The organism is Vibrio agarivorans, from assembly GCF_030409635.1.
In the GTDB taxonomy this organism is placed as follows: Bacteria; Pseudomonadota; Gammaproteobacteria; order Enterobacterales; family Vibrionaceae; genus Vibrio; species Vibrio agarivorans.
Genome location: NZ_JAUFQF010000004.1, coordinates 1 through 115,343, shown reverse-complemented (window position 1 = coordinate 115,343; position 115,343 = coordinate 1). Strand labels below are relative to the sequence as shown.

The 115,343-nt window shown below is 45.9% G+C and carries 98 protein-coding genes, 4 tRNA genes, 1 other RNA gene, 2 pseudogenes and 1 riboswitch; of the genes and pseudogenes, 58 read left to right on the top strand and 47 right to left on the bottom strand.

The genetic code is table 11. The features are described 5' to 3' along the window. Positions 1-341: 341 nt before the first annotated feature. Both nagE and glnS read left to right on the top strand, forming a co-directional pair. The gene (gene nagE / locus QWZ05_RS08910) at positions 342-1,913 is read left to right on the top strand and encodes an N-acetylglucosamine-specific PTS transporter subunit IIBC (protein ID WP_264875031.1); all 1,572 of its coding nucleotides are present in this window, start codon (positions 342-344) and stop codon (positions 1,911-1,913) included. Positions 1,914-2,101: 188 nt separating this feature from the next. Continuing rightward, positions 2,102-3,772 carry a glutamine--tRNA ligase gene (glnS, locus tag QWZ05_RS08905; protein ID WP_290298025.1) on the top strand — a complete coding sequence of 557 codons (1,671 nt, stop codon included), beginning with the start codon at positions 2,102-2,104 and terminating at the stop codon, positions 3,770-3,772. 158 nt (positions 3,773-3,930) lie between these two features. On the opposite strand, the gene fur is transcribed toward glnS, so the two are convergent. Beyond that, positions 3,931-4,377, bottom strand: coding sequence for a ferric iron uptake transcriptional regulator (fur, locus tag QWZ05_RS08900; RefSeq protein ID WP_264875033.1), 447 nt, complete (start codon positions 4,375-4,377; stop codon positions 3,931-3,933). Positions 4,378-4,573: 196 nt separating this feature from the next. Here fur and QWZ05_RS08895 point away from each other — a divergent pair, with 196 nt between their 5' ends. Continuing rightward, positions 4,574-5,047: a DUF4442 domain-containing protein gene (locus QWZ05_RS08895; protein ID WP_289961797.1), complete on the top strand. Its 474-nt coding sequence runs from the start codon at positions 4,574-4,576 to the stop codon at positions 5,045-5,047. A gap of 93 nt (positions 5,048-5,140) precedes the next feature. On the opposite strand, the gene fldA is transcribed toward QWZ05_RS08895, so the two are convergent. The 3 genes from fldA to QWZ05_RS08880 form a co-directional block, all read right to left on the bottom strand. Continuing rightward, positions 5,141-5,674 (bottom strand): flavodoxin FldA, encoded by a 534-nt coding sequence (gene fldA / locus QWZ05_RS08890; protein ID WP_264875036.1) that lies wholly within the window; start codon positions 5,672-5,674, stop codon positions 5,141-5,143. A 77-nt stretch (positions 5,675-5,751) separates the two neighbouring features. Beyond that, the gene (locus tag QWZ05_RS08885; protein WP_264875037.1) at positions 5,752-5,970 is read right to left on the bottom strand and encodes a DUF2788 domain-containing protein; all 219 of its coding nucleotides are present in this window, start codon (positions 5,968-5,970) and stop codon (positions 5,752-5,754) included. Between the two features lie 103 nt (positions 5,971-6,073). Then, positions 6,074-6,847, bottom strand: a complete 774-nt coding sequence (locus tag QWZ05_RS08880; RefSeq protein ID WP_264875038.1) for an alpha/beta fold hydrolase — start codon at positions 6,845-6,847, stop codon at positions 6,074-6,076. Between the two features lie 104 nt (positions 6,848-6,951). On the opposite strand from QWZ05_RS08880, the gene seqA reads away from it, so the two are divergent. Both seqA and pgm read left to right on the top strand, forming a co-directional pair. Beyond that, entirely contained in the window at positions 6,952-7,506 is a 555-nt protein-coding gene (gene seqA, locus QWZ05_RS08875) for a replication initiation negative regulator SeqA (RefSeq protein WP_264875039.1), read from the top strand. 89 nt (positions 7,507-7,595) lie between these two features. After that, complete coding sequence (gene pgm, locus QWZ05_RS08870; RefSeq protein WP_264875040.1) at positions 7,596-9,242, top strand: phosphoglucomutase (alpha-D-glucose-1,6-bisphosphate-dependent); 1,647 nt, start codon at positions 7,596-7,598, stop codon at positions 9,240-9,242. A gap of 70 nt (positions 9,243-9,312) precedes the next feature. Here the strand turns inward: pgm and QWZ05_RS08865 are convergent, their stop codons facing one another. Then, positions 9,313-10,068: a DUF1853 family protein gene (locus QWZ05_RS08865; RefSeq protein ID WP_264875041.1), complete on the bottom strand. Its 756-nt coding sequence runs from the start codon at positions 10,066-10,068 to the stop codon at positions 9,313-9,315. A 94-nt stretch (positions 10,069-10,162) separates the two neighbouring features. On the opposite strand from QWZ05_RS08865, the gene QWZ05_RS08860 reads away from it, so the two are divergent. Next, complete coding sequence (locus QWZ05_RS08860) at positions 10,163-10,921, top strand: Nif3-like dinuclear metal center hexameric protein (protein WP_264875470.1); 759 nt, start codon at positions 10,163-10,165, stop codon at positions 10,919-10,921. A gap of 85 nt (positions 10,922-11,006) precedes the next feature. Here the strand turns inward: QWZ05_RS08860 and QWZ05_RS08855 are convergent, their stop codons facing one another. Next, the gene (locus QWZ05_RS08855; RefSeq protein ID WP_264875042.1) at positions 11,007-12,296 is read right to left on the bottom strand and encodes a citrate synthase; all 1,290 of its coding nucleotides are present in this window, start codon (positions 12,294-12,296) and stop codon (positions 11,007-11,009) included. 397 nt (positions 12,297-12,693) lie between these two features. Between QWZ05_RS08855 and sdhC the strand changes: the two genes are divergently transcribed. The 8 genes from sdhC to sucD all read left to right on the top strand — a co-directional run bounded on the left by sdhC (position 12,694) and on the right by sucD (position 22,329). Continuing rightward, on the top strand, positions 12,694-13,086 hold the full coding sequence (gene sdhC, locus QWZ05_RS08850) for a succinate dehydrogenase cytochrome b556 subunit (protein ID WP_264875043.1): 393 nt from the start codon (positions 12,694-12,696) through the stop codon (positions 13,084-13,086). Then, on the top strand, positions 13,080-13,427 hold the full coding sequence (sdhD, locus tag QWZ05_RS08845) for a succinate dehydrogenase, hydrophobic membrane anchor protein (protein WP_290298019.1): 348 nt from the start codon (positions 13,080-13,082) through the stop codon (positions 13,425-13,427). The genes sdhC and sdhD overlap by 7 nt, the downstream gene beginning before the upstream one ends. Further along, a complete protein-coding gene (gene sdhA, locus QWZ05_RS08840; RefSeq protein ID WP_264875045.1) occupies positions 13,428-15,194 on the top strand; it encodes a succinate dehydrogenase flavoprotein subunit in 1,767 nt (588 codons plus the stop codon). Between the two features lie 13 nt (positions 15,195-15,207). Further along, positions 15,208-15,918, top strand: a complete 711-nt coding sequence (locus QWZ05_RS08835) for a succinate dehydrogenase iron-sulfur subunit (protein WP_264875046.1) — start codon at positions 15,208-15,210, stop codon at positions 15,916-15,918. A 96-nt stretch (positions 15,919-16,014) separates the two neighbouring features. After that, positions 16,015-18,840 (top strand): 2-oxoglutarate dehydrogenase E1 component, encoded by a 2,826-nt coding sequence (gene sucA, locus QWZ05_RS08830; protein ID WP_264875047.1) that lies wholly within the window; start codon positions 16,015-16,017, stop codon positions 18,838-18,840. A gap of 28 nt (positions 18,841-18,868) precedes the next feature. Further along, positions 18,869-20,074, top strand: coding sequence for a 2-oxoglutarate dehydrogenase complex dihydrolipoyllysine-residue succinyltransferase (odhB, locus tag QWZ05_RS08825; protein WP_264875048.1), 1,206 nt, complete (start codon positions 18,869-18,871; stop codon positions 20,072-20,074). 216 nt (positions 20,075-20,290) lie between these two features. Then, positions 20,291-21,457, top strand: coding sequence for an ADP-forming succinate--CoA ligase subunit beta (gene sucC / locus QWZ05_RS08820; RefSeq protein ID WP_264875049.1), 1,167 nt, complete (start codon positions 20,291-20,293; stop codon positions 21,455-21,457). Continuing rightward, a complete protein-coding gene (sucD, locus tag QWZ05_RS08815) occupies positions 21,457-22,329 on the top strand; it encodes a succinate--CoA ligase subunit alpha (RefSeq protein WP_264875050.1) in 873 nt (290 codons plus the stop codon). Before sucC ends, sucD begins: the two co-directional genes overlap by 1 nt. 78 nt (positions 22,330-22,407) lie before the next feature. Here sucD and QWZ05_RS08810 read toward each other — a convergent pair whose 3' ends face one another. Continuing rightward, the gene (locus tag QWZ05_RS08810; protein WP_264875051.1) at positions 22,408-23,733 is read right to left on the bottom strand and encodes a Na+/H+ antiporter family protein; all 1,326 of its coding nucleotides are present in this window, start codon (positions 23,731-23,733) and stop codon (positions 22,408-22,410) included. Positions 23,734-23,754: 21 nt separating this feature from the next. Beyond that, positions 23,755-24,399 carry a ribonuclease T gene (rnt, locus tag QWZ05_RS08805; RefSeq protein ID WP_264875052.1) on the bottom strand — a complete coding sequence of 215 codons (645 nt, stop codon included), beginning with the start codon at positions 24,397-24,399 and terminating at the stop codon, positions 23,755-23,757. Positions 24,400-24,739: 340 nt separating this feature from the next. Between rnt and motY the strand changes: the two are divergent. After that, positions 24,740-25,546: pseudogene (motY, locus tag QWZ05_RS08800) on the top strand (flagellar protein MotY); the annotation flags it as partial. Between the two features lie 67 nt (positions 25,547-25,613). Here the strand turns inward: motY and gloA are convergent. Then, on the bottom strand, positions 25,614-26,030 hold the full coding sequence (gene gloA, locus QWZ05_RS08795; protein ID WP_264875053.1) for a lactoylglutathione lyase: 417 nt from the start codon (positions 26,028-26,030) through the stop codon (positions 25,614-25,616). 876 nt (positions 26,031-26,906) lie between these two features. On the opposite strand from gloA, the gene QWZ05_RS08790 reads away from it, so the two are divergent. Beyond that, positions 26,907-29,660: a cation-translocating P-type ATPase gene (locus tag QWZ05_RS08790; RefSeq protein ID WP_290298013.1), complete on the top strand. Its 2,754-nt coding sequence runs from the start codon at positions 26,907-26,909 to the stop codon at positions 29,658-29,660. A 214-nt stretch (positions 29,661-29,874) separates the two neighbouring features. After that, on the top strand, positions 29,875-31,488 hold the full coding sequence (locus tag QWZ05_RS08785; protein WP_290298011.1) for a methyl-accepting chemotaxis protein: 1,614 nt from the start codon (positions 29,875-29,877) through the stop codon (positions 31,486-31,488). 48 nt (positions 31,489-31,536) lie between these two features. Here the strand turns inward: QWZ05_RS08785 and nth are convergent, their stop codons facing one another. The 8 genes from nth to QWZ05_RS08745 form a co-directional block, all read right to left on the bottom strand. Then, positions 31,537-32,172, bottom strand: coding sequence for an endonuclease III (gene nth, locus QWZ05_RS08780; RefSeq protein ID WP_290298009.1), 636 nt, complete (start codon positions 32,170-32,172; stop codon positions 31,537-31,539). A gap of 25 nt (positions 32,173-32,197) precedes the next feature. Continuing rightward, a complete protein-coding gene (locus QWZ05_RS08775) occupies positions 32,198-32,890 on the bottom strand; it encodes an electron transport complex subunit E (RefSeq protein WP_290298007.1) in 693 nt (230 codons plus the stop codon). Beyond that, a complete protein-coding gene (gene rsxG, locus QWZ05_RS08770; RefSeq protein ID WP_264875059.1) occupies positions 32,883-33,518 on the bottom strand; it encodes an electron transport complex subunit RsxG in 636 nt (211 codons plus the stop codon). Before rsxG ends, QWZ05_RS08775 begins: the two co-directional genes overlap by 8 nt. A 2-nt stretch (positions 33,519-33,520) precedes the next feature. Next, the gene (gene rsxD / locus QWZ05_RS08765; protein WP_290298004.1) at positions 33,521-34,573 is read right to left on the bottom strand and encodes an electron transport complex subunit RsxD; all 1,053 of its coding nucleotides are present in this window, start codon (positions 34,571-34,573) and stop codon (positions 33,521-33,523) included. Then, a complete protein-coding gene (gene rsxC, locus QWZ05_RS08760; protein ID WP_290298003.1) occupies positions 34,573-36,918 on the bottom strand; it encodes an electron transport complex subunit RsxC in 2,346 nt (781 codons plus the stop codon). The genes rsxD and rsxC overlap by 1 nt, the downstream gene beginning before the upstream one ends. 9 nt (positions 36,919-36,927) lie before the next feature. Then, positions 36,928-37,512: an electron transport complex subunit RsxB gene (gene rsxB / locus QWZ05_RS08755; protein WP_290298001.1), complete on the bottom strand. Its 585-nt coding sequence runs from the start codon at positions 37,510-37,512 to the stop codon at positions 36,928-36,930. Then, complete coding sequence (gene rsxA / locus QWZ05_RS08750; protein ID WP_264875063.1) at positions 37,512-38,093, bottom strand: electron transport complex subunit RsxA; 582 nt, start codon at positions 38,091-38,093, stop codon at positions 37,512-37,514. The genes rsxB and rsxA overlap by 1 nt, the downstream gene beginning before the upstream one ends. A 389-nt stretch (positions 38,094-38,482) precedes the next feature. Continuing rightward, positions 38,483-38,558, bottom strand: a tRNA-Asn gene (locus tag QWZ05_RS08745). 511 nt (positions 38,559-39,069) lie between these two features. On the opposite strand from QWZ05_RS08745, the gene uvrB reads away from it, so the two are divergent. The 3 genes from uvrB (at position 39,070) to QWZ05_RS08730 (ending at position 43,209) form a co-directional block, all read left to right on the top strand. Next, positions 39,070-41,100: an excinuclease ABC subunit UvrB gene (uvrB, locus tag QWZ05_RS08740; protein WP_290297998.1), complete on the top strand. Its 2,031-nt coding sequence runs from the start codon at positions 39,070-39,072 to the stop codon at positions 41,098-41,100. A 358-nt stretch (positions 41,101-41,458) separates the two neighbouring features. After that, the gene (luxO, locus tag QWZ05_RS08735; protein WP_290297996.1) at positions 41,459-42,871 is read left to right on the top strand and encodes a quorum-sensing sigma-54 dependent transcriptional regulator LuxO; all 1,413 of its coding nucleotides are present in this window, start codon (positions 41,459-41,461) and stop codon (positions 42,869-42,871) included. Then, a complete protein-coding gene (locus tag QWZ05_RS08730) occupies positions 42,871-43,209 on the top strand; it encodes an Hpt domain-containing protein (protein WP_264875066.1) in 339 nt (112 codons plus the stop codon). Before luxO ends, QWZ05_RS08730 begins: the two co-directional genes overlap by 1 nt. Before the next feature lie 117 nt (positions 43,210-43,326). Here QWZ05_RS08730 and QWZ05_RS08725 read toward each other — a convergent pair whose 3' ends face one another. Next, positions 43,327-44,238 (bottom strand): YvcK family protein, encoded by a 912-nt coding sequence (locus tag QWZ05_RS08725; protein WP_290297993.1) that lies wholly within the window; start codon positions 44,236-44,238, stop codon positions 43,327-43,329. Positions 44,239-44,419: 181 nt separating this feature from the next. Next, positions 44,420-44,577, top strand: a riboswitch (molybdenum cofactor riboswitch). Here QWZ05_RS08725 and moaA point away from each other — a divergent pair. From moaA to udp, 8 genes are all read left to right on the top strand, one after another. Further along, a complete protein-coding gene (gene moaA, locus QWZ05_RS08720; protein ID WP_264875069.1) occupies positions 44,551-45,558 on the top strand; it encodes a GTP 3',8-cyclase MoaA in 1,008 nt (335 codons plus the stop codon). It overlaps the preceding riboswitch by 27 nt. Positions 45,559-45,641: 83 nt before the next feature. Continuing rightward, positions 45,642-46,154 carry a molybdenum cofactor biosynthesis protein B gene (gene moaB, locus QWZ05_RS08715; protein WP_264875070.1) on the top strand — a complete coding sequence of 171 codons (513 nt, stop codon included), beginning with the start codon at positions 45,642-45,644 and terminating at the stop codon, positions 46,152-46,154. Positions 46,155-46,163: 9 nt separating this feature from the next. Further along, positions 46,164-46,643, top strand: coding sequence for a cyclic pyranopterin monophosphate synthase MoaC (gene moaC, locus QWZ05_RS08710; protein ID WP_290297992.1), 480 nt, complete (start codon positions 46,164-46,166; stop codon positions 46,641-46,643). Further along, positions 46,640-46,885, top strand: a complete 246-nt coding sequence (gene moaD / locus QWZ05_RS08705; RefSeq protein ID WP_264875072.1) for a molybdopterin synthase sulfur carrier subunit — start codon at positions 46,640-46,642, stop codon at positions 46,883-46,885. The genes moaC and moaD overlap by 4 nt, the downstream gene beginning before the upstream one ends. Positions 46,886-46,889: 4 nt before the next feature. Next, a complete protein-coding gene (gene moaE / locus QWZ05_RS08700; protein WP_264875073.1) occupies positions 46,890-47,351 on the top strand; it encodes a molybdopterin synthase catalytic subunit MoaE in 462 nt (153 codons plus the stop codon). A gap of 280 nt (positions 47,352-47,631) precedes the next feature. Next, the gene (locus tag QWZ05_RS08695) at positions 47,632-48,048 is read left to right on the top strand and encodes a CBS domain-containing protein (RefSeq protein WP_264875074.1); all 417 of its coding nucleotides are present in this window, start codon (positions 47,632-47,634) and stop codon (positions 48,046-48,048) included. Between the two features lie 93 nt (positions 48,049-48,141). Further along, a complete protein-coding gene (locus QWZ05_RS08690; protein ID WP_290297991.1) occupies positions 48,142-49,584 on the top strand; it encodes an MATE family efflux transporter in 1,443 nt (480 codons plus the stop codon). 198 nt (positions 49,585-49,782) lie between these two features. Further along, positions 49,783-50,544 (top strand): uridine phosphorylase, encoded by a 762-nt coding sequence (gene udp, locus QWZ05_RS08685; protein ID WP_264875076.1) that lies wholly within the window; start codon positions 49,783-49,785, stop codon positions 50,542-50,544. A 177-nt stretch (positions 50,545-50,721) separates the two neighbouring features. Here udp and QWZ05_RS08680 read toward each other — a convergent pair whose 3' ends face one another. Together QWZ05_RS08680 and metG are read right to left on the bottom strand one after the other, a co-directional pair. Further along, positions 50,722-51,549: a hypothetical protein gene (locus QWZ05_RS08680; protein ID WP_289961765.1), complete on the bottom strand. Its 828-nt coding sequence runs from the start codon at positions 51,547-51,549 to the stop codon at positions 50,722-50,724. A gap of 398 nt (positions 51,550-51,947) precedes the next feature. Next, the gene (metG, locus tag QWZ05_RS08675) at positions 51,948-54,008 is read right to left on the bottom strand and encodes a methionine--tRNA ligase (RefSeq protein ID WP_290300769.1); all 2,061 of its coding nucleotides are present in this window, start codon (positions 54,006-54,008) and stop codon (positions 51,948-51,950) included. A gap of 193 nt (positions 54,009-54,201) precedes the next feature. Between metG and apbC the strand changes: the two genes are divergently transcribed. The 5 genes from apbC (at position 54,202) to QWZ05_RS08650 (ending at position 60,100) form a co-directional block, all read left to right on the top strand. Beyond that, positions 54,202-55,272, top strand: a complete 1,071-nt coding sequence (gene apbC / locus QWZ05_RS08670) for an iron-sulfur cluster carrier protein ApbC (RefSeq protein ID WP_290297987.1) — start codon at positions 54,202-54,204, stop codon at positions 55,270-55,272. Positions 55,273-55,464: 192 nt separating this feature from the next. Beyond that, on the top strand, positions 55,465-56,106 hold the full coding sequence (gene udk, locus QWZ05_RS08665) for a uridine kinase (protein WP_264875079.1): 642 nt from the start codon (positions 55,465-55,467) through the stop codon (positions 56,104-56,106). Positions 56,107-56,212: 106 nt separating this feature from the next. Next, complete coding sequence (locus QWZ05_RS08660; protein ID WP_264875080.1) at positions 56,213-58,327, top strand: AsmA family protein; 2,115 nt, start codon at positions 56,213-56,215, stop codon at positions 58,325-58,327. A gap of 104 nt (positions 58,328-58,431) precedes the next feature. Then, positions 58,432-59,265 carry a LysR family transcriptional regulator gene (locus QWZ05_RS08655; protein WP_264875081.1) on the top strand — a complete coding sequence of 278 codons (834 nt, stop codon included), beginning with the start codon at positions 58,432-58,434 and terminating at the stop codon, positions 59,263-59,265. A gap of 103 nt (positions 59,266-59,368) precedes the next feature. Beyond that, positions 59,369-60,100, top strand: a complete 732-nt coding sequence (locus tag QWZ05_RS08650) for a hypothetical protein (protein WP_373875500.1) — start codon at positions 59,369-59,371, stop codon at positions 60,098-60,100. A gap of 508 nt (positions 60,101-60,608) precedes the next feature. Here the strand turns inward: QWZ05_RS08650 and QWZ05_RS08645 are convergent. Beyond that, positions 60,609-61,673: a PLP-dependent cysteine synthase family protein gene (locus tag QWZ05_RS08645; protein ID WP_290297984.1), complete on the bottom strand. Its 1,065-nt coding sequence runs from the start codon at positions 61,671-61,673 to the stop codon at positions 60,609-60,611. Between the two features lie 121 nt (positions 61,674-61,794). Between QWZ05_RS08645 and QWZ05_RS08640 the strand changes: the two genes are divergently transcribed. Further along, on the top strand, positions 61,795-62,253 hold the full coding sequence (locus QWZ05_RS08640; protein WP_264875083.1) for an Lrp/AsnC family transcriptional regulator: 459 nt from the start codon (positions 61,795-61,797) through the stop codon (positions 62,251-62,253). A gap of 18 nt (positions 62,254-62,271) precedes the next feature. Here QWZ05_RS08640 and tesB read toward each other — a convergent pair whose 3' ends face one another. After that, positions 62,272-63,129, bottom strand: a complete 858-nt coding sequence (tesB, locus tag QWZ05_RS08635; RefSeq protein WP_264875084.1) for an acyl-CoA thioesterase II — start codon at positions 63,127-63,129, stop codon at positions 62,272-62,274. Between the two features lie 217 nt (positions 63,130-63,346). Here tesB and QWZ05_RS08630 point away from each other — a divergent pair, with 217 nt between their 5' ends. Further along, positions 63,347-63,772: a YbaY family lipoprotein gene (locus QWZ05_RS08630; RefSeq protein WP_264875085.1), complete on the top strand. Its 426-nt coding sequence runs from the start codon at positions 63,347-63,349 to the stop codon at positions 63,770-63,772. Positions 63,773-63,858: 86 nt separating this feature from the next. On the opposite strand, the gene QWZ05_RS08625 is transcribed toward QWZ05_RS08630, so the two are convergent. Then, complete coding sequence (locus QWZ05_RS08625; RefSeq protein ID WP_290297982.1) at positions 63,859-64,167, bottom strand: MGMT family protein; 309 nt, start codon at positions 64,165-64,167, stop codon at positions 63,859-63,861. A gap of 180 nt (positions 64,168-64,347) precedes the next feature. Between QWZ05_RS08625 and QWZ05_RS08620 the strand changes: the two genes are divergently transcribed. The 3 genes from QWZ05_RS08620 (at position 64,348) to ffs (ending at position 67,459) form a co-directional block, all read left to right on the top strand. Continuing rightward, on the top strand, positions 64,348-65,091 hold the full coding sequence (locus tag QWZ05_RS08620; protein WP_290297980.1) for a VP0952 family biofilm-associated protein: 744 nt from the start codon (positions 64,348-64,350) through the stop codon (positions 65,089-65,091). A 121-nt stretch (positions 65,092-65,212) separates the two neighbouring features. Then, on the top strand, positions 65,213-67,255 hold the full coding sequence (locus QWZ05_RS08615) for a transporter substrate-binding domain-containing diguanylate cyclase (protein ID WP_290297978.1): 2,043 nt from the start codon (positions 65,213-65,215) through the stop codon (positions 67,253-67,255). Between the two features lie 107 nt (positions 67,256-67,362). Further along, positions 67,363-67,459: signal recognition particle sRNA small type (gene ffs / locus QWZ05_RS08610), an RNA gene on the top strand. 424 nt (positions 67,460-67,883) lie between these two features. Here the strand turns inward: ffs and QWZ05_RS08605 are convergent. After that, positions 67,884-67,974, bottom strand: a tRNA-Ser gene (locus QWZ05_RS08605). A gap of 370 nt (positions 67,975-68,344) precedes the next feature. On the opposite strand from QWZ05_RS08605, the gene QWZ05_RS08600 reads away from it, so the two are divergent. Further along, positions 68,345-69,208, top strand: coding sequence for a polysaccharide lyase family 7 protein (locus QWZ05_RS08600; RefSeq protein WP_290297975.1), 864 nt, complete (start codon positions 68,345-68,347; stop codon positions 69,206-69,208). A 139-nt stretch (positions 69,209-69,347) separates the two neighbouring features. On the opposite strand, the gene QWZ05_RS08595 is transcribed toward QWZ05_RS08600, so the two are convergent. The 5 genes from QWZ05_RS08595 to QWZ05_RS08575 form a co-directional block, all read right to left on the bottom strand. Then, positions 69,348-69,438 (bottom strand) — tRNA-Ser (locus QWZ05_RS08595). Positions 69,439-69,563: 125 nt separating this feature from the next. Continuing rightward, positions 69,564-70,247 carry an HAD family hydrolase gene (locus tag QWZ05_RS08590; protein ID WP_264875090.1) on the bottom strand — a complete coding sequence of 228 codons (684 nt, stop codon included), beginning with the start codon at positions 70,245-70,247 and terminating at the stop codon, positions 69,564-69,566. A gap of 144 nt (positions 70,248-70,391) precedes the next feature. Beyond that, positions 70,392-72,110, bottom strand: coding sequence for a putative 2-aminoethylphosphonate ABC transporter permease subunit (locus QWZ05_RS08585; RefSeq protein WP_390216866.1), 1,719 nt, complete (start codon positions 72,108-72,110; stop codon positions 70,392-70,394). After that, the gene (locus QWZ05_RS08580; protein WP_290297969.1) at positions 72,107-73,168 is read right to left on the bottom strand and encodes a putative 2-aminoethylphosphonate ABC transporter ATP-binding protein; all 1,062 of its coding nucleotides are present in this window, start codon (positions 73,166-73,168) and stop codon (positions 72,107-72,109) included. The genes QWZ05_RS08585 and QWZ05_RS08580 overlap by 4 nt, the downstream gene beginning before the upstream one ends. An 85-nt stretch (positions 73,169-73,253) precedes the next feature. Further along, on the bottom strand, positions 73,254-74,270 hold the full coding sequence (locus tag QWZ05_RS08575) for a putative 2-aminoethylphosphonate ABC transporter substrate-binding protein (RefSeq protein WP_289961743.1): 1,017 nt from the start codon (positions 74,268-74,270) through the stop codon (positions 73,254-73,256). A gap of 260 nt (positions 74,271-74,530) precedes the next feature. On the opposite strand from QWZ05_RS08575, the gene QWZ05_RS08570 reads away from it, so the two are divergent. Further along, complete coding sequence (locus tag QWZ05_RS08570; protein ID WP_290297966.1) at positions 74,531-75,484, top strand: LysR substrate-binding domain-containing protein; 954 nt, start codon at positions 74,531-74,533, stop codon at positions 75,482-75,484. Positions 75,485-75,500: 16 nt separating this feature from the next. Then, positions 75,501-75,830: a DMT family transporter gene (locus tag QWZ05_RS08565; RefSeq protein ID WP_290297962.1), complete on the top strand. Its 330-nt coding sequence runs from the start codon at positions 75,501-75,503 to the stop codon at positions 75,828-75,830. Positions 75,831-75,903: 73 nt separating this feature from the next. Here QWZ05_RS08565 and QWZ05_RS08560 read toward each other — a convergent pair. From QWZ05_RS08560 to QWZ05_RS08550, 3 genes are all read right to left on the bottom strand, one after another. Beyond that, positions 75,904-75,980 (bottom strand) — tRNA-Pro (locus QWZ05_RS08560). A 106-nt stretch (positions 75,981-76,086) separates the two neighbouring features. Next, the gene (locus QWZ05_RS08555; protein WP_264875095.1) at positions 76,087-77,862 is read right to left on the bottom strand and encodes a DUF3413 domain-containing protein; all 1,776 of its coding nucleotides are present in this window, start codon (positions 77,860-77,862) and stop codon (positions 76,087-76,089) included. A gap of 26 nt (positions 77,863-77,888) precedes the next feature. Further along, positions 77,889-78,113 carry a YejL family protein gene (locus QWZ05_RS08550; protein ID WP_164648740.1) on the bottom strand — a complete coding sequence of 75 codons (225 nt, stop codon included), beginning with the start codon at positions 78,111-78,113 and terminating at the stop codon, positions 77,889-77,891. 89 nt (positions 78,114-78,202) lie between these two features. On the opposite strand from QWZ05_RS08550, the gene yejK reads away from it, so the two are divergent. From yejK to asd, 4 genes are all read left to right on the top strand, one after another. After that, a complete protein-coding gene (yejK, locus tag QWZ05_RS08545; protein ID WP_290297959.1) occupies positions 78,203-79,207 on the top strand; it encodes a nucleoid-associated protein YejK in 1,005 nt (334 codons plus the stop codon). 90 nt (positions 79,208-79,297) lie between these two features. Further along, a complete protein-coding gene (locus QWZ05_RS08540) occupies positions 79,298-80,521 on the top strand; it encodes an Hpt domain-containing protein (protein ID WP_290297957.1) in 1,224 nt (407 codons plus the stop codon). 216 nt (positions 80,522-80,737) lie between these two features. After that, on the top strand, positions 80,738-81,898 hold the full coding sequence (locus QWZ05_RS08535) for a chemotaxis protein (RefSeq protein ID WP_290300765.1): 1,161 nt from the start codon (positions 80,738-80,740) through the stop codon (positions 81,896-81,898). Between the two features lie 139 nt (positions 81,899-82,037). Then, positions 82,038-83,153, top strand: a complete 1,116-nt coding sequence (asd, locus tag QWZ05_RS08530; protein WP_264875098.1) for an aspartate-semialdehyde dehydrogenase — start codon at positions 82,038-82,040, stop codon at positions 83,151-83,153. An 81-nt stretch (positions 83,154-83,234) separates the two neighbouring features. On the opposite strand, the gene QWZ05_RS08525 is transcribed toward asd, so the two are convergent. Next, entirely contained in the window at positions 83,235-84,104 is an 870-nt protein-coding gene (locus QWZ05_RS08525; RefSeq protein ID WP_264875099.1) for an ion transporter, read from the bottom strand. A gap of 189 nt (positions 84,105-84,293) precedes the next feature. After that, positions 84,294-84,932 (bottom strand): YchE family NAAT transporter, encoded by a 639-nt coding sequence (locus tag QWZ05_RS08520; protein WP_264875100.1) that lies wholly within the window; start codon positions 84,930-84,932, stop codon positions 84,294-84,296. A 676-nt stretch (positions 84,933-85,608) separates the two neighbouring features. On the opposite strand from QWZ05_RS08520, the gene adhE reads away from it, so the two are divergent. Then, positions 85,609-88,308 (top strand): bifunctional acetaldehyde-CoA/alcohol dehydrogenase, encoded by a 2,700-nt coding sequence (adhE, locus tag QWZ05_RS08515; RefSeq protein WP_264875101.1) that lies wholly within the window; start codon positions 85,609-85,611, stop codon positions 88,306-88,308. 775 nt (positions 88,309-89,083) lie between these two features. Here the strand turns inward: adhE and QWZ05_RS08510 are convergent. The 3 genes from QWZ05_RS08510 to QWZ05_RS08500 form a co-directional block, all read right to left on the bottom strand. Continuing rightward, complete coding sequence (locus QWZ05_RS08510) at positions 89,084-90,325, bottom strand: outer membrane protein transport protein (RefSeq protein WP_290297953.1); 1,242 nt, start codon at positions 90,323-90,325, stop codon at positions 89,084-89,086. 255 nt (positions 90,326-90,580) lie between these two features. Next, entirely contained in the window at positions 90,581-91,303 is a 723-nt protein-coding gene (locus QWZ05_RS08505; protein ID WP_290297951.1) for a DUF3379 family protein, read from the bottom strand. Then, the gene (locus QWZ05_RS08500; RefSeq protein WP_290297949.1) at positions 91,296-91,859 is read right to left on the bottom strand and encodes a sigma-70 family RNA polymerase sigma factor; all 564 of its coding nucleotides are present in this window, start codon (positions 91,857-91,859) and stop codon (positions 91,296-91,298) included. Before QWZ05_RS08500 ends, QWZ05_RS08505 begins: the two co-directional genes overlap by 8 nt. A gap of 447 nt (positions 91,860-92,306) precedes the next feature. On the opposite strand from QWZ05_RS08500, the gene fadI reads away from it, so the two are divergent. From fadI to QWZ05_RS08485, 3 genes are all read left to right on the top strand, one after another. Beyond that, positions 92,307-93,632, top strand: coding sequence for an acetyl-CoA C-acyltransferase FadI (gene fadI / locus QWZ05_RS08495; protein ID WP_264875106.1), 1,326 nt, complete (start codon positions 92,307-92,309; stop codon positions 93,630-93,632). Beyond that, the gene (fadJ, locus tag QWZ05_RS08490; protein ID WP_290297946.1) at positions 93,632-95,743 is read left to right on the top strand and encodes a fatty acid oxidation complex subunit alpha FadJ; all 2,112 of its coding nucleotides are present in this window, start codon (positions 93,632-93,634) and stop codon (positions 95,741-95,743) included. Before fadI ends, fadJ begins: the two co-directional genes overlap by 1 nt. A 124-nt stretch (positions 95,744-95,867) precedes the next feature. Then, a complete protein-coding gene (locus QWZ05_RS08485) occupies positions 95,868-96,416 on the top strand; it encodes an NAD(P)H nitroreductase (protein ID WP_290297944.1) in 549 nt (182 codons plus the stop codon). A 149-nt stretch (positions 96,417-96,565) separates the two neighbouring features. Here the strand turns inward: QWZ05_RS08485 and QWZ05_RS08480 are convergent, their stop codons facing one another. Continuing rightward, on the bottom strand, positions 96,566-97,450 hold the full coding sequence (locus tag QWZ05_RS08480) for a LysR family transcriptional regulator (protein ID WP_264875109.1): 885 nt from the start codon (positions 97,448-97,450) through the stop codon (positions 96,566-96,568). A gap of 301 nt (positions 97,451-97,751) precedes the next feature. Here QWZ05_RS08480 and QWZ05_RS08475 point away from each other — a divergent pair, with 301 nt between their 5' ends. The 8 genes from QWZ05_RS08475 to QWZ05_RS08440 all read left to right on the top strand — a co-directional run bounded on the left by QWZ05_RS08475 (position 97,752) and on the right by QWZ05_RS08440 (position 103,919). Continuing rightward, positions 97,752-98,867, top strand: coding sequence for a response regulator (locus tag QWZ05_RS08475; protein ID WP_290297941.1), 1,116 nt, complete (start codon positions 97,752-97,754; stop codon positions 98,865-98,867). Positions 98,868-98,996: 129 nt separating this feature from the next. Then, on the top strand, positions 98,997-99,125 hold the full coding sequence (locus QWZ05_RS08470; RefSeq protein ID WP_264875111.1) for a hypothetical protein: 129 nt from the start codon (positions 98,997-98,999) through the stop codon (positions 99,123-99,125). Between the two features lie 114 nt (positions 99,126-99,239). Beyond that, on the top strand, positions 99,240-99,617 hold the full coding sequence (locus QWZ05_RS08465) for a YbaN family protein (protein ID WP_289961712.1): 378 nt from the start codon (positions 99,240-99,242) through the stop codon (positions 99,615-99,617). Positions 99,618-99,767: 150 nt separating this feature from the next. Further along, the gene (apt, locus tag QWZ05_RS08460) at positions 99,768-100,313 is read left to right on the top strand and encodes an adenine phosphoribosyltransferase (RefSeq protein ID WP_290297938.1); all 546 of its coding nucleotides are present in this window, start codon (positions 99,768-99,770) and stop codon (positions 100,311-100,313) included. Positions 100,314-100,316: 3 nt separating this feature from the next. After that, positions 100,317-102,404, top strand: a complete 2,088-nt coding sequence (gene dnaX, locus QWZ05_RS08455; RefSeq protein WP_290297936.1) for a DNA polymerase III subunit gamma/tau — start codon at positions 100,317-100,319, stop codon at positions 102,402-102,404. A 69-nt stretch (positions 102,405-102,473) separates the two neighbouring features. Further along, positions 102,474-102,803, top strand: coding sequence for a YbaB/EbfC family nucleoid-associated protein (locus tag QWZ05_RS08450; protein ID WP_164648724.1), 330 nt, complete (start codon positions 102,474-102,476; stop codon positions 102,801-102,803). A 12-nt stretch (positions 102,804-102,815) separates the two neighbouring features. Continuing rightward, a complete protein-coding gene (gene recR / locus QWZ05_RS08445; RefSeq protein WP_264875114.1) occupies positions 102,816-103,415 on the top strand; it encodes a recombination mediator RecR in 600 nt (199 codons plus the stop codon). 213 nt (positions 103,416-103,628) lie between these two features. After that, positions 103,629-103,919, top strand: a complete 291-nt coding sequence (locus QWZ05_RS08440; protein ID WP_290297933.1) for a putative quinol monooxygenase — start codon at positions 103,629-103,631, stop codon at positions 103,917-103,919. Between the two features lie 160 nt (positions 103,920-104,079). Here the strand turns inward: QWZ05_RS08440 and QWZ05_RS08435 are convergent. Next, a pseudogene (locus tag QWZ05_RS08435) lies at positions 104,080-104,751 on the bottom strand (efflux RND transporter periplasmic adaptor subunit); the annotation flags it as partial. Between QWZ05_RS08435 and QWZ05_RS08430 the strand changes: the two are divergent. Further along, positions 104,638-105,279 carry a LysR substrate-binding domain-containing protein gene (locus QWZ05_RS08430; protein ID WP_353958881.1) on the top strand — a complete coding sequence of 214 codons (642 nt, stop codon included), beginning with the start codon at positions 104,638-104,640 and terminating at the stop codon, positions 105,277-105,279. The pseudogene QWZ05_RS08435 and the gene QWZ05_RS08430 overlap by 114 nt on opposite strands. Before the next feature lie 5 nt (positions 105,280-105,284). On the opposite strand, the gene QWZ05_RS08425 is transcribed toward QWZ05_RS08430, so the two are convergent. The 8 genes from QWZ05_RS08425 to gmtY form a co-directional block, all read right to left on the bottom strand. Then, positions 105,285-106,289 (bottom strand): substrate-binding domain-containing protein, encoded by a 1,005-nt coding sequence (locus QWZ05_RS08425; RefSeq protein WP_264875117.1) that lies wholly within the window; start codon positions 106,287-106,289, stop codon positions 105,285-105,287. A 271-nt stretch (positions 106,290-106,560) separates the two neighbouring features. Continuing rightward, positions 106,561-107,106 (bottom strand): hypothetical protein, encoded by a 546-nt coding sequence (locus QWZ05_RS08420; RefSeq protein ID WP_290295800.1) that lies wholly within the window; start codon positions 107,104-107,106, stop codon positions 106,561-106,563. Continuing rightward, positions 107,088-107,741 (bottom strand): AbiV family abortive infection protein, encoded by a 654-nt coding sequence (locus QWZ05_RS08415; RefSeq protein ID WP_290295798.1) that lies wholly within the window; start codon positions 107,739-107,741, stop codon positions 107,088-107,090. Before QWZ05_RS08415 ends, QWZ05_RS08420 begins: the two co-directional genes overlap by 19 nt. 82 nt (positions 107,742-107,823) lie before the next feature. Next, positions 107,824-109,992 (bottom strand): AAA family ATPase, encoded by a 2,169-nt coding sequence (locus QWZ05_RS08410; protein ID WP_290295796.1) that lies wholly within the window; start codon positions 109,990-109,992, stop codon positions 107,824-107,826. Further along, positions 109,989-110,426, bottom strand: coding sequence for a VPA1267 family protein (locus tag QWZ05_RS08405; protein ID WP_290295794.1), 438 nt, complete (start codon positions 110,424-110,426; stop codon positions 109,989-109,991). Before QWZ05_RS08405 ends, QWZ05_RS08410 begins: the two co-directional genes overlap by 4 nt. Continuing rightward, a complete protein-coding gene (gene gmtX / locus QWZ05_RS08400) occupies positions 110,426-111,103 on the bottom strand; it encodes a gamma-mobile-trio protein GmtX (RefSeq protein WP_290295792.1) in 678 nt (225 codons plus the stop codon). The genes QWZ05_RS08405 and gmtX overlap by 1 nt, the downstream gene beginning before the upstream one ends. Next, a complete protein-coding gene (gene gmtZ / locus QWZ05_RS08395) occupies positions 111,103-113,760 on the bottom strand; it encodes a gamma-mobile-trio integrase GmtZ (RefSeq protein WP_290297067.1) in 2,658 nt (885 codons plus the stop codon). Before gmtZ ends, gmtX begins: the two co-directional genes overlap by 1 nt. Beyond that, positions 113,760-115,217, bottom strand: a complete 1,458-nt coding sequence (gene gmtY, locus QWZ05_RS08390; protein WP_290295786.1) for a gamma-mobile-trio recombinase GmtY — start codon at positions 115,215-115,217, stop codon at positions 113,760-113,762. The genes gmtZ and gmtY overlap by 1 nt, the downstream gene beginning before the upstream one ends. Positions 115,218-115,343: the final 126 nt, after the last annotated feature.

The following is a 115,343-nucleotide window of genomic DNA, read 5'->3' as shown; positions in this document are numbered from 1 at the left end:
GAGTCGCATACAGGATTCTATCTCATCCTTGTGAATCATCAATCCTATTCTCGATGATGATGTGTCATAACTCATACTATTCAGTGGTTTAATGCGGAAAACTGTCATTTGCGAAATACAATATAAGCCGAAAATCACCGTTATTTCGTATCATAAAATAAGTTTTATGATCTGGCTAGCAAAAAGCTCGATTTTGGGTCAAAACTGGTGATTATGATCACAATTGATGACCTTTTAATTTGCGGGGCAAAATTATTGCCGTACACTAAACAGGACTAAATTGAGCGACCAAAATAAGTCGGTCAAACGGAATATAAAAAATCCTATAGGGGGAACTTAAGGTGAACATTCTTGGATATGCGCAGAAGCTAGGTAAAGCTCTCATGCTTCCTATCGCAACCCTGCCAGTTGCAGCTCTACTACTTCGTTTAGGTCAAGGCGACCTTTTAGATATTGCATTTATGGCGGAAGCTGGCGGTGCGATCTTTGGTAACCTACCACTACTATTCGGCCTAGGTATCGCGATCGGTCTTTCTAAAGATGGCTCAGGTGCTGCAGGTCTAGCGGGTGCCGTTGCTTATTTTGTTTTAACAGCAACTGCAACAACGATTAACTCTGAAGTTAACATGTCATTCTTCGGTGGTATCTTCGCCGGTATTATTGCTGGTCACTCATACAACGCTTTCCATGCTACACGTCTTCCTGAGTGGTTGGCTTTCTTCTCTGGTAAGCGTCTAGTGCCTATCATGGCAGGTCTATTCTCTCTCGTTGCAGGTGCAATCGCTGGGGTGGTATGGCCTTCAATTCAAGGTGGACTAGATTCTCTAGCACACGCTGTTTCAACCTCTGGTGCGATTGGTCAGTTTGTTTACGGCACACTTAACCGTGCACTTATCCCTGTTGGTCTTCACCACGTACTAAACTCTTACTTCTGGTTCGGCATGGGTACATGTCAAGAAGTGCTAGTGACTGGCGCTCAAGCTGCAGGTCAAGCTCTACCAGCTATTCAACAGCTTTGTGTTGACCCAGCTCTAGCGAAATCTCTGGTTGCAGGTCAGACTCACACATTTGAATTCGCCAACTCTGTGACTCCAGAAATCACAGCGACAGTGAAAGAAGTTACTGAAACAGTGAAATCAGGTGACCTACACCGTTACTTCGGTGGCGATAAAGGCGCTGGCGTCTTCATGAACGGCTTCTTCCCTGTGATGATGTTCGGCCTACCAGGTGCTGCACTTGCGATGTACCTAGCGGCACCTGCAGAAAAACGCAGCCAAGTCGGTGGTGCATTGTTCTCAGTAGGTTTCTGTTCGTTCCTAACGGGTATCACAGAGCCACTAGAATTCATGTTCGTATTCCTAGCGCCAGCACTGTACGCGATGCACGCAGTATTCACAGGTCTATCTCTTGTGATTGCAAACATGTTCGGTACGCTACACGGCTTTGGTTTCTCAGCAGGTCTTATCGACTTCATTCTAAACTGGGGTCTAGCAACGAAACCGGTAACACTGCTACTTATCGGCCTAGCATTTGGTGCTCTATACTTCTTCACTTTCAGCTTCGCTATCCGCGCATTCAACCTGAAATCGCCTGGTCGTGAAGACGATGACGAAGAAGCAGCAGTATCAACCGCTGATGCGCCAAAAGGTGATGTGGCTCGCCAATACCTGAAAGCTCTCGGTGGTCACGAAAACTTGACGTCAATCGACGCTTGTATCACTCGCCTACGTTTGACTCTTAAAGACCGCTCTATCGCTGACGAAGCTGTTCTTAAGAAGTTGGGTGCGAAAGGTGTGGTGAAGCTGGGTGAAAACAACCTGCAGGTTATCCTTGGCCCACAAGCTGAAATCGTTGCAGGTGAAATGAAAGCCATCGGTGCTGGTGAAGACCTCTCTCAGGTAGCATTACCATAATCGACGAGCTTTTAAGCAATTAAACTCGTAATTCATAACTAAGCCTCTTGAAGCCTCTCCCTCAAGAGGCTTTTTTCGTTTTAATTTCAATCGGTGTATTGTGAATTTCGTCAGAATCGTGGATCATTAACCAATACGCCTGCAATATGTAGGCTCGAGAATTAAATTGAAAGATTGAGGTACTCTTGATGAGTGAAACTGAAACTCGCCCGTCGAATTTCATTCGCCAAATCATTGATAAAGACTTGGCTGAAGGAACACACAACCATGTTCACACGCGTTTCCCACCGGAGCCGAATGGCTACCTACATATCGGTCACGCGAAATCGATCTGCTTGAATTTCGGAATTGCTCAGGACTACCAAGGCCAATGTAACTTACGCTTTGATGACACTAACCCAGAGAAAGAAGACGTCGAGTACGTTGAATCGATTAAAAACGATGTAATCTGGCTTGGTTTCGATTGGTCTGGTGAAGTATGTTACTCATCTAACTACTTTGACAAGTTGTATGGCTACGCGGTTGAGCTTATCGAGAAAGGGCTCGCTTACGTTGAAGAGCTTAGTGCAGACGAGATCCGCGAGTATCGCGGTACGCTGACGGCTCCAGGTAAGCCAAGCCCTTACCGTGATCGTAGTGTTGAGGAAAACTTAGCGCTGTTTGAAAAAATGCGCGCTGGTGGCTTCGAAGAAGGCAAAGCGTGTCTTCGTGCAAAAATTGATATGGCGTCATCATTCATTGTGATGCGTGATCCGGTACTTTATCGTGTCCGTTTTGCCCACCATCATCAAACAGGTGATAAGTGGTGTATCTACCCAATGTACGACTTTACGCACTGTATTTCTGATGCCCTAGAGGGCATTACACACTCACTGTGTACGCTTGAATTCCAAGACAACCGTCGTCTATACGACTGGGTGCTAGAGAACATTACGATTGATTGCCAGCCACGTCAGTACGAGTTCAGCCGTCTAAACCTTGAATACACGGTGATGTCAAAACGTAAGCTAAACCAATTAGTGACTGAAAATCTTGTGCAAGGGTGGGATGATCCGCGCATGCCAACGATTTCGGGCCTACGTCGCCGTGGTTTCACACCTGGTTCTATCCGTGAGTTCTGTAAGCGTATTGGCGTGACCAAGCAAGAAAACATGATCGAGTTTGGTTCTCTAGAGTCCTGTATTCGTGACGATCTAAACGAGAATGCACCTCGTGCAATGGCGGTACTTGATCCGGTGAAAATCGTGATTGAGAACTATGAAGAAGGTAAAGTTGAGAACCTAACGGTTGCTAACCACCCGAACAAGCCTGAAATGGGTGAGCGTGAAGTTCCATTTACTCGTGAAGTATGGATCGAGCGTGACGATTTCCGCGAAGAAGCAAACAAGAAGTACAAGCGATTGGTTCTTGGTAAAGAAGTGCGTCTACGCGGTGCATACGTGATCAAAGCAGAGCGCATTGAAAAAGATGCACAAGGCAATATCACCACTATCTTCTGTACTTACGACAATGAGACGCTAGGTAAAAATCCAGCTGACGGCCGTAAAGTGAAGGGTGTTATCCACTGGGTATCTGCTGACAAAGCACTGCCTGCTGAAATTCGTCTTTATGACCGCTTGTTCACTGTCGCAAACCCTGCAGCTGCAGATAACTTCGCAGAAACAATTAACCCAGATTCACTGCAAAAAGTGAATGGTTATGTTGAACCAAGCCTTGCACAAGCGAAAGCAGAAGCAGGCTTCCAGTTCGAGCGCACAGGCTACTTCTGTGTCGACTCTAAAGACTCAACATCAGAGTCGTTAGTGTTTAACCGCACCGTAGGCCTGCGTGACACGTGGGCTAAGATTGAAGCGAACTAACTGTTAGTTTAATCGCTACTTTTTGAAAACCAGCTCATCTCGAGCTGGTTTTTTTATGGGCTGCTTTTATAAGCAGAGAGTGAACTTATAGTGAGCACAATACAAAAAACGCCAGCAACATGTGCTGGCGTCTGTTTATATACTGAGCGTTGAAAACCTTAATTTTTCTTATGGTAATTAGGATCAGTTTTACACGCACTGTTGTGGCTTTTTCCGTAGAGGTACAAGCTATGGTTGGTCAGTGTCATGTTGTAGTTCTGCGCAATTTCTTTCTGGCGCTGCTCAATGACTTCATCAGAAAACTCGATAACCTCACCACAGTCTAAACAAACCAAGTGGTCATGGTGGTGCTGAGTTGCCAGTTCAAAGACTGACTTTCCGCCCTCAAAGTGGTGACGAGTTACAATACCTGCATCATCAAATTGGTTAAGAACACGGTAAACCGTTGCAAGACCGATTTCTTCGCCAAGGTCGATGAGCTTCTTATACAGGTCTTCAGCGCTGATATGCTGACAATCTGGCTGTTGCAGTAATTCTAATATCTTTAACCTAGGCAAGGTGACTTTAAGACCTGCATCCTTCAAGGCTTTATTATTGTCTGGCATATACATTCCTGTTGACGATCTTCAGCTTTCACATGAATTTAGTTATGCCTAGATTATATGGCAAGCCGCTAAAACAATAAACCTTGAACTTCAAAGGGATATATCAGTAACAAAAATTACTTTATTGATCACGGCATTGTCTGGTCTGATGAGTTACATTTATGTAACATCTTGAGTTGCCTGAAATCGAATTGATATGCTTTACAAAATATACAAACCCGCCGTAGTTCGCTTTGCTCTTAACATTTGGCCTCCCTTCTGGGGGGCGGGAATTAAGATTCTTTCCATTAGTGAGGATTTTCGTCAGGTAAAGATGCGACTTAAGCTTCGTTGGTGGAATAAGAATGCGAATAGAACCCAGTATGGTGGCAGCATGTTCTCTCTAACCGACCCGGTCTACGCCTTGATGTTAATGGGAATTTTGGGGCCTGAATACTATGTTTGGGATAAAGAGGCGAGTATCAACTTTATCAAGCCAGGGGCAACGAACTTGTATGCGGATTTTGAGCTTAGTCAGCAGCAGCTAGATGAGATTTGGGCATTAACAGCAGCGGGGGACAAGTGTTTTCCGGAGTTTGTCGTTTATATAAAGAACCATTCTGGAGAAGTTGTCGCTGAAGTGGAACGCAAGCTTTATATCAGAAAGAAGCCTGATCATAGGCTCACCTGAAAGTGTTATGCTTGAGTTAACTGAGAGACACAGTTCGATACAAAAAACCCAAGCCAAAAAGCTTGGGTTTTGCGCGCATGAACTAGTATCAGGTTAGTCAGCGAGTTCTGCTAGACACATCTCTTCAAACAGCTGCTTACACCAGTTGTTGACGCGCTCTTCTGTCAGCTCAGGTTGGCGGTCTTCATCGATACATAGACCGACGAATTGAGAGTCATCGCCTTCAACAAGCGCTTTAGACGCCTCAAACTCGTAACCGTCAGTTGAAGTTTGACCTAGGATAGTACCGCCTTTCGCTTCTACGATGTCACGCACAGTGCCCATCGCGTCACAGAAGTACTCAGCGTAATCCTCTTGGTCGCCACAACCGAAGATCGCAACCAGCTTGGTAGAGAAGTCAATTTGCTCTAGCTCTGGGAAAAAGTCATCCCAATCACACTGTGCTTCACCGTAGTACCAAGTTGGGATACCAAGCAGAAGTAGGTCGAAGTTGTCGACATCATCTTTGCTGCTTTTTGCAATATCTTGTACGTGAATCAGTTGTTTACCTAGTTGCTTTTGAATCATCTTAGCAACAGCTTCAGTGTTACCTGTATCGCTGCCGAAAAAGATACCTACACTTGCCATAGATTCTCTACCTTTGTTTGTTTAGTGTTGGCGAAAATAGGGTGCCGCCGAATTGGGGTTCAACGTCATGGCTGAACTTATAGTCCAGTCCCTTCCCAGCTGATTTGGATAATCCCTTTCGCGATAAATCCAGCACAACCCAAAAAGAGCACAAGCCAGACAATACGACGACCGAAAGGAGGAACATTGGCTTGATTGAGTACGTCTTTAATTGCCATACCGATCAAGAAGAAGATCGCTGCAAAAAGCAGGTCTAAACCAACCGATTCCAACACGTTCATGTAGTCGTAGAGCATACTGTCCCTTTATGCCAAATTGCTTGGGCGCACTATACCACTGTTATCGGATAAAGTTAATGATTGCTGTTTAACAATCAAAGATTGACAGTAATGAGAAATCTCATCGATTTTTGTCTAAAAACTTGTTGATGGCTCGCAGGGTTTCAGCGGGTTTTTCAGCATGTAGCCAGTGCCCAGTGTTTGCAATAATGTGGGCTTTAGCATGAGGAAACTGTCGTTGAATCGCGGCTTGGTGCTGTGGTGCGATGTAGTCAGAGTTCGCCCCTTTTATAAAGAGCGTTGGAGCCAAGAATGGGCCTCCCTCCTGCCAACCGACAATGCTTTGGTATTGATTAAGTAGGGTAGGAACATTGAATCGCCACTGGATGACACCTTGATGATTGACCATCGATTTTGAAAGGAACTGACGAACACCGTCGATTTCTATGTGTTGAGCGAGAATATCAATCGCTTGCTTACGCGTAGTAGGTTGATACTCAAGCACTGCTTGAAGACCACTAAAGACATTGTCATGGCGATGGGTTTGATAGGCAACCGGAGCCATGTCCATAACGACGAGCTGAGTCACTCTGTCGCGGCAACGATCGGCTAACTTCATGGCGACCTTGCCACCCATCGAGTGCCCAATCACAATACAGTGCTCGATCGCTAAGTGATCGAGTAGTGCGATAACATCGTCGGCCATTGAGTCGTAACTGTGGTTGTCGCAATGAAACGATCGACCATGATTTCGTAGATCAACACTGATCACTTGATACTCTTGTTCCAAGCCTCTCGCAAGCAGACCAAGATTGTCTAAGCTACCAAACAGGCCGTGGAGAAGGATCAGAGGGGCACCATTTCCTTGAATTTTATGGTTGAGCAATTTAGGCATAGTTTTCTTTTTATGATGGTGTTATTTACAGGATCATCCCTAGCATCTTGGGGTGACTTGGGTATAATTCCCCAGAGTTTAAACATTGAGATTGTGAAAAGCGAATGAAAACAATTGAGGTTGATGAGGATCTTTACCGCTACATTGCTAGCCAAACCCAACACATCGGTGAGAGTGCGTCAGATATATTACGCCGTTTACTGAAAGTGGATGAGGGACAACAACCTGCGCCGGTCGTGCAGGCAGCAGCAGAGCCGGTAGAGCAGCCACAAGGTATCGTAGTCAGCAAAGATGCTGGTCGCGTAAACGGTGTAGACAGCATCAAAGAGATGCGTTCACTGCTAATATCAGATGAATTTGCCGGCCTGAAAAAAGCCATCGACCGTTTTATGTTAGTTCTGTCAACGCTGTACACTCTCAATCCAGCAGACTTCTCGGAAGCGATGCAAGTGAAAGGTCGCAAGCGCGTCTACTTTGCCGATAACGAGCAGACTTTGCTTGAAGGGGGCAAAACAACCAAGCCTAAGGCGATTCCCAACACACCGTTTTGGGTCATCACCAATAATAACACCAGCCGTAAACGCCAGATGGTCGAACAGTTGATGGTGAGAATGAGCTTCCCTTCAGACTTGATTGAGAAAGTCACCTTATCAATTTAAAGAAATTGGACACAAACCTCATAATACGATGATAAACATCAGTATTATGAGGTTTTTTGTTTTTTCGTTATTAAAGAAAGGATGTCAAAATGGCTATGCACCCTCGTGCGGGACAAAAGGCGCAACAACAAGACCTGCACAATATTCCTGCCCTAGTTTCAAACTACTACTTATTACAACCTGAAGCATCAAACTCAGAGCACAAAGTGCAATTTGGTACTTCTGGTCACCGTGGTACGGCAGACAAATCAACCTTCAATGAAAATCATATCCTTGCGATCGCGCAAGCAGTGGCTGAAGTGCGCGCTGAGCACGGTACCAAGGGTCCGATTTTTGTTGGTAAAGACACTCACGCATTGTCAGAGCCTGCATTCTCAAGTGTAGTAGAAGTACTTGTTGCCAATGGCGTACAAGTTATCGCACAAGCCGACAACGGCTACACACCAACGCCTGGTGTTTCTCACGCGATACTGACACATAACCTTGTCAATGCAGATAAAGCAGATGGTATCGTGATCACACCATCTCATAATCCACCGCAAGATGGTGGTATCAAATACAACCCAGTGCACGGCGGTCCTGCGGAAGGTGAGTTGACACAAGCGATTGAAGATCGCGCCAATCAATTGATTGCTGAAGGTCTACAAGGCGTTAAGCGCATGAAACTTGCAGACGCAAAAGCGTCTGATTTGTTCGTAGAGAAAGACCTTGTTGCACCTTATGTTGCAGATCTAACCAATGTGATCAACATGGAAGCGATTCAAAACGCGAAGTTAAAAATTGGTGTTGACCCATTAGGCGGCAGTGGCATTGATTACTGGCGTCAAATCGCAACGGCTTACAACCTAGATTTAACTTTGGTAAGCGAAGCGATTGATCCAAGTTTCCAATTTATGTCGTTGGATAAAGATGGTGTTGTACGTATGGATTGTTCTTCACCATACGCAATGGCGGGTCTATTGGCACTGAAAGATGAATACGATCTTGCGTTCGGTAATGACCCAGATTACGACCGTCACGGCATCGTTACGCCTAAAGGCTTGATGAACCCTAACCACTTCCTCGCGGTTTGTATTGATTACCTTTACCGTCATCGTGAAGGTTGGGCGAAAGATGTAGCCGTGGGTAAAACACTGGTTTCAAGTGCTTTGATTGACCGTGTGGTTGCTGACTTAGGTCGTGAACTATGCGAAGTGCCAGTGGGCTTCAAATGGTTTGTTGATGGCCTTTACTCTGGTCAGTTTGGCTTCGGCGGTGAAGAGAGTGCAGGTGCTTCATTCCTGCGTAAAGATGGCACACCGTGGTCAACAGATAAAGATGGCATCATTCTTTGTCTACTTGCGGCAGAAATCACAGCAGTCACAGGTAAGAACCCTCAAGAGTACTATGAAGAGCTTGCGGCTAAGCATGGTGAGTCAAAATACAATCGCATCCAAGCAGTTGCAAATGGCCCACAAAAAGACGTTTTGAAGAAGCTGTCTCCAGAGATGGTTTCTGCTGAAACACTGGCTGGTGATGCGATTACAGCGCGCCTAACGCATGCTCCAGGTAATGGTGCTGCAATTGGTGGCCTGAAAGTAACAACAGAAAATGGTTGGTTTGCTGCTCGTCCATCAGGTACAGAAGATATCTATAAGATCTACTGCGAGAGCTTTAAAGGCGAAGAGCACTTGAAGCAAATCGAAGCAGAAGCACAAGAGATTGTGAATCAGGTATTTGCTGAGGCTGGGTTGTAAAAACTCAAGCGAGATAGAAATGGAAGGGTTGAAGTGAGAGCTTTAACCCTTTTTTTTGCTCATTTTTAACTTATTGATTGTTTGGCCAGTCATTTTCGACGATAAACCAAAACTGCCCGCTCTGTGATTGAGCGTGGGTAAACCTTCCAGTTGGCTGGGTTAGTGGCCTTTTAGCTAGCGTTCCCCCTGCTGCCCAATCGACTTTCTCAATTTCAAACAGAGTTTCTTTTATCAGGTCAAATTGATGTTGATAACACCAATGACCGCATATTTGGCTTTGGTTCAGGTTGAAACCGAGACAGCTTGTTGGGGTAAGCTCATTGTTAAACGGGTTGGTGTAAAGCCTTCCCTGGAGTAGTAGACGCTCTGTCATCGGGGATAATGCTGGATGTAAATGCCTAAATTGCGGCGTGTGACTCATTTTGAGCTGGTGGTTGAGCATTCGTTCCAGCTTTTTATCCAGCTGATCGTGGGCGTTGGGGCCAAACCAAGTGCCATCGTGTAGCAGGTAGAACTTGATAGCGACTTCCCAGTGCTCGTTTAACCCAGTGATATTGTCACGTATGATCAAGTCAATGGCACCCAGTGTCTTTCCATGTTGATCATTGATCTGCACTTCCTCTAACACTACATCATATTGTCTAGACTGTGTGATGAGTTCGGTACACAAGTGTTGATAAATAAACCCAAGTCGAGGGTTTCCCTGATAGTCATCTATTGGGTAATTCGGCTGGTCGACATCTTTAAAACAGATAAAAGGCTCACGCTCTTCAAACAGAGAGGGGGCATGATAGATCCAATCGCGAAAGCGTGTAAGCTGATTCATCCTTGTTTTCCTGATCTGACTCTAATCGCTAGCATCACTATACGGCTTGGAATACACTTTGCCAAAAGCAATCTAAATGGACGCGAACATGTACATGAATATTCTCGAGCTTGAAAAGCGACTTAATGAAAAACTATCGCCGCAGCTAATTAAAGACTATGCGCCGAATGGTCTTCAGGTTGAGGGTAAATCCGAGATAAAACGTATTGTCACTGGTGTAACAGCTTCTCAGGCGTTGATAGATCGAGCAGTTGAGTTGAACGCAGACGCATTGCTCGTTCATCATGGTTACTTTTGGAAAGGTGAGCCCGAGCCTATTCGTGGCATGAAAGGCAAGCGTATCCGTACCTTGATCAAAAACGATATCAACTTATTGGGCTACCACTTACCATTAGATATTCACCCAGAGCTAGGTAACAACGCTGAACTTGCTCGACTGCTGGAGATTACAGTGAAAGGGGGTCTAGAAGGACACCCTCAATCAGTGGCAATGTTCGGTCGACTGGCGCAGCCGATGACAGGACAGGAGTTTGCTGAAAAAATTGCACATGTATTGAATCGTGCTCCGCTACACATTGCGCCAGACGATGCTAATAAGCTGATTGAAACTGTGGGATGGTGTACAGGTGGTGGCCAAGACTATATTGAACTTGCTGCGCAAAATGGCTTAGACGCTTTTATCTCTGGTGAAATCTCAGAGCGCACAACCTACTCGGCACGAGAGCAAGACATTCACTATTTTGCCGCGGGTCATCATGCAACTGAGCGCTATGGTATCAAAGCACTCGGTGAATGGTTAGCGCAAGAGTATGGCTTTGAAGTTGAATTTGTCGACATCGACAATCCGGTTTAGAGTCATTCGAATAGAAAACTAAAAAGGCTTGAACCTATGGTTCAAGCCTTTTGTCATTTAGGTCGTTATGTATCACCAAAGATGATTATTCACGCTCATGAATTGGGCGGAAGTCACGCTGCTCTTGACCAGTATAAAGCTGACGTGGGCGTCCAATACGGTTGCCTGGATCACTGTGCATTTCATTCCAGTGGGCAATCCAACCGATAGTGCGCGACATAGCAAAGATAACAGTGAACATCGAAACAGGAATGCCAATCGCCTTCAGAATGATGCCAGAGTAGAAATCTACGTTCGGATAAAGTTTCTTCTCAACGAAGTACTCATCTGAAAGCGCGATACGCTCAAGTTCCATAGCAACATCAAGCAGTGGATCTTTGATGTTAAGCTCGCTAAGTACCTCATGACATGCTTCACGCATTACCGTTGCACGAGGGTCATAGTTTTTGTACACACGGTGACCAAAGCCCATCAGACGGAATGGGTCATCTTTGTCCTTCGCACGTTCTACATACTCTGGAATCTTATCGACGCTGCCGATCTCTTCCAACATGCGCAAACACGCCTCGTTCGCACCACCGTGAGCTGGGCCCCAAAGTGAAGCGATACCCGCTGCAATACAAGCAAATGGGTTAGCGCCCGAAGAACCAGCAAGACGGACTGTCGATGTAGAAGCGTTTTGTTCGTGGTCAGCGTGTAGGGTGAAAATCTTATCCATTGCACGCGCTACGACAGGGTTAACTTCATACTCTTCACATGGGTTTGCAAACATCATGTGCAGGAAGTTTTCTGCGTACGTTAGGTCGTTGCGAGGGTAAATGAAAGGTTGACCGATAGAGTATTTGTAACACATCGCTGCCAAAGTCGGCATTTTTGACAGCAGACGGTATGCTGCAATCTCACGGTGTTCATCGTTGTTGATGTCTAGTGAGTCGTGGTAGAACGCCGCTAATGCGCCTACAACACCACACATGACTGCCATTGGGTGAGCATCACGACGGAAGCCGTGGAAGAAGCTTGCGATTTGCTCGTGGACCATCGTATGACGAGTGACAGTCACCTTGAATTGTTCGTATTGCTCTCGGGTAGGGGCTTCGCCGTAAAGAAGGATGTAACAAACTTCTAAATAATCAGCGTTATTGGCTAACTGGTCGATAGGGAAGCCGCGGTGCAATAGCACGCCTTTTCCGCCGTCGATGTAAGTTATTTGGGACTCACAAGATGCTGTAGCAAGGAAACCAGGGTCAAAAGTGAAGTAGCCACTTGCTCCTAGTTTACGAACATCGACTACTTGAGGACCGATAGATCCATCCATAATCGGTAGCTCGATCGGTGCTTTTCCCTCAATATGAAGGATCGCATTCTTATCCGCCATAACAATCTCCTTTGTTTATTATTTAATCCATCCAGGATGTTTATGTGCCATTTTTTTACGTGTCTTGAGCAGTAAAGTCAATTTTTCTCCGCTGATGTGTGCACTTGTTACGATTTTTTATATCAAATTGGTTAAAAATCTGTGCCATGTAGCAAAATTTGTTACACCAATTGTAATACAATGTTGCCAGTCGTATATTGGCGACGTTGATTTATCCTTAGCCCATACATATCAAGGCGATAAGCATAGATATAATTTGTGCCTTGAAGTAATAAATTGTCCATTTGTCATAAAAAATTAACCTGTGAAAACAGGTGTTTTGTTTAGCAAATGTTAATTTTAAGCGCTTTGGTCGAACAAATCGTAAGATAACGATAAAGCTTAACAACAGAGCTAAGTGAGCAAGCCCGTGAAAGAAAGAAAGTCAAGACCAGTTAATTTAGACTTGCAGACTATACGCTTTCCCATCACTGCAATCGCTTCAATCCTGCACCGAGTGTCAGGAGTGATTACGTTTGTCGCGGTAGGGATACTGCTATGGTTGCTATCCACATCATTACAATCTCCAGTCGGATTCATGCAAGCCTCCGATATCGTAGATGGGTTTTTCGTCAAATTGATCCTTTGGGGCATTTTGACCGCATTGGCCTATCACATCGTAGGTGGTATTCGCCATTTGATAATGGATCTCGGTTATTTTGAGGAGCTTGAGTCAGGTGCACTGACGGCCAAAGTGTCGTTTGCTGTCACTGGTGTTCTCTCACTCCTAGCAGGAGTATTGGTATGGTAAAACATGTTTCATCTTTTGGTCGCAATGGCGTACACGATTTTGTATTGATTCGTGCCTCAGCCATTATCATGACCTTATACACAATCTACATTGTTGCCTTTTTCATGTTCGCTGGCGACATTTCCTACCTTGATTGGACTGAGTTTTTTGGTGGCACCTTAACCAAGGTGTTTACCATGCTCGCGCTCGTTTCAGTGCTTATTCATGCTTGGATAGGACTGTGGCAAGTTCTTACTGACTACATCAAGTGCGCAAAACTGCGGGGTGGCCTACAGCTAGGAATTATCGCTGTGCTTTTTGGTTACCTGTTTTCTGGTCTGTTTATTTTGTGGGGTGTGTAAGTGTCTATTCCAGTAAGAGAATTCGATGCCGTAGTAATCGGCGCAGGTGGTGCGGGTATGCGTGCCGCATTGCAAATTTCTGAGCAGGGACTGAGCTGTGCTCTGCTTTCTAAAGTATTTCCAACGCGTTCGCATACGGTGTCTGCGCAGGGTGGTATTACGGTTGCTTTGGGTAACTCACATAAAGACAATTGGCAATGGCACATGTACGACACGGTGAAAGGGTCTGACTACATCGGTGACCAGAACGCGATCGAATACATGTGTAAAAATGGCCCAGAGTCGGTCATTGAACTTGAGAAAATGGGTCTACCTTTCTCGCGCTTTGACGACGGTAGTATTTATCAGCGCCCATTTGGTGGCCAATCAAAAGAGTTTGGTGGTGAGCAGGCGGCTCGAACTGCAGCCGCGGCGGACCGTACCGGTCATGCCCTTCTTCACACGCTTTATCAACAGAACGTTAAGCACAAAACCACCATCTTCTCTGAGTGGTACGCGTTAGATTTGGTGAAAAACCAAGATGGCGCTGTGATGGGTTGTACTGCGCTGTGCATGGAAACCGGTGAAATCTGCTATTTCAAATCTAAAGCCACCATTCTTGCGACAGGCGGAGCTGGGCGAATTTATGCATCAACGACGAATGCCCACATCAATACAGGTGACGGTGTTGGCATGGCGTTACGCGCAGGTGTGCCAATGCAAGACATGGAAATGTGGCAGTTCCACCCGACAGGTATTGCAGGCGCAGGTGTGCTTGTGACAGAAGGTTGTCGTGGTGAAGGTGGTTATCTGCTCAATAAAGATGGTGAGCGCTTCATGGAGCGCTATGCGCCAAATGCTAAAGACCTTGCAGGTCGAGATGTGGTTGCGCGTTCAATGATGATTGAAATTCGCGAGGGTCGCGGATGCGATGGTCCTTGGGGCCCACACATTAAACTGAAACTCGACCACCTAGGTAAAGATGTCCTCGAGTCTCGACTGCCTGGCATCTGTGAGCTATCTCGAACGTTCGCTCACGTTGACCCGGTGAAAGAGCCAATTCCAGTGATCCCGACCTGTCACTACATGATGGGGGGAGTGCCAACTCAAGTGTCTGGTCAAGCGATTAAGCAGACGGCTGACGGCGCTGATGTTGAGGTTCAAGGCCTGTTTGCTTGTGGTGAAATTGCATCGGTATCTGTACACGGCGCGAATCGTCTCGGTGGTAACTCGTTACTCGACTTGGTGGTATTTGGCCGAGCAACAGGTTTACACCTTGGTGAGACGTTGGCAGCGCAAGCGGAAGCTCGACCAGCCACTGAGTCTGATATCGAAGCATCACTTGCTCGAACAATGCGTTGGGAAAATAGCACGGGTGGTGAAGACCCAGTGCAAATCCGTAAAGACCTTCAACAGTGCATGCAAAACAGCTTCTCTGTATTCCGTGAGGGTGATGCAATGGCAACAGGCCTCGACGAGCTTAAAGAGATTCGTGAACGTCTGCAAAATGCACACCTCGCTGACAAGTCGACAGAGTTCAACACGCAGCGCATCGAGTGTTTGGAGTTGGATAACCTAATGGAGACAGCCTTTTCTACTGCGGTTGCGGCTAACTATCGTACAGAAAGCCGTGGCGCTCATGCTCGTTTTGACTTCCCAGAGCGTGATGATGAAAAATGGTTATGTCACTCAATCTATAATCCGGAAACGGAGCAGATGAGCAAGCGTGATGTCAATATGACTCCTGTTCATCGTGACGCGTTCCCGCCGAAAGTACGTACTTACTAGAGGAGGATAGACTATGAAACTGAACTTCTCTTTATATCGCTATAACCCTGATGTGGATAGCAAACCTTACATGAAGGACTATGTACTCGAAGTGGAAGAAGGCTCTGACATGATGGTGTTGGATGCGCTTATTCTACTCAAAGAGCAAGACCCTTCGATCTCATTCCGTCGCTCATGTCGTGAAGGTGTTTGTGGCTCAGATGGCCTCAATATGAACGGTAAAAATGGCCTTGCATGTATTACCCCTCTGTCAGCGCTAGAAGGGGATAAATTAGTGATTCGTCCGTTACCGGGTTTGCCAGTGGTGCGCGATCTCATTGTCGACATGACCCAGTTTTATGACAACTATGCCAAGGTGAAGCCTTTCCTTATCGATGAGGGTGCTCAGCCGCCTTCGCGAGAGAACTTACAGTCACCTGATGAGCGTGCGCACCTAGATGGCCTTTACGAATGTATTATGTGTGCATGTTGTACTACATCCTGTCCTTCGTTCTGGTGGAATCCTGACAAGTTTATTGGCCCAGCGGGTCTACTCGCGGCGTATCGTTGGCTAATTGATAGCCGAGATACTGCAACTGATGAACGTTTGTCCGATCTAGACGACGCATTTAGCGTTTTTCGTTGCCATGGCATCATGAATTGTGTAAGTGTTTGTCCTAAGGGACTAAATCCAACGAAAGCCATTGGTCATATTAAGACTATGCTGGTGAATCGTTCGATTTAATAATGAACAAAAATTGGCTGGCTCCTCTACAGAGTCAGCCGTGATTAGCTCGGCAAAGACCGAAGCAAACGTGAAAACTACTGGTTAAGGGAAAATATGCACAACGGCGTGATGAAGGCATGGCTCGAGTCTTCACACTTGGCTGGCGCCAATGCAACTTACGTAGAGGAACTCTACGAACTGTATCTAAGTGACCCCGAACAGGTAAGTGAGGAGTGGAAACGTGTATTTGAGGAGCTACCCGCTCTGAAAGAGGAGGCCGCTGAACAGCCTCATTCACGTGTCCGCGACTACTTCCGACGACTCGCTCAAGAAACAAAGCATTACAATGTCCAAGTTAGTGATCCTGATGTCGATGCGAAACAAGTAAAAGTTCTGCAATTAATTAACGCGTACCGCTTTCGCGGGCACGAAGCCGCCGCTCTTGACCCACTAGGTCTGTGGCAGCGCCCTCCTGTGGCTGAACTCGATCCAGCCTTCCACTCTCTCAATGAAGACGACTTAGAAGAAACCTTTAATGTAGGTTCTTTTGCTATTGGTCAAGAAACCATGAAGTTGAGAGACATCTATTCCGCACTCAAGAAAACCTATTGTGGTTCGATTGGTGCAGAATACATGCACATGACAGATACAGAGCAAAAGCGTTGGATTCAGCAGCGTTTAGAGTCTGTTGTAGGTCAACCCTCATTTGACTCAGAGGAAAAGCGAACCTTTTTAGAGGAGTTAACAGCCGCAGAAGGGCTAGAGCGCTATCTAGGTGCTAAATTCCCAGGCGCAAAGCGTTTCTCTCTAGAGGGGGGCGATGCTCTCATTCCAATGACGAAAGAACTGATTCGACATGCCGGAAAAACCGGGATGCGCGAAGTGGTCATTGGCATGGCTCACCGTGGTCGCTTAAACATGTTAGTTAATGTGTTGGGTAAGAAGCCACAAGACTTGTTTGATGAATTTGCTGGTAAGCATGATGAAACATGGGGTACAGGTGATGTTAAGTACCACCAAGGTTTCTCAGCTGATTTTGCGACGCCAAATGGCGATATTCACTTAGCGTTGGCCTTCAACCCATCGCACCTAGAAATCGTTAATCCTGTGGTTATCGGCTCTGTCCGTGCGCGCCAAGACCGCTTGGGTGACAAAAACGGCAGTACAGTGCTTCCAATTACGATTCATGGTGACTCTGCGATTGCAGGTCAAGGTGTTGTGGCTGAGACATTCAACATGTCTTGTGCACGAGGTTTCCAGGTGGGTGGTACGGTTCGTATCGTCGTCAATAACCAGGTTGGCTTTACTACGTCTAACCCTCGTGATACCCGCTCGACGATGTACTGTACCGATATTGCGAAAATGGTGCAGGCACCGATTTTCCACGTCAATGCTGACGACCCCGAAGCGGTGGCTTTTGTTACGCGTATCGCCCTCGATTACCGTAACGAATTCCGTCGTGATGTTGTGATTGATTTGGTGTGTTACCGTCGCCACGGTCACAACGAAGCGGATGAGCCAAATGCGACTCAGCCTTTGATGTACCAAAAAATCAAAAAGCACCCAACGCCACGTAAACTGTATGCAGACGTTCTGATTGAACGTAATGAATACGATATTGAGTTTGCGACGCAATTGATCAACGAATATCGTGATGCCCTAGATCGCGGTGAAGTCGTTGTGAAAGAGTGGCGCCCAATGGCTCTCCATTCGGTAGACTGGTCTCCTTATATTGGTCATGACTGGGATACGCCTTGGGAAAGCCAGTATGGTATGGAGCGCCTTGTAGAGCTTGGTAACAAGCTGTGCCAATACCCGGAAAGTCACAAGCTGCAAAGTCGAGTTAACAAACTCTACAACGACCGCAGTGCGATGATGTCTGGTGAGAAAGCTATCGATTGGGGTATGGCAGAAACGCTCGCTTACGCAACGCTGGTGGATGACAACAAGCGTATCCGTATCTCTGGTCAGGATTCTGGTCGTGGTACTTTCTTCCATCGCCATTCCGTTCTACACAATCAAAACGATGCAAGCACTTACATGCCTCTGGCCAACATTCACGATAAGCAAGGGCCTTTCCAAGTCTTTGACTCGGTGTTGTCAGAAGAAGCGGTGTTGGCATTTGAATACGGCTACGCCACCGCAGAGCCAAGTGGTTTAACGATTTGGGAAGCTCAATTCGGTGATTTTGCCAATGGTGCTCAAGTTGTGATTGACCAGTTCATCTCCTCTGGTGAGCAAAAGTGGGCTCGCTTGTGTGGTTTAACCATGCTTTTACCACATGGTTATGAAGGGCAGGGGCCAGAGCACTCCTCAGCACGCTTAGAGCGTTACTTGCAACTTTGCGCAGAGCAAAATATGCAAGTGGTTGTGCCTTCTACGCCAGCACAGGTTTACCACATGCTACGACGTCAAGTGGTGCGCCCGATGCGTCGCCCATTGATTGTTATGTCGCCAAAGTCCTTACTACGTCATCCGTTATGTACTTCCTCATTGGAAGAACTTGCTGAAGGTACATTCCAAGCGGCTATTCCAGAAGTGGATACTCTTGATGCCAGTAAAGTAAAACGCGTGGTTTTCTGTTCAGGTAAAGTGTATTACGACCTGCTTGAGCAGCGTCGTTCTAATGAGCAAGAAGATGTCGCCATTGTACGTATCGAACAGCTTTACCCATTCCCAATGGAAGAAGTACAAGCCGCGATTGGCCAATACTCCAATGTTGAAGATTTCGTTTGGTGCCAAGAAGAGCCTCAAAACCAAGGTGCTTGGTACTGTAGTCAACATAATTTCCGCGCAGCCATCCCAAGTGGCGCAGATTTGAAATATGCGGGTCGCCCTGCTTCAGCCTCACCAGCCGTCGGCTATATGTCAGTGCACTTGAAGCAACAGAAAGCGTTAATTGAAGACGCTCTGACCGTTAACTCAAAATCTTCGGATTAAGAACTAGAAATTAAAGGAAGAAACAAATATGACAATTGAAATTCTGGTTCCAGATTTACCTGAATCAGTCGCCGATGCAACGGTTGCAACATGGCATAAAAAACCGGGTGAAGCTGTAGAGCGTGATGAAGTTCTTGTAGATATTGAAACCGATAAAGTGGTTCTAGAAGTGCCTGCGCCTGAGGCGGGTGTTCTTGAAGCGATTATCGAAGAAGAAGGAGCAACGGTTCTTTCTAAGCAATTGATTGCGAAGCTTAAGCCAGGTGCCGTCGCGGGTGAGCCGACAACGGATACCACAGAAGATACTGAAGCTTCTCCAGACAAGCGTCATAAGGCAACATTGTCTGATGAGTCTAACGATGCGCTTAGCCCTGCGGTTCGTCGCTTGCTTGGTGAGCATGGTTTTGAAGCGAATCAAGTAAAAGGCACGGGTGTCGGTGGCCGCATTACACGCGAAGACATCGAAGCACACCTTGCTAACGCTGAGAAAGCTAAAGCGGAAGCTCCGACTGCCCAAGAAGCCCCAGCAACGGCACGTAGCCAGAAGCGTGTCCCAATGACTCGCTTGCGTAAAACAGTGGCAAATCGTCTGTTGGAGGCGAAGAACAATACGGCGATGTTGACGACATTCAATGAAGTCAACATGAAGCCGATTATGGATCTTCGCAAGCAGTACAAAGACCAATTTGAAGAACGTCATGGCACACGCTTGGGCTTCATGTCTTTCTACGTTAAAGCTGTAACAGAAGCGCTTAAGCGTTACCCTGAAGTCAATGCGTCGATTGACGGTGACGATATTGTTTACCACAACTACTTTGATATCAGCATGGCAGTCTCAACCCCTCGCGGCCTTGTGACTCCCGTACTAAAAGACTGCGATACGCTTGGTTTTGCTGATATTGAAAAGGGCATCAAAGAGCTGGCGATCAAAGGTCGTGACGGCAAGCTTACGGTGGATGAATTGATGGGCGGTAACTTCACCATCACTAATGGCGGTGTATTCGGCTCCTTGATGTCGACGCCAATCATCAACCCACCACAATCTGCCATTTTGGGAATGCACAAAATCCAAGACCGTCCAATGGCGGTTGATGGCAAGGTTGAGATTCTACCGATGATGTATCTTGCCCTGTCATACGATCACCGCTTGATCGATGGTAGAGAATCAGTGGGCTTCTTGGTGACCATTAAAGAGTTACTTGAAGATCCAGCGCGTCTGTTATTAGACGTTTAATATCGCTAAAACGTCTAGCTGCACCTCTCAGCTAGACGTTATTTTTAGCTAAGGCTAGACTAGCTCAACGTTTGGCCTTCACTTGAAAGTCTGAGTTCATTGCCTATGAAATCAGTCGTTTATTTGAGAAGACCCTACAGATGAACAATGTACGTTGTCATCATGGAAATAATAAATCCCTAGGGAACCCTAAGGGAAAACAAACGGAATATCGAAATGAATTTGCATGAATATCAAGCCAAACAGCTGTTTGCAGAATTCGGTTTGCCTGTGCCTGAAGGTTACGCATGTGATACACCACAAGAAGCCTTTGAAGCTGCAGGCCGTATCTCAACGGCAAAGAAAGTCGTCAAATGTCAGGTTCACGCTGGTGGACGTGGTAAAGCCGGCGGTGTAGAACTGCACGATACAAAAGACGGTGTTAAAGAGTTTGCGCAAAAGTGGCTAGGTAAAAACCTAGTGACGTATCAAACAGATGCAAATGGTCAGCCTGTTACGAAAATTCTTGTTGAAGAAGCATCAAATATTGCTAATGAACTTTACTTGGGGGCAGTGGTAGACCGAGCAACGCGCAAAGTGGTGTTCATGGCTTCTACTGAAGGTGGTGTTGAAATTGAGAAGGTGGCTGAAGAGACGCCTGAGCTTATTCACAAAGCCGCTATCGACCCGCTTGTCGGCCCACAAGCCTACCAAGGCCGTGAGCTGGCATTTAAGCTTGGTCTTGCTGGTGACCAAATCAAACAGTTCGTGAAAATCTTCATGGGCCTAGGTCAAATGTTCAATCAATACGACTTAGCGCTACTTGAAATTAACCCATTGGTTATTACTGGTGAGGGTAATCTTCTTTGTCTCGATGGTAAAATCAATATCGACTCTAATGCTCTTTATCGTCAGCCTAAACTGCGTGAGATGCATGATCCTTCACAAGAAGATGAGCGCGAAGCACATGCTGCACAGTGGGAACTGAACTACGTCGCACTTGATGGCAACGTTGGCTGTATGGTTAACGGTGCAGGTCTTGCGATGGGCACGATGGATATTGTTAACCTACACGGCGGTAAGCCAGCTAACTTCCTTGATGTCGGTGGCGGCGCAACTAAAGAGCGTGTCGCGGAAGCTTTCAAAATCATCTTGTCTGATGACAACGTTAAAGCGGTATTGGTGAATATCTTTGGCGGTATTGTTCGTTGTGACATGATTGCTGAAGGCATCATCGGAGCAGTTAAAGAGGTGGGTGTTACCGTTCCGGTTGTTGTGCGCCTTGAAGGAACCAACGCCGATCTCGGTCGAGACGTTTTAGCGACTTCAGGTCTTGATATCATTGCAGCAGAATCTTTAACCGATGCTGCGCAGAAAGTTGTTGCAGCTGCGGAGGGCAAATAATGTCTGTACTAATTAATAAAGATACAAAGGTTATCTGCCAAGGTTTCACTGGTGGTCAAGGCACGTTTCACTCTGAGCAAGCTCTCGCTTATGGCACGCAGCTTGTAGGTGGTGTTTCTCCTGGTAAAGGTGGTCAAGAACACCTAGGCCTGCCTGTGTTTAACACAGTACGTGAAGCGGTTGAAGTAACAGGCGCAACTGCAACGGTTATCTATGTACCAGCGCCATTCTGTAAAGATGCCATCCTAGAAGCTATCGATGCGGGCATTGAGCTTATTGTGACCATCACTGAAGGTATCCCAACTATCGACATGATCGATGTGAAGGTGAAACTGGAAGAGACAGGCGCACGTATGATTGGCCCTAACTGTCCGGGTGTGATCACACCTGATGAGTGTAAAATCGGTATCATGCCAGGTCACATCCATAAAAAGGGCAAAGTGGGTATTGTTTCACGCTCAGGCACACTGACCTATGAAGCGGTTAAGCAAACAACGGATGAAGGCTTTGGTCAATCAACCTGTGTAGGTATCGGTGGTGACCCAATTCCTGGTTCAAACTTTATCGATATCCTGCAGTTGTTCCAAGACGATCCGAAAACAGAAGCGATCGTGATGATCGGCGAGATCGGCGGCACAGCTGAAGAAGAAGCGGCAGCCTTTATCAAAGAGAATGTGACTAAGCCTGTTGTCTCTTATATTGCGGGTGTCACTGCGCCTCCTGGTAAGCGTATGGGCCATGCGGGAGCGATTATCTCAGGTGGTAAAGGAACTGCGGATGAAAAATTTGCAGCTCTAGAATCAGCGGGTGTTCGCACAGTGAAAAGTCTAGCGGATATCGGCTCTGCACTGCGAGAAGTGACAGGCTGGTAATCTAGCTCAACGAGATATAAAAAAGGCTTGGATACCCAAGCCTTTTTTGTGTTTGTCGTTTGAGAAGCACGCTAACGACTAGAGAACCATTGCTGCTAACCAACCGAAAGCAATCAGCGGCAGGTTGTAGTGCAAGAACGTTGGTACTACCGTTTCCCAAATGTGCTCGTGTTGGCCATCGGCATTAAGGCCAGATGTTGGGCCTAATGTTGAGTCAGATGCTGGTGAGCCTGCGTCACCCAGAGCTGCTGCCGTACCGACTAGAGCAATTGTTGCCATTGGTGAGAAACCAAAGGCAAGCGCAAGTGGTACATAAATAGTCGCGATGATAGGGATCGTAGAGAACGAAGAACCGATGCCCATTGTGACTAACAGACCCACAATCAGCATAAGTAGAGCAGCCAGTGGTTTGTTATCACCAATCGAAGTAGACAGTGCTTCAACCAGGGTTTCAACCCCACCTGTTTGCTTCATTACTGCGGCAAAGCCCGCTGCTGCAATCATGATAAAGCCAATCATTGCCATCATCATCACACCGCGGGTGAAAACGTCTTGGGTATCTTTCCAAGCAATAACGCCACCAAACGTAAACACCATGAAACCTGCGAGGGCACCAATCACCATCGAGCCCGTTGAGAGTTGCACAGTTAGAGTTGCTGCAATAGCAACGAAAGCGACAATGATGTTCTTCTTGTTGATCGCAGTTGCGCTCTCTTCAACGTGAGTCAGCTCGGTCTCTTTGTATTCGCGTGGCTTGCGGTAACTAAAGAAGATAGCCGTTAATAGGCCAAATAGCATACCTGCCGCTGGCAACAGCATTGCCATTGGTACTTGGCTTGCTGAAATGCCTTCTAGGCCATTATTACTCAGGTTAGTCAGCAGAATATTGTTCAGGAAGATACCACCAAAACCAATCGGTAAAACCATGTATGGTGTCACCAGGCCAAAAGTCAATACACAAGCAATCAAGCGACGATCGAGTTTTAGTTTTGCAAAAACGCCTAATAGAGGTGGAATCAAGATTGGAATAAAGGCGATATGGACTGGAATCACATTTTGAGATGACATAGTAACAAGAATCAAAGCAACCAATACAAGGTACTTAAGGCCTGTTGATGCAGCGCCATTTTCTTTACCATGAATCTTCTTAATCACGCTTTGTGCGAGGAGGTCAGTTAAACCTGAGCGAGAGATAGCAACAGCAAAGGCACCAAGCATTGCGTAGCTCAATGCGATTGTCGCACCGCCACCAAGTCCGCTTTCAAATGCTGCTACGGTGTCATTTAAGCTCATGCCTGCAACAAGGCCACCAACGATGGCACTGAATGTTAATGCAACCACGACATTAACGCGCATCAATGCCAGAGCTAGCATGATACAAACTGAAATTACAACTGGATTCATATTATTCTCGTGTTGTGTTTATTATTGTTCATCAATGAGTGGCCAGCCACCAAGTGCTTTCCACTTGTTGACGATGCCACAATACAGCTCAGCAGTTTTTTGTGTATCGTAAAGTGCTGAGTGTGCTTCCTTATTGTCAAAATCCATCCCTGCCACTTTACAGGCTTTTGCTAGTACGGTCTGCCCATACGCTAGCCCACTCAGTGTTGCCGTATCAAAGGTGGCAAAAGGGTGGAAAGGGACTCTTTTTAGTTTGCAGCGCTCACTGGCTGCCATCACAAAGCTGTGGTCAAATTGAGCGTTATGAGCCACCATAATGGCACGGCTGCAATCAGCGGCTTTTTGCTCTTTGCGCACAAGCTTATAGATCTCCTTTAACGCTTCCATTTCCGAAACCGCTCCACGTAGTGGACTAAATGGGTCACGAATGCCGTTGAACTCGAGCGCTTCTTTTTCAAGATTTGCGCCTTCGAAAGGCTCAATGTGGAAGTGAATTGTCGATGCCGGGTGTAGGTTGCCCTCGTCATCCATCTTTAAGGTGACTGCGCAAATTTCGAGCAGTGCGTCAGTTTTAGCGTTAAATCCAGCTGTTTCAACGTCAATAACAACGGGAAAATAACCTCTAAAGCGCTTTTTTAGCGTCAATGCTTCGTTTTCTACACTCATATCAAATCGATTGTTCTGTTAAGGCGTTGCATTATTGCAGATTCTCCAACATTTCTGAATAAGTTTTCACATGTAACGAACAATGAATCAGGCCTAGAGGAGCAATGTGATAGTAACTTACTGTAAGCAGTGTATTTTAATTGAACAGCCTAAGGTTTCTGTACTTTGGCTAGAAAATTGCATATTAACGCGTAGAATTGCTAAAGCGGCAAAGTCTGTCCTTATTTGCTTATTAGGCCAGACAGATAATAGATAAGGTTGGTTAATGAAGTTTGTTCTGCGCTGCAGCTTACCTGTAGTCATGGCAATATCTGCGATGCAGGTAGAGGCGGCAGGAAAGAAATATGTCTCGACACCCGAGCAGTCGACATGGGAGATGGTGGCGAATACCCCTCTCGAGTGTCGTATGGTTCATCCGATCCCGAATTATGGTGATGCGGAGTTCTCATCGCGCGCGAGTAAACGTATCAACCTAGATTTTGAGTTGAAAATGCGCCGCCCGATGGGAGAGACACGAGAGGTGAGTTTGGTCTCGATGCCAGCCAGTTGGCAACCTGGAGATCGTGCTGACCGTGTTGCGAACGTGCAGTTTTTTAAACAGTTTGATGGTTATGTTGGTGGCCAAGCTGCATGGGGCATATTGAGTGAACTAGAAAAAGGGCGTTTTCCTACCTTTAGTTACCAAGACTGGCAGAGCCGCGATCAATATATAGAAGTAGCACTCTCTCCGGTGAGCTTTAATGCTAAGTTTGGTGTTTTTAGCGATTGTGTCGCCAACCTGCTGCCCTATAGTTTTGAAGATATTTCATTCACGATTCTGCATTATGACCGCGATAGTGTCAGCTTGAACAAAGCCTCTTTACAGCGCCTTGAGCAAATTGCGGAGTATATTCGTCACAACCAAGACATTGATTTGGTCCTCGTCTCCACTTATACCGATAGTGAAGAGGTTAGGAGCGTGAGCCAGAGCCTCTCTGATAAGCGTGCAAAAGTGTTACGAGACTATTTTGAGTCGCTCGGACTGCCAGAGCATCGAATACAAGTTCAAGGTTATGGAGACCGTCGTCCGATAGCTGACAATGCATCACCAATCGGAAAAGACAAAAACCGACGTGTTGTGATCTCGTTGGGTCGCACGCAAATCTAACAAACAAAAGGCTCTGACTACGTGTGCAGTCAGAGCCTTACTCATCCAAATTATTAGATTGTGCGGATTAGCCTTCTAGGCCAGCCTCACCTTGAGAGTTTTGAATAAGCTCAATCATGTAGCCATCTGGGTCTTTAACAAAGGCAATTTCAGTAGAACCACCTTTCACTGGACCAGGCTCACGCGTTACGTTGCCACCCACTGCTTTGATAGCGTCACAAGTTGAGTAGATATCATCAACGCCAATCGCAATGTGACCGAATGCACTACCTAGGTCGTACTCTGACGTACCCCAGTTGTAGGTCAGCTCAATTACTGCACCATTTGATTCATCACCGTAGCCGACGAAGGCAAGCGTGTATTTGTACTCTTCGTTCTCATGTTGACGAAGCAGTTCCATGCCCATCACTTTTGTATAAAACTCAATTGAGCGCTCAAGGTTACCAACGCGTAGCATAGTATGAAGTAAGCGGCCGTTTGCCATAGTTATTGCTCCCAGATGTTTGTAATTAGTGTAGTGCTGAGTGTGTGTTTGATAAACAAGCGCTGATGATGTTCGAAGCGCTTTAAGCCACTCGCCTTTAGGGTATATCACTATATCCTGGTCAGTATCGCAAGTAACATAATATTAAATTATTGATTTGATAAACTAATACGCTTATTCATTCGTGTTTCCCACGTAAGTTCCTATTTTTGTGTTCCACATAATTCGTGTATTTGTATGACTAATTGAGAGGTGGTTTTCTGAGGTTTTTGGTGAGGTAGAAGTTGAGTTTTGGGCTGCCACGAGTCAGTGAGTGCATAAAATTTCGCTAAGGCAATGCGGTAAATTATTATCAAATTCTCTGATTTCTTTAAGAGCTACCATGAGAAAAAGTGATAGCAATAGGGGTGTTTGATGAAGGTTTGGTTGTTATATGACCTTGTTTTCATTTTCTCAATTTATGATTCCGCCTCATAGACATTATAAAAATAATGGTTATTCCGATGTTTCACTTCGATAATAAGGAATTTTCGATAAAAGAGCTAATTTCTTATGGTTTTTACGAATTTAAACCAAAGTCACATTTTTTAGTAAATTCATTTAAATTCAATTAGTTGAAATAAATTGTTTCATTCTTGGTTTATTTTTGTTTGTGTAGTATTTCTTCGTGGTTGCCGCCTGTAGTTGTCAAATGTTGATTTTGTGTGAACCGTCAAACTTTGCCAATTTAAGGTGCGTTGATATATAGTTTTTTTACAACCTCAAACCGAGTAGTTATGCACTAAGTGGTTTGAGGTATATTTTGGAATAGAAACTATAAGTATTATTTTATTACATTTAGTCCAGGGAGTCGGATGTTAATGTGGAGTACTCAAAATGACGAGTAAATGGTTTACACAACAAGGTTCAGAGGTTCTTAAAACTCTGGACACTGAACAAACTACAGGTCTATCAACTGCTGAAGCACAAGCTCGTTTAGAGAAGCACGGTGCAAACGAATTGACTGCACAAGAGTCAGCGACAGCATGGGAACTGTACATTCATCAGTATAAAAATCCCCTAATCTTTATCCTAGCGGTTGGTGCTCTTGTTTCATGGTTCACTGGCCACGCAATTGATGCAATCGCTATCGCGGTTATCATTCTTATCAACACTGGTATTGCTTTCTGGCAAGAGTTTAAAGCTCAGAAAGGTATGGAAGCGCTAAAAGAAATGGCGGCGCCAGAAGCAGAAGTGATGCGTGATGGTAAATGGATCAGTGTACCGGCGAAAACGCTAGTTCCTGGCGATATCATCAAAATCAATACTGGTGACATCCTTCCAGCCGATGTTCGTATCATCGAGTCAAACCGATTGACAGTAGACGAAGCCGCTCTAACGGGTGAGTCTGAACCAGTCAACAAACAGTGTGAAGTTATCGAAGACGAAACTGTGGGTCTGGGCGACCAGAAGAACATGGGCTTCATGACTACTATCGTAACAACAGGTACAGGTCTTGCCGTTGTAACAAGCACGGGTATGGAAACAGAGGTTGGTCATATCGCGGATATGATGAACCAGACTGAAGAGACAAAGACACCGATGCAAGAGCGTATGGACACCATCGCTTTGGCACTATTGGTTGTTGCTCTTGTAGTTGTAGCTATCGTATGTGCAATCGGTCTTTACCACGGTATGCCATGGCTAGAGATCCTAACTACTGGTATTTCTCTATCTGTTGCGGCAATCCCTGAAGGTCTTCCAACTGTTGTAACTATCGTATTGACGATGGGTTCAACCAAGATGGTTAAGAGCAATGCGCTGGCAAAACAGCTAGCAGCAATCGAAACGCTTGGTTCTACTACCGTTATCTGTTCAGATAAAACGGGTACGCTAACTCAAAACCAAATGCAGGTAATGAAAGCGTATGACGTATCAGGTCGTTACTGGGATGTTTCTGGTAAAGGTTTTGATCCTCAAGGCGAATTCATCGCGAAAGGTCATGACGTAGAAGCAACAAATAGCCCAGCTATGATGCAAGGTCTAGTCGTTGCAACGCTGTGTAACGATGCAGAATATGTTAACGACAAAGGCAACTGGACGGTTCGTGGCAACCCAACAGAGGGCGCTCTTATTGTTGCAGCAGCTAAAGCAGGTCTGAAGCAAGCTGAAATGCTGAGCACTGGCGGCTACTCTATCGTTAAGAAGTTCCCGTTCGATTCTGGTCGTAAAATGGCATCAGTGATCGTACGTGACCCACAAGGTAAGCACTTCCTAGCACTGAAAGGTGCGCCAGATGTTGTACTACGTAACTCAACAAGCTTTATGGTTGATGGTGGTTATGTACCAACAGCAACGGCTATCGCAGCAGGTAACTTGGCGGTAGATACTGCTCAAGCTCAAGAGCTACAAACTAACTTTGAAGCAGCGATCCAAAACTTTGGTGGTGATGCACTGCGTACCCTAGCGGTTGGTTTCCGTGAACTGAAAGAAGAAGAGCTAGAGCTAGACTTCCCTGAGCTTGAAAAAGATGTCAGCATCCTTGGTATCTATGGCATCATGGATCCACCACGCCCAGAAGTACGTCATGCAGTTGACAGCTGTTACAACGCTGGTGTTCGCACAGTAATGATTACAGGCGACCACGCAGTGACAGCAGCCGCTATCGCACGTGAAATCGGTATTATCCGTAGCGAAGAAGACCTTGTTGTAACGGGTGCAGAGCTTGACCAAATGGACGAAGAGAAGCTGCGCGCTATCTGTCCTAAAGTTGCAGTGTTTGCTCGTGTAACGCCTGAGCACAAACTACGTATCGTAAAAGCTCAGCAAGAGAACAACGAAGTTGCTTCTATGACGGGTGACGGCGTAAACGATGCTCCAGCACTACGTCGTGCGGATATCGGTGTTGCAATGGGTATCACGGGTACATCAGTAGCTAAAGACTCTGGTGACCTTATTCTTCTTGATGACAACTTCAGCACAATCGTTAAAGCGGTACGTCAAGGTCGTCAAATCTTCGATAACCTACGTAAGTTTATCCGTCAGGCTCTGACAGCAAACGTTGGTGAAGTATCGGTAATCTTGTTTGCATTCCTAATCATGGGCCCTGAGGTTGTACTGCCTCTAACACCACTAATGATTCTATGGGTTAACCTGGTTTCAGATGGTCTTCCGGCACTAGCACTTGGTGTTGAACCAGAAGAAAATGACCTGATGGAACGCAAACCGCGTAAACGTAACGAAGGCTTCTTCTCTGACGGCTTAGGTGCACGAATCCTAACTCGTGGTCTAGCACTAGGTGGTTTGAGTTTCGTGACATTCTCTATCGCTCTAGGTGATGGTTACAGCGCTCAATACGCACAGACAGTGGCATTCTTGACACTTATCTTTGCTCAGCTTTGGAGCTTGTTCGATGCACGTACGTTCACAACGATTTACCGTAAGAACCCGTTCACGAACCACTACCTACTAGGTGCAGTAGCAGTATCAGCTATCCTGTCTCTAGGTGTTGTATACACAGGCTTCGGTCAGTTAGTCTTCAGCACAGAAGCGATTGAGTTCAGTCACCTAATCTCAATCATCTTTGTTGCAGCAGTACCAACGTTCGTACTATCAGCAATCAAAGAAGTGACTAAAGCGAAATTCCTATAATTTGACCTTTAGCTAGAATAAGAAATCCCGCAGTTATCTTGATAGCTGCGGGATTTTTATATTTTGAAACAATATAGTCATGCCAATATCGATTGATTAAGTCAATTCATGATTTTGACTAGAGACAGCCTGTGAGGCTTTCTCTAGGATGCACCACCTAAAATCAATACTGAACATTCATTCGCACAATCTCGTGCGTACACTGTGGTAAATCATGAGAGTTTCTCAAAAAATTTCACTCATTAGTCTTGTGGCTATTCTTCTTCTCATTGGGGCAAGCATTTCCAGTTTCCTCCAGTCGCAACGACTCATCGCACATATAGAGTCAATTCAGAATGAGCGCGCAATTCCTCTAGCTCAGCTTAAAGGAATTTCAGACGCCTATGCGGTCAATGTTATTGATGCGTTAAACAAAGCGTATTTAGCGGATGAGCAAAACCTTGGTACTGTTTTCAAACAGATAGATCAAACTATCGAACAGGCGAATAGCCAATGGAATAACTATGTGCAAAATGTTCTGACAGCCGATGAGCAAAGACTTGCAGAGACGACACAGCAGCACTTGTTTAACGTAGTCAGTCAACTGCAATCTAGGCAGTCGAGCCTTCAAGCTGAGCGTTTGAATCTACGCGATCTCATTATCGCCACCTATCAGGATGTTGATGCACTGAGCTTAAGTATCGATGCATTGATTGATCTCCAGTTAGATGTTGTGGATGACATTCATCACCAAGCGCTAACTGCCGAAGATAAATACAATGTGATAAGAGTACTTTACGTAGTGTTTGGCTTTAGTGCGTTTGCCTTGTTGTCATATAAAATTGTTACATCGATTACGCGTTTACTAGGTGCCGAGCCTGAAGTCATTTCACAGTACTTACACCAAATGGCATCGGGTGAATTTAGAAAGTTCGAAACAGATTCTACTAAAGCAACGGGCGTGTTCGCTTCACTAACTCAAATGGCGAATCGCCAGCATGAATTGCTTAATAGCACACACGGAGTGGCAAATAATGTTGCCGCTGCCGCTGAAGAACTCTCCTGCGTTATGGCAGAAACAGCGAAAAATGCAGAGCAGGAGAAGGTGCAATTAGAGAGTGTTAATACTGCACTGGCGCAGCTGTCTGCAACGGTGGGTGAAATGGTAGGCAATACAGTGAATGCAGAATCTGCGGCGGTTAAAGCAGCGGATAGCGTGCAAGAAGGAAGCTTACAGCTGCAAAGTTCAGTCGATTTAACCAATAACATCGAACGTTCGATCTACATCACTACAGAGGTTTTACAAAAGCTGAAAAATGAAACACAAAATATTGAGGAGGTTGTCGATGTTATTAATCAAATCTCTGAACAAACCAACCTTTTAGCTCTAAATGCTGCAATCGAAGCGGCTAGAGCAGGCCAACAAGGTCGTGGTTTTGCTGTGGTTGCTGATGAAGTGAGAAACCTTGCAGCAAAAACTCAGCAGTCAACACAGCGCATCCGAGACATGATTGCTAGTTTTCAGCAGCAAGCAGATGTTGCGAATAGCAATATGCAGCAGAATAAGGAGATGATCGAAAACTCGGTTGTATTAACGAGTGCGGTTGAGGTTGCGTTTAGTGATATACAAGCTTCGGTTGCTTCGCTATCGGAAATCAATGCATCGGTTGCCAATTCGTCTCAGGAGCAGCTGGCAGTGACGAAAGAGGTATCTGAAAGAGCGAGTACTATCGTAGATTTAGTGAATCTAAATGTCAGTGCGGTGGTTCAAACTCAGCAATCCTCGTCTGAACTGGCTCAATTAGCCAATCAGCAAAAAGAAGACCTGTCATTTTTCAAGCTTAGCTGAGCAATTTGAACAGAGGCAGGTACGAGAGATCATACCTGCCGAAGTGACCTAAACTTCCGTCTTTTCGCGGTACTCACAGAGATCCTCAATGAGGCAGCTACCACAGCGTGGCTTTCTCGCGATACACGTGTAGCGCCCATGCAGAATCAGCCAGTGGTGCACATCGAGCTTAAACTCTTTTGGAACAACCTTGAGTAGCTTTTCTTCTACATCGTCGACGGTTTTACCCATGGCAAACTTAGTGCGGTTTGATACGCGATAAATGTGGGTGTCGACAGCAATGGTTGGCCAGCCAAATGCGGTGTTTAGCACGACATTCGCTGTCTTGCGCCCAACACCGGGTAGTGCTTCTAGCGCGGCTCTATCTACCGGTACTTCGCCATTATGTTTTTCTATCAAGATCTGACAAGTCTTGATGGTGTTTTTCGCTTTAGAGTTAAAAAGACCAATGGTTTTGATGTACTCCGTTAAGCCTTCAACACCAAGATCGAGTATGCCTTGCGGTGTGTTTGCAACAGGGTATAGCTTGTCTGTTGCCTTGTTGACGCTGACATCAGTGGCTTGGGCAGACAGCAGGACGGCAATCAGCAGCTCAAAAGGGGTGGACCAATTGAGCTCTGTTTGTGGATTTGGATTATCGTCTCTGAGTCTTTTTAATATTTCTATACGCTTTGTATTGTTCATTGTTGAGCTTTCAGTGAGTTTTTAATTAGCTGTTAGTCACTCGCGCACGCTCGATGGCGGTTTTCTCTTGTTTTGGTTGGCGAGCTTCTAATTGTTTGTCGATGACATTCTTCAATGCAATGAGCAGTCCTACACCAATGAATGCGCCGGGCGGTAGCAGGGCAAGTAAGAATTGGCTGTCTGTTTGGAACAGCTCGATGCGTAATACGGTTGCCCAATTGCCAAGCAACAGATCAGCACCATCAAATAGGGTGCCATTGCCTAAAACCTCTCGCATTGCGCCAAGCACAAATAGTGCTGCCGTCATGCCCATGCCCATCCCAAAACCGTCTTGAATCGCTGGTAGCCAGTCGTTTTTTGACGCAAAAGCTTCTGCACGACCGATGATAATGCAGTTAGTTACGATGAGAGGGATGAAAATACCGAGTGACAAGTAAAGTTCGTAGGCGAACGCATTCATCAATAACTGAACACAAGTCACGAGTGCGGCAATGATCATCACGAAGATAGGAATGCGCACCTCTTTCGGTACATGATGCTTAACGAGTGATACCGTTAGGTTAGAGCTCACTAGCACGAACAAGGTCGCTAACCCTAAACCTAGGGCATTGGTTACCGTCGATGAGACCGCAAGGAGTGGGCATAACCCGAGCAGCTGTACTAGAGCAGGGTTGTTGTCCCAAAGACCATTTTTGATCAGTGTTTTATGTTCAGTCATATGCAGCTCCACAATTTGCTGTTTGCGCAAACAGTGCCTCACGGTTTTGATTGAGATATAAGGTAGCGTTTTTGACAGCAGAGACTACCGCACGAGGCGTTATCGTCGCACCAGTGAATTGGTCGAACTTACCGCCATCTTTGCGCACTTTCCAGTCGTCAAGATTTGACTCAGTGACAAATTGGCCAGCAAACGCCAAGATCCACTCAGAAACACGCAGATCAATCTTATCACCAAGCCCCGGGGTTTCTTGGTGAGCAAGGACACGGCTACCTAGGATTTTACCATTCATGTCGGTTGCTACGACGATACGAATTGTACCGTTGTAACCATCCGGTGCTACTGCTTCGATAGCCACCGCACTCGGCTGGCCGTTCAAGGTCGCCAAGTAAGCTGGTTGGGCTTCATTAGTTCCTAGCAGCGGATCGGTCACCAAAGTACATGCTTGGTATAAGTTGTTATCGTGCATGCGTGTAGGGATAACCTGATTCAGTACACGCAATAGCTGTTTTTGTTGTTGCTCTGCAATCGTGTCTTTGGTGGCTAGATTGGTCACCGCGACAAGGCCTGTCGATGCACATGCAAAAATAACAAGAATGAGCGCGTTGTTTTTAATGGCGTTTAACATGACTATTTTTCGTGTCCGTAAGTTCTTGGTTTAGTGTAATGGTCGATAAGTGGTACACACATGTTGGCTAATAACACAGCAAATGCGACCCCATCCGGAAAGCCACCCCAAGAGCGAATTATGTATACCAGAAGACCGATAAGGGCACCGAAAATAAGTCGCCCTTTGACTGTCGTTGATGCTGATACCGGATCCGTCGCGATGAAGAAGGCACCAAGCATGGTTGCACCAGAAAGAAGGTGGAAGGCAGGGGATGCTACTTCTCCAGGCATGAATAACATACCCAGTACACTAGCAATAGTAAGGCCACCCAATACACCTGCAGGGATATGCCAATTGGTGACACGCAGCTTGATCATCAGTAACCCGCCAATGAGATAGGCGAGGTTAACCCACATCCAGCCTACGCCAGCGATACCATTAAATTGAGGTTGTACCATGACTTCTGGCAATGTGATACCTGAATGTAGACCTGTTTTGACTGCATCTAACGGAGTCGCCATTGTAATGCCGTCGATTCCAGAGCGAATCTGATATAAAGACATTCCATCGTTGTCAAAGCCAGTAAAGATGAGGTTTAAGGCATCGCTAAACGTTAACTGAATAGATTGCAGGTCACTCGGTGCACTCCAACTTGTCATCTGAACAGGAAATGAGATGAGCAAAACGACATACGCCACCATCGCTGGATTGAATGGATTTTGACCAATGCCACCATAAAGATGTTTTGCGATGACAATGGCGAAGATCAAACCAATAACGACGATCCACCAAGGCGCATAAGGAGGAATTGCAACAGCTAATAACCATGCAGTTACAATAGCGCTGTAGTCTCTCAATGCCATCAATGGTGGGCGCTTGCGCAATAACATCACCGCACCCTCAAGGATCAGAGCCACGACAATGGCTAACGCTAACTGAATTAGAGTTCCCCAGCCAAAGAACAGAGTTTGGGCGACAAGACCTGGCAAAGCGCATAGCGCGAGCAGTTTCATTAATGTCGGTGTACTACGACGGCTATGAGCGTGTGGTGAACTCGCAATGAAAAATGCCATTATTGATCGTCCTCTTTATTCTCTTGCTGTGCCTTTTTACGAGCTTTCGCACGAGCTATAGCAGCAGCGACAGCGGCTTTTTTCGGGTCTTCAGCGGCTTGAGGCGCTTCAGTTGCCTCTGATGCTTCAGGCTCTTGCTTTGCTTTACGTGCTTTAGCTCGAGCGATAGCAGCGGCAACCGCGGCTTTTTTCGGGTCTTCGGCGGCTTGAGGCGCTTCAGTTGCCTCTGATGCTTCAGGCTCTTGCTTTGCTTTACGTGCTTTAGCTCGAGCGATAGCAGCGGCAACGGCCGCTTTTTTCGGGTCTTCAGCGGCTTGAGGCGCTTCAGTTGCCTTTGATGCTTCAGGCTCTTGCTTTGCTTTGCGCGCTTTGGCTCGAGCGATAGCAGCGGCAACCGCGGCTTTTTTCGGGTCTTCAGCGGCTTGAGGTGCTTCAGTTGTCTCTGATGCTTCAGGCTCTTGCTGCGCCTTACGTGCTTTGGCTCGCGCAATAGCTGCGGCAACAGCGTCACTCTTGTCTGAGGCAGTGCTATTGGTATTAGCGCCTTCAGCTTGCTGTGCTTTTTTCGCTTTAGCTCGGGCAATTGCCGCAGCAACTGCGTCTTGCTTGCTTAGGCCTTCAGAGTCGCCTTGCGTTGCTTCTGCCTTTGCTTCTCGAGCCTCTCTGGCTTGGCGCTTACGCTCCTCACGCAGCTTCATCATTTCACTGTTATCAGGCTCATTCTGACCTGCAGCAGCGGCCTGTTTTGCTTTAGCACGAGCGATCGCCGCAGCAACGGCCGGTTTGGTTTCGCTCTTATCTTCAGCGGGTTGTGCTTTCTGTGCTTTAACACGGGCGATAGCCGCAGCAATAGCGTCTGAATCACCTGATGTTTTCATCTCTTTGCGGCGATCTTGCGCCGCTTTTTTGAAGCGGTTTTCTCGTTCAGCTTTATCGCGTTCTAAACGCGCCTTCTTGTCTTCAAAGCGCTGCTTCGCTCTTTCAGCAGCTTCAGACTCGGCTTTACGCTCTTTAATTTCCGCTTTGGCTTGGCGGTAGTATTGCACCAGCGGAATTTCACTCGGGCAAACATACGCGCATGCGCCGCACTCAATGCAGTCTTTAAGGTTAAGCTCTTCACACTTGTCGTAATCTTGGTCTTTTGCATACCAAACCAACTGCTGTGGAAGCAGAGACGCAGGGCAAGCTTCAGCACATTGACCACAGCGAATACACGCCATCTCCATACCTTGATGGGGAATCTCACGCTTCTTGGGTGCAAGAATACAGTTGGTCCCCTTGGTGATGGGCACATTCTCATGCGGTAGTGTAAAGCCCATCATTGGCCCACCGAGAATCAAGCGAGGGTGTTTCTTTGGTCGTTTGAAGTTGAACTGATCAAGCAGTTGAGAAACCGGTGTACCAAGGCGCACCCAGACATTTTGTGGGCGGGTAAATGATTGGCCAGTAAGAGTCACAACGCGTTCAATGAGTGGTTCACCATCGATAACCGCACGTTTGATAGCAAACGTAGAGCCGACGTTTTGCACCAGAATACCAATATCAGCCGGTAAGCCGTTAGTTGGAACTTCTTGGTTAGTCAGAATCTTAATAAGCTGTTTTTCACCACCCGATGGGTATTTTGTCGGAATGACCCGAATGACAATATCTTTCTGCTGAGCTGCCAATTCGAGTGCTTTAATGGCTTCTGGCTTGTTATCTTCGATACCGATAATGGTCAATTTGGGCTGAAGAATATACTCAAGCACCTCGATGCCTTGAATGATTTCATCAGCATGCTCTTGCATCAATCGATCGTCAGCGGTGATGTAAGGCTCACACTCTGCGGCGTTAATCACCAGAATTTCAGTTCGCGATAGACCCGTTTGCAGCTTTCTGGCAGTGGGGAATGTTGCGCCGCCCATCCCAGAGATACCTGCCTGACGAATGACCTCTATCAAGTCATCGGCAGAGGCTTGGCGAAAATCTTGGGTTGGTGTGCGTTCAATCCATTGATCTTTGCCATCAGGCTCGATCACGATCGCCATTTCACTGAGGCCAGAAGGGTGAGCAACAGTGCGAGGTTCTATCGCGACGATAGTCCCTGAGGTTGGGGCGTGGATCGGTAAGGTGAAGCCAGCATCAAACTTAGTCAGAGGCTGGCCTTTTAATACTTTTTGGTTTACGTCAACGATCAGTGTACCAGGGCGACCGATGTGCTGCTTTAAGGGCAGCACGAGTTCACTTGGCAGTTCCGCGCGAGCAATATTGTGTTGGCTCGATTGGGTTTTGTTCTCAGGTGGATGAATACCCCCCGGAAAATCCCAAATAGCCCCTGTTCTTATTTGTTCAACTAAAGACAACATACCCACTACTTACTGGCCGCTAGTTAATGATGATTGAGAATCTGTTACGTCGATGACAGGAATGGCGTTCATCTGCCACTTCCAGGTCTCGGTTGTTGCGTGTACTGGAATCATTTCTATACAGTCTGTTGGACAAGGCGCAACACACAAGTCACACCCAGTACATTCGTCTTTTATGACGGTGTGTAAGGCTTTCGTTCCGCCGACAATCGCATCGACTGGGCAAGCCTGAATGCACTTTGTGCACCCAATACACATATCTTCATGGATATAGGCAACGGTTTTTACGTTGTCGCCAAGGTCGTGTGCTGATTCTTGCACTTCAACCCCCATTAGGTCGGCGAGCTTTTCAATCGTTGCTTGACCGCCAGGAGGACATTTATTGATGTCATCGCCATTCGCGATTGCCTCTGCATAAGGGCGACAGCCTGGGTAGCCACACTGTCCGCATTGGGTTTGTGGCAGAATGGTGTCAATTTGATCAACGATCGGGTCCGCTTCAACTTTGAAGCGAATCGATGCGAAACCCAGAATGGCACCGAATAATGCAGCAAGCGCGGCAATAGCCAAAATAGCAATTAAAATCGTGCTCATTATAGTTTCACCAAACCCGTGAAGCCCATGAAGGCAAGTGACATGAGGCCAGCTGTAATCATCGCGATAGAAGCGCCCTTGAATGGCATCGGCACATCAGCAGCGGCAATTCGCTCACGCATAGAAGCAAACAAAACGAGTACTAATGAGAAACCCACCGCTGCGCCGAATCCGTAAATAATCGATTCGATAAACGTGTGGTTTTCGTTGATGTTGAGTAGAGCGACGCCTAATACAGCACAGTTCGTGGTGATAAGGGGTAAAAAGATCCCTAATAGGCGATACAGCGTTGGGCTGGTTTTGTGCACGACCATCTCAGTAAACTGCACCACAACCGCAATCACAAGAATAAAGCTCATAGTGCGCAGATATTGCAACCCAAGTGGAGCAAGAATGTAGCTTTCGACTAAGTAAGCACTGACAGACGCCAACGTAAGAACGAATGTCGTTGCTAGTCCCATACCAATCGCGGTATCGAGTTTTTTGGATACGCCCATAAACGGGCATAAGCCTAAGAATTTTACCAATACGAAGTTGTTAACTAGTACGGTTCCCACTAGTAACAAGAAATATTCGCTCATGATGATTTCTGCTTAATTATCTGATCCCAATATTATCGTGCTTTGTGGCACTAATAACAACCAAGGAAAGCTAAGGTTTTATTTTGTCGTTGGAAAAGTGTGCGAATGTGGGGGAATGGAGTAGGGAGTGAAGTGGCAAATAACACTAAACTCTACTGTTATTCGTAGTCAGTGTAATTTTGATTCACGAGCTATTTTCTTCTGTGGTCACCCTGAACTTGATTCAGGGTCTAGTTGAAGCACGTGATAAGTTCGATGACATACTCGGCTAGATACTGAGTCAAGCTCAGTATGACGTAGTTTATTGCTAAGGGGTAAGGTCTATCAGCAGAAGAAAAGAGAGTCCTTAAAACGAAGAAGCCCCAGTCCGGAGACTAGGGCTTGAGATATGGCTCCCCCTGCGGGACTCGAACCTGCGACATACGGATTAACAGTCCGCCGTTCTACCAACTGAACTAAGGGGGAATTGCTCGAAAGCGGGGCGAATATTAGCGAGCGATGCAGAAGCTGTCAACAATAAATCATGGATTTTTTACAACAAAATGATCTTTACATTGCGCTACGCCTTGCGGCATATAGGCTAGCTCTACTTATCCACCAAATTTGTGGATAAGTGTGTTGATGAAACTTTAACAACGTAAAAGATAGCGTAGATGAATGAATTGAGAAAACACGATCGTGTAGGATCTTTTGCTAAAGCGTTATTTTTTGTGATGTTTAACCAGAAAATGATCTAATGGCTTTGATCAGCAAAATAGACAATTAGTGAGGAAAACCTGTGAGCAACTTTAAAATTGTGGAAAAGCTGTGGATTCAGAGTTGAGGTTTACTAGGGGTATGACTTGCGCGGGGCAAGCATAATAACAAACAATGCTTGGCTATGCTATCACTTTCTTAGTTGGATTTAAGCGCCTATAAACGTTGAGAAGTGTATACTAATGGACAGCCACAAATAGAATAATAATGAGACCATCCTATGAGTAAAGTCTTTGATCTTAAATCTGATTATCAGCCATCAGGCGATCAGCCAGCTGCAATAGAAAAGTTGCTTGATGGCCTAGATTCTGGGCTTGCCCACCAAACCCTGTTGGGGGTGACGGGATCAGGTAAAACCTTCACGTTAGCGAATGTCATTGCCAAGGCACAGCGCCCAGCACTCCTGCTCGCGCCGAACAAGACACTTGCTGCACAGCTATATGGTGAGATGAAGGCCTTCTTTCCTAATAATGCGGTCGAATACTTTGTTTCTTACTACGACTACTATCAGCCGGAAGCTTATGTTCCAACGACGGATACCTTTATAGAAAAAGATGCCTCGGTGAATGCACACATCGAACAAATGCGGTTGTCTGCGACTAAGGCACTACTTGAGCGTAAAGATGCCATTATTATCGCGTCAGTTTCTGCCATTTATGGTTTGGGTGATCCCGAGTCGTATTTGCAGATGATGTTGCACGTCTGCCGTGGTGACGTTATCGATCAACGAGATATCCTACGTCGGTTGGCGGAACTGCAATACAGCCGTAACGATGTCGCTTTCGAACGCGGCCAGTTTAGAGTGAGAGGCGAGGTGATCGATATTTTCCCCGCGGAATCAGACCAAGATGCTGTGCGTATCGAGCTGTTTGATGATGAAGTGGACAACATTAGTATCTTTGACCCTTTGACGGGGGTGGTGAAGCAGAGAGACCTGCCTCGTATCACCGTATATCCGAAAACGCACTATGTCACGCCCCGTGAGCGTATTCTTGAAGCGATTGAAAACATCAAAGTTGAGCTGCAAGAGCGTGCTCAATATCTAAAAGACAATAATAAGCTGCTTGAAGAGCAACGTATTACCCAGCGAACACAGTTTGATATTGAGATGATGAACGAACTGGGTTTTTGTTCTGGTATCGAAAACTATTCGCGCTATTTGAGTGGTCGTGCAGAAGGTGAAGCGCCTCCGACGTTGTTTGACTATCTGCCACACGATGGTTTGCTTGTGATCGATGAATCTCACGTCACTGTGCCGCAAATTGGCGCGATGTATAAAGGTGACCGCTCTAGAAAAGAGACGCTGGTTGAATATGGCTTCCGTTTACCCTCTGCGTTAGACAATCGTCCGATGAAGTTTGAAGAGTTTGAGGGGATCGCGCCGCAAACCATTTTTGTCTCTGCAACCCCAGGCAAATACGAGTTAGAAAAATCGGAGAACGAGATCGTTGATCAAGTGGTTCGTCCGACAGGTCTATTAGACCCTGAACTAGAAGTACGCCCGGTATCTACCCAGGTTGATGACTTACTCTCAGAGATTCGTATTCGTTCAGCGAAAGATGAGCGCGTATTGGTCACGACATTAACTAAACGTATGGCGGAAGATTTGACGGAATATCTGCACGAACATGACGTCAAGGTTCGCTATTTACACTCTGATATTGATACGGTTGAACGTGTCGAGATTATCCGTGATTTACGTTTAGGCGAGTTCGACGTGCTGGTGGGCATCAACTTGTTGCGTGAGGGCTTGGATATGCCAGAAGTGTCTTTGGTCGCCATATTAGATGCCGATAAAGAGGGCTTCTTGCGCTCTGAACGCTCGCTTATCCAGACAATTGGCCGCGCTGCGCGTAACTTGCAAGGTAAAGCGATTTTGTATGCTGATCGTATTACTAACTCAATGAAAACGGCGATGGATGAAACCAACCGTCGTAGAGAAAAGCAGCGAGCTTATAATGAAGAGCAGGGCATCACTCCACAAGCGCTTAAACGTAATGTAAAAGATATTATGGAGCTCGGGGATATTACCAAGGCTAAGAGTCAACGTAAGTCGAAGGTTGTGCCATTGGCAAAAGTAGCAGAAGAGCAGGCAGATTATGGTTCGTTGTCACCACAAGCTCTAGATAAAGAAATTAGTAAGCTAGAGGCGCAAATGTATCAACACGCGCAAGATCTAGAATTTGAGCTGGCTGCCCAGAAACGTGACCAAATAGAGAAGTTGCGTCAGCAATTTATTGTAAACAGCTAAATTGATTGTAACGCACTAATTTGATTGTAAATAAACAAGTGACAGGCAAAAAAATAGCCAATAGCAATCATGCTATTGGCTCTATATGTGAAAAAACTTTTCACTAACAACGTCAGTTGGCTAGGTGACCCTTGCGGGTCGCTATAACTATTGCATCCTGCGTGCCAACTTTTAAATTTCCTCCGTAAAATAAATTTTATCCATTAATATCAATGGCTTGTTTGTTATTTTATGTTTCTGCGTTCAATATGTAACGGATTAAATTTCAATTTGATGGATAAATTATTTGATATATGCAATTGCAAATTGCAAAATGGCAATCCTATAATTATTAATATGCGAATGTTACGGCTAGGTTATGCAACATAATGATTCCAGCAACAAGTACCTGTTAATGGTCGAAGACACTGCGTCTGTTGCCACTCTGTATCGCACCTATCTCACCCCGTTGGGTATAGACATTAATATTGTCGTCAACGGACATGATGCGATTGAAAGCCTCAATCATCGAATCCCAGATCTGATATTGCTTGATTTGCGTCTACCCGATATGACGGGGATGGATGTTCTTGAGATCGTAAAGAAAAAACACAAAGACGTTCCTGTGATCTTTATGACCGCTCATGGTTCGATTGAAACAGCGGTAGAAGCGATGCGTTTGGGGGCTCAGGATTTCTTGATTAAGCCTTGTGAAGCCGATCAGCTGCGGATTACGGTCAATACCGCGATGCGTAAAGCGGAGAAGCTTAAAATCGATGATGGCAATCCTAAGAATCATCGCTATCATGGCTTTATCGGAAGCAGTCAAAACATGCAATCGGTGTATCGGGTGATTGACTCCGCTGCAAGCAGTAAAGCAAGTATTTTTATCACCGGCGAAAGTGGCACCGGTAAAGAGGTGTGTGCAGAAGCGATCCACGCAGCGAGTAACCGCCGCTCGAATCCGTTTATCGCAATAAACTGTGCAGCTATCCCTAAAGATCTGATTGAGAGTGAGCTATTTGGTCACGTCAAAGGCGCGTTTACTGGAGCGTCAACCGATAGGCAGGGCGCGGCAGAAATGGCTGATGGCGGTACGCTGTTTTTGGACGAAATCTGCGAGATGGATTTGGAGCTGCAAACCAAGCTGTTACGCTTTATTCAAACCGGTACATTCCAGAAAGTAGGCTCATCCAAAATGAAAAGCGTTGATGTACGCTTTGTTTGTGCGACCAACCGAGATCCTTGGACAGAGGTACAAGAAGGGCGTTTCCGTGAAGACTTGTATTACCGTCTCTACGTGATCCCGCTACATCTTCCACCGTTGCGAGAGCGCGGGGAAGACATCATTGAGATTGCGTATTCACTATTAGGCTTCATGTCGAATGAAGAGGGGAAAGAGTTTAACCATCTATCTCCTCCTGTTGTAGAGCGCTTTATTAGTTATGAGTGGCCAGGCAATGTTCGTCAGCTACAAAACGTGCTGCGTAATGTTGTCGTACTTAACAGCGGTAAAGAGATTACTTTGGATATGTTGCCCCCACCGATCAACACGGCCGAAGCGAGCTCTAACCGCCATGTTATCACTCCGTCAGTGAACCAAGAGTCTGCGGCAGATCAATTTACCGAATCTGATATTTTACCTTTGTGGGAAAGTGAGAAGCAGACAATTGAACAGGCAATTGAAGCCTGCGAAGGTAATATTCCAAAAGCAGCGCGTCATTTAGAAGTGAGTCCTTCAACGCTGTATCGAAAATTACAGTCTTGGGAACAGCGTAAAGAGGTCAATTAATGGATGTAATGAACAAAGTGAAAATTGATGATTTAGGCGCACAAATAGGTAAGGAAAACCTAGCGCCTTTGTTTGAGATTTTTACTAACGAGCTTGCTGATTACCAACAATCTTTAAAAACGATTGAAGGTGATATGCTCTCCAAGCTGTTAGGGGAAATTTGTCATGCTTTAAAAAGCAGCGCCGCGAGCTTTGGTGCTGATGCGTTGTGTGAACATGCTATCGCTGTTGATGCTCAGTTTAAGCAGGGCGCCGACCTGACTCAGGGGGAGTGGGTAGACACAACGCTCACTCTGCTCGAACAAACTCATATTGCCTATACTCAGTTCAGTCAATAGTCTGCCTATTGGTGGATAAAGAGCGATAGGTTCTAATAAAAAAGAAAGCCGTGATTTTTACTGTTTACTTCAGTTAAATCACGGCTTTATTGTCTTCAAATAGTGTGTAGCTAACGTTTAACTCGCGATCTCGGTTTCTTGTGACGAGAGTAGATCAATGACTACTTGTTGAAGCTTACCGCGGTCATGACGCCAATCTCTATTCGCGGAAGCAAGCGAAGTGGTGAAGTAGTGCCAACTTTTGGCGACTTCAGGGTCTGGCTTTTCACCAACAATCACATCAATCTTGCGTGCCTGACAGGCTCGTTCACACCATTGCAGTTTTTCTACCGGAGTCATTCGGCCAGCAGGGCCATATTCAGGTGAAAGGTTCTCGATAAATACCAACTTGGCTTTGGTATTATTTGCAATCGCTCGACCAATCTCGGGCAACAACAATGGGGGCATAATACTGGTTAAAAAGCTGCCCGGACCAAGAATAATGCAATCGGCTTCTTCGAGTGCCTGCACCGCTTCGCGTGTTGCCGGGACTTCTGGAGAGAGATCCATACGTAGTAGGTCTTGCTCCATTTCATCGACAGAAGTTTCACCTGTTACCCACATGCCCTCTTTTGATAATGCAGTAAGGTCGGAAGGGTGCTCTGTCATTGGTACAATGTTGACATCCACTTTCAACATATCGCGTATCAGATTAATTGCTTCTAACGGTCGTACAGAAAGGTTGTCGAGTGCCGTAAGCATTAAGTTTCCAAGATTATGACCGTTGAGGTCTCCCGCCCCGCGGAAACGGTACTCAAACATCATTGAGCTGATGGAAGGCTCGGTAATTAACTGATTGATACAGTTACGCATATCACCCCAAGCAATGCCCCCCTGGCATAAGCGGATACGGCCTGTTGAGCCACCGTTGTCTGTGGTGGTCACGATGCCTGTTGCATTGCCTCCGAAATCTTTGAGAGCGGCCAACATTCGCCCTAAGCCGTGGCCGCCGCCAACGGCTACAATTTTTTTATTTTGATAGATAGTCATACAGATTCTTATTCTTTGGCGTATTTAGGGCTAAACTTTACTCTAAGGTCGGAATCTTGCCTACCCATAAAGGTTAAATTGAGATTTCATCAATAATATTTGGGTTTTCCGCTAGCATAAAAAGGCATAATTCAGTATTTTAGCGACAGCTGTTATCTGACGGTTTCTTTAGCACCGCAGATAATTGCCATAACTCCGAGCTCTTATCGCTAAGTCGGACAAATAACGAACGTTATTTGAGCCGATACGCTATCAGAGCCAGTGACCATTGAGTCACAAGGGCCTCGTTGGAAATGACGATGCCTCCCGTGTTTGGAAAGGTGTTCCGTGGCGCAACAACAATTAGAAGATATTTACCATCGCAAGTTTTATTACTTGCGCTTATCAGTTACAGACGTTTGTAATTTCAAATGTACCTATTGCCTGCCTGACGGTTATAAACCATCGGGTCGACGCAACTCGTCCTTTTTATCCCTCCCAGAGATCAGTCGAGTCGTTAAAGCCTTCGCAGATTGTGGAACGTCGAAAGTCCGCATCACTGGTGGTGAGCCGACACTGCGTAAAGATTTTACCGATATCGTTGATGTGATCGCTCAAACGCAAGGGATAGAAAAAATCGCGATGACAACCAACGGCTACCGCATGAAACGCCAAGTCGAAGACTGGCGACAGGCGGGGCTTTCTCACATCAATGTGAGTGTCGATAGCCTTGATCCGCGTTTGTTCCATCAGATCACCGGTGAAAACAAGTTCACCGATGTGATGGACGGCATTGAGCGCGCGTTCGAAGTCGGTTACGAACAGGTTAAAGTCAACGTGGTATTGATGAAAGACCTCAATCATCATCAACTGCCGCAGTTCCTGCAGTGGATTAAAACTCGTCCTATCCAGTTGCGATTTATTGAGTTGATGCAAACCGGTGAAATGAACGATCTGTTCAAAAATCATCACGTGTCTGGCGTTGCTATTCGCAACCAACTTATTGCCAATGGTTGGCTCCTTAAGCCACGCGGCCAGAGCGATGGACCAGCACAGGTGTTTTATCATCCAGATTATCTTGGTGAAATTGGCCTCATCATGCCTTACGAAAAAGATTTCTGTGAGACATGTAACCGACTTCGTGTGTCTGCGATGGGTAAACTGCATCTGTGTTTATTTGGTGAGCACGGTGTAGAGCTAAGAGATTTGCTTGAAAATGACACTCAAGAGAGTGAGTTGATAGCACGAATCCAGCACCATCTGCAAACTAAGAAAGTAAGCCATTTCCTTCATGATGGTAATACAGGGATGACACCGCACCTCGCTTCGATTGGCGGCTAACCCACCTCCGAATAAAATTGATGACCTTCGACGTGATTGTCGAGGGTTGCTGACGACAAGAATATAAAGAAATAGGTAAAGTTATGGGACACGCAGAGAGCAAATTCCAGCCAGCTAAGATTGCCGTACTGACGGTTTCTGATACGCGTACTGAAGAGAATGACACATCCGGCCGTTTTTTAGCGGAATCAGCGCAAGATGCTGGGCATCAAATCGTAGACAAACAGATCGTGATTGATGATATGTACAAAATCCGTGCTGTGGTTTCACAGTGGATTGCGGATGATAATGTTCAAGCGATTATGATTACTGGCGGTACGGGTTTTACGTCTCGCGATAGTACACCAGAGGCATTGAAGCCATTGTTCGATAAAGAAGTCGAAGGCTTTGGTGAACTGTTCCGTATGGTGTCTTACGAAGAGATCGGTACATCAACCATTCAATCACGTGCGGTCGCAGGTTTTGCTAACCACACGGTGATTTTTGCGATGCCTGGTTCGACAGGGGCATGCCGCACGGGTTGGACAAAGATCATCAAGCAGCAACTTGATGCCAGCCACCGTCCGTGTAACTTTATGCCTCACCTATCGGTTTAAGAGGTCACAATGACGGAATTTACTCATATCAACGCCAGCGGCGAAGCCAACATGGTGGATGTCTCTGCAAAATCGGAAACGGTTCGTGAAGCACGTGCTGAAGCGTTCATCCACATGGCACCAGAAACACTCCAACTGATCGTGTCTGGTCAGCATCATAAAGGTGATGTGTTTGCGACGGCTCGTATCGCGGGTATTCAAGCCGCGAAGAAAACATGGGATCTAATTCCTCTGTGCCATCCTTTGCTGCTGTCGAAAGTGGAAGTGCAACTTGAGGCGATTGAAGCGGAGAATTGCGTACGTATCGAATCTGTGTGTAAGTTAGCAGGAAAAACAGGCGTTGAGATGGAAGCATTGACAGCGGCATCCGTTGCAGTGCTCACCATCTATGATATGTGTAAAGCGGTGCAAAAAGACATGGTGATTGGCCAAGTACGCCTGTTAGAAAAAACCGGCGGTAAGTCAGGTCACTTTAAGGTGGAAGCATGATTAAAGTACTTTTCTTTGCACAAACTCGTGAGCTTATAGGCCAAGACGAATTGATGCTAGAGCAGAATTTTGAATCTGTAGAGGCGTTGCGTGCTGCGCTAGCTGAGCGCGGGGACAAGTGGGCTTTAGCATTGGATTCAGGAAAATTGCTGGCAGCCGTTAACCAATCGATAGTGCCTTTAGAGACAACGCTCACCGAAGGCGATGAAGTCGCCTTTTTCCCACCAGTAACCGGGGGATAAGAGGATGGCTGCAGACAAACGCATTTCTGTTCAAGCCAGTGATTTCTCAGTGGGTGATGAGTATCAAGCGCTCGCCCAAGGTACAGCCGCTGGTGCGGTTGTGACTTTTGTCGGAAAAGTGCGCGATATGAATTTGGGTGATGAAGTGACGGGCTTATCGTTAGAGCATTACCCAGGCATGACGGAGAAAGCGCTCGCAGAGATTTGCGATAAAGCCGAGCAGCGTTGGCCGTTGCTGGATATGCGAGTCATTCATCGAGTGGGTGATCTGGGTATTGGTGACCAGATTGTTTTTGTCGGTGTGTCTAGTGCCCACCGTGGCGCGGCATTTGAAGCGTGCGAGTTTGTGATGGACTATCTCAAGACAAAAGCTCCGTTCTGGAAAAAAGAGCGCACCTCTGAAGCAACACGTTGGGTTGAATCTCGAGACTCTGATGCCAAAGCGGCAGAGCGCTGGCAAAAATAGCGCCTTTGGCCTTTGGTATTATCGAAAGTGTTACCCATTGAGAGAGTCGCAATTGCGGCTCTTTTTTATTTCTTGTCTTACCGTAAACCCTTTCTTTACCAGTGTTTGGTTCCCTCATAGAAATCACCTATCAATAAAATCATCGATTTCGATTTAGCAAAATCAAGAAATTAGACAACACTTAAGTAAAAGGGATATGCCTCAGGGGCGAGAAGTTGAGTATCCCACCGCGAGCCATTTGAGTTAATGGGGTATATCGGTCGCATAGCGAGGAAAGAGTATGCAATCACTAAAAGTAAGAGACTACATGACACTGCAAGCGGTGACTTTCACAGCAGAGATGTCATTGAGTGCGGCGCTAGATAAAGTATTAACATCGGACTATTTAGGTGGGCCGGTGATCGATGAGAACAAAAAGGTTATTGGCTTTATATCGGGACAAGATCTGTTGGAGAAACTCATTAAGGTGAGTTACATGTGCCAAGATACTCACACCGTGGGTGACTGCATGTATAAAGACGTCCTGTCAGTATCGCCGGAGATGTCGGTGATTGAATTGGCAGATATGATGAAGGTTGGTAAGCCCAAAGTGTACCCAGTGATCGAAAATGATAAGCTGGTGGGCATTATCACTCGTCGCCATGTGCTTAATGCCATCGCCAAAAATATCGATTTGTGTTTCAAAAATCCGGTTTAGAAACGCTAGCATGCAGACAAAGGCGCCACATAGGCGCCTTTGTCTTTATTGACTCACGGATGATGATTTACTGAAAATAGCCAAGAGGTTGAGATGGAACAAGAAGCCAAATTCACTCATGGATCAACCATGCGCCACATTATAGTGATGTCTGGTGCGGGCTCGATTGGGTTGATGGCGCTATTTGTGGTCGATCTGGTGGATATGTTGTTCATCAGTATGCTTGGTCAAGATGAGCTGGCCGCGGCGGTGGGTTTTGCTGGAACGCTGGTTTTCTTTTCCACCTCAATCTCTATTGGAACCTCCATCGCGATGGGGGCATTGGTCTCTAAATCTCTTGGGGCTAAACGTCAGCTAGAAGCTCGGCGTATTAGTGTCAGCACTTTGATGACGGCGTTGTTGATAAGCTGCACGGTCAGCTTGTCGGTCTATATTTATATTCCTGAACTACTTAGCTTGATTGGGGCCAAAGGCTATGCTGCCGAGCGCGCTGAGGCCTATTTAAAGATATTGATTCCGAGTGGGCCTTTGGTAGCTGTGGCTATGGCTTCAGGAGCAGGGTTGCGGGCTGCGGGTGATGCCAAGCGTTCAATGTGGGCAACGTTAGCTGGGGGCATCGTCAACGCCATTCTCGATCCGATCTTTATTTTCGGATTAGATATGAATGTTGAGGGCGCTGCTTGGGCATCGGTGATTGCCCGTTTCACGGTATTCTATTTCTCACTTGCACCTCTTATCCGAGTGCATAACTTAGTCGCACCGCCTTCACTTTTGCATTGGGTTGGTCATAGTAAGGCCATTTTTGCCATTGCATTGCCAGCGATTTTGACCAATATCGCGACGCCTTTTGGTAATGCGATAGTGACATCAGCGATTGCACAATTTGGCGAGGATTATGTGGCGGGCTTTGCCGTTATTGGGCGGCTAACCCCGGTTTGCTTTGCGGTTATCTTTGCGCTGTCTGGTGCAGTTGGGCCGATCATTGGGCAAAACTATGGTGCAGAGCGGTTTGATCGAGTAGAAGAAACACTCAAGAATTCCCTTTTAGTGACCACGCTTTATACCTTGACGGTATGTGTCCTGCTCTATTTTCTTCAGGACTACGTGGTGCTTATATTCAGCCTGAAAAATGACGCTGCGCTGATTGTGAGTGCGTTTTGTACTTATGTCGCGATAAGCTTTATTTTCAACGGAACACTATTTGTTGCTAACACCTCGTTTAACAACCTCGGTAAGCCCCTTTATTCAACAGGGCTTAATCTAGGTAAAGCCACATTGGGTACCATCCCTTTTGTTTATATCGGGGCTAACCATTTTGGCGCGCTTGGCGTGATGTATGGACAAGCGATTGGAACGGTTGTTTTTGGTCTTCTTGCGTTAGTGGTGTTGCGTAAACACCTAAGCGATATTGCTAAGGGAGAAGAGCTAGATAATGAGGATGAGATAGCGGCGACTTGTGTTAACACGCAACCATTTTGCTCGCATGATGCCTTGGTGATTGATGATGTCAGCGGAGCGAATGAGAGCGGAAAGTAGCGTTCGTTAACAAATTTGTGTAATCGGCAGAGTGCTAATGACTTTAAAGTGTGATGCAAATCGATTAAGTGTGTAACTGGTTGGTATTTTGCTTGGTTGTATGTGAATTAGATCACTATATATGCTGTTAGGGTTGGGTACATTGAGTTGTACCCAATAATTAACGAATGAGCGACAACGCCATACTAAGGAGCCCCCATGACGCAAGCCGTATTTCATTTAGGTGTCACCGAAGCAGACCTCGCTGGAGCGACTCTCGCGATCATTCCAGGTGATCCTGCGCGAGTACAGAAAATTGCCGAGCAGATGGACAACCCTGTTTTTCTTGCTAGCCATCGTGAATACACACTGTATCGTGCCGAGTTGGACGGCAAGCCTGTAGTCGTTTGCTCGACAGGTATTGGTGGTCCATCAACGTCAATTGCTGTAGAAGAGTTGGCGCAACTAGGTGTGCGTACCTTCCTTCGTGTTGGCACAACAGGAGCTATCCAACCGCATGTGAATGTGGGAGATATGATTGTTTCGACAGGCTCTGTTCGTCTTGACGGTGCGAGTCTGCATTTTGCTCCAATGGAGTTCCCAGCGGTTGCTGATTTTGACGTTGCAACAGCGATGAAAGCAGCAGTGGAAGAGAGTGGTGCCCCAGTTCATATGGGGGTGACGGCTTCAAGTGATACATTCTACCCAGGGCAAGAGCGCTACGATACATTCTCTGGTCGAGTTGTGAAACGCTTCCAAGGCTCGATGAAAGAGTGGCAAGATATGGGGGTGCTCAACTTTGAGATGGAATCAGCGACCTTGTTGACGATGTGTGCGAGCTCGGGGTTAAAAGCGGGTTGTGTTGCTGGTGTTATCATTAACCGCACACAGAAAGAGATTCCTGACCACGCAACGCTTAAAGAGACAGAAGCGCGCTCTATAAAAGTCGTTGTTGAGGCGGCGCGTAAAATGCTGGCGTAACTTTCTATTTAGTTCAAGGAAAGGGTCTACTGGCTGAAGGGTTAATTGAAGGCAAACTGGTTGAATTGACTGAAAAGTTCCCCTCCTCTCGGAGGCAATACAGAGGAGGGGAAAAAGAGGGTGCCTGCTTGATTCAAGTAGGCACTTTATTTTTATATTCAATAAACACAGTCTCGCCTATGCGCGCAATGATTCAGCTGTGACGGGCGATAGATCATCAAGCGGTTGATACAGGGATTCTGCGAAGCTTTTCAGCATGTCGTCATAAACATCCGAAATGGCTAATGACACTTCACTGCTTAAAGAATATAAACTATTGATATTACTAAAATCGGCATAACCATGACTCACATCGTTGAGTCGACCCAAAGCGACGGTGCACTGTGGGGTATGGATAACTTCGCGATTGATGATCGCTAGTCGGTTCATCTTCTTGAGGATACTGCCGCAATAATAACGAATGCGTTCTTCACCATGACTCGTGTCGACCTCTTGAATTGAAATACGTAACTGCGTCAGCGTTTCCATTGAATCCAACACCACTTGCCAGTTTTGGTGATATTGCTCATATAGATCATCTCTTCCCGCTTGGGCAAGCCAGGCTAACATCACATCATCGAGTAGATACATACAGTGGCGAATGACTTTCCCATGTACCATCTGATTTTTAGCGACATTCTGCTCCTGCCATTGATTCACCATACCTTTGACTTTAATTTCGAGTACTCGATAAAGTGGTTTGTTTTCAAACTTGGCGGTGGTCACTAAGTGCTGAACGATATCGAGCAATTGATTTTCGATTCGTGCAACTACTTCTTCATCAAACTGATGATGCACCTTCGCATTATGAGTCAAGCTGCGATGCTGTCGACATAGACTCAGTACAGTGCGTAGATCCATCACTAGCTGGTATTTTCGCTCGTATCCATTGGCGCTCTGTTGTGAGTACCAAAATAGTGCTGCAATAATTGAAATAGAGATAAATATAGAGATGGCCACAATCATAGTGTTCTCCTCTGGCTATCAATAACACTTTATAGGTAGCTAAAGGCGTGCCATGTTTAAATTATTAATATATTCAACGTGTTATATTTTGTGGTGGTGGAGGTGTGCACTATGGCAGTGCATATGGCGGGGCTTTTTGAGGCAATTTGAAGAATACAGAATACAGAATACAGAAGTCAGACTCAGCATACGAAGGTAAAGCAGTCACCTCTGTATTCTGAACTCTGTACTCCCTTAAACTCAATACCAACAACCAATGATGAAAAAGTACATCGCGCTCCCGTCTTTCTCCTCCCACCTTCTTCCTCTTTCCTTATCTTTTCCTTCTTTTCCTTCTTTTTCTATTTCAAAAAAAAGGCCGACATTTCTGTCGACCTTTGATTTCGATAAATCGAATGTTACATCACACGCATACCAGGTTGAGCACCTTCGTGTGGCTCAAGAATCCATAGATCACTGCCACCAGGGCCAGCAGCTAGGATCATGCCCTCAGACATACCAAACTTCATTTTACGAGGTTTAAGGTTGGCTACCATAACGGTTAGCTTACCTTCTAGCTCTTCAGGTTTGTATGCTGATTTGATACCAGAGAATACCTGACGAGTTTCACCGCCGATGTCTAACTGGAACTTAAGCAGTTTGTTTGCTTTTGGCACTTCTTCGCAAGAGATGATGCGGGCAATACGCATATCGACAGCAGCGAAAGCGTCAAACTCAATCTCTTCTGCGATTGGATCTTTATCAAGCTCAGTTTGGCTTGCTTTGTTCTTTTCCGCTTCTGCTTTCTCTTTCGCTGCGACTTCTGCTGCAGCGTCTTCTTTAGAAGCTTCAATCATCGCTTCAACCTTTTTAGGATCGATGCGGTTGAACAGCGCTTTGAACTTAGTGATCTCGTGATCCGTTAGCGGCGCAGCGATACCTTCCCATGTCAGCTCTTGGTTCAGGAAGGCTTCAGTGCGAGCGGCTAGCTCAGGCATAACCGGTTTGAGGTAAGTGATCAAAACGCGGAATAGGTTGATACCTACAGAGCAGATATCTTGCAGTTCTTGGTCTTTACCTTCCTCTTTCGCGACAACCCACGGTGCTTTTTCATCAACGTATTGGTTTGCTTTGTCTGCTAGTGCTGTGATTTCACGGATAGCACGACCAAATTCGCGAGTCTCATACAGTTCAGCAATACGGTCAGCCGCTTCAGCGAACTCTTTGTATAGCTCAGGCTCTGCAAAGTCAGCTGATAGTTTGCCTTCAAAGCGCTTAGTGATGAAACCTGCATTACGAGACGCTAGGTTAACAATCTTGTTCACAACATCTGCGTTAACGCGCTGCGTGAAGTCTTCAAGGTTAAGGTCTAGGTCATCGATACGGCTGTTTAGTTTTGCTGCGTAGTAGTAACGTAGACACTCTGGGTCTAGGTGATCTAGGTAGGTCGCTGCTTTAATGAACGTACCTTTAGACTTAGACATCTTCGCGCCATTTACAGTCACGTAACCGTGTACGAATACGTTGTTTGGCTTACGGAAACCTGCGCCTTCAAGCATTGCTGGCCAGAATAGCGAGTGGAAGTACACAATGTCTTTACCTATGAAGTGGTAAAGCTCAGTCGTGCTGTCTTTCTTCCAGTACTCATCAAAGTCTAAGCCTTCTGTTTTGTCACATAGGTTTTTAAATGAAGCCATGTAGCCAACAGGTGCATCTAGCCATACGTAGAAGAACTTGTTCTTCTCGCCTGGGATTTCAAAACCGAAGTATGGTGCATCACGTGAGATATCCCACTGCTGAAGACCAGACTCGAACCACTCTTGCATCTTGTTCGCAGTTTCAGATTGAAGCGAGCCAGAGCGAGTCCACTCTTGAAGCATGCTCTCAAACTGAGGTAGGTCGAAGAAGAAGTGCTCAGAATCTTTCATTACTGGAGTTGCGCCAGAAACCGCTGACTGAGGATTGATCAGTTCAGTCGGGCTGTAGGTTGCACCACAGTTATCACAGTTGTCACCGTATTGGTCTTCTGACTTACATTTTGGACATGTCCCTTTTACGAAACGATCCGGAAGGAACATTTCTTTTTCTGGGTCAAATAGCTGTGAAATAGTGCGGCTAGAAATGAAACCGTTCTTTTTCAGCTCTAGATAGATATGCGAAGCCAGCTCTCGGTTCTCTTCAGAGTGCGTGCTGTGGTAGTTATCGAAGCTAATGTCAAAGCCCGCGAAGTCTTTTTGGTGCTCTTCGCTTACTGCCGCGATCATCTCTTCTGGCGTGATACCCATCTGTTGCGCTTTTAGCATGATAGGCGTGCCGTGTGCATCGTCAGCACAGATGAAGTTTACAGTGTTGCCACGCAGGCGTTGGTAACGAACCCAAATATCCGCTTGGATATGCTCAAGCATATGACCAAGGTGGATTGAACCGTTAGCGTACGGAAGGGCACAAGTTACCAGCAATTGTCTCGGATCAGTCGCCATACTCATTAATTCGCTTCTAGTGATAGGTATAAAATTTGATGCAACATATTACCCCATGACGCCCTTTACGCCAAGGCGTCAAGCTCGGAAGTGCCTAATTTTCATCCAGCATTGAATACTGTAAGACCTTCAGATAATTATGGTTATGTAACGACCTTAAGGCTGCTAGTATTAAGTGAATCAAGGAGGCCAAATGCGTCAGATCTCTTCTCTTAGTGATTTTCAACAGCTGCTTGAGCAGTTTGAACATCCACACCTTATTTCTGGTTGGACAAAACACCCTGGTATCATTAGTGCAAAACCCGATGGCGTGATTCAAGTGACCATCCCTTTTGCATCGCATACCTTGGTGCATCATCTGTCTGATTGGATCTCCGAGCAGCACAAGCACTATCAACTGCCCGCGGTTGAGGTGGTGCTCGCAACAAAAGCGCTTGAAACAACGACACAAGCGATTAAAGGGGTAAAAAACGTCATTGCAGTCACGTCGGCAAAAGGCGGCGTAGGTAAATCAACGACGGCAGTCAACCTTGCGCTATCTATTGCTCAAACCGGGGCAAAAGTCGGTATTTTGGATGCCGATATTTATGGCCCATCGATTCCACTGATGATGGGTACGACCAAAGCCAAGCTGCAAGTTCGCGACAATAAGTGGATGCAACCGATCATTCAACATGGCATCGCTACACAGTCAATTGGTTATCTGGTAGCTCAAGATGAAGCCGCTATTTGGCGCGGACCAATGGCATCGAAAGCACTCGCTCAAATGGTCAATGAAACAGAGTGGCCAGAGCTGGATTATCTGGTGTTAGACATGCCACCAGGTACGGGTGATATACAACTCACCTTGTCGCAGCAAATTCCGGTGACGGGGGCGATCATTGTGACAACACCACAAGATTTAGCATTAGCTGATGCTCGCAAAGGGGCAGCAATGTTCAGTAAAGTGGATGTGCCCGTCGTTGGGCTTGTTGAAAATATGAGCTACCACATCTGTAGTCAGTGCGGTCATCATGAAGCGATCTTTGGCACAGGGGGAGCGGCGCGATTAGCCCATGACTATCAACTGTCTGTGTTGGCACAAGTACCACTGCACATTGATGTACGTGAAGATATCGACCAAGGTGAACCCACCGTCGCTCGTCGTCCAGAGAGCCAACAAGCGCAAATCTATGCCGAGCTGGCTGATCAAGTGTGCAGTAAACTATTTTGGCAGGGTAAGGCTAGACCAGACTCAATAGCATTTACTATGCTTGATAATTAGAGGGTGGTTGAAGTTGAGGGATGTTAATCAACTTATTGAGTAAGTTATTCCCTTGGTTTCACGACTTATAGCGACAAAATGAAGTTCAATTGCAGTTTATCGTGATGAAGTTCACATAAGTGCTGGCAACGAATCGTGTCAGCGCCTATAATCTGCCGGTTTTCCTCAGTCCATCATCATCGGGTGCACATAATGTCTGATAATAATCAATGCGTAATCGTCGGAATCGCAGGTGCTTCTGCATCAGGTAAAAGCCTGATTGCTAGCACGATCTACAACGAACTACGTGAAAAAGTGGGTGATCATCAAATCGGTGTAATAACAGAGGATTGTTATTACAATGATCAAAGCCACTTGAGCATGGAAGAGCGTGTAAAAACAAACTACGACCACCCGAAAGCGCTTGATCACGATCTACTTTGCGAGCACCTACAACAGTTGGTGAGTGGCGAAGCGGTTGAAGTGCCAGAGTACAGCTATTCAGAGCATACTCGTACCGAGAACACCACAACGATGACACCAAAGAAAGTGATCATCCTTGAAGGTATCTTGCTGCTAACAGACCCACGCCTGCGTGACCTAATGCATGCCTCTGTATTCATGGATACACCACTTGATATCTGTCTTCTACGCCGCGTTAAGCGTGATGTAGAGGAACGTGGTCGTACGATGGAGTCGGTTTTGGAGCAGTATCAACAAACGGTTCGTCCGATGTTCATGCGCTTTATCGAACCATCAAAACAGTATGCTGACATTATTGTTCCTCGCGGCGGTAAAAACCGAATCGCAATTGATGTACTGAAAGCTCACATCGCTAAGTTGCTAAAAGCGTAATTTTGCGTAATGCTTAGGGCATAAGCCCTTAGAGACAAGTCTCTAATAGTTAAAAGAAAGTGGTGCTTAGGCACCACTTTTTTTCGTTCTAGCAAGGACTCAGCTAATGAAAAAACTCTTTATTGCCCTTGGGGTAATCGTTGTCGTCTTAATCGGCGCGGTGGTTGCTCTTGTTACCCTCGTTAATCCTAACCAGTTCAAACCGCTGATAGTCGAACAAGTAAAGAAAAATACAGGCTATGAGCTTGTGATTGATGGTGACTTGAGTTGGGAGTTCTTCCCATCTGTCGGGCTATCTATCGGTCGCACTGAACTAAGAAACCCGCAGGGTTTTAGTCAGCAGAATTTATTCTCCGTCGATCGTGTTGGCGTGGATGTTTCAGTTATGCCTCTTTTGGAGCAGAAGCTGGAAATCGGCAATGTCGTGCTTGATGGTGCAACCGTAAGTATCGAGCGTTTGAACGATGGTTCGACTAACTTAGACCCACTGACTCAGAACAAAGAGAGCACCCCTCAAGAGCCGCAGGCACAATCGAGTGATACGGCTGGTGATGATGCGGAGGGAGCGAGTGAGCCTTGGTCCATCACTCTAGAAGGTATTTCGATCACCAACGCGTCATTATCAATTAACGATCTTCAGCAGCAACAGATCACCGAGCTGCAAGACGTCAACCTAACCCTATCAAAGTTTGACTTTGACCAATGGGCGAGCTTGCAAGCGAACGTTAAAGGTAAAAACAACCAACAGAGCTTTGCCGCTGATTTGGGGCTGGAATTCAAACTCGCTAAAGATTTCACAAACTATGAATTGAGAAATATCGCCCTACAAGCCTCATTTGACGATGAAGCGAATAAGATTCAGAGCGCGAACATTAAGCTCGATACCTTCGCGTTCGACCAACTGAACGCGATCACGTTTGAGGTGGTCGGTCAGTTGGCGGATTTGTCCTTGAATACATCCGGAGCTGCGCAGTTACAAGTTGATCAAGCGATACAAAATATCGCGTTGAATGAAGTGAGCATTGAGACGATTTTAGAAGGTGATTCCTTACCCGTCTCACCGCTTAACTCGTCATTGAAGAGTGATATCAAGTTTGATGTCGCCAACAGTCATCTAGACCTTGTTTTAAGTCAATTCAGCGCGTTAGATACTGAGTTAGATGGCAAGTTAGCCGTCACGCTATCGGATATAGCAAAAGTGCGTTTTAGCCTTCATAGCCCAAACATCGATGTTGACGCATTGACTGCCAAAATGGCGGGTGAAAATACGCAAGGTAAAGATGAAGATGCGGGTTCGAGTGATTCACAAACCGCTAGCTCAGAAAAACAGCAAGAGCCAGATTTATCCGCTCTAAAAACACTTGATGTTCAAGGTGACATTGCCATTGATAAGTTTAAAGCTAGCAATGTCAAACTGGATACGGTCAAAGCTGTCGTTAAAGTCAATCGCGGTATCGCGGAGCTTAGCTCATTCAGCGCAAACCTTTACCAAGGCTCAATTGCTGCAAATGCACGTCTAGACGGCAATAAAACCCCGGCGGCATATACAACAACAGCGGCAGTGAAAGGGGTCAAGGTGTTGCCATTGTTGGTGGATGCCGCTGAAGTTGATGTCGTAGAGGGTACGGGTAATATCGACCTCGACCTTGCAGGTAAAAGCTTAACGCCAACAGGCATCAAGCAAAACCTAGCAGGCACCGTTAAAATCAACTTTGAAGATGGTGCGGTGCACGGTATCAACGTCGCGCAGCTGATCCGTGAGAACTACGCCAAGTTTACAGGTAAAAAAATTGATGATGTCGATGGCCCGCAGAAAACCGATTTTTCTGCCATGACAGCAACTCTGCGCTTAAACAAAGGGGTGATGACCACAAACGATCTTGCCGCTCAATCTCCTTTGTTGCGTGTCCGCGGTGAAGGTCAAGCTAACTACCTTAAAGAGACGATGGACATGACCATCAGCACCTCAGTTGTTGGCTCACTCAAAGGGCAGGGTGGTGCTGATATTGATGAGTTAAAAGACGTGACGATTCCTGTGCGTATTCATGGTACATGGGCACAGCCTAAGTTTGCCTTGGTATTTGATGATGTCATGAAAGCAAAAGCGCAGAAAGAGATAGACCGTGGGCTTAAAAAGCTTGATGAGAAACTCGGTGACAAAATTAAAGATGAAAAGACGCGAGAAGCGGTTGATGGTCTGTTAAAAGGCCTGTTTAACTAGTTGAGCGTTATTGTAATAGGGAGTGATGTATCACTCCCTTTTTTGAACTTATTAGCGACAAACTTCTCTTAAAATCAATGTGTTTATAAGTTTGGTAAGGTGATATGGATTTAAACCTGCTTTCTACATTTCAGTCTGTCTATAAACTGCGGTCAATAACTTTGGCTGCCGAAGAGCTCGAACTGTCTCAGCCTGCCGTCAGTGCTGCCCTAAAACGACTTGAAAAAGTCACCGGACGTACGCTCTTTGTTCGTGAAGGGAGGGGTATTGCGCCTACGGGAGCGGCGGTATCACTGGCCAATAAAATTGAAGGACCAATGTCGGTCCTTGAAACCGTTGAAGCTCAGAATGAAAACTTTAATGTTTACTGCACCGAGAGTTTATTGCACCTCGTCTCGAATATCGATGGCCTTAAATTTCACGAAGCGCCTTTGGAAGAAGAGGCGATTTTCGATGACTTGACGAGCCAGAAGGTCGATTTAGTGATTGATATGTTATCCACTAAGCGTCATGCGTTTGTGGTGGAAGAGCTCTACTCTGAACCGACCGTTTGTCTGTGCCGTAAAGATCACCCGCGTATTCAAGAGGTGTTGACCTATGATGATTACTATAATGAGTCGCACATCGCGCTGAAAATCAAACGTTCAGATCTAAATATGCTTAACTTCTTGTCTAACGCACCAGTCAAACCTCGGGAGGTGAAAGTAGAGACAAGTTCAGTATCGAGTATGCTGATGCTCGCTTCAACCACAGACTATATCGCGTCTTCATCCCGCTCTTTGGCCAATCACCTAGCAGATCGTTTGAATCTTAATGTCTTCACTATCCCGCTCGAGCTCAAACCCGTGACCTATCGACTCATCTATCACCGCCGCTATCTGAATGACGCAGCCCATAAGGCGATGCGTGAAAAGCTCATCAAAGCGGTTAATGCATAAATCAAATTGAGGTATCAACCCAATCTGATGTTATTTTTCCCCGAGTAACTTTCTCTAATAATGCTCCTGAATTTTAAAGACCCCGATTTCAGGAGCAATATTAATGAAGTTTTCACGCACCACACTCAGCCTGCTGATGGCAGGACTTTTCTCAGGCGCAGCAATTGCGGCTCCTGTTGAAGTTTACATCGAACAAGAATTGTCATCTAACGCAACCGATGAGTCGATCTATACCACCGAAGCCGGCGCAGTCATTGATACTTCCGACAAAGGCTATGTGTACATTGGCTTTGATGACCAAGGTTGGCTAGCTGCAGGTTATGGCCACTCATTTGACCTATCTGAACGTTGGTCACTCGACCTATACGGTGAGTTAGGTAAATGGGAAGATGGCGAAGAGATGCTACTTGAAGCCATTGTTGACTATCAGCTGGTGGACAACATTAACCTGTTTGCGGGTTATGGCTACAACCGCTCAGGGCAAATGCCGGAGCTAGTGAGTGATACTGCTGTAAACACAAATCAGTTTATTGCAGGTACGTCTATCGATCTAGGACAGTTTAGCCTTGATTATAAATATACCTATGAAAACCGCGATGGTAGCATGGGTGAAGTTGATACAACATCGTGGAATCAAGCCGATTACCACACAAATGAACATGAAGTTATCTTCAGTATGCACATTGATGATTGGCGACCATATGTGAAATATACATATTTTGAGTCAAGTGCTGATGGTGCAACAGTAATATCAGCAAATTCTGAATATGATCAAAAATGGCTGGTATCAGGCAGCGATCACATCTGGACAATCGGCCTAGCCTACCAGTTCTAACCAAGTTTCCTTCCCTATTGTCTATATAATTTCTTTAAGCAGATGGACCTGCTCTATTGAGTTGCAGTTGTTACTTAAGCCCATTTTCATGCAGAGGGATTTGCATTTTCTTCACCAAAGTCCAGTATCTACCTTCTACCTTCTACCTTCGTCTTTGCTATTCCCACCCCAAACAAAACATAAACCAAACTGAGGTATGAACCCATTTTTACCCCATATATCCCGCTTTGCTCTTAGTCGATAATGTCATCACTCGGCGGTTTTAAGTGGACTCGTTTGAACCTTGTCACACACGGATGTGATTTCCAATCAACACTAAGGAATCACAGATGAATATCGAAAAGATGGTCTTTCTGGCGTACGCGTCAATTACAGTCATTAACTATTTGGTGTATATGCTGCTTGCACGTAGAGCGGAGGAGTCGGTGAGTTAATTGCAAAAGTATAAAAGCACAAAAGCACAGGGCGGTGATTCAGGTTGGGTACTCTGAATCACCGCCCGCTTTTATTATAATTTGCCAGTCGCTTGGAGCGTTTCTAGCTGGGCTAAATACGGTTGAAGCTCACCGATGTTCTCTTTTACCCAGTTGGCATCATAATAGGTATCTAGGTAACGTTCTCCGCTATCACATAACAAGGTTACGATTGAGCCTGTCTCACCGCGCTGTTTCATTTCACTTGCTAGTTGAAGCGCACCAAATAGGTTTGTGCCTGTCGATGCCCCTGCTTTACGGCCTAAAATGCCTTCTAGCCAATGTACGGTAGCGACACTTGCAGCATCGGCGATGGTGCGCATTTCATCCACAACTCCAGGGATAAAGCTTGGCTCAACACGCGGACGACCAATACCTTCAATTTTACTCCCGCAATCGTGCGTTACCGTCATATCACCGGTTTGGTAGTAACGGTGGAATACTGACTGCTCTGGGTCGACCACACACAGCTTAGTGTTGTGTTGTTGATAGCGAATAAAGCGCCCGATAGTCGCGGAAGTACCACCGGTGCCCGGACTCATCACCACCCAAGTTGGGATAGGGTGTTGTTCCATTTTCATTTGGTTGAAAATAGAGTTGGCAATATTGTTGTTTCCACGCCAATCGGTCGCGCGCTCTGCATAAGTAAACTGGTCCATATAGTGACCACCCAGCTCTTTTGCTAAACGGTGAGACTCTGCATATATCTGATCCGAGCGTTCAACTAAGTGTGCTTTACCACCATAAAACTCAATCTGTTCGATTTTTTTCTTGGCGGTACACTTTGGCATTACCGCAATAAAAGGTAGGCCAAGTAAACGAGCGAAGTAGGCTTCGGAAACGGCCGTGCTCCCTGAAGACGACTCGATGATCGGCGTATTCGGTCCAACCCAGCCATTGCAGATGGCATATAGAAAGAGCGATCGTGCTAGGCGATGTTTCAGTGAGCCCGTCGGGTGAGTACTCTCATCTTTTAAGTAGATATCGATACCTTCTAAACTCGGCAAATCAAGCTTAATCAGGTGCGTATCGGCAGAGCGCTGAAAGTCGGCTTCAAGCTTTTGAATGGCAGAGTTAATCCACTGATGATCGGTACACATAACGGGCTTCCTATGAATGATGTGGTGATACAGATAAGTTACGCCTTTAGAGTGAGAAAAAATTTGCCTATTTTCCTTTAGATTGGCTATTCTGTAGAAAAATTTTCTCTTGATGAGAGCTATGATAGATTCTGTTGACCGAAAAATACTCAAGATGTTGCAAAACGATGCAACGTTGTCACTCAACGAACTCGCTGAAGCGGTAAACTTGACGACAACCCCATGCTGGAAGCGGCTTAAAAAGCTAGAGGATAGCGGGGTGATTGGCAAGCGTGTGGCTTTGCTTGACCCAGAGAAACTCGGCTTATCGTTTACGGCCTTTGTGATGGTAAAAACCAGTAATCACTCGAATCAATGGTATGAAGAGTTTGTGTCAACGGTGAGTGACTTCCCAGAGGTCATGGAGTTTTATCGAATGGCAGGGGAGTACGACTATATGATGAAGGTGCAAGTGAAAGACATGAAGTGCTTTGATGCCTTTTACAAAAAGTTAGTCAACAGTGTTGAAGGCATTTCTAATGTCACTTCCACCTTTGCTATGGAGCCGTTGAAGTACACAACGGCTCTGCCTATTTGCTAGTGCTTTGGGAATAGCACGTTAGGTAAAGCGCATAACCCCTTCTTGAACGGCAGTGGCGACAAGATCGCCCTGTCGGTTGAAAATCTCTCCGCGAACCAGACCACGAGTGTTTCCTGCAGTTGGACTTTCTATCGCGAACAGTAGCCATTCATCCATCTTAAATGGACGGTGGAACCAAATGGAGTGATCAATGGTGGCGACTTGGAATTTAGGTGTCATCAAAGAGACTTCATGCGGGTGCAGAGCCGTCACTAAGAAGCCCCAGTCAGATGCGTAACCAAGCAGGTATTGGTGAATCAACTGATCCGCTGGCACAGTGCCGTTTGCTTTTATCCATAGATATTGCTTTGGCTCAGCTTTCTGTGGTTTCAGTGGATTGATGACCTTTACCGGACGAACTTCAATTGGTTTTTCACCACAGAATGTTTTCTTTAAGTTCTCAGGAAGAACGTGAGCGATCTGCTCTGCAAGTTGTGATTCAGAGGCAAAGTTTTCAGGGCCAGGGATCTCCGGCATGGTGTTTTGGTGCTCAAATCCAGGAGCATCTTGGTGATAAGAAGCTGTCAAATAGAAAATAGGACGACCATTTTGAATCGCTTTCACGCGTCGCGTACTGAAACTGCGTCCGTCGCGCAGATTCTCTACATCGTAAATGATCGGCTTTTCAGCATCACCAGGGTAAAGAAAGTAACTGTGAAAAGAGTGAACAAAGCGCTCTTCTGGTACCGTGTAACGCGCAGCAGAGAGTGCTTGGCCAATCACTTGCCCACCATAAACTTGTGGCAGACCTAAATTCTGACTGTCACCTCTAAATAACCCTTCTTCTAGCTTTTCTAACTGTAAAAGTCTTAATAACTCGTCGAGAGAACGACTCATAACGCCTCACTATTTTTCTTTTTTGTCTATTTAACAGGGTATAACAACACTGGTCGGATTACCAAGTTGATAAATGAGTCAATAATAACCGGTTCATACTAAGGTTAATATCACACTTTTCGCCTTCGTCAGAGAACTGTAAAAAATAGTACTCACTAGAGACATGAGATTGGAGTATAACTATACTCCGTTCGTCCTTTTGACTATGAGAGGCTTTATGAAAAAAGCACTACTGTTAGCTGCAGTTATACTAGGGACGACAACGCTAGTTGGCTGTCAGCAATCAGAGAAACAGGAGCAAGTTTCTCAAATGCAAATGGTAACAGGGACAATTACCTACCGTGAGCGCATTGCGCTTCCAGAAAACGCCGTCGTAGAAGTGACATTACAAGATGTGTCGCTTGCCGATGCCAAAGCTCGAGTGCTATCGCAACATCGATTTGAAACTAATGGTGCTCAAGTGCCGTTCAAATTTGAGTTGCCATACAATGTATCGGAGATTGATGATCGTCACCGTTACAGTGTGAGTGCTCGAATCGAGGTGAATGGTAAGCTGCGATTTATCACAGATACTTCAAACCCGGTGATTACGGATAACAACAAGTCACATAAGATAGATTTGCGACTTGTTGGAGTACGCTAAAATTTAGCGTATCAAGGATTGTTTCAAGGGAGCTTCGGCTCCCTTTGTTGTTTCTGGTATTCAGCAATATAACGCTTAACACATTATCATTCCCCAGGTTGCCAGCGATACTGCCTTAGTGCGACTTTTCCTCCCGCTTGCACATCGACTCCTTCTGCTCGCAGCTTTTCCATTTGCCTCGATAAATCAGCGTCCTGTAACGATATTTTACCTTGACTGTTGATAACTCTGTGCCATGGTAATTGAGAGCCTTGTGGTAATTTCTTTAACGCGCTCCCGACTTGGCGCGCATAGCCAGGGTAGCCAGCAAACTTGGCGATATCGCCATAAGTTGAAACACGGCCAAAGGGAATTTGGTGAATTACTGCAAAGATTTGCGCTAAAAATTCATTCATACTGAAACTCAGTCCAAGGAAAGGTCACCAATGGATGGTGAAGTAGGACTTGATAATATTTAAATTAAGTTGGCTAAGTAAAGAGACAAAGCGGCAAATCGTACTTCGATTTTATCTTTCCAGTTTTGGGTTTAATGCTTTTGTCTCCAACAAGCTTGGGTAATGCCATAAGGAGGATGTATGGTTTATTCAACGATTCAATTTCTCGCCACCGTGATCTTGGCTGTGATTTGCTCACAGGCAATGATGTTCAGCCAGGGAGAGTTACCTGCGCTCGTGGTGTTAATTCCGGCCTTGTGGCTAGTCAGCCAGTTGCGCTCTACTGGCGTCTTGTTTGTCATTACAATGTTGGTTTACGGTTTAACACTGTCTCATCAGCCCGTGGCGCTATCCGTCGGCTTATGGATGCTCGCCCCATTATTAATGGTGATCTTTTCACACCGCAGCACCTTATGGGTGATTGGCACGACCGGCCTTATTACTCTAACTCTTCTCGTTGGCATCACCTTGACTCAATCGGCTGGTCGTCTCGACGGTTCTGCGCTGGTGACGGTAGTGCAAACCTTGTGCGTAATTTCGATTTCATGGTGTTTGCACCACTGGAAGCCGTGTAAATCACACAGCTGGTGGACCCTAGGCTTATTGGTGCCTATGTGGATCTCGGGTTTGGTTTACGCCGCGTTAGTGACGTTATGTATTACCGCTATCATGGGCACAGTTGAACACTTAGCAAAACTTAAAAACTTTCGCTGGAGCAAGCTCCTGACTTGGACGCTTCCGACCGTGGGATTTGCAGCCTTAGTTGTGCACCCAGATGTAGATGTGCCTCACCCCGTCTTCGTGTTGTGGTTCTGTTTACTCGGAACAGCGTGGATGACCGATTACATTCTTCGAGTTGCAGCGATGGAATCTGAAGGTGAGTAGCCAGAGGTAGTAAAATTGTGATTGAAATTTATAGGGCAGTGTAGGGTAAAGGTATTATTCATACGCAACTCGTCCTATAATGCTCGATTCACATAAGTGCAACAGCACAGGAAGGCTGTTGATGAGATCTATAGGGAGCGAGCCGATCTTGTTTTTCAAATGGTTGTTTTTGTTAGCGACTAGCCTAGCAGTCAGTGGTTTTTCTGTCAGTGCTTGGGCTCAACAACAACCCACCTACAAAATCGCGATAGAGTCTGATGATATTGTCAGTCGAACTATTTTTGACCATGTCGGCGATACGCTTGGTCTGTCGATTCATTATGTCTATTACCCAAGTTTCTCTGCGGTTCTCGATGCTATAGCATCCAGCGAAGCGGATTTTGCCGCAAATGTTACGTATACGCCTGCACGTGCAGAACGTTTTGATTATTCCAGCCCAACGAACATTGAATACACCTATCTATTTTCACTCAACCCAATACAGTTCTCGCACGTCAAAACTGTTGGTATTCCAGCGGGTACGATCTACGGTGAGTTGATTAAGGAAGCATACCCCGACATCGAACAGTTAACCTATTACGGCACTCAAGAGGCCAAGAATTTGTTGCGTCTTGGCCGTGCTGATGCAGTGGTGGATGCCATCAATCAGCTTAAACCAATGCTTTCAGATGGTTTCGATGCCGAACTTTTGAACGACGACTTGTCGATACGTCCCGTCTCGTTAATTGTGCCTAAAGGTCAGCATGCGGAATTACTAAGACAGGTTGAACAGGTTGCCAAGAGCGCCGATGTGCAAAAAGCACTTCGTGAGCAGGTGCAGCAGTATCAATTTGATCTGCTTCAACAGTCGCTTCGAGACGATATTAATCGTGCTTCAATTGATACCCAATCACCACTGTTGGTAAAGTTGGAAAACTTAGCACCGTTTAATCATTATCAAGCTAACGGTGACATTGTTGGCATTACCGCAGACGTGGTAATGCAGTCTTGTGAAATTTTGCAGCTAACGTGCCAAGTGGTCAGCACGGCAGATGAAAGCTGGCAAAGCATGTATGACGATTTTAAAAACGGAAAGATCGACCTACTTGGGCCATTAACGGTTTCACAAGAGCGCCAGGCGTTCACGCATTTTGTCACGCCGCATTACTTTCCCGAAGCTATTATGGTTAAGCGCAAAGGCTATAAGCACAGTGTGTACAATAATGTTTCGGAATTGATTGTCGAACGAATAGGCGTGGTTCGGGGCGACTTTTTTGCCGAACTCTTGACTTATCTGTTGCCGCAAAAAGCGTTGCACTATTTTCGCAATGCCGATGACATGGTAAGCGCGCTGATCGAAGGGCAGATCGATTATATTGCTCTAGATAGAGCCAACTATAACTTTATGATGCGCAAAGATAATTCACTGCCAATTGAAAACGATGAGGAAATTGGTCCGTTTTATCGATCTGACATTGCGCTTGGCCTTGCGATGAATGATCGCGGCAAAGCACTTGCTCCGTTTTTTGATCGAGCCCTTAGCATGATTGACACTCAGTCCATCATCAACCAATACGACAAGCAACCGAACTGGCGCAGCACGTTCGACCTCCAGCAAGAGTTCTCCCAACGTGTAACAACATCATTGATTATTTTGTTCATTGTTGCAGTGATCACGGCACTTTATCTTAATCACATCGCCAAGGTTGATAACCTAACGGGTATCTATAACCGCCGGGCGTTAATGAGGCGATTTTCCAAAGGTATTCCAGAAGACAATATGTTGATCTATCTGGATATTGATAAGTTTAAGCGAATCAACGATACCTATGGCCATTCGTTTGGTGATGAGGTTTTAAAGCGTGTCGCTAATCAAATTCGCCAAGACTGGCTAGGGCATGCCTATCGAATTGGTGGTGATGAATTTGTATTGGTCGGTAGGCATACCGTCAATGGGCTAGATACGATGCTTCAAAGCCTTGGTTCGCTCTCAATGGAACATGAAACCGGCGAGATTGAAATCTCTGTCTCTATTGGTGTAGTAAGTGTTGAAGAGCATAAAAGCTCTCTCGATGAGGTGATGGTGAAAGCGGATTCGTTAATGTATCGCATGAAACGCACAAGCCAAACGACAAATAAGACACCACTAAATGAGATAAGTGAACGACCATTGAACAACTCTTAGGCACTTGGGGCAAATTCATAAGAACGATGCTTGCATTCCCACAAGGGATAATGAATAATGCCCACACGTTACGAGATAGAGCATCTCTAACAACAGAATCTATGGGGTTCTGGTCCTCTCGCAACAATAGCTCGTGAACTCGGTCAGGTCCGGAAGGAAGCAGCCGCAGCGAGTGACTTGTGTGCCGGGATGTGGCTGGGGCCCCACCCATTAGAAAAACCGCTTCTTTGAAGCGGTTTTTTGCTATCTGGCTCGCTCCAAAAAAGACACTTTGTATTTGTCATCGTCCACAAAGACATTTTATTGAATCATACGACTTAAATAATAGACCACTTTCGGTAATATCAGTAGCTCACCAGGATAAGCAATCGAGAATGACAAGACCCAAGATTTCAGTCACGCTGCAATGATAAAGCCAGCATAGCCTGAATGAATGATGGTCATAATTAGCCAGCTGTCAGCGTTTAAAGTATCAAGGTTCCACAACCTTCTGGCAGAGTTTCACCTCATCTAAAATCATCTGCGGATTACTTACGAGGAATGAAACTGAAATGGTAAACAGATTTCGGGACGGGACAGACACCAAACGCAAAAAAGCCGCTGATTTCTCAGCGGCTTTTTTAGAATGTGGCGGAGAGATAGGGATTTGAACCCTAGATACGCTATTAACGTATGCCGGTTTTCAAGACCGGTGCTTTCAACCACTCAGCCATCTCTCCTTTGTGTGACGCATAGTATAGAGCTAATCCTTTGTTGTAAACCCCTATTTTTAAAATGCTTGTTTGATTGACTGCTTTTTAAACATTCGATGAAATACGGGGCATGCAGCTTTTGATTAAGTACCAAATGATAGGTCGTATCACGAGACGCTACTTGTGTCAGATTTGCCTAAGTGTCAGTCCAAAACGCCATTTACTGTGATGATGTTCACGGTGTGAGTGTTTTTCTCTAAACATAAAATAATACAATAGGATTAGATCACGGAAATTTAATGATTCTGTGAATACGATAACCCTCCCTAACTGTAACAATTTATTTCTTGGTTATAGCGATATGACTGAGAGCTTTGACTATTAGAGAATGGATAACATGACAAACACACTTAGATCTTGCTTCTTGGCGGCTGCAGTAGCGGTTGCATTTGGTGCGCAAGCTGCAGAGAAGGCTGCGCCAGCAGATTACACGCAATTTCAGGACGTTCTAAAAGTATCTAAACTTCAGGCGTCAGACCCAGAAGGTAAATCAGGTAATAAAGACGAGTATGCCCTAAATGGTCAATTTGACGGTTTAATACTGGATAGCTTTTACGTAGACAAAGCGACACAAGCCCTTGTATTCAAAATGGCGGGATACAAAAACCGTAGTGAAGTTCGTATCTATAAGAATTTCAATGTAGGCGAGTCAGATAAGTATTACCACTTGGGTGCAGAGATTCAACCCATCAACCCAAGCTCATCGGTAGCGAACACTGATCAAGCGAAGAATGACGCAATCACGTACCTTCAGGTTCATAACGCGGGCAGTATTTCTGCAGATTTTCCGGATGGGGTTTCTGGAGATGGGTATATTCCACATCCATTGGTTCGTGTTGTTTACGAGGCAGAGCGCAGTGGTAAGAAAGATTGGTACTGGGCTGTCATTAAGAACAATGCAGTGAACTGTGGTTCTAAGAGCGGCAATAAGGGAACAGAAGCGTGTAAAAATGCTTATATCAAGCTACCAATTGCGCCAATTGCACAAGAAGGTACAGACAAGTTTGATCTCTATGTTGGTGGTAATAAGCTGATCATCAACCATAACGGCAAAACGGCTGTTAACCACGACATCACGTACTGGAACGAGAAGAAAAGCTATTTCAAAGCCGGAGTTTATAACCAGTTTAAGAATGGTGAAAGTGAAGCTCATTTCTACAAGCTAACATATTCGGTAGAAAATCAGCCAGTCATTCACTAATAGTTTGAATACAGATTAACAGCCGCCAATACTTTGTGCGGTTGTTTTGGGATCTTTCAAATGTATTTCGAACTGATGTGGCATGTTAGTTTCTAAATAACGAAAAAGCCGCTGATTTCTCAGCGGCTTTTTCAGAGTATGGCGGAGAGATAGGGATTTGAACCCTAGATACGCTATTAACGTATGCCGGTTTTCAAGACCGGTGCTTTCAACCACTCAGCCATCTCTCCTTTGTGGGACGCATAATAATAGTGAATCTGATTAGAGTAAACCCTTATGAGGTTTGTTCGATTAGATGTTGAACACTTTTCGAAAAATAATCGCTGCTAATGTGCTTCGAAAGAAGAATTAACGCTTAAAGAGCCCATGAAAGCTGTTGCCAGCCAGATTGCAAGGCATGTTCTTTAAGCCTCGGGCAGCCATTGACGACGATAGGGTTCGGTACTTCGAGCAGCAGAGGCAGATCGTTAATTGAATCAGAGTAAAAATGGGTGGCCATGTATTCCCCATTTTGACTTTCAAGCCACTGCTTCAATCGAATGACCTTTCCGGCTTGATAGCTCGGGACGCCAAAAATTTTACCAGTGTAGAAGCCGCCCTCTTGGTGCAAGTTAACGCCTTCTGCAAATTCAATGTCTAGGTGTTTTGCGAGTGCTTTTACTAGGAAAGTGACGGTTGCAGATATGATCATGCATGTTTTGCCCTGATGGTGTAGCTCTTGCAGTAAAGAGATGGCCTGAGGGTAAACATAGCGTGCGGCTGTTGTCTCAATGAAAGTATCAGCGATGGCATCGATTTCAGTCGTGGAAAGGTGCTTGATAGGCTGCATACTGAACTCGACATAGCCATCAAGATCCATCGCCCCTTGATAGTAATCTGCCATCATCTTTTCATCTTCAGCAAGAAACGATTCATCTGCTAGGTGCAAATCATGCACGAGATGCTGGTGCCAAAGTACGGACAGATCTTTAGCAATCAGAGTTTCATCCATATCAAAAACATAGAGCGAGGCTGGGGTAGGGTGAGTTTGGTTTAGCATTTATAACTCCTAGAAGGATACGATGCTCAAGTATCCCTTGTATCTTACGATAGATTTTCTATCTAATTATTGTTGGCATTATTTAGGTTGGAGATGTCACTTTTGTTACTTCGTTGAGTGACATCTCACAATAGGTGGGTTTGATCAGCGGTAACGCCATTTCTGAGTGTGTTTAATCAAAACGTAACTGATAGCGCTGTGAATCATTCTCGCTATAGCAGATGTCACCATGATCATTACGGCCATGGCAGCGGCGGCAGCGGTATATCCCATCTCATCAAGGTGCATAACTGCGATAGAAGCTAAGACCGTATCGGTGGTATATAGGAAAATAACCCCAGATGTGGTGGTCATTGCGTTGACAAACAGATAGCTCGCGATGTCTAAGATAGCTGGGAGACCTAGAGGAACCGATATCTTAAAGAACGCTTTATACTGGGGTATCTTCAGTGAAGCAGCGACTGCTTCAATTTCCGCAGGAATTTGGCGCAATGTGGTCATTGCTGTCATGTGGCCCACGGTGTAGAGGTGGACAACAGTACAAAGCACTAAGATGGTCATTGTGCCATACAAGCCATTCAGCGGATTGGCTGGAGAGTTAAAGAAGAAGATGTAGCCAAGTCCTAACACCATGCCAGGTACGGCCATTGGCATCATCGCCATAAGGTGCAGTATGTTGCGTAATGGCTTCATCGCTCGGCCTTTTTCAACACAGTAGGCGATTACAAACGTAAGCAGCGTGCCAATGACAGCGACTAAAAGTGCCATCTTCACTGAGTTAAAGAAGGGAGCCCAGCCGTAACTAATGAAGCGCTCAAAATCATAGTTGTTGAGTGTCAGTGACTTGTTGTATGGCCAGAAGCTGATTAGAGAGCCGTAAAGCGCCATACCAATCACCACAATAATACTCACCACAATGCCAGCACAGAATAGAAAGGCGATAGTGTCTTTGAGTTTGCTTGGTTGAGGTTGATACATCACCGCATTGGAGCTCATCATGCTTTGTTGTTTGCGGCGAATATGGGTTTCAACACCAAAAGATAATACGGCAGGAAGTAGCAGAATGACCGACGTTACCGCACCCATTGCAAAGTTGTGTTGTCCAATAACCTGTTTGTAAATATCTGTCGCGAGTACGTTGTATTGACCGCCAATGACTTTTGCTACACCAAAATCACACACGACGAGAGTGAAGATGACAATCATCGCACTCATCAAGCCATACTTTGCTCCGGGCAAGGTCACGGTAAAGAAGGTGCGCAGCGGTGACGTACGCAATGCTCTTGCTGCTTCATAAAGTCGAGCGTCGGCGTTTGATAGCCCCGTAGACATAATGAGTACAGCGTGAGGGAAGCACCAGAACACCAAGCCCATGATGATACCGATTGGGCCGTAGATACTTTCTCCCATCAACCAAGATTTCCAAATCCCCTGATTACCAAATAAGTAGATGAACAGCAGTGATGGTGCTAGGATAGGCAAACTGCCAATCAGCTTAAACGTGCGCTTGAAAGGTATACAGGTTCGAGTCAATGAGTAAGAGAACCCGAACGCGAGTAGGCCAACAATCAAAGAAACCGAGATGCCGATAAACAGTGTGTTGTAGATTGACTGTGTTAGGGCAGGGCTACTCAAATAAGTGGCGTAGTTTTCAAAGCCAATATACTCGCCAGCACTGTTGTGCAGACTTTTGCTAAACATTGCCCATAGCGGTGCCATAAGGCCAAAAATCATGAGTAAAGCCGCGAATACCAATAGTATGCCCATGACCCACTGATCGCGACTGACTCTTTGGATGCGGCCTATGACAGAGTTTGAGTGTCTGCTTTGGGTTGGTTGTGGGAATGTAGCTTCTAAACTCATGCGGCTTGCTCCTCAAAGATAAGCGCATCTTCAGACTTCCAACTCAGTGTGCAAACACTACCGGGTTCTAATTTAAGTTTATCCAGTAACTCAGAGGTGAGGTCGACCTGAATAAGCTTGTCATTCTCAAGTTCACATTCGACACGCACGAATGACCCAAGAAACTCCAAGTTGACGACCCTTGCTTTGATTCCTGCTTGTTGGTTTGCAGAGACTTTGATCTGCTCTGGGCGTAATGCAACTTTGACTGATTGTCCGCTAATCTTGTTTGAATGAGTGAATTTGTAGTTATTAATGGACAGTAGGCCATCTTGCTCATGGTGGGCTTCGAAAAAGTTCATCGCGCCGATGAAGTCAGCAACAAACTCTGAAGCAGGGTGATGATAGATCTCTCTCGGTGTGCCGATTTGCTCTACAACGCCGTGATTCATCACGACAATACGGTCAGCCATGGTTAGGGCTTCTTCTTGGTCGTGTGTCACCATAATGGTGGTGATACCAAGCTTCTTTTGAAGCTGACAGATTTCGTGACGTAAGTGTGCACGAACTTTGGCATCTAGCGCCGAAAGTGGTTCATCAAGCAGCAATAGTCCCGGAGACAGTGCTAAGGCTCTGGCGAGTGCCACACGTTGTTGTTGCCCACCAGAAAGCTGCGCTGGAAATTTGTGCTCAGAGTTAGGTAGGTCCACCAGTTCCAGCCACTCTCGTACTTTTTCCAAAGCTTCCTGTTTTTTCATACCCTGGTTGGTCAAACCGAAAGCAATATTTTCAGCAACAGTCAGATTAGGAAACAGCGCGTAAGATTGGAAAACAATACCGAAGTCACGTTGTTCTGGGGGCAATAAGGTGATGTCACGTTGTGCTTGAAGAATTTGGCCTTCGCTTGGTAACTCAAGCCCAGCGATAGCACGCAAAAGCGTGGTTTTACCGCAGCCCGAAGGGCCTAAGAAGCAGATAAACTCGCCTTCTTTGATATCGAGAGATATGTGTTTTAGTGCGGTGAAATCACCAAAGTGCTTAGACAGGTCGTTTACGGATAGATAGGTATTAGTATTCACGGTCGTACTCTCTTGCGAGCTTGTATATCGGGGGTAACAATCAATAAAAGGGCTCAGAGTGAGCCCTATCGCTTATTCAGTTAGATTATTTCGCGTCAGACTTACCGTCGAAGCGTTTAACCCACTCGTTGATGATGTAGTCGTAGTTCTCAGATGCCCATACGAAGTCATTTTCAATCATGATTTCAGTCGCGTTTGTTGGGTAGTGCTCAACAGGCTGCGCAAGCTCACTGATAGCAATAACGGGGTAGAACTGGTTGTATACCTTGTTTGCACCTTCAGAAGCGGCGAAATCTAGTAGCGTTTGAGCCGCTTCAGTTTTGTCAGTGCCAGTTACGATTGCAGCCGCTTCCATATCCCAACCCACACCTTCAGATGGGAAGATCATTTCGATTGGTGCACCTTGTTGTTTTAGGGTGGCACCACGGAATGCGAACGATACGCCCATTGTCGTTTCACCGGTTGCCGCTAGGTTACATGGTGCTGAACCTGAGTGAGTGTAGCGCGCGATGTTTTGGTGTAGGCCTTCCATGAACTCCCAACCTTTTTCATCGCCAAATTGTTGTAGCCAAGCAGATACGTCTAAGAAGCCAGTACCCGATGACGCCGGGTTTGGCATGACGATATGGCCTTTGTATTCAGGCTTAGTTAGGTCAGCCCAAGATGTTGGCGCTTCTAAACCATGCTTCTCGGCTTCAATTGTGTTGAAACAGATACCAGCAATCCATGCGTCCATACCAATCCAGTGTGGCACTTCACGGCTATCGCGGAATTTCTCGTCAAGCTTGTCTAGATCGGCAGGTGCGTATGGAGTCAGCATGTTTTGCTTGTCTAGAACCATCATTGATGTTGCTGCAAGACCCCAAATTACATCCGCTTGAGGGTTCTCTTTTTCTGCCAAAAGACGTGCAGTAACAACGCTTGTAGAGTCACGCATGAAGTTCAGCTTGATATCTGGGTGCTGAGCTTGGAAGGCACTTTCAAGTGCACGAATCTGTTCAATTTCAAATGCTGTGTAAACCGTCAGCTCTTGGTTAGCAAAAGCTGAAACACTCGTTAACGATACTGCAGCGGTTGCAGCAGCAAGCATCAATTTGTTCATGATATTCTCCATTTCATGATTTAGCCGTTTTGGCATATGCCAGTTAAGTTAGGGCTTAATTTAGAGCAGGAGAGTTAAGTGAAAATTACAGTGGAGGCATTTTTTTGAGGGTTTTAGTTAAGTTTTTCTAAACTTGGTGGACATAAATTCGTCACTCAATTAAGTAAGGCTAATGTCATCTTAACTTCATCGATATGAAAAAAATGGTGACTAAGTTTCCTACTTACCCGCAAAGTTGTACCCAGCAGAGAAAGCAAGCTATGTTGCCTCCATTAAAATCTCTCGTGGCCTTCGAGGCTTGTGCTCGCCATCAATCGATCTCAAAAGCAGCCAATGAGCTTCATGTGACGCAAGCGGCTGTTAGTCAGCACATCAAGTCGCTTGAGCAGTATTTGGGCTTTGCTTTGTTTAACCGTGAGCAGCGTCGGCTGCGTTTGTCTGCTCAGGGGCAAAAATATTATCCGACGGTGCATCAATCTTTATTAGCGATCCGTAACCAAACTCAGGCATTAACCCACAATACAGAGCCCCAACAGCTCACAATCAAGGTTAATACGTCATTCGCTTTCTGTTGGTTAGCGCCCATGCTTGAAGACTTTTATCACCAACATCCATATATCAATGTTCGTTTACATACCGATGACTGGCCTCAACTAGAGGGAAGTCAGCCAATGTTAGATGTCGAAATCGTTAATGGCCCTGCCAACAGCGAAGGGGGCGGGGAACTTGTGTGTAAAGAGTATTGGGTGGCTGTCTGTAGCCCAAGTTTTCGAGATAAACACGCTGCCCTTATCGACGGAGGTCAGTTTGAACAACTTCCCGGTATTTACGTCAGGGGTTATTCAGAGGGCTGGCCTGAGTGGTTGTCTATGAATGGGTTCAGTTGTACTGCGCCGAATCGTCAATACGAAGTGGGCAGTACTATGATGGGCTTAGAGCTTGCGGCGAAGGGGGCAGGGGTGATGCTCTGTCGTTCCTTGAATGCTATCCCACTGCTGGCAAAAGGCGAGGTAGTGGCTATCAGCGACAAGGTGATGAGTGCGACAGACTGCCATTATTTAACGTACAATCGTCATCAAGCCCCTCCGAAGGTGACGCTGTTTACTCAATGGTTTAAGCAAAAATTGTTGGAGCAGCGGCCAGAAGAGATGTTTTTTCGAGTGCTCAACACATCCCAAACTCAACACGGCAAAACACGTTTAAGCCAGCCTTAACATTTGGAGTCTCCCTTTGCATTATGTTTTACTCTCCTTCGCGATTCTTGCGGAGGTTATCGCGACCAGTTTCTTAGCTAAAACCGATGGTTTTTCAAAGCCGCTGCCTACATTAATGTGCCTCGGTTTTTATGCAGTAGCCTTTGCTTCATTAGCACAAGTTGTCAAAGTCATGCCTGTTGGTATCGCCTATGCGATATGGTGTGGTGCTGGTATTGTTTTGGTGGCAGGATTTGGCTGGCTCTATTATGGTCAAAAGCTCGATCTACCCGCTGTGATCGGAATCAGTTTTATTCTACTCGGGACAGTTATTGTCAATGTGTTTTCTAAAGCAGTGACGCACTAGATAAGATTGGCTCAAGATCTCTGATGGATAAAATGCAAAAAGGTCAGCAAATTATGCTGACCTTTTCTGTGTCTGGTCGGACTGGCGGGATTTGAACCCACGACCCCCGACACCCCATGACGGTGCGCTACCAAGCTGCGCTACAGTCCGATAGGGCTGATATTAGCATGAGCGTATGGCGCGTCAACAGGTTAAGGGTTTGATTAGTAGCGGTTTTATAATCTAGCTCACACCGTAATGTGAGCTAGATTAAAATCTAATCGTTATAGAAACGTTGTAGCTCAGTTAAGCCTTGCATCAACACAGGCAATGTCGGGCTTGCGTCTTTTAAGCGGCGGTACTTGCTGTCATAGATCTTAAAGTTACCGAAACGATCGACGACAGTGGTATTGCGCTTGGTAAGCAGTGCGAGCTCGTTGCTGTTACCTGCGATTACCCAGTTGCGCTTACGCTCATTAAACAGGTTACGACCACTACTGTAATCACTTGGGTTCGATGAAGCACCTAGCAACTCTTCCATCAAGGTGACAGAGATATCAAGGTGACTGGTAGGATGGTCATATTCTGCTGAGAGCTTACCCGGCCACTTAACCACAAGAGGGACAGAGAGCTGGTATTTACTGTAGTTTGAACCCGCTCCCCAGCTATTCGTGTCGGTTTCGTTAAACTCGATACCGTGGTTTGAGGTGATGATAACCACCGTTTCGCCTTGGCTATCGAGCTGGTTGAGCTGTTCAAAGATCTGACGCAGTTGCTCATCGGCCTGACGTACAGACTCTGCGTAGCCTTGACGCAGGATATCGCGTGTTGAACCTTTATACTCAGCCGCTGGGTTAAATTGTTCAACGGTAGTCAGTTCGATAAAGCTAAACCAAGGCGCATTGGTTTGCTCTGTTACCCACGCACTCCAGCGCTCTGCTAATTGAACTTGGTTTTCAAGTTCAATAAACGGCATATCTTTGAAGATCACGCTGTTGTAGAGCTCATCATCGAAGTTGTCACCACTAAATAGGCCGAACTGATAGTCATTGTCAGCCATCGTTGATAACAAAATAGATTGTGCGTTTTGGTTTGCTGCGCTGCTCAAGTAGCTGGTCGGTAGGCCATAAAATAAACCAAACATGCCTTGCACATCGTTGCTTGAACTGTAGTGTTCAGTAAACTTTAGTGCGTTGTTTGAAAAGCGATAAGTAAACGGCATCGCATATTGGTTCAAGGCATCCGCACGTAAGTTATTCACGCTAATAACCAACACGTTCAGTGGGTTGGCTCTGCGTTCAAAGACAATAGGTTCTAGTGGATAGTTGATCTCTTCGCCACGAGCTTCATTTTCTTTTTGACGGCGTTCGTACTCTTCACGGTCAAGGATGCCGTGTTTCTCCATAAATGACTTCGCGGTCATCGGATAAGAGAGTGGGAAGTTAGCACGCTGTTTGGTTACTGGCTCATAGAATGAGACATCTGCCCACATGTAGGTGAGATGACTAATGATGAAACAGACAAAAAAGACAGAGGCAATCGGACGGCCAATGTGGCGTTGAGAAAGCTTGCGCTGTTTACGCCAAACCCATTCAGATAAACCAAGCTGTAACAGGAATATAAGGGGTAGAACGATAAACAGGTGTTGGATGTCACGGCTCACTGGGGATGAGTCATCAGTGAACAGCAACTCCCAAACTACCGGATTTAGGTGAAGGTTGATCGACTGATACGCTTGTGTATCAATCAATAGAACGGTCAGTCCTAGCGTAGCAAACAGAACCGCCACTAGACGGAACAGTTTTCTAGAAGGTATCAGGAACGTAAGAGGGAACAGCACCAATAAGTAGAGGGCAAACACCAGGAAGCCAAAGTGACCAACCCATGACACCGCCAAATAGAATTGACCAAACAGGGTTTCTGGCCATGGTGATTGCACGATGTAACGCGTACCGATAAGCATGGCCGCGATGATATTGAAAAACGCAAACCAATGTCCCCATCCAACGAGACGAGACACACGTTCCGAGTAGGAATTTCCACTATCTACCATAAGTGCTGTTCTTTTTATCCAACGTATTAGTGAGCTTTATCTTCTAGAGAAGAAACAAGAGCTTGTGCAAATTTATCAGCAATCGCTTTACGCTGTGAAGGCGCAACGTTTTGATTTAAGACATTAGTTGCAATATTACCTGCAATCATCAGAGATAATTCTGGTGATGCTTGGTGTTTTTCTAGGATAGCGGCAACCTCTGCTAGGATTTGCTCAACTTGTTCGTCACTGTATTTAGATGTAATCGGCATAGAAACTCTATATATGTATATATGATAGTAAAAACGTCTTATGATAACCTACTAGACCCGCTAACTAAACCAAGATTACTTCAAATCCTATGAGTCTGCAGCTTTCTAACATTATTTTGCACCAACTAAGTAAGAACGATCAGGAAGAATTGGTCGTAAACTATCGCTCTGATGCGCTAGAACTCGATCACACGAGTGAAAATTTGGTGGCAGAATTACACCGTACTTTTAATGCCAAAGCAGGCAAAGGCTTTGGCTTGTTCAAAAGTGATAGTGAATTTCAACAGCGCTTAGATACGTTCCGCAAGGGAGAGTTGAGCTTTTATGAGTTTTCTCAGCAGTGCGGAGAGAGCCTAAAGCATGAACTGGCTAAATACCCGTTTGCTGACGAAGGTATTTTTGTGATTGCTGAGTATCAGTCATTGGCAACTGATTACCTATTCATTGCTATTTTGCCGTCCAATCAAAGCCTAAAAGTGACGGAAGGCCTTGATATCAGTGCGACAGATTATCTTGATATCAATAAGATGGACATTGCAGCACGCCTTGACTTATCAACATACGATACCGACAAAGAGTCGAACCGTTACCTCAGCTACATCAAAGGTCGCGTGGGTCGTAAAGTGGCTGATTTCTTCTTAGACTTTCTGCAAGCTGAGGTGGGCTTAGACAGTAAGCAGCAAAACTTAGTCTTGATGCAAGCGGTGGAAGATTTCTGTTCTGACGCTCAGCTCGATAAGCAAGAAACCACGGAATACAAAAAGCAAGTTGCGACTTATTGTACCGAGCAGTTGAAATCGGGTGATGAGATTCATCTAACAGAGCTTTCTGGTGAGTTGCCTCCAACAGATTCGGGCAGTTCTTTTCAGGAGTTCACGCAATCTCAGGGCTATGAGTTGGAAGAGAGTTTTCCAGCCGACCGCACGACAGTACGCAAGCTGACTAAATATGTTGGCGCTGGTGGCGGTCTCAATTTGAGCTTTGATAGTTTGCTGCTTGGCGAGCGTGTGTTCTATGATCAAGACACAGACACACTCACGATCAAAGGTTGTCCGCCAAATCTGAAGGACCAACTGACTCGTCAATCACATTGATAGTGATCGATAAATAGGAGAGGGCGTTTGCTCTCTCTTTTTTTTTGGTTTACGGTGAAACTGAGTGCAGTGAATATCTTAGGGAAAAGAATGAAATTTCACAGAGGATACATCGCGTTGGTGATTTGGATTATCGCCACGATTACCGGGGTGATATGGTTGCGAGGAGAATACGCGGTGTTGTCTGCGCTAGAGGAGCTCGACAACGAAATTCAAGAGACGCGTACCTTAGTCAGTATCGAGCCAGTATTCCAGACCAATCATTTAGAGCATCTTGCCCTTTCAACACATCTTATCAACTCCTTAAAGCTCGAGCTATTAGCCTCGCAAAGAGATGCGATGTTTTCTCATGACGTCAATCAATTGATCATGCTGATCGACCGTTTCACTCGTTTGACAGAACAGCTCAGCGATAACCAGGTTCAAGTCGTTGATTTACTCGATACGTTAAGTGTTCAGATGGAGCAGTATAAAACCGATTCTGAGATCCACGCTTTGCTGACTGAGCTCGGTTCACTGACGTTTATTGCGATGTTTGGTGATCAAAGCTCCAATGCGTATGTCTATCGAGATTTAGACCGTCTCTACACGCAGTCACTTACTTTAGCGGAAGAAGATAAAAGAACGTTTCAGCAATTGTTAGCACTCAGCTCAGATACTTTGGGGGCTTACGCTCAAGGCGCCTATTTGATTGAACAACTGGTCAGTTTTGAGGTGAGTCGTTATATCACCGATCTTCGTCAAGAGCTGTTCCAACATATTCGCAGTGCGGGTGTTGTCTTTGCTGCCGTCAACTTGATTCCGGTACTACTGCTGCTGTTTAGTTGGTCGTCAAGGCAGGGTAAGCGTAAGGAGCCTATTCCTGTGTTAGCTAAGGAAATGACAACCAATGAGGCGATGAGCGATATCGAGCCGCAGGAAGACTCCCCAAGTGAGGCGTCGATTGAGCTAGATGATCCCACGGGTACACCGATAAGCTGTGTTGATTATGACTATATGCTTGATTCGGTCAGTGGTGATAAAGAGTCGGTGGCCTTACTGCTTGGTGTATTTGTTGATGACCATCAAAATGACGCTGAGAAAATTGAGCGGCTTATTGCCGAGCAAAACCCAGAAGCGATGCGAGCTGCGCACAGTTTAAAAGGTGTGGCTGCTAGTGTGGGGGCAATGCCACTGCGCGAGATTGCGACAGTGATTGAGGCAAATATTAAACAAGGGCGAGTGACGTCAGCTAAAGAGCTTGAGCAACTGGCGTTACATCTATCTCAAACGATTGAAAGTGCCAAAAAATACACTGACTGTGTCAATGCATAAATTGAATGCTTAAATAAGTTGATATAGACAGGATTGATGCAAAGCAAAAATGCACGAAAAACTGACCGATAAGGCGGGTTTCTCGTGCGTTTTTCGTTTGTGCCCGCTCGCTTCTTTTGGTCTAATCTCCGCCACAAATTATTAGGGTTCGATGGACCCAGCATCTTGGTTATTTTTGAGGCTAGCAGCGTGATAAATAAAACTTGGTGGTTAGCGATGGCATTGTGCCTATCTGCTCTAACCGGTTGTTCTCTACTTGAAGTGAAAATTGACAATCAAACAACGCCTTTGACCCAACAAGAGTTGGCGACCCGACTACTGACTCGCGAATATGCACTCTCCTTTTTCTCTCAGGTTGAACAAAATGCCGACGTTCTGAAAGAGCAGTACCCTGCTGACGATCGTTATCATCAATCTTATGTGTTGCTGTGGAAGATCAACGCGCAAGAGGGCATGCAGCGCGCCGTTTATCAAGCCTCGCCACAAGCAGGTTTAATTGACAGTTGGGTGTTCACCAAGCAAATGGATGATTTCTTCAAAATGGAGCAAGGTCAAGCCTTGTTTGAGTCACAGCTTGCGGGCCGGGCCTCTAGCCAATTGCTAACTGAAATCGAACAGCTTGCGAGTATGTTGATGTCTCGCAGCTTATTTAATTCTTCTAAGCAATTTGTCGAACAATTTAGCCAAGACAATGCCTTTGCTGAAATCCGTTTCATTCAAACTCCGGCCTATCGTTCATGGCTAGAGTTCAATGACTTGTCGACAGAAGAAGCGGTATCGAGCGTTGGGACAATGGCAGAAGCCATGGGTGATGTGTCGGACCGATTAAGCCTTGTCTCTCAGCAAACGCCAAAACTTATTGGTTGGAAAGCGGAGCTGGTGGCATTGAACAGTGACTTGACTGCAGAAGATGTTTCAAGCGCGCTAGAGACCCTGAAAACGACTTCAGAGTCATTCCAAGATTTTGTTGAAAATAACCCCGAGTACATGCGTAACCTCGCGGCCTATATGGCGGTTGAGCTGCAGCCACTTGTCAATGATATCGACGGTAAGACAACGGAGCAATTGGGTAAACTATCTCAAGAGCGACAAGCCCTTGAGTTGATGGTAGAGCGTGAACGTATTGAGCTTGTTGCAATGGTAGAGCGAGAGAGAATGGCGATTGCCGATATTGTCTCAGAGCAGCGCCAAATGTTGACACAAGAACTCGATCAAGTGTCACAAGATGTGCTGACGTTAGCGATGGATAAACTCATTGAGCTGATTAAGAGTACGATTATCTACTTCATTTTATTCATTTTGGCGATTTTCTTTGCACCTTTGGGACTGGGTTATATGCTCGGTAAACGCGGTGCCGTGAAGGGTGTTCAAAGTTAACCACTCATCGGGGTTGTGAATAAAAATCCGCTTAAATGTGAGCGGGTATGAAATAACACTTGCGCTTTGAAAGGGAAATCTTTATTACTGGGGTTTCCCTTTTTTATTTTTACCTTTTTGACATGGAGTGCGAAAGCTTATGAGAGTAGGTCTAGTTGGTTGGCGTGGCATGGTTGGTTCTGTGCTGATGCAACGTATGGTAGAGGAGCGTGATTTCGATCTGATTGAGCCGGTCTTCTTTAGTACCTCACAAGTTGGTATCCCGGCGCCAAACTTGGGTAAAGAAGCAGGCCTTTTGCAGGATGCTTTTGATATTGATGCCCTTAAACAATTAGATGCTGTAATTACCTGTCAAGGTGGTAGCTACACAGAAAAAGTCTATCCAGCACTTCGTCAAGCCGGCTGGAAAGGCTATTGGATTGATGCAGCATCAACGCTGCGCATGGCAAACGACTCCATTATCACTTTAGACCCTGTGAACTTGAAACAGATTCAAGAAGGTATTCACGGCGGCACCAATACGTTTGTAGGTGGCAACTGCACCGTGAGCTTGATGTTGATGGCATTGGGCGGCCTTTACGAGAAAGGCCATGTTGAGTGGATGAGTGCAATGACGTATCAAGCGGCTTCGGGTGCGGGTGCGAAGAACATGCGCGAACTGATTTCGCAAATGGGCACAATCAAAGAGTCTGTTGCTACTGAGCTTGCTAACCCGGCCTCTTCGATTCTCGATATCGATAAGAAAGTGGCTGAAACCATGCGTGCTGATTCGTTCCCTGTGGATCAATTTGGCGTGCCACTTGCGGGCTCTCTCATTCCTTGGATCGATGTTAAGCGTGACAACGGCCAAAGCAAAGAAGAATGGAAAGCGGGTGTCGAAGCCAACAAGATTCTTGGTCTACAAGACTCTCCTGTGCCGATTGATGGCACATGTGTTCGTATTGGTGCGATGCGTTGTCATGCTCAAGCGCTAACGATCAAGCTAAAACAAGCTATTCCTATGGATGAAATCGAAGAGATGATCGGCACTCACAATGATTGGGTGAAAGTGATTCCAAATGAGCGTGATATTACGGCGCAAGAGCTAACGCCTGCGAAAGTGACTGGCACGCTGGATATTCCAGTTGGTCGACTACGTAAGATGTCGATGGGGGATGATTTCCTTAATGCCTTTACGGTGGGTGACCAATTGCTATGGGGTGCAGCTGAGCCACTAAGACGTACTTTGCGTATTATTCTGGCTGAAAAGCAGTAACTGCCAACAAGTAGATGAAATTCAAAAAGCGCCTGATAGGCGCTTTTTTTGTGCGTTTGTATCAAGCTTTGATGTTCGCTCTTAATCTGTGTCTTTTTCTTGCTTATTGTCGATCGGCACGACACGCTGGTCAGGGTCTGCCAACTCACTACCGCAATATTTACAGAATAAGGCTTCCGTTTCATGCCCGGCTTTAGAGCAGTTTGGGCATTTCACCAATTGCCGGTGTGACTTCATTTCATTGTTGAGCTCTGCGGTAATGATGCCTGTCGGCACTGCCAAGATCGAATATCCGAGCAACATAGTTAGAGAGGCGATGGTTTTACCAAGCCCGGTTTGCGGCACAATATCACCATAGCCAACGGTTGTGATGGTGACGATAGCCCAGTAGATGCTTTTAGGAATGCTGGTAAAGCCATGCTCTGGCCCTTCAATGACATAGATTAGAGAGCCAAAGATAGTGACCAAAATGCCAACCGTAGAGAAAAAGATAAACACTTTTCTTCTCGCCATCAGCAGACTGCGTAGCAAGATATTGGAGTCTTGAAGGTAGCCAACAAGGCGCAAGATTCGAAAGATGCGCATGATACGCAGCATTCGGATCACTACCATATATGATGCACCCGGTACGAACGGAGCAATATAGGTGGGCAAAATTGCAAGTAGGTCGACAATGCCGTAGTAGCTTCTTGCATATGCGGTAGGTTGGGGTGAGCAGTAGAGCCTGACGAGGTATTCAATCGTAAATAAGGCGGTAAACCCGAGCTCAAAAAAGTGGAGCGCGGTACCGTATGAGTCTTGAATCTCAGGAACAGATTGAGCAACCACGACAACCAGTGATAGCAGGATCGCAATCAGGAGCGCGATGTCGAAGGCACGACCAGCGGGTGTGTGCGTGCCGAATATGATGACGTACAGGCGATTTTTAAGAGGATGAGAGTGTTGTTCCATACTGAATCCGTTCAAGCCACTGATCGTGTTTACTTATTCAGTATGATACCCATCTTGACGGTTACAAGTCATTAACCAAATTCGTCTCGGTCTGTATGTCCCTGTTTACTTGTATATCTCTATCTTGTTGTGCGCTTCCATTAATAAGAGCCTCTATCAACGAGAGACAGAGACGATACAAGCAAAACGCTACATTAGCCCCGGGAACAGATTACGTAGACCGTTAGCAATAAACTCGATACCCAAAGCGCCTAATATTAAGCCCATGATACGAGTAATCACGTTGATACCTGTTTGCCCGAGGAAGCGTACGATCAGTGGCGCAGAGCGAAATAGCAGCCAAGAGCTTAGACAGAAAGCGATAACCGTTAGTGCAATGCCAACGGTTTCTAACAGCCCTGGATAACGGGAGCCGTAAACAATGGTCGAGCTGATCGCACCTGGGCCTGCCATTAGCGGCATTGCTAGGGGAACTACGCCGATCTGCTCACGGCTTACATACTCTGACTTTTCTTGTTTGTTCTGTTTATCTTCACCAAGCTTACCGCTCATCATTGAAAATGCGATGCTCAGTAACAGCAAGCCGCCAGCGACACGAAACGAATCTAAGGAAATACTGAACATATCCAGCAAGACCTGACCGGCAAGTAAAGAGATGATCAGAATGATGGCGACAGCCACATTCGCTGTTTTGGCGGTTTTGTGTTTTTCTTCTAATGTCATATGTCCGGTTAAAGAAACAAAAACCGGCATGATGCCAACCGGGTTGACGGCAGCCACTAAACCAAGAAAAAACTGAAGAAAGATAGCGATTTCGATGCTTTGCATGATGGCGTTCAATCCAAAAAGTAAATGAGCGAATTTGAGCGCCGCTAATGTAGGGCTTTTCAGGAAAAATTACGAGCAAAAAACACACATTCTCTGAGGTATTTTATTCCTCAACATGAATTTGTCATCAATGACGGTAGAGATAAGGAGTGCTTGTAAAGGAGTGGTGTTTTTTTTGTTGTACCAATCTTGTGAAGTTGCAAACAAACCCCATATAAAAACTAGCGAGTTGGATAAAGATCCTTATACTCAAGTGGCACGTAAATGCTGTGGATGTGTTAAAAATTGTTCAATTATGAAAGTTTTTTTCATTTTGTGTGGTTAAACTTTCAGCGCGCAACTGTTCGGTTGTTTTTTATTCACATTTATTTTTGCGTTAAAGTATTTATTAATCAGTAGTTTAGGTTGTGAATTAGAGCGGTTGTAACCCTAACGGGGTAATTAATTTTTCATAACTGATCTGAGTCAATTTATTTCACACCTTGAAACATTATACTCAGTCTCGAAAGCAATTTACTAAGCCTACTGATTAACAAACGGTTGACTTGGTGGTCATTGAAACGTGGGGGCGTGACAATGACTGTACTTTCACTGCAACGTGGGGGCGGGGCAGTGAAACAAGAGCAGTAAGCTCAATAAATTAGCTTTTACATTTTATTATTTTAGGAGATTTTCTATGCCTGTAACCAATCTAGCTGAACTAGACGCTCTAGTCGCACGCGTTAAAGCAGCTCAAGAAGAGTTTGCTACTTTCTCACAAGAGCAAGTAGACAAGATCTTCCGCGCAGCTTCTCTAGCAGCTAACCAAGCACGTATCCCTCTAGCGCAACAAGCGGTAGAAGAATCAGGTATGGGTATTGTTGAAGATAAAGTTATCAAGAACCACTTCGCTTCTGAGTTTATCTACAACAAATACAAAGATGAAAAAACATGTGGTGTTCTAGAAGAGGACGACAACCTAGGTACTATGACTATCGCAGAGCCAGTGGGCATCATCTGTGGTATCGTACCAACAACTAACCCAACTTCGACAGCGATCTTCAAATCTCTAATCTCTCTGAAGACTCGTAACGGTATTATCTTCTCACCACACCCACGCGCTAAAAACTCTACGAACGACGCAGCTAAGCTAGTTCTAGACGCAGCAATCGCAGCGGGTGCACCAAAAGACATTATCGGTTGGATCGACCAACCTTCAGTTGAGCTATCTAACGCTCTTATGAAGCACGATGGTATCGCTCTTATCCTTGCAACTGGTGGTCCAGGCATGGTTAAAGCAGCTTACTCTTCTGGTAAGCCAGCAATCGGTGTAGGTGCAGGTAACGTTCCAGTAGTTATCGATGAAACAGCTGACATCAAGCGTGCAGTTGCTTCTATCCTAATGTCTAAGACTTTCGATAACGGCGTTGTATGTGCTTCTGAGCAAGCAGCTATCGTTGTTGATGAAGTATATGACGAAGTTAAAGAGCGTTTCGCTTCTCACAAAGCTTACGTATTAAGCAAAGCTGAAGCGGACAAAGTTCGTAAAGTTCTTCTAATCGACGGCGCGCTAAACGCGAAGATCGTTGGTCAACCAGCTCCAGCAATCGCTGAAATGGCAGGTGTTAAAGTTCCAGCAGACACGAAAGTTCTTGTTGGTGAAGGTCTAGGTAAAGTATCGATCGATGATGAGTTCGCTCACGAGAAACTTTCTCCAACTCTAGGTCTATTCCGTGCAGACAACTTCGAAGACGCAGTTGCTCAAGCGGTAACAATGGTTGAAATCGGCGGTATCGGTCACACTTCTGGCCTATACACTAATCAAGACACAAATGCAGACCGCATCCGTTACTTCGGTGACAAGCTAAAAACTGCACGTATTCTTGTAAACATCCCTACAACTCACGGTGGTATCGGTGACCTATACAACTTCAACGTTGCACCGTCTCTAACTCTAGGTTGTGGTTCATGGGGTGGTAACTCTATCTCTGAGAACGTAGGTCCTAAGCACCTAATCAACAAGAAAACTGTAGCGAAGCGAGCTGAAAACATGTTGTGGCACAAACTACCTAAGTCTATCTACTTCCGTCGTGGTAGCCTTCCAATCGCTCTTGGCGACCTAGAAGGTAAGAAACGCGCATTCCTAGTAACTGACCGTTTCCTATTCAACAACGGTTACGCTGATGACGTAGTACAACTACTGAAAGCACAAGGTATTGAAGTACAAGTATTCTTCGATGTAGAAGCGGATCCAACACTGTCTGTTGTTGAGAAAGGCGCTGAAGCAATGAAGAGCTTCCAACCTGACGTAATCCTAGCTCTAGGTGGTGGTTCACCAATGGATGCAGCTAAGATCATGTGGGTAATGTACGAGCACCCAGAAACTCACTTCGAAGAACTAGCAATGCGCTTTATGGATATCCGTAAACGTATTTACAAGTTCCCTAAAATGGGTCAAAAAGCTGAGCTTGTATGTATCACTACAACATCTGGTACGGGTTCTGAAGTTACTCCATTCGCGGTTGTTACTGACGACAAGACTGGCGCTAAGTACCCACTAGCTGACTACGAAATCACGCCAAACATGGCTATCGTTGATGCTAACCTAGTAATGAACATGCCTAAGTCTCTAACAGCATTCGGTGGTTACGATGCAGTAACTCACGCTCTAGAAGCTTACGTATCTGTTCTTGCGAACGAGTACTCTGACGGTCAAGCTCTACAAGCACTTAAGATGCTTAAAGAGTACCTACCTTCAAGCTACGCGAACGGTGCAAACGACCCAATCGCTCGTGAGAAAGTACACAACGCAGCAACTATCGCTGGTGTAGCATTTGCGAACGCATTCCTAGGTGTGTGTCACTCAATGGCTCACAAAATCGGTGCTGAATTCCACCTACCACACGGTCTTGCTAACGCACTACTTATCTCTAACGTTGTACGTTACAACGCGAACGATAACCCAACTAAGCAGACTGCATTCTCTCAATACGACCGTCCACAAGCACGTCGTCGTTACGCAGAGGTTGCTGACCACCTAGGCCTAAGCCAAGCTGGTGACCGCACTGCTCAGAAGATCGAGCGTCTTCTAGCATGGTTGGATGAGCTAAAAGTGAACCTAGACATCCCAATGTCTATCCAAGCGGCTGGCGTTGCTGAATCAGACTTCGTTGCTAAACTAGACGAGCTATCTGTTGAAGCGTTCGATGACCAATGTACTGGTGCGAACCCACGCTACCCACTAATCTCTGAGCTGAAAGAAGTTCTACTTGCTTCTTACTACGGTAAAGCTTTCGTTGAAGGTGAAACTTTCGAAGGTACAACTGTAATCAAGAAGAAAGCAGACCAAGAAGCTTCTAAAGCGCCTAAAGCTAAAAAAGAAAAAGCTGAAGCGTAATAGTAAGATTCAAGCTATGAGATAGGTGTTCGCTAGCACGATAACTTATCGGAAAAGATTGAGACCCCAGCCGTACGGTTGGGGTCTTTTTTTGTTTTGGGAGTAGAGAAGGAATACAGAGTTTAGAGTTCAGAATGACTTTGCTCCTCCCCCTTTTCAAGGGGGAGGCCGGGAGGGGGTTAAAAGAACTAACGGCAATCGCAGTGGCTAGCGTGTGTTGAAAAGCAGCTTTAACCCCACCCTAACCCTCCCCTTGAAAAGGGGAGGGGACTAGAGCGGCAACTGTACTTGTTGGTTGTATGTGGAATGCCAAAAAAGCGCGTCATATTGAACTCGATTCAATATCTACTCCAAGAAATCGCAGGCGTCGAGGCGCGCGGCAAGGAGATTCTGAGTTCAGAATCACGGCGGGTGGTGCTTTGCTCCTCCCCCTTTTTCAAGGGGGAGGCCAGGAGGGGGTTAAAAGAACTAACGGCAATCGCAGCGGCTAGCGTGTGTTGAAAAGCAGGTTTAACCCCACCCTAACCCTCCCCTTGAACAGGGGAGGGGACTAGAACGGCACTTGTTGGTTGTACACTGAATGCTCAAAAGTGCGTCATATTGAATTCGATTCAATATCTACCCCAAGAGATCGCAGGCATCAAGGCGTGTGGCAAGTAGATTCTGAAACACAGTAGGTGGGGTGGGCGTGGGGAAAATTGCTTGGAATGCAGAAACAAAAAGGGCCGGAAAATCCGACCCTTTTGATTTAATACCAACTAAGTTGTTATTTGAATTAGAAGCTACGGCTGTATTGCAGACCTACTAGGATTGCGTCAGCGCGTGTTGTTGCCGTGAGTACAGGAGTATCACCAACAAGGTATTCTTCTGCATTGGTGTCCTTACCGATTAAGTAAGTGAAACCAAAGTCAACGTTAGATTTTTGGTCAATGTGGTAAGTGAAACCCGCAGATAGCCATTGACGATCTGAGTCAGGAACTGAAATAGATGTTAGCTTATCTTGTGCACTAGTGTCATACATATAACCTGCACGAAGTGTCCAATCAGAGTTCAGGTAGTAAGTACCACCAAGTGCGTAATGCCAACCATCTTGCCAATCATAGGCTTTGCTATATGAACCGCCGCCTGGTATGCCTACAGGAGAATCAGCAGGGTTTAGGTTACTAAACTCAATTTCATCAAATGCACTCCAACCGATCCACTGAACGCTGTAGTGCACAGCAAATTGAGTATCCTCAATACGGTGGTAACCAGAAAACTCGGCAATATCAGGAAGAGCTAAAGAAATCTCTTGTCCTTTGTCATCTTTCGCATCAAATCTTGGACTGTAGCGGTACGATAAGCCGAAGCGATTATTTTCGTCTAGCTCGTAAACGGTACCAACGTTGAAACCTACGCCCCATCCATCAGCATCTTCAACCTTTAAGCTTGTCACGCCATCTGGTGCGCCAAGTTCTTGAGCTCCACGAACAAATGTACCTACACCATAAATAATGTCTAGACCTGCACCAAAGCTCCACTGCTCATTTAAGCGATATGAACCTGCAATACCTAAGTTACCACTTTTAACGTCAGTTTCGCCACCAAATGCCGAGTGTTCGAGTGCGCCTTTAAATTCCGTTCTAGTTCCGAAGTTTGAGTAGGCATTAATACCCCAAGCAAACTTATCGTTAATTGGCATGATGAAATGGATATTAGGAGCTACAGAAGTACTACCGACATCATCATTACCAGCAGTTGGTCCTATACCTGTGTAGTTAACATTTGAAACTTCGATATCTGTAATAATCGCCTCAAAACCCAACGACAACTCAATAGAATCAAATAGTGCCATAGCCGCAGGGTTACGTGCCATTACAGATGCGTTATCAGCGATAACTGCATCACCCGCGAATGCGCGGCCGATACCTGTTGCAGATTGTGCGTTTAGCTGGAAACCAGCAGCGACAGCTTGTTGTGAAGCCAGTGCGACCGTTACGGCTACCACTGATTTTTTAAACAGACGCATGTTTTTCATTTGCTTTTCCTTTTCACTTTGCCTCTATCGGGCAGTTTGTTGAGCTTTAGCTCTTTTGGTGGCTAATCCTAGTCGGAAGTATAGATTATAGAAATCCGACCATTGGCTAATATTGGCGAAAATTTATAGAAATGACGTCTATCTGGCACGAAAAGGTAGGGAAATGGCAAAAATTAGAGTTTTGACTCTATAAATTTGAGACAAAAAACGCCTCAAAAGTAGTTTGAGGCGTGAAAAGTTGTAATAAACAACGAACTACATAGGTTTGAGTATATACTCTATATTTTCGGCGATTTTAGCGACATCTTCACCTAAATGAGCCACGATGATCATGCTTGAGTTCTCAAGCGGCACGACCATACCTTTCATTTTGTCGTCTTTGAAGTCTTCGCTGGTGCCGGGCTGATTAGTGATAAACACCGTCACTCGGCCATGCTCGCCTTTTAACACCGCGTGAAAGGCATTACTGGTGCCGAACGAGCAGTGGTTCAAGTAGTAGACATGGTAAGGAAATTGACGATCCACCTGATAGTGAAATGGCACTAACTTAGCGTTGATCTGCTCGACCGATGAACTTTCATCTAGCGATGCAATAAAGTCTTTCTCACCATAGAAATAGGCCAGCGCCGTTTGGCTCAAACTCGCTTGTGCTTGAGGAACGAACACGTTACCCCAGTTGATTTGCCCGGCGAGTAGACCTGCCATAAAGGCCACGGAGGCTGCCATAGAAACCATGCGCTTGGTAAAGGTAGGTCGAACGACTTTTGTCTCTTCCTCTAAGGCTTGGTTTAACAGTATTCTTTCCGCTAGATCATCAGGTACATCAACGTTCATTGTGTCGCTGATCTGTTTGTCTAGCTCTAACACATCGTCAAGAAACTTAGCGTTGCTTTCGGTGTTGCGTGTCGCTTCCATGATATCGACGTCACGAACGTTTGGTTCAGTCAAAACTCTGCGACGAAACTCTAACTCATCCATTGCTCATACCTCGGTTCGATGTGGATGCATCCACTTTCTCTTTTAACTGATTTCGGGCGCGAAAAAGGCGTGTCATCACGGTATTGGTATTGAGTTCCAATATCTTTCCTATCTCGTCGCCGCTAAACCCCCCAACGACCTGTAAATAGAGTGGTTCGCGATACTCCTCATCCAAGGTCATGATCTGCTCATGCAGCCATTGTGTTTGGTGATGGTTATCGTCAGAGGTCTTTGCCTCTTGACTGTAATCGTCGATATCCACTAGGTCGAACTGTTTACGTTCAAAGCGTCGAGCATTCTCTCGGCGCAGGATCGTAATCAGCCATGATTTCGCTGCTTTGTCGTCTTGCAGACTATCTAACGACTTCCATGCACGCATGAACGCCTCTTGGACCACATCTTCTGCAATGGTTGGATCTTTACACAACCAGTAAGCATAACGATATAGGTCCTTGTGATAGGCTCTGACGAGCGCTTCGTACTTTCTTTGCTTGTCCATATCCCTATTGACCGAGGTAGTGGACTTTTTCTTTCCGAAAAATTCAATAATCGCCACAAGCAATACCCAAATGTTGGCTCAGAGGGAATAATCCCACTAAAAATTGATCTACTTCAAAATCTTATACCTGAATGGCTTTATAGTACACCTTGTCATCTAGTTAGTTCTCTGAGCTAACATGTTGAGCAAGATGACACTTCCTTTTGAAGGCTGACTTTACTTTCTCCTAATCAGGAAACTGATTATTTTCAATTGGCGTAAGTTAATTGTTTTATAGATTCCGACCACACAGACTTGTGTGGTTTTTTTTTGCCTAAATTTATTATTGAGTGTTCGCTCAATAGTAATTCATACACTAGCTTTAAACACATACTGCACTTTTTCTCTCACGCTATCCCCTCTGATTTCGTTGCCAATATCACGTTTATTTAAACGCTCGTTTGATTCTGTTAACATTCTCGTTACACTGTTCAGGTCAGACCTCTATAACGGAAGGAATCCTACATGGGCAAGTCGCACACTTCGCAGCAGCTCAACCTGCAGACTCGCTCCGGTGAACGCATCGCAGTCGTCGCCGGGCTTCGTACTCCCTTTGCTCGGCAGAGCACTGCTTTTACTGATGTACCCGCCGTCGATCTCGGCAAAATGGTGGTATCTGAAATGATGTCACGTGTCGATATCGATCCAGCCTTGATCGACCAAGTTGTGTTTGGTCAGGTGGTACAAATGCCAGAAGCGCCGAATATTGCACGAGAGATCGTATTGGGCACAGGCATGAACATTCATACCGACGCCTACAGTGTGTCGCGTGCATGTGCGACCAGCTTTCAGTCGGCGGTGAATGTCGCAGAGAGTATTATGTCGGGTGCGATTGATATTGGTATCGCTGGTGGGGCAGATTCGTCATCGGTGTTGCCGATTGGTGTGTCGAAAACGCTGGCAACCAACCTATTGGCTTTGAGTAAAACTAAAACCATCACGCAAAAACTCAAACTGCTGCAAAAGCTCTCCTTTAAAGACTTGATGCCAGTTCCTCCGGCCGTTGCAGAATATTCTACCGGCTTATCTATGGGGCAAACCGCTGAGCAGATGGCAAAATCTCATGGAATCAGTCGTGCAGAGCAAGACGAACTTGCTCATCGTTCGCACTCACTGGCAGCTCAAGCATGGGCGGATGGAAAAATTCAAGGTGAAGTCATGACCGCTTTCCCTGAACCCTATAAACAGTGGATTGATGAAGATAACAACATCCGAAAAGACTCCACCATTGAAGGCTATGCCAAATTAAGACCCGCGTTTGACCGTCAGTTTGGCTCAGTCACTGCGGCGAACAGTACGCCACTGACTGATGGCGCAGCCGCCATTATGTTGATGCGTGAAGGGCGTGCAAAAGAGCTGGGCTTAGACATTTTGGGTTACATCCGCTCTTACGGTTTCTCTGCGATTGGTGTTCACGAAGATATGCTAATGGGACCATCTTATGCCACACCGATTGCGCTCGATCGTGCGGGTGTCACCTTGTCCGATTTAACCTTAATTGATATGCATGAAGCGTTTGCCGCTCAAGCCCTATCAAACGTGAAGATGTTTGCCAGTGAGAAGTTTGCCAAAGAGAAATTAGGCCGTAGTCAGGCCATTGGTGACATTGATATGGATAAGTTCAACGTACTTGGTGGCTCTATCGCTTATGGACATCCATTTGCGGCCACAGGGGCAAGAATGATTACTCAAACACTACGTGAACTGCAGCGACGTGGTGGTGGTTTGGCACTGAACACAGCGTGTGCCGCTGGTGGATTGGGTGCGGCAATGGTGTTGGAGGTAGAATAATGACCACTCAAAATGCATTTTCTTTAACGATTGATGAGCAAAAACTCGCTTGGCTGACCATTGACGTTCCCAATGAAAAAATGAACACTTTGCAAGCAGCCTTTGCTGATGAAATGAGTGATGTGTTTAACCAGTTGGGTGAGCACAACGACTTGAAAGGTTTAGTGCTTAAATCAGGCAAGCCAGACAACTTTGTGGCAGGTGCAGATGTACGTATGCTCGCAGCATGTCAAACTACTCAAGAGGCACAAGCTCTGGCGAGCAAAGGCCAAGAGATGTTTCAGCAGCTCTCTGACTTACCATTCCCAGTGGTGGCGATGATTCACGGGCCTTGCTTGGGTGGAGGGCTAGAGCTCGCTCTGGCGTGTGACTATCGCGTGTGCAGTGACTCAGATGCGACCCGTCTCGGATTACCAGAAGTTCAACTCGGGTTATTACCGGGCTCTGGTGGTACACAACGCTTGCCACGATTAATCGGTTTACTCCCTTCGCTGGATTTGATTTTAACTGGTAAACAACTCAGAGCGAAAAAAGCGAAAAAACTTGGGGTTGTTGATGCGAGTGTCCCTTTAAGCATTCTTGAAGATGTCGCATTGCAGATGCTTGAGAAAGGTAAGCGTAAAGCTGAGAAAGTGTCTAACAAAGAGAAGCTGATGTCGGGTACCGGGCTCGGACGCAAGATGATCTTTGAACAAGCAGCCAAGAAGACACGTGCTAAAACACGGGGGAACTATCCTGCGGCAGAGGCAATACTGGACGTGATTCGTTTCGGGCTAGAGAATGGCCTCAAAAAAGGCCTTGAAGAAGAGGCTAAGCGTTTTGGTGAACTGGTGATGACGCCTGAATCTGCGGCGCTACGCTCTATTTTCTTTGCCACTACCGAGATGAAAAAAGAGAACGGTTCAACCGCAGAGCCCGTCACAGTCAAACAAGTGGGTGTGCTGGGTGGTGGCTTAATGGGCGCGGGCATTGCACATGTGTCGGTCGCCAAAGCCAAAGTACCCGTGCGGGTTAAAGACGTATCGAATGACGGTGTGTTAAATGCGCTGCGTTACAACTATGAGTTGTTCGCCAAGCAACGCAAGCGTCGAATTCTGTCGAAAGCGCAAGTTCAGGAAAAAATGTTACAGATTTCGGGTGGGACAGAATTCACTCGTTATCAACGCATCGACATGGTGATCGAAGCGGTATTTGAAGATCTTGAATTGAAGCAGAAGATGGTTGCAGATATTGAAGAGAACACGAAAGATAGCACCGTTTTTGCCACCAATACCTCCTCATTGCCAATTGGTCAAATCGCAGAGAAGGCGCAGAGACCAGAGAATGTGGTTGGCTTGCACTATTTTAGCCCTGTAGAGAAGATGCCACTTGTCGAAGTGATCCCTCATGATGGCACTTCGGAAGAGACTATCGCAACGGTGGTCAAATTTGCCAAGAAACAGGGCAAGACGCCAATTGTGGTTAAAGATAAGGCCGGTTTCTTTGTCAACCGTATCTTAGCGCCATATATGAACGAAGCAGCAAACGTTTTAATGGCGGGTGAGCCTATTGAGCACCTTGACGATGCCTTGTTGAACTTTGGTTTCCCTGTCGGTCCAATCACTCTGCTTGATGAAGTAGGTGTTGATATCGGCGCGAAGATCATGCCTATCATGGTCAAAGAGCTTGGGCCCCGCTTTGAAGGGCCAGATGTGTTCGATACGTTACTGGACGATGATCGTAAAGGTCGTAAGACAGGCAAGGGTTTCTATACCTATAAAGATGGCAAGAAAAAGGGTGTCGATGAGTCTGTTTATAAGTTGCTTAACCTAACGCCAGAGAAAAAGCTGTCGGAGAAAGAGGTATCACTACGCTGTGTACTCCCTATGCTCAACGAGGCTGTGCGTTGTTTAGATGACGGGATTATCCGCTCACCGCGTGATGGTGATATCGGCGCGATTTTTGGTATTGGATTCCCTCCGTTTTTGGGTGGGCCGTTCCGTTACATGGACAAGATTGGCTTGCCGCAGTTAGTCGAATTGATGAACGAGTATGCTGAGAAATATGGCGATAGATTTGCTCCTTGCGATGGTTTATTAACCCGTGCAGGCAACAATGAGACCTTCTACTGATTAGCAAACAGTGTCTGATAAGTCACTGAACAACCAAGACCTAAAGGTGAGCTGCGGCTCGCCTTTTTGCTATATGAGAGTTATTATCAATAATAGTAAAGCAGTAAAAACAAGGGAATAAGGTATGGACGCACTCGAACTATTACTCAATCGACGTTCTATCGCAAAGCTTTCCGCGCCCGCTCCGGAAGGGGCTGCGTTGGAAAACATCATTCAAGCGGGGCTGAGAGCACCCGATCATGGCAACCTTCAGCCTTGGCGATTTGTGATTGCACAAGGAGAGGGGCTGGGCAAGCTGTCTAATATTCTGTTGGCTGCGGCTGAAGCAGAAGACAGTGAACAAGCGGTATTGGATAAAGTGAAGAATGCGCCATTTCGGGCGCCGATGGTGATCACCGTGATTGCGAAAGTGGCCGAGCACGAAAAAGTTCCCGCTTTTGAGCAACACTTATCTGCAGGGTGTGCAGTGCAAGCGATGCAGATGGCAGCGGTGGCGCAAGGGTTTCAGGGGTTTTGGCGATCGGGTAAATGGATGTTCCACCCAAGCGTGCGTAAGGCGTTTGGCCTTGAAGGTGAAGACCAAATTGTCGGCTTCCTGTATCTGGGCACACCGGGGTGTCAGCCGATGAAAGCGCCACAGCGCAATCTATCTGATTTTGTTGAGTTCTTATAACGATTTACGACGTGGTTGCATCACCACCTGATAGAATCAAAGGTGATTTCTCAAAGGGCAACTTATCGCAAGTCGTCCTTTTTGATCGTCAAACAATAATCTAGTGCCAAATAGAGAGCGCTACCTAAAGGTAGCGCTCGTGTAGGAAGCTAGTGCTTGTGTGACTCGATATACGCGATAACAAAGTCGATAAACAGGCGAACTTTTTCTGGCAGGTGATCTTTATGGTTATAAAGCATAAAGATATCTCTAGGGTTAGCATGCCAATCGGTTAACACACGAACCAGCTCTCCGCTTTGAATGTATTCATTCAACATCACATCTGGCATGAGCGTGATACCCAAACCGTCAGAACATGCGCGTCTTACCGTATCGAGAGAGTCGGCTTCAAAGCGTCCTTTATCTAGGTTTACTACCACTTCACCAGAGCTATTAGTCAGTTGCCACTTTAACAACGGATGGCCTTTCAGAAGCGAGTGCTCGGTTAAGTCTTCTGCATGGCAAGGAGCCTGTTTCTTCGCTAAATAAGTCGGGCTTGCCACAAGAATATCTTCGACAGAACCGACTTTACGCGCGATTAAACTTGAATCACGCAGTGAGCCGACACGGAAGATCACGTCCCACTCCGTAGGATCTAGCTGATCAAAGTGGTTGGTTGTCATTAACTCAATATTGATCTCTGGGTATTGCAGCATAAATGCGTTAAATACTGGCATGATCATACGTTTAGTCAGGTTTGATGGTGCGGCTATCTTGATACGGCCAGCCGCTCCACGACAAGAGTCAGAAAGTAGTTCTGCTGTGCTCGAAAGAGTTTTGAGTAGAGGTGAGCACTCTTGGTAAAAACGTTCGCCCGCTTCGGTTAAAGATAATTTGCGTGCGTGGCGATTGAGTAAACGCAAATTCAGTGACTCTTCTAGTGCTTGAATACGTCGCGTGATGGTCGCAACGGGAATCATTGTCTTGCGTGACGTTGAGGTGTAGCTCCCATTTTCAACAACCAGTCGAAAAAGGTTTAAGTCATCTAGTTTCATATAATATGAGACGCAATAGTGGTCGATTGAGTTAAATGTATAGTGAGATAGTGATTAACAGCTTGAGTTGTGTCAACTAAATGTGCAAAACGTGATGTAAGTCCGGCACAAGATGAAGTGCTTTACCGGCAGTCGTACCTTGCTCAGTGCTCTATTTCTGACTACTTTAAATAGAGTGGTTATTTATTATTTATTTCCTAAAATATAGCTCCCCGCTATTTTCACACATACCAATAACTCTATTTCGGGAGAGCTAAGAGATTGTAGTAGACGGAAGATGCGTCAGTAGTGAGGTCGATTAATGTTAAACACTCACCCTAGTGTGAGTCCACAATCCGCGAATGAACCTGCCCCAAAAAAGATAATTATGCTGGTAGATGATGACCCGATATTTCGTCAGGTCACTAAGCAGTTTTTGGTCGTAAAAGGCTATGAGGTTATCGAGGCAGAAAATGGATTGGATGGACTGCAAAAGTTAAACGGGTCTGAGCCAGATTTAATTCTGTGCGACCTTTCCATGCCAATTTTAGATGGTATTGAGTTTGTTGAGGAAGTCAGTCAGCAATACCCATCCATGCCTGTCATTGTTGTGTCTGCCACCGATGAAATGTCGGATGTTGCGAAGGCACTGCGTTTTGGTATTAAAGATTTCTTGCCAAAACCTATCGGAAACTATCAACACCTAAGTGATGCCGTTGAAACTATTATTGATGAAAGCGATTCAATCAACGCAGACGGTAAAGATTTTTCGACCCAGTGGTATCGGGTTGATGGAGGAGGTGAGCTGCCTGAAGAACAAGAACTTCATTGGCACTTAGAATACTTACAACAAAACCCCGCAGCGGCCAAGGATTTGCTGCACGCTTTACTACCAGAAAAAGACACGGTACAGGGGAACTGGCGCTGCAACTATCGCCTGCTCCAATCAACGGAAGCCATGCCGTTGGTGTTTGATTATGCTTGGTTGATGAACGGACAATTCATTTTCTATATCGTTGACTCTGGCAATGAGGATTTCGAGAGCGATCACTCTGCAAGTGTTGCGACCACCATTCTCGTTCGTGCACTATTCCATGATTATTTACGCCATTTGAAAAACTTTAGCGCTGATCTAAAAGATATGATGGGAGTCATAGAGCGCGGTATTGAGTGTTCTGAAGGGACAGGTGCGGTTCCTGCACTGTTTGGTATTGCCGATCTGCCGAGTGGCACTGTCGATATCTTACCTGCCGGGCTTGGCTGCCGCTGGGCGAGCGAAGATTACACCCAAACCATCCATGAGGGAGAGCGCCTTGGCGGACAGTCGCTGAAAAACTTTATTACGCGTGATCTTCCGATTAATCAGGCGGGAAAGCTGACGTTGTCGATTACCGGCACAACGAGCTTTAGTCTCGATATACGGCAACGTGAGCCATAAGGTATGAAACGACTATTTACTCGCTTGTTGACCAAGTTCTCAAGCGAGTAATATCCTTAGTTTTCTTCGGTTTTTGTCCCTCTTCTGTTTGGTTATAGTGCGCCTGTTAAAAACACAAGGAGCACTCTCATGGCAGAGACGGATTTTAAAGAGCCATACAACGTATTTTATTTCTTGGGCTTTGTTGTCGCCCTGTTGATTCCAACCTTGCCGGCCACGTTGACTTGGTTGTCTGTGTTGCAAAACATGAACGGCTAAGCAATTTCGCTTGCAGGTTATGATGAGCCACTTTACTTTAAACGCATTGTCTTAGTTGCTTTTAAATTAAAGTGGCTTTTTGCTGAGGAAAAACAAATTCGTAAGATTAAACAATTGCTATGGAATCTCGCAGGTAGTTTGTGCCTGCTGCTTGGTGCTTTAGGTGTTTTTCTTCCATTGTTGCCCACTACCCCATTTATCTTATTAGCAAGCGCCTGCTTTATGCGAGGTAGCGATAGGATTCATCGCTGGCTACATCAGCACCCAACTTTTGGGCCTATTCTTGATAACTGGCATCAACATCGTGCCGTGACGCGCAAAGTGAAGCAGCGCGGAGCCGTGTTGATCGTACTCAGTTTTTGTTTTTCTATCATCGTCGTGCCGAAGGTGTGGTTAAAGGTTATGCTGTTAGTCTTTATGTGCACACTTCTTTCGTGGTTTCTTCGTCTACCCGTGATGGAGTCGGTTGCTCAGAACCGAGAAAATAACTAAGATGTCAGGCTGATATTGGCGATGCCAATATTGAACAATATTCGGCATGGGATTGCCCCTGCTATGCTTATACCAACCTAAATAGTGCATCTGAATATGCATTATCCAGATTGGTATGAAAACCTTTAGGCCACAATGAAAAGTAGCACTATGAGCACTGATACTATCTCTCTTATCCAATCAAGCATCAAAAGCATTCCAGACTACCCAAAACCAGGCATCCTTTTTCGTGATGTTACCAGCCTGCTAGAAGACGCAGCGGCATATCAAGCCACTATCGGCTTACTGGTTGATAAATACAAAGACATGGGCTTTACCAAAGTCGTAGGTACAGAAGCACGTGGTTTCCTTTTTGGCGCCCCTTTGGCTCTCGAGCTTGGTGTTGGCTTTGTTCCTGTCCGTAAGCCTGGCAAACTGCCACGCAAAACGATTGGCCAATCCTATGAGCTCGAGTACGGCACTGACACCTTAGAGATCCACGTTGATGCGATCACAGAAGGCGATAAAGTATTAATGGTTGATGATCTTCTAGCAACTGGCGGTACGATTGAAGCAACAACTAAGCTTATTCGTCAACTTGGCGGTAACGTCGAGCACGCGGCATTCGTTATTAACCTACCAGAGATTGGTGGTGATAAGCGTCTTGAAGCGATGGGCTTGAACGTTTACAGCATCTGTGAGTTCGACGGTCATTAATCAATGAGTTATCTAGCACTTGCCCGAAAGTGGCGTCCTAAAGCATTTAATCAAGTCGTTGGTCAGGCTCATGTCCTGACGGCGCTTGAAAATGCGTTGGAGCAAAATCGTCTCCACCATGCGTATCTATTTTCTGGAACACGCGGTGTGGGTAAAACCACGATTGGCCGCTTGTTCGCGAAAGGTCTTAATTGTGAAACCGGCATCACGAGCAAGCCATGTGGGCAGTGTGATAGCTGTATGGAAATCGACCAAGGTCGCCATGTTGACCTCCTTGAGATTGACGCGGCATCGCGTACTAAAGTCGAAGACACGCGTGAGCTGCTAGATAACGTTCAATACAAACCAGCGCGTGGTCGCTTTAAGATCTATCTTATCGATGAAGTTCACATGCTCTCACGTCACAGCTTTAATGCGCTGTTGAAAACGCTAGAAGAGCCACCTGAATATGTGAAGTTCTTGCTCGCCACCACTGATCCTCAGAAGCTTCCAGTCACTATTTTGTCGCGTTGCCTGCAGTTCCACTTGAAGCCGATTTCAGTGGATACCATTCATGAGCAACTGGACACCGTACTGGCAAAAGAGTCAGTCATTTCAGAGGCTCGTGCTCTGGGAATGATTGCTCATGCCGCTGACGGCAGTATGCGTGATGCACTGAGTTTGACAGACCAAGCGATTGCGCTGGGCAATGGCTCTGTGAGTACGGATACCGTCTCTCATATGCTCGGCACTCTGGACACTGACCAAGCGCTGCATATCCTGCAAGCGATCGCCACTAAGCAGCCTCAAGCAGTGATGGATTGCGTTCAGTCGCTCGCTGCCAACGGTGTCGAGTGGGACAACTTGTTGCAAGAGTTAGCGAATCAGCTTCATCGCATTGCTATGTATCAAGCGCTGCCTTCAACGCTTGATAAGACGCAGCCAGATGCAGAAAAGTTGACTCTGCTTGCACAACAGTTAACGGCTCAAGATACGCAACTGTTTTATGAAATTGCGCTAAAAGGGCGTCAAGATCTGCCATTTTCGCCTAATGAGCGTACTGGTTTAGAAATGACATTGCTGCGTATGTTGGCGTTTCGCCCAGCACAGCAGTCAGTGGTTAATGCGATATCGACACAAGTGGTTGCACAACCACAAGCGAACGTGCAACCTGCGCCAGCTCAGCCAATGCAAGCAGCTGCACCATCAGAGGCACAACCACCGATGATGGGAGAGCCGCCAATGATGGCGCCTGAGCCTTATTATGACCCAATGCCAGAACAGTATATGGATCAGGGCGCGCCTGCGGTGCCACCACAGTCTAGTCACGCACCAGTGCAACCGCAGCAAACTCAATCGCAACAAGCTCAACCACCACAAGCAGCGGCATCACAGCCTTCTGCTGGCTCGTCGATTGGTGGGCTTCGTCATCAGTTGCGTTCAAGACGTGGCGCTAACGCAGGTGATAAAGGGTCTTCTGGAAAAAAGTCTAGTGCGGCATCTGGGCAACGCGAGTCGGTTATCGAACGCGTTGCGAAGAAGCAGTTAAATGCGCCTCAGGTGTCGCGAACTCAGACAGAGACAAACGTGGCACCTAAGCCAGACGAGCCGTATCAATGGACACCGATGAATCCGGTTGTCGAGAAGGTTGATAAGGAGCTGACGCCCACTCAAATCAAGCAATCACTTGAGCATGAAAAAACACCAGAGATGGTGGAAAAGCTGCTCAATGAATCGATAGCGCAGAGTGAATGGGCAGAGCTGATCAGTCGTTTGGATATTCCGAAGCTGGTGGAGCAGCTCGCATTGAACTCCTATTTCCAGCAGCAGGGTGATGAGATTCAGCTAATGTTGCGCCCGTCTCAAGCGCACTTGAACAAAGATAAAGCGCAAACAGAGCTCTCTGATGCGCTGAATAAAGCACTAGGTAGCCCTCATTCGTTATCGATAATGATTGGTGAAGAGGGGCAAACCCCGCTAGAGTTACGAGAGCAGCTTTATCAAGCTCGCTTGCAGCAAGCATTTACAAGCTTAAATCAAGACAAACATGTCCAGTTTATGCTTAACCGATTTGACGCAGTTTTAGACGAATACAGCGTTAGACCGATTTGACCTTTGGGGTTGAAAATCTTAGTTTTCGACCCCATGTAATGAAAAACTAATCCAACCAGAGAGTACACAATGTTTGGTAAAGGCGGTATGGGCAACCTAATGAAGCAAGCCCAGCAAATGCAAGATCGCATGCAAAAGCTTCAAGAAGAAATCGCGAACATGGAAGTGACTGGCGAAGCTGGTGCTGGCCTTGTTAAAGTGACTATCACAGGTAGCCACAGCACTCGTCGTGTAGAAATCGATGAAAGCCTAATGGAAGATGACAAAGAGATGCTAGAAGACTTGATCGCAGCTGCGTTCAATGATGCAGCTCGTCGTGTTGAAGAGACTCAAAAAGAGAAAATGGCATCAGTGACTGGCGGTATGCAACTACCACCAGGCATGAAAATGCCTTTCTAATTAGGGTTTACAATGCGAACCAGTTCTATGCTGGAACATTTGATGGAGGCCTTGCGTTGTCTACCTGGGGTGGGTCCCAAGTCGGCACAGCGCATGGCCTTTCATTTGTTACAGCGCGACCGTCAAGGCGGTTTGCAGCTTGCTGATGCGCTTTCTCAGGCGATGACAGAGATTGGTCACTGCCAAGAGTGCCGTACTTTTACGGAACAAGAAACGTGTCATATCTGCACGAACCCTAAGCGTCAAGAGAATGGCTTGATGTGTGTGGTGGAAAGTCCAGCAGATATCGCAGCGGTTGAAGCGACCGGGCAATACTCGGGTCGTTATTTTGTCCTTATGGGGCACTTGTCTCCACTTGATGGTATTGGCCCGAGCGACATTGGTTTGGATATACTCGACTTTCGTTTACGACGTGGCGATATCTCCGAGGTGATTCTGGCGACCAACCCAACGGTAGAGGGGGAGGCGACAGCACACTACATTGCTGAACTATGCAAAGAGCATGGTGTCTCAGCGAGTCGAATTGCACACGGCGTGCCAGTCGGTGGTGAGTTAGACCTGGTGGATGGCACGACGCTATCTCACTCAATTCTTGGTCGACACCAGCTTTAAATGACAAGATTGTAGAAATCTTAGAAACCGCATTTCAATTCGAGATGCGGTTTTTTCTTGTCGGTAGCATAATTATTGAGTTTATTGTCAAAAATTATTTGAGTATGTCTCTTTTATTCTAAGGTTTATCCCACACGGTTTAGCATCTATTCTTTATCTCGAATTACAGACAAACACGGCGACAGCAAGTTGCCAACGAGTGAGGAAATCATCATGACTAAGCTAACTATTGTTGCAAACATTATCGCGAAAGAAGACAAAATCGAATTGGTAAAAGCAGAGCTATTGAAGCTGATTGACGTGACCCGTGCGGAAGAAGGTTGCATCAACTACGACCTACACCAAGATAATGAAAACCCAGCCCACTTCATGTTTTATGAGAACTGGACATCACGTGAATTATGGCAACAACACATGGGTAATCAACACCTAGCAGATTACATGGCAGCAACGGAAGGCGCAGTCGATGAGTTTATTCTGAACGAAATGACACACATCGCTTAGAACGCTGAAACAAAGAAGATTTAAGGGATAGATTGAAGCGCATTGGAGACCTGTTTGTGAAAACGGTCTGCAATGCGCTTTTTCGTAAAAAGAGGCAGCACCACATGAATAAAGTTCGAGGGGGCTGTGATGTCGCCTTAATTGCCGAGGAGCAAAAAACTTACATCGCGTTTAGATAAGACTTATAGGAGTGCAACCTTACGGTGGCAGCCCCAATCACATCAATAAAACCAAAGGCTGGGTGAGGCTTGTTGGCGGTTATCCAAGCAGAACCCGTCGCACCAATTGGAATCACTTTATCTTCAGGCTCAAATATTTCTAGGATCACGGTCCGGCCATGTGCACTGGTATTAGCGCCTACATGCTGGCGTACACTTTGTGGTCCTTGAATAGGAGAGATAGATGATTCGCCTGTACCGGCAGTAATACTGTGAACACGCGCTCTGAAGACCTCGCCAGGATAGGCATCGACATAAAACTCTGCAAATTGTCCTTTTTCAACATAACGATAGGTTTGATCTGGAATACGCATCTCCATGAACTTGCGTGACGTATCATAGATATGCATATTGCCCATACGGCTACTATTGGCCACGTTTACAATAGAGATTTGGCCATCATAGGGGGCTCGAATGGTTTTGCGCTCTTGCTCGAAAAGCGCTTTATCGAGGTCGGCATGCAGAGAATCCAGAGTAGCTTTGGCGATGCTTAGCTGTGAGTGGTAGCTTTCTACATCACGACCTTTAAAGATCTCTGGCGATGTTTTAGCGCGTTTCAAATCACGCGTCATTTGAGCGATCGACTCTTGCTGTTGGACAATCGCTGCACGAATCATGACGTGACCAATGCCCTTCGTTCACAGCAGAGTGACTTGATCGTTGAGGTTTATGCAGATCAATGTCCTCAGTTACGATCCAAGGTACTAATGAGTGATAGTGTCGGCGTTGTGTGTCGGCAAGATCATCCACGTTTGAAGGGCAATACCATTTCGCGTGAGCAGTATCTTAATGAAAAGTACGTGGCGCACTCTCAAGTCGACAGCAATACCGGATATCTCACTGGACGCGGCTTAAAAGAAAATGAACTCTTGGCCCAGCGTCAAATCGTATGGCAGGCGAGCAGTAATATGGAAGCATTGCCCATCATTGAAAACACGGATTATATTGGCCTATTGCCGAGAAAGCTGATTAAAGACTATGCAGGACAATACAGGGTAAAGCTTCTCGACACAGACTTCTTGCTAGAGCCAGTAAAAGTAGGCATGTTTTGGCACTCATCGAGAACCAACGACCCAAGTCATCGTTGGTTCCGCGAAGTTATGACGCGTGCAGTGCGTGCTTATGAAGATAAAAAACAGTAGTTAGACTATTTAGGACGGGCGACAGATGCGCGGCGCACGAGGGTCGGCATAAAGAGTTTGTGCTCATCAGGCACATAGCCAGTATCGCTGGCGAGTTTGAGAGAGAGCTTCACCGCCTCGTTCGCCATCACTTGAATCGGGTATCTCACTGTAGTAAGGCGTGGGTAAATAAAACGGGCAATATGTCCGTCATCAAAACCAATCACCGACATGTCATCAGGGATGTGATAGCCATTCTCTTGCAACAGTGCCAAGCAACCCGCCGCCATGTAGTCGTTATAAGCAGCAACGGCAGTAATAGGGGTGTTCTTGGCCAATAGATTCACCATGCATTGTTCACCACCCATTTCATCAGGCTCTCCATATTCAATATACTCGTCGCGGTATTCGATACCATGCGTGGCGAGTGCATCAAGATAGCCCCGTTTTCGGTCATGGGCATCATCAATATTGTGGCTAGAGCAAAGGTAGCCAATTTGCCTGTGACCATTGCGGATGAGGTGCTCTGTGGCCATATATGAACCACGATAGTTATCCAAAGCCACGCAACGGCTTGCGATATCATCAACCACGCGATTGATTAACACTAACCCCGGTATCTCTTTGGCAAAGGAGACTAACTCTTGGTCATCTAAGCCTTTGCTATGAATCACCAATGAATCACAACGACTGTTGATCAGCAGATTAATCGCATTGCGTTCTTTGTCTGGGTCGTGATAACCGCTGCCGATGAGGAGTTGTTTTTCTTGCTCGCTCGCAATGGTATCAATTGCTTTGATCATGGTGCCAAAGAACGGTGCGCTCGCATCGTTGACTAACACGCCAATGGCGTTAGTGGTTTTATTGACTAGGGCCCGAGCGTTAGCATTTGGACGATAGCCCAGTTTCGCCATAGCTTGTTGAACTGCGTCTAGTGCTGCTTGACTGGTGTTGGGTGAGTTATTGATCACACGAGAAGCAGTGGCAATAGACACTCCGGCTTCTTTTGCTACGTCTTTGATAGTGGCCATGAAAATCCCTAGTAAGTGTTCGATTACATTTAACAATGGTCGACCAAAGATGACAAGCCACTTACCAGTTTTTGTGGTGAATCTAAATGAAAAATCCCCAAGCCCCCCGGAGTATACAGTAAAAATCGTGTCTATTTGCGAGTGAGTGAGTGGAAGACCATTACTGACAATGCTCTTCCCATAGGTGACAAACGTACACACTATGTATAATAGTGTGTACGCACTTCAATCCCTCAAGGATTAAAGAGCCGATAACATTTCACACTTTCTATTAATCTGTGGTGACTGAATAGTCACCTTTCCCCTCGTTGTAATCATAATGAATCTCAGTAGGGTAATCTTCAGATGCAATTTCAAGTATTTCGATAATGGTAGTAACTGGGATTTTATATACATATTTATGGCGCTCAAAATCAGAGCAAGTATAGACGCCTCCCCAGTTGCGATCTTTATCTCTGTAGGCATACAAAGCACTGCCATGTACTAATTGGTTTGCAATAAACTGGACTGTCTTTGTAAGCTTATCTTCTTTAGATAGGTCATACAGTTCATCAATGTCCCAGAAGTTCAAGCTATTGACAGGTTTGATACATTTAGAACCGTAGACATTAAATTGTTTACTCGTTGTGCGCGAGGAAAGCTTATTTGCTTCAGTAAGCTTTCGAACCATAAATAACGATATAATTACATCTTTTTCGAAGTTGACTTGCCGCTTCTCGGTATATCTTAGCGGTTTAGAAACGGGTTTAAACCTTCTGGCATAAGCAGCTAAGTCTTCCTTCCAGTAACGAGACTCAATCACAATTTCTTCTTCCACTCCTCATACCAACGCTTACCCTTCAAGCCACTCTCAAACGGCCATGCCAAAACTCTATCGAACAAGGGGCCTTGCGTTATCAAATCCATATCAGGAATATCCCAATACATGTCATTTAGAGCAATTTTCTCATTTATATCCCTAAACTCACCAACCATAAGTGAAATAAATTGCTTTGCATCATTCTCAGAGGTCACTTTTATAGGTATAGACACTCTGCTATCAACATCGACTTTACCTTTAATCCTGCTTAAGCCAACGTAAGTTGCCTTTTGCTTCTTTACTTCAATCTCTTTCTCTTCAATCTTCTTTACAAACTTCGGTGAAAACTCAAATAAATCACGACTTATAAAATGAGTTTGCTTTTTGGGGTGATTGAAAAGTAACTTTAACCACTGTTGTTCAATGTCTTCAGGCATGAACCCTTCATTCGTTAGTGCTGTGTAATAATAGTGTTCAACCCAACTAGCTTTTGAAAACTCTTCCAGTGAAAGTACCGCTAACTGAAAACTGGATGGATATGAACCATGTTCGAATAGTAATATTGAGTCATTTAAGAGTCTGAGAGCATTGTGTAAAGACTCTACCGCTATTTTCTCAAACTTGTACTTGCTCAATCCGTCTAATTTTTCCATTGATAACTTTAGTTCCCCTAAATATTAAGCCATTATGTACAAGACCAGAATTGCAGTAAACGCAAGTCTGCACAATAAAACTTCAGCATTGTAATAGTTCTTTCAGGTAGCTATTCCGCTTATGAGAGTGACTAGGTGCCTTGGTGATCTGCTTCATGTCATCACTACTACCAACGATATGGATTTCACTTTCCGCTCTAGTGATTGCCGTATAGAACCATGCTCTATCCACTATTCTTCCGTTTTGCAGAGCGATGATGATGCGTGGAAACTGTGATCCTTGAGCTTTATGTAGAGTGATTGCGTAACCCAACTCCATGCAGTCGAGAACGGATTGTGTTATCTCGACCTTTTCACCTGTATCTAGCGTCACTTCACCATAACTGTCACCAGAAGGTTTGGTACTGGTTAGTGTGCCAAGTGAGCCGTTCTGAATGCCTTTATCGTAATGATTCTGCGTGAATAACACCGCATCATTGAGGCTAAGTGGCAGAAAGAACTTGTTACCATTGATTTCGAACTCAAGGCTGGCGCTATCTGGGTTAACGGCTTGCTGGGTGAGCTTATTGATTTCTGATACGAGTGCCTTGGTTGGAGCCATGACACGACTGCTATCAGGGAACTCTTGATAAAGCTCGCAACAGACTTTGGCAATGTCTGTTTTACTGGTTTCGTGAAAGTGTATTGCACCTGAGCTTAATTGTTCAGGCATCACTCCTTGATTGATGAGTTTTGAGTATTCGGGGATACCCGTTGAACCTTCTTGCCGTTTGACGATATCCAGCATCGTATTCGCCACCGTTTTTGCTTCAACGATGTCTTCCAATACCTTGCCACAACCTATTGGTGGGAGTTGGTCAGGGTCGCCACTGAATATCAATCGTACAGAGGGGTGAATGTGATTTACTAGGCGATACATAGTTGGCAGGTCAATCATGCTCGCTTCATCAATCACTAATAGATGATTTGTTTTCTCGACACTGGGTTCAATAGGTTCTTCACGCAGCAATTTGGCAATGGTTGAGGTAACAAAACCGATGGACTCATGAAGTCTCATTGCAGCACGACCGCTGAGCGCAACGGCGTGTATTTCAAATCCAAGTTGATGATATGTCCTGAGAGCCGTCCTGAGTACCGTTGTTTTGCCTGTTCCTGCACCACCCGTAATGCAGCTTACCGAATTATCCAGACACGTTGTGACGGCTTCGATTTGTTTAGGGGTTAATTCGTAGGGAAGCTCCGCAGCCGCAGAGCAATACGCAGCATTGGCGTTTTCATCAAACAAGTTATTTCGCTTAATCAGTGTTTTTAAGCGCTTGGCAACAACACTTTCCATCAGAAGTTGCGCTGTTGGATGGTAGGCTCCTGTGTCGGGATTTAAAACATACTGAGCTTTATCATGACCTGATTTGAACGCCTGAGTGACCAGTGTTTTGTCTCTTAATAGCTTGTTGAGGTAAGGGCGCACATTGGCATGAGTGGTATAGGTGTGACCTTTTTCAATCTCCTTGCGAATCGCCATTTCCAGAGCAGCGCTGAGCCTTCTTGGGTCATCCTTCGCAACATCGCTCTTAAAATCCGTTAACTTGATAATGTCTTCAATGGCACTGAACGAAAGACCAAAGCCCATTAAAGCATAAGGATTATCCTTGATAACATCGATGGAGGCTTCACCGTGATGCTTGAGTAGTCGTTGCTGCACACTGGCAGGGATGTTGTACTCGCTCATCCAGTTGCAATGAGCCAGATTTTTATATTTGGCGTACCCCTTAAAGAGCGCTTCCACTGAATCTTCACTCAAAATCGATGTCAGACGCTTTCTGGACTCTGGGGTGTCATTTCTCAGTGTGGCATGGAAGTCTTTACCCAAGAGCTGCCAGAGCGCTCTAGCTTTGCTTTCGCCAATACCCTTGAAGTCACTTTCTCTGGCGATAAATCGTATCAGTTGCTCACCTGTTTCGGGTAAAGTGCATTCAATATGCTTGGGTGATTCATACGTGTGCTGCTGCATTACATAATCACCCATCTCCATATTTTCTATCTGTCGAGCACCTCTGACTGACCAATGCTGACCCAGCGTTGGAAGTACAGGGATGCTATCGGGGTCGGCTTTGATGGTGACGTAATACTTCCCACTATTGGTTTTGTAAGAGTCTTTCGCCAGCGGTACACCGCTGAATATCACCATCTTGGTCGAGTGATAAGGGATACTGGTGACACGCATTTGGTCTTCATGCAAAGCGGTATTCATCGTGGCATCAACCCCATTTCGGATAAGGTTTCAGATAGCTCACCAAAGCGCTCAAGTCGCTTTTCAAGCTCCTTGACCTTGGCTTTCAACTCGATGTTTTCAGCCTCTAATGATGACACCCGCTTTGAATCGAGCAGCTTTCGATTTGCTGTGTTGTCGTAGGCTTGAGGTTTGCCCTCATTCTTCTTGGCAGCGGCGGTCAACGGTGGCAGGACACCTTTACTGCGCAGCTCATCTTCTAAGGCTTTGAGTGCTTTCTTGAGGGCAGGATTTTGGTTTAACGCCGATTTGCCACAACCAATACCCTTTGCCACTTCAATACGGTTAAGCTGACCTCTGAACACGATTTGTTTAAAGTCATCGTCCGTCTGTGTGGCTTTCCAGACCTCAAATGCCTCAAGGTTTTGCTGTGCTTTTTGCTGCCCACTTGCCATTAGTCATCTACCTCACCCAATAGCTTGCGAAGCCCTGTGACAAAGCCTCTAGGGAATACTTCGCTGTTGTATTCCATGTCTTTTACTTGACCCGCCTGAGTAGTTTGCCAGTCGTTCTTTTCCATGCATTCATCAGAAATGACATACGCTAAGGCTTTTTTCTCTGATTCGGTGAGTACGCCTGATAGGGATGGCAGCACTTCGACGCTTGGCTCTGCGGTGGTATCAAACTGGCGCACAGGGCGCTTGTCGATAGTGATATTGGCGTGTTGCTTGAGCAAATTGACCTCTTTGCGGTAGCGGTTACGCTCGGCAATGATTTGACCAAACAAGGCGCGTACCGCAGGGTCTGGGATGCGCTCTAACAGCTTATTATCCGCAGGGATGGATTTAGACCGTGAGGTGTTGGATAGCGGCTTTTTGGTACTGGTATTGCACTTTGCCGCCCACGCTTCGATGAGTGTTCGGTAGTGCTTATTACGGGTAGCACGCAAAGCTTCATACGCCAATCCGCCATTTTCAGCAGACACCCGACCAATTTGCGTGATGGAGAAATCACGCTGACCTGATTCTGCATAGGCTTTCAGCGTGTCATTGAGCTTATCGAGGTTTTGCTGCGTGCGAGGCACTTTGCCTTCTTTTAAGTCAGCCAAAATAACATCAATATCGAGTTCCATTAGTCCTCCAATAAGTTCGGTAGTGCTATGCCATCTAGATTAATGGCTTTATTAGTCAGTGCATGAATACCCTGAGAGAGCAGCTTGTTATCGGTCAGGTATTCTTCCGCTTCGATGTGGTTCGCCACCTTGCGGTAGCCTTCGAGCTTATCGTCAGGGTCAGCAATTTTCGCCATTTGGCGCAGCATGGCATTGGCGGCTATGAGTTGTTGTTTGTCGTCCATTTCCATGAAAATCGGCTCGAAGCCTTTTTTCATTAGCACACGACTGAGTTGCATCGAGCGCTTTTGAATAGCAGGGGTTTTACGCAGTTCGTCCTGTAAATCAGGAAAGAATTCTGCATCATCACAAAGCAGTGATAGATGCAGTAACTCAGAGTCGGTTTCGATAAACTTTAAGGCATGGCTGACATCTTGCTCATAGCCAACCGCAATCAGTTTATCTTTGCTGTCATCTTCATTTCTGGTCTCTTCAACACGAATGATTTTCTGAATAAGTTCAAAGCACGCAATCCAGTCTTTGGCGTATTCATCGGCTTCAACTTGCTGCTTTTCATAGCGGCGCTGTAGGGCTTGCAGCTCATAGTGCTTGGTAAACGGTTTGCCTTGCTCTTCACAAAAGAACTGCTCGTCTTTTAGGGCTTCCAGCTCACCTTCAATTTCCACAGATAGGTTCGCAGCCTGATGTGCTTTGTAGCTCAGTTGGTTGAAGTGGGCATTGAGCGCAGGCAGGTATCGAGCTTCGGTAATAAACCAGCGGCAGCGAATACAGTTTTCAGGGCCGTGAGGCACACTGCCGTAAATGCGGTGGGTAGCAGCTTTTACATCATTAATCAACTTACCACCGTTCCAGCAACCACCAAGGGTACTGACTTCATCCGATTTCACGGTGTTACCGCCTACCAGACACATACCGCACGAGCGTTCTTCCCAGCCAACCGGATTACGATTAACCAGTGCCGCCTGAATGCTGTCATCGTTGTGATACACCATCTTGCATTGAATTTGCTCCAATGAGGCATCTTTAAGGAAGTTGCGCACCGATTGTTTGGATTTTGCGTCTAGCTCTCCATGCGCTTCATCCATTTTTTCAGCCATTACTGATGGGGTAATCTTGTTGTAGTAGATGGTCATCAATAGACGCGTATGCCCTGCTAATAGTTTAGAGATTACAGGTAATGGCAGTTGGGTGTCCATCGTATAGGCAGTGATGAGTGAGACTCGCAAGCTGTGCAATGGAAAGCTAGTTTTGTAACGTCGCGACTTAGGTATATCCTCTGGATACTCGGAAACTAACCTCAATCTTCCCCCGCCATCGAGACTATCACCATGTTCAGCCAATTGATTTTCTAGAGCGAAGAGGAGTTGATACCAGAAAGAGTCTAGCGCATCGTCCCTAATGGGTTTAGTTCTATCATCCCCCCTTGCCGAGGCCTCTCTAAATAGAAATGAAATTTCCCCCATACTTTCCAGTTGTGCTTTCGATTTTTTCTTATCAGTGTGCTTGGTAAGTAATGTGGTGCAGTCGGTTGGTTTATCAATTGGGTTGTACTTTTCTTGCCAATTGCGTAATTTCTCTATCCAGTACAATACTTCATTATTTTGCCACGGAATGATGTAACCACGCTCTAGTTCGTCCTTGTTTTGGTCGGCGGTCTTATTGGTATTGATATACAAGCCTGTTGAATACAGCCCTGTCATGGTGTCGTGAATTCGGCGGAATATGCCTTTACTAAATGGGCGCTTTTCACTGCCAAGTGCAAAGTCATTTTTAGTGTTAAGTACCCATTGAGCGTTTTCGTAGCGCCACGTATCGGCTTCACCGCTATCTAGCATCCGCACCTGATAGGTACGCAGTGGCAGATGGAGCTTCATGAAAACCACCATCGCTTTGACGGGTGACCAGATTTGGTGAAGGATGATTTTATTGCCTTTGCGAGTTGTTTTTATAGTACGCCATACACAGTCGGGGTCGGTTTTATCAATCAGTTCTGGTTCAACTTCAAACCAATCGCCATCATTACCTGATAGACGTTGACCTGTCTGCTGTTGCGCCCATGTCCAGTGTTTGAAATTACGATAGTGATAAGTGGGAAGCAGGGTTTCACCTTGCTTGAGGTTTTGTTCAATGACGGTGAGTTCGTCTTTATCAGGTAGCGGACAGAGGATTTGGCGCAAATTATGAATGTAGCGATACGGCAGGGGGGTACGTACAGTTTCTGTTAGTGATTCCTGTCGTTTGATTTTGCTCAGCGGGTTTTCAACCAATGACACTAACTCGCCATTGTCATCCTCTTCAGAAAACACCTTTTGGACAACAAAGTCAATAAAGTCACAGGAGATGTTTACTCCTGATTGGATTACTTTAGGAGAGTTTTGTGTTTCTCTTAACAACGTCTCCAGCTCTTCACTAGAACATTGGTGTCCTCGGTGTCCCTTAAAAAATAATGATATGTCGCCTATCGCATAGCTTGCGCGCTCTCTAATATAGGATTCGAAGAAGCGAGCCAAAGCAAATTGTTTAGTGTCAATCGATGTGGTTTGTGCGGCCATCCACTCGGCTGCCAACTCCTGCCATTGTTGCCACTCAGCACCAAGTGTGGTGAGCATCCAAGAGAAGGATGAATCCGATGAACGTCCGTCATTTTTTCTCGCCATTATTTACCTCTCAATTTAGGATGCTTGCCTGTGAAATAGCCCTGCGGGTCGACGTCATCAAACCCATGCTCAACGAGTGCTTTCCAGTCGAGCGCTTTGACTTTGGATTCAGGGTTTGCCAGTTGCAACGTCGCTTGGGTCAGTTCATCAGAGATTTCCTGCTGGCCTTTGCCTGTGTAGGGGATTTGTGAGTCTAGGGACTTATGGTGCATACAGCGTCGAATTACCAACGGGTTCAATCCTGAACGTTCTAATCGTCTGCCGTAATTATGTCGATGCCCATGTGGATCTAAGCCTTCTGCCTTGCTCGGCTCTAAACCAATGCGCTTCAAGCCGTTGGCGTAGTTATCATGGAAGGCGTTGATGGTGTAAGGGTTGCCGATAGCGCTATGATGAAACGAAATAAACGCATAAGGGTGATGACAGTCGATGCTGGCTCGGTACTTTTGGTAGTTTTTCCAAAGTGACATAAACACTTTGCCATAGTCAGTTGGAAACCATTGAACCTGTATGTAGTTGTCTTTGTGGTCAACCACACGGTTCTTCCAACCAAGATGAGCTGTGCCTTTCATGCGCTGACGAGGGATGCGAGCATATTGCTCCTTTAGATATGCTTCTCTGTTTGGTGTACCAGAACGACTTCGCCAACCATCAGGGGCTTTGCCATCTGTTTCGTTGTAAATTCGAACGATAGCACTATCTGGCTCATAGGGATCTTCAAACACGTCTGTCACCCAAAGCGTTAAAGCTTCACTTTCGCGTAACCCGCCACCGTGCATTAGAAGGAGTATTAACTTGTCCCTGAGTGCCACTCGTGGGTCGCTCGCGCCACCGATGCCATTTATATAAAAATCTTCCCAATGCTTTTCAGGAAAGGCGATGGCGTCATCTTCGGTTTTGGTGAGCGGCGTGCGTCCTTTAATGGTTCGCGCCTTACGGATGGTTTTGTTCACAGTCTTATCTTCGATATGACCAAGGAAATCATTTTGGTTTTTGCGATACCATGCAGCGTAATTCAATCGCTGCTCATGCGGGGTAGCATCACGCAAGGGGTTCATGGACGCAGTACCTTGCTTTTCTGCCAACCAGTCGGTAAATGCCGTCAGTCGATGAATATGCTTATTCACGTTACTGGTTGAACTTGGCACCCAATATAAACCAGAGGGGTCAATCCCATCCTCACCAATGGTTCCTGTATATAAACGTTTAGAGAAGGTCTGGAAGAGTAACTTCGGATCGTCGAACAACCCTCTATTTGCTTCCATATAATCCAACAACAAAGATACCGCTTGAAGAAAGCCATTCATCACTGAATTGCTCACTCCGTCAGCTTCTAATTTGAGTAGGTAATCTGTCACCGTGCTCAACTCGCCTTGCTCAGTTAGCAAGATAGGCAGTTGGCTTTTGATGCCCGTATTGTCCTCTACAATCGTCGCTCTGACTTTTACTGATGACAAGCTATGCTTTCCTTATACACAGTGTACACAATATTTACTATATACCCATATAATTAGTTGTGCAATAAAAAGGCAGATTTCTCTGCCTTAATACACAATATACACCCTTTAATCCACTGTATATAA

Coding starts and splice junctions, on each gene's coding strand:
- sdhD (WP_290298019.1), top strand. CDS start 13,080: ATGGTAAAACATGTTTCATCTTTTGGTCGCAATGGCGTACACGATTTT.
- gloA (WP_264875053.1), bottom strand. CDS start 26,030: ATGGCAAACGGCCGCTTACTTCATACTATGCTACGCGTTGGTAACCTT.
- gmtX (WP_290295792.1), bottom strand. CDS start 111,103: ATGGAACTCGATATTGATGTTATTTTGGCTGACTTAAAAGAAGGCAAA.
- fadI (WP_264875106.1), top strand. CDS start 92,307: ATGGGCAAGTCGCACACTTCGCAGCAGCTCAACCTGCAGACTCGCTCC.
- fldA (WP_264875036.1), bottom strand. CDS start 5,674: ATGGCAAGTGTAGGTATCTTTTTCGGCAGCGATACAGGTAACACTGAA.
- asd (WP_264875098.1), top strand. CDS start 82,038: ATGAGAGTAGGTCTAGTTGGTTGGCGTGGCATGGTTGGTTCTGTGCTG.
- moaC (WP_290297992.1), top strand. CDS start 46,164: ATGACGGAATTTACTCATATCAACGCCAGCGGCGAAGCCAACATGGTG.
- QWZ05_RS08555 (WP_264875095.1), bottom strand. CDS start 77,862: ATGGTAGATAGTGGAAATTCCTACTCGGAACGTGTGTCTCGTCTCGTT.
- QWZ05_RS08585 (WP_390216866.1), bottom strand. CDS start 72,110: ATGAGTTTAGAAGCTACATTCCCACAACCAACCCAAAGCAGACACTCA.
- recR (WP_264875114.1), top strand. CDS start 102,816: ATGCGAACCAGTTCTATGCTGGAACATTTGATGGAGGCCTTGCGTTGT.
- QWZ05_RS08510 (WP_290297953.1), bottom strand. CDS start 90,325: ATGAAAAACATGCGTCTGTTTAAAAAATCAGTGGTAGCCGTAACGGTC.
- QWZ05_RS08425 (WP_264875117.1), bottom strand. CDS start 106,289: ATGGCCACTATCAAAGACGTAGCAAAAGAAGCCGGAGTGTCTATTGCC.
- QWZ05_RS08480 (WP_264875109.1), bottom strand. CDS start 97,450: ATGAAACTAGATGACTTAAACCTTTTTCGACTGGTTGTTGAAAATGGG.
- QWZ05_RS08575 (WP_289961743.1), bottom strand. CDS start 74,270: ATGAACAAATTGATGCTTGCTGCTGCAACCGCTGCAGTATCGTTAACG.
- QWZ05_RS08730 (WP_264875066.1), top strand. CDS start 42,871: ATGGATGTAATGAACAAAGTGAAAATTGATGATTTAGGCGCACAAATA.
- QWZ05_RS08470 (WP_264875111.1), top strand. CDS start 98,997: ATGGCAGAGACGGATTTTAAAGAGCCATACAACGTATTTTATTTCTTG.
- seqA (WP_264875039.1), top strand. CDS start 6,952: ATGAAAACAATTGAGGTTGATGAGGATCTTTACCGCTACATTGCTAGC.
- QWZ05_RS08415 (WP_290295798.1), bottom strand. CDS start 107,741: ATGGAAAAATTAGACGGATTGAGCAAGTACAAGTTTGAGAAAATAGCG.
- QWZ05_RS08570 (WP_290297966.1), top strand. CDS start 74,531: ATGTTGCCTCCATTAAAATCTCTCGTGGCCTTCGAGGCTTGTGCTCGC.
- moaE (WP_264875073.1), top strand. CDS start 46,890: ATGGCTGCAGACAAACGCATTTCTGTTCAAGCCAGTGATTTCTCAGTG.
- sucA (WP_264875047.1), top strand. CDS start 16,015: ATGCACAACGGCGTGATGAAGGCATGGCTCGAGTCTTCACACTTGGCT.
- adhE (WP_264875101.1), top strand. CDS start 85,609: ATGCCTGTAACCAATCTAGCTGAACTAGACGCTCTAGTCGCACGCGTT.
- dnaX (WP_290297936.1), top strand. CDS start 100,317: ATGAGTTATCTAGCACTTGCCCGAAAGTGGCGTCCTAAAGCATTTAAT.
- QWZ05_RS08525 (WP_264875099.1), bottom strand. CDS start 84,104: ATGGAACAACACTCTCATCCTCTTAAAAATCGCCTGTACGTCATCATA.
- yejK (WP_290297959.1), top strand. CDS start 78,203: ATGAGTCTGCAGCTTTCTAACATTATTTTGCACCAACTAAGTAAGAAC.
- QWZ05_RS08475 (WP_290297941.1), top strand. CDS start 97,752: ATGTTAAACACTCACCCTAGTGTGAGTCCACAATCCGCGAATGAACCT.
- sucC (WP_264875049.1), top strand. CDS start 20,291: ATGAATTTGCATGAATATCAAGCCAAACAGCTGTTTGCAGAATTCGGT.
- tesB (WP_264875084.1), bottom strand. CDS start 63,129: ATGAGTCGTTCTCTCGACGAGTTATTAAGACTTTTACAGTTAGAAAAG.
- QWZ05_RS08620 (WP_290297980.1), top strand. CDS start 64,348: ATGGTTTATTCAACGATTCAATTTCTCGCCACCGTGATCTTGGCTGTG.
- QWZ05_RS08485 (WP_290297944.1), top strand. CDS start 95,868: ATGGACGCACTCGAACTATTACTCAATCGACGTTCTATCGCAAAGCTT.
- QWZ05_RS08655 (WP_264875081.1), top strand. CDS start 58,432: ATGGATTTAAACCTGCTTTCTACATTTCAGTCTGTCTATAAACTGCGG.
- QWZ05_RS08835 (WP_264875046.1), top strand. CDS start 15,208: ATGAAACTGAACTTCTCTTTATATCGCTATAACCCTGATGTGGATAGC.
- uvrB (WP_290297998.1), top strand. CDS start 39,070: ATGAGTAAAGTCTTTGATCTTAAATCTGATTATCAGCCATCAGGCGAT.
- QWZ05_RS08650 (WP_373875500.1), top strand. CDS start 59,369: ATGAAGTTTTCACGCACCACACTCAGCCTGCTGATGGCAGGACTTTTC.
- QWZ05_RS08540 (WP_290297957.1), top strand. CDS start 79,298: ATGAAATTTCACAGAGGATACATCGCGTTGGTGATTTGGATTATCGCC.
- QWZ05_RS08625 (WP_290297982.1), bottom strand. CDS start 64,167: ATGAATGAATTTTTAGCGCAAATCTTTGCAGTAATTCACCAAATTCCC.
- QWZ05_RS08450 (WP_164648724.1), top strand. CDS start 102,474: ATGTTTGGTAAAGGCGGTATGGGCAACCTAATGAAGCAAGCCCAGCAA.
- rsxC (WP_290298003.1), bottom strand. CDS start 36,918: ATGTTGTCTTTAGTTGAACAAATAAGAACAGGGGCTATTTGGGATTTT.
- glnS (WP_290298025.1), top strand. CDS start 2,102: ATGAGTGAAACTGAAACTCGCCCGTCGAATTTCATTCGCCAAATCATT.
- rsxB (WP_290298001.1), bottom strand. CDS start 37,512: ATGAGCACGATTTTAATTGCTATTTTGGCTATTGCCGCGCTTGCTGCA.
- QWZ05_RS08660 (WP_264875080.1), top strand. CDS start 56,213: ATGAAAAAACTCTTTATTGCCCTTGGGGTAATCGTTGTCGTCTTAATC.
- QWZ05_RS08600 (WP_290297975.1), top strand. CDS start 68,345: ATGACAAACACACTTAGATCTTGCTTCTTGGCGGCTGCAGTAGCGGTT.
- apbC (WP_290297987.1), top strand. CDS start 54,202: ATGCGTCAGATCTCTTCTCTTAGTGATTTTCAACAGCTGCTTGAGCAG.
- QWZ05_RS08895 (WP_289961797.1), top strand. CDS start 4,574: ATGCTTTACAAAATATACAAACCCGCCGTAGTTCGCTTTGCTCTTAAC.
- QWZ05_RS08690 (WP_290297991.1), top strand. CDS start 48,142: ATGGAACAAGAAGCCAAATTCACTCATGGATCAACCATGCGCCACATT.
- QWZ05_RS08865 (WP_264875041.1), bottom strand. CDS start 10,068: ATGAATCAGCTTACACGCTTTCGCGATTGGATCTATCATGCCCCCTCT.
- QWZ05_RS08725 (WP_290297993.1), bottom strand. CDS start 44,238: ATGACTATCTATCAAAATAAAAAAATTGTAGCCGTTGGCGGCGGCCAC.
- QWZ05_RS08630 (WP_264875085.1), top strand. CDS start 63,347: ATGAAAAAAGCACTACTGTTAGCTGCAGTTATACTAGGGACGACAACG.
- QWZ05_RS08505 (WP_290297951.1), bottom strand. CDS start 91,303: ATGGATGAGTTAGAGTTTCGTCGCAGAGTTTTGACTGAACCAAACGTT.
- QWZ05_RS08615 (WP_290297978.1), top strand. CDS start 65,213: ATGAGATCTATAGGGAGCGAGCCGATCTTGTTTTTCAAATGGTTGTTT.
- pgm (WP_264875040.1), top strand. CDS start 7,596: ATGGCTATGCACCCTCGTGCGGGACAAAAGGCGCAACAACAAGACCTG.
- rsxA (WP_264875063.1), bottom strand. CDS start 38,093: ATGAGCGAATATTTCTTGTTACTAGTGGGAACCGTACTAGTTAACAAC.
- moaB (WP_264875070.1), top strand. CDS start 45,642: ATGGGACACGCAGAGAGCAAATTCCAGCCAGCTAAGATTGCCGTACTG.
- odhB (WP_264875048.1), top strand. CDS start 18,869: ATGACAATTGAAATTCTGGTTCCAGATTTACCTGAATCAGTCGCCGAT.
- QWZ05_RS08860 (WP_264875470.1), top strand. CDS start 10,163: ATGAATATTCTCGAGCTTGAAAAGCGACTTAATGAAAAACTATCGCCG.
- udp (WP_264875076.1), top strand. CDS start 49,783: ATGACGCAAGCCGTATTTCATTTAGGTGTCACCGAAGCAGACCTCGCT.
- QWZ05_RS08440 (WP_290297933.1), top strand. CDS start 103,629: ATGACTAAGCTAACTATTGTTGCAAACATTATCGCGAAAGAAGACAAA.
- QWZ05_RS08810 (WP_264875051.1), bottom strand. CDS start 23,733: ATGAATCCAGTTGTAATTTCAGTTTGTATCATGCTAGCTCTGGCATTG.
- rsxD (WP_290298004.1), bottom strand. CDS start 34,573: ATGGCATTTTTCATTGCGAGTTCACCACACGCTCATAGCCGTCGTAGT.
- metG (WP_290300769.1), bottom strand. CDS start 54,008: ATGGCGACTGATCCGAGACAATTGCTGGTAACTTGTGCCCTTCCGTAC.
- QWZ05_RS08640 (WP_264875083.1), top strand. CDS start 61,795: ATGATAGATTCTGTTGACCGAAAAATACTCAAGATGTTGCAAAACGAT.
- QWZ05_RS08790 (WP_290298013.1), top strand. CDS start 26,907: ATGACGAGTAAATGGTTTACACAACAAGGTTCAGAGGTTCTTAAAACT.
- udk (WP_264875079.1), top strand. CDS start 55,465: ATGTCTGATAATAATCAATGCGTAATCGTCGGAATCGCAGGTGCTTCT.
- QWZ05_RS08695 (WP_264875074.1), top strand. CDS start 47,632: ATGCAATCACTAAAAGTAAGAGACTACATGACACTGCAAGCGGTGACT.
- moaD (WP_264875072.1), top strand. CDS start 46,640: ATGATTAAAGTACTTTTCTTTGCACAAACTCGTGAGCTTATAGGCCAA.
- QWZ05_RS08855 (WP_264875042.1), bottom strand. CDS start 12,296: ATGGCGGATAAGAATGCGATCCTTCATATTGAGGGAAAAGCACCGATC.
- fur (WP_264875033.1), bottom strand. CDS start 4,377: ATGCCAGACAATAATAAAGCCTTGAAGGATGCAGGTCTTAAAGTCACC.
- luxO (WP_290297996.1), top strand. CDS start 41,459: ATGCAACATAATGATTCCAGCAACAAGTACCTGTTAATGGTCGAAGAC.
- fadJ (WP_290297946.1), top strand. CDS start 93,632: ATGACCACTCAAAATGCATTTTCTTTAACGATTGATGAGCAAAAACTC.
- QWZ05_RS08785 (WP_290298011.1), top strand. CDS start 29,875: ATGAGAGTTTCTCAAAAAATTTCACTCATTAGTCTTGTGGCTATTCTT.
- sucD (WP_264875050.1), top strand. CDS start 21,457: ATGTCTGTACTAATTAATAAAGATACAAAGGTTATCTGCCAAGGTTTC.
- QWZ05_RS08410 (WP_290295796.1), bottom strand. CDS start 109,992: ATGAATACCGCTTTGCATGAAGACCAAATGCGTGTCACCAGTATCCCT.
- nth (WP_290298009.1), bottom strand. CDS start 32,172: ATGAACAATACAAAGCGTATAGAAATATTAAAAAGACTCAGAGACGAT.
- QWZ05_RS08520 (WP_264875100.1), bottom strand. CDS start 84,932: ATGCAAAGCATCGAAATCGCTATCTTTCTTCAGTTTTTTCTTGGTTTA.
- QWZ05_RS08775 (WP_290298007.1), bottom strand. CDS start 32,890: ATGACTGAACATAAAACACTGATCAAAAATGGTCTTTGGGACAACAAC.
- QWZ05_RS08680 (WP_289961765.1), bottom strand. CDS start 51,549: ATGATTGTGGCCATCTCTATATTTATCTCTATTTCAATTATTGCAGCA.
- QWZ05_RS08885 (WP_264875037.1), bottom strand. CDS start 5,970: ATGCTCTACGACTACATGAACGTGTTGGAATCGGTTGGTTTAGACCTG.
- rsxG (WP_264875059.1), bottom strand. CDS start 33,518: ATGTTAAACGCCATTAAAAACAACGCGCTCATTCTTGTTATTTTTGCA.
- rnt (WP_264875052.1), bottom strand. CDS start 24,399: ATGAGTGTAGAAAACGAAGCATTGACGCTAAAAAAGCGCTTTAGAGGT.
- gmtZ (WP_290297067.1), bottom strand. CDS start 113,760: ATGGCGAGAAAAAATGACGGACGTTCATCGGATTCATCCTTCTCTTGG.
- QWZ05_RS08405 (WP_290295794.1), bottom strand. CDS start 110,426: ATGGCAAGTGGGCAGCAAAAAGCACAGCAAAACCTTGAGGCATTTGAG.
- QWZ05_RS08880 (WP_264875038.1), bottom strand. CDS start 6,847: ATGCCTAAATTGCTCAACCATAAAATTCAAGGAAATGGTGCCCCTCTG.
- QWZ05_RS08645 (WP_290297984.1), bottom strand. CDS start 61,673: ATGTGTACCGATCATCAGTGGATTAACTCTGCCATTCAAAAGCTTGAA.
- QWZ05_RS08550 (WP_164648740.1), bottom strand. CDS start 78,113: ATGCCGATTACATCTAAATACAGTGACGAACAAGTTGAGCAAATCCTA.
- QWZ05_RS08590 (WP_264875090.1), bottom strand. CDS start 70,247: ATGCTAAACCAAACTCACCCTACCCCAGCCTCGCTCTATGTTTTTGAT.
- QWZ05_RS08535 (WP_290300765.1), top strand. CDS start 80,738: ATGGCATTGTGCCTATCTGCTCTAACCGGTTGTTCTCTACTTGAAGTG.
- apt (WP_290297938.1), top strand. CDS start 99,768: ATGAGCACTGATACTATCTCTCTTATCCAATCAAGCATCAAAAGCATT.